Source organism: Chitinophaga sp. YR627, from assembly GCF_900114995.1.
GTDB lineage: Bacteria > Bacteroidota > Bacteroidia > Chitinophagales > Chitinophagaceae > Chitinophaga.
In genome coordinates this window covers 230,687-346,029 of record NZ_FOUX01000002.1, presented here as the reverse complement: position 1 = coordinate 346,029, position 115,343 = coordinate 230,687, and the positions used below count along the sequence as shown (strand labels likewise).

91 protein-coding genes, 4 tRNA genes and 2 pseudogenes (2 of these 97 running past the window's edge) are annotated in these 115,343 nt (G+C 43.2%); 56 read left to right on the top strand and 41 right to left on the bottom strand.

Going from position 1 to position 115,343, the window contains the following annotated elements; translation table 11 throughout:
• A protein-coding gene (locus tag BMZ72_RS10130; RefSeq protein ID WP_089807850.1) for a catalase crosses the window boundary here: on the top strand, nucleotides 1-439 show its 3' end. The gene continues 1,103 nt to the left of window position 1, outside the view; 439 of the gene's 1,542 nt are visible here — the last part of the coding sequence; the start codon falls outside the window, past its left edge; its stop codon occupies nucleotides 437-439.
• Nucleotides 440-528: 89 nt separating this feature from the next.
• Here BMZ72_RS10130 and BMZ72_RS10125 read toward each other — a convergent pair whose 3' ends face one another.
• A complete protein-coding gene (locus tag BMZ72_RS10125) occupies nucleotides 529-1,464 on the bottom strand; it encodes a hydrogen peroxide-inducible genes activator (RefSeq protein WP_089807848.1) in 936 nt (311 codons plus the stop codon).
• Between the two features lie 118 nt (nucleotides 1,465-1,582).
• A complete protein-coding gene (locus BMZ72_RS10120) occupies nucleotides 1,583-2,050 on the bottom strand; it encodes an ankyrin repeat domain-containing protein (RefSeq protein WP_089807846.1) in 468 nt (155 codons plus the stop codon).
• 192 nt (nucleotides 2,051-2,242) lie between these two features.
• Here BMZ72_RS10120 and BMZ72_RS36535 point away from each other — a divergent pair.
• The 6 genes and pseudogenes from BMZ72_RS36535 (at nucleotide 2,243) to BMZ72_RS10100 (ending at nucleotide 3,550) form a co-directional block, all read left to right on the top strand.
• Nucleotides 2,243-2,314: transfer RNA gene (locus BMZ72_RS36535), tRNA-Cys, on the top strand.
• Nucleotides 2,315-2,325: 11 nt separating this feature from the next.
• Nucleotides 2,326-2,395: transfer RNA gene (locus tag BMZ72_RS10115), tRNA-Ser, on the top strand.
• A 32-nt stretch (nucleotides 2,396-2,427) separates the two neighbouring features.
• Nucleotides 2,428-2,499: transfer RNA gene (locus BMZ72_RS10110), tRNA-Val, on the top strand.
• A 19-nt stretch (nucleotides 2,500-2,518) separates the two neighbouring features.
• Nucleotides 2,519-2,591, top strand: a tRNA-Ala gene (locus tag BMZ72_RS36530).
• Between the two features lie 20 nt (nucleotides 2,592-2,611).
• Nucleotides 2,612-2,684 (top strand): annotated as a pseudogene (locus BMZ72_RS10105).
• A gap of 176 nt (nucleotides 2,685-2,860) precedes the next feature.
• Nucleotides 2,861-3,550 (top strand): hypothetical protein, encoded by a 690-nt coding sequence (locus BMZ72_RS10100; protein WP_089807843.1) that lies wholly within the window; start codon nucleotides 2,861-2,863, stop codon nucleotides 3,548-3,550.
• An 8-nt stretch (nucleotides 3,551-3,558) separates the two neighbouring features.
• Here the strand turns inward: BMZ72_RS10100 and BMZ72_RS10095 are convergent, their stop codons facing one another.
• Nucleotides 3,559-5,157 (bottom strand): TlpA family protein disulfide reductase, encoded by a 1,599-nt coding sequence (locus tag BMZ72_RS10095; RefSeq protein ID WP_089807842.1) that lies wholly within the window; start codon nucleotides 5,155-5,157, stop codon nucleotides 3,559-3,561.
• Between the two features lie 544 nt (nucleotides 5,158-5,701).
• On the opposite strand from BMZ72_RS10095, the gene BMZ72_RS10090 reads away from it, so the two are divergent.
• From BMZ72_RS10090 to BMZ72_RS10040, 11 genes are all read left to right on the top strand, one after another.
• Entirely contained in the window at nucleotides 5,702-5,944 is a 243-nt protein-coding gene (locus BMZ72_RS10090; protein ID WP_089807839.1) for a hypothetical protein, read from the top strand.
• Nucleotides 5,945-6,058: 114 nt separating this feature from the next.
• The gene (locus BMZ72_RS10085; protein WP_089807837.1) at nucleotides 6,059-7,273 is read left to right on the top strand and encodes a DUF4221 domain-containing protein; all 1,215 of its coding nucleotides are present in this window, start codon (nucleotides 6,059-6,061) and stop codon (nucleotides 7,271-7,273) included.
• A gap of 11 nt (nucleotides 7,274-7,284) precedes the next feature.
• Nucleotides 7,285-7,743, top strand: coding sequence for a hypothetical protein (locus BMZ72_RS10080; RefSeq protein ID WP_089807835.1), 459 nt, complete (start codon nucleotides 7,285-7,287; stop codon nucleotides 7,741-7,743).
• A gap of 14 nt (nucleotides 7,744-7,757) precedes the next feature.
• Nucleotides 7,758-10,028, top strand: coding sequence for a hypothetical protein (locus BMZ72_RS36525; protein ID WP_089807833.1), 2,271 nt, complete (start codon nucleotides 7,758-7,760; stop codon nucleotides 10,026-10,028).
• A gap of 57 nt (nucleotides 10,029-10,085) precedes the next feature.
• Entirely contained in the window at nucleotides 10,086-12,767 is a 2,682-nt protein-coding gene (locus BMZ72_RS10070) for an outer membrane beta-barrel protein (RefSeq protein WP_255373165.1), read from the top strand.
• A 3-nt stretch (nucleotides 12,768-12,770) separates the two neighbouring features.
• The gene (locus BMZ72_RS10065; protein ID WP_089807829.1) at nucleotides 12,771-13,550 is read left to right on the top strand and encodes a GLPGLI family protein; all 780 of its coding nucleotides are present in this window, start codon (nucleotides 12,771-12,773) and stop codon (nucleotides 13,548-13,550) included.
• A 17-nt stretch (nucleotides 13,551-13,567) separates the two neighbouring features.
• Nucleotides 13,568-14,656 carry a signal peptidase I gene (gene lepB / locus BMZ72_RS10060; protein ID WP_089807827.1) on the top strand — a complete coding sequence of 363 codons (1,089 nt, stop codon included), beginning with the start codon at nucleotides 13,568-13,570 and terminating at the stop codon, nucleotides 14,654-14,656.
• Nucleotides 14,653-16,398 (top strand): O-antigen ligase family protein, encoded by a 1,746-nt coding sequence (locus tag BMZ72_RS10055; protein WP_089807825.1) that lies wholly within the window; start codon nucleotides 14,653-14,655, stop codon nucleotides 16,396-16,398. The genes lepB and BMZ72_RS10055 overlap by 4 nt, the downstream gene beginning before the upstream one ends.
• A gap of 21 nt (nucleotides 16,399-16,419) precedes the next feature.
• Nucleotides 16,420-19,128 (top strand): RICIN domain-containing protein, encoded by a 2,709-nt coding sequence (locus tag BMZ72_RS10050; RefSeq protein ID WP_177222746.1) that lies wholly within the window; start codon nucleotides 16,420-16,422, stop codon nucleotides 19,126-19,128.
• 41 nt (nucleotides 19,129-19,169) lie between these two features.
• Nucleotides 19,170-19,895 carry an SDR family NAD(P)-dependent oxidoreductase gene (locus BMZ72_RS10045; RefSeq protein ID WP_089809768.1) on the top strand — a complete coding sequence of 242 codons (726 nt, stop codon included), beginning with the start codon at nucleotides 19,170-19,172 and terminating at the stop codon, nucleotides 19,893-19,895.
• A 144-nt stretch (nucleotides 19,896-20,039) separates the two neighbouring features.
• A complete protein-coding gene (locus tag BMZ72_RS10040; RefSeq protein WP_089807821.1) occupies nucleotides 20,040-22,418 on the top strand; it encodes an ABC transporter permease in 2,379 nt (792 codons plus the stop codon).
• Between the two features lie 62 nt (nucleotides 22,419-22,480).
• Here BMZ72_RS10040 and BMZ72_RS10035 read toward each other — a convergent pair whose 3' ends face one another.
• From BMZ72_RS10035 to BMZ72_RS09995, 9 genes are all read right to left on the bottom strand, one after another.
• Complete coding sequence (locus BMZ72_RS10035) at nucleotides 22,481-23,902, bottom strand: S41 family peptidase (protein ID WP_177222745.1); 1,422 nt, start codon at nucleotides 23,900-23,902, stop codon at nucleotides 22,481-22,483.
• 21 nt (nucleotides 23,903-23,923) lie between these two features.
• Nucleotides 23,924-25,096, bottom strand: a complete 1,173-nt coding sequence (locus BMZ72_RS10030; protein ID WP_089807817.1) for a helix-turn-helix domain-containing protein — start codon at nucleotides 25,094-25,096, stop codon at nucleotides 23,924-23,926.
• Between the two features lie 154 nt (nucleotides 25,097-25,250).
• Nucleotides 25,251-28,664: a HEAT repeat domain-containing protein gene (locus BMZ72_RS10025; RefSeq protein WP_089807815.1), complete on the bottom strand. Its 3,414-nt coding sequence runs from the start codon at nucleotides 28,662-28,664 to the stop codon at nucleotides 25,251-25,253.
• 104 nt (nucleotides 28,665-28,768) lie between these two features.
• Nucleotides 28,769-29,746: a hypothetical protein gene (locus BMZ72_RS10020; RefSeq protein ID WP_089807813.1), complete on the bottom strand. Its 978-nt coding sequence runs from the start codon at nucleotides 29,744-29,746 to the stop codon at nucleotides 28,769-28,771.
• Between the two features lie 46 nt (nucleotides 29,747-29,792).
• On the bottom strand, nucleotides 29,793-30,437 hold the full coding sequence (locus tag BMZ72_RS10015) for an NAD(P)H-dependent oxidoreductase (RefSeq protein ID WP_089807811.1): 645 nt from the start codon (nucleotides 30,435-30,437) through the stop codon (nucleotides 29,793-29,795).
• A gap of 36 nt (nucleotides 30,438-30,473) precedes the next feature.
• Nucleotides 30,474-30,998, bottom strand: a complete 525-nt coding sequence (locus BMZ72_RS10010) for a DinB family protein (protein ID WP_089807810.1) — start codon at nucleotides 30,996-30,998, stop codon at nucleotides 30,474-30,476.
• 117 nt (nucleotides 30,999-31,115) lie between these two features.
• A complete protein-coding gene (locus tag BMZ72_RS10005; protein WP_089807808.1) occupies nucleotides 31,116-32,699 on the bottom strand; it encodes an RICIN domain-containing protein in 1,584 nt (527 codons plus the stop codon).
• A gap of 77 nt (nucleotides 32,700-32,776) precedes the next feature.
• A complete protein-coding gene (locus tag BMZ72_RS10000; protein ID WP_177222744.1) occupies nucleotides 32,777-34,378 on the bottom strand; it encodes a glycoside hydrolase family 76 protein in 1,602 nt (533 codons plus the stop codon).
• A gap of 204 nt (nucleotides 34,379-34,582) precedes the next feature.
• Complete coding sequence (locus BMZ72_RS09995; RefSeq protein WP_089807804.1) at nucleotides 34,583-35,164, bottom strand: RNA polymerase sigma-70 factor; 582 nt, start codon at nucleotides 35,162-35,164, stop codon at nucleotides 34,583-34,585.
• Between the two features lie 113 nt (nucleotides 35,165-35,277).
• Between BMZ72_RS09995 and BMZ72_RS09990 the strand changes: the two genes are divergently transcribed.
• The 7 genes from BMZ72_RS09990 to BMZ72_RS09960 all read left to right on the top strand — a co-directional run bounded on the left by BMZ72_RS09990 (nucleotide 35,278) and on the right by BMZ72_RS09960 (nucleotide 49,556).
• Complete coding sequence (locus tag BMZ72_RS09990) at nucleotides 35,278-36,423, top strand: FecR family protein (RefSeq protein WP_089807802.1); 1,146 nt, start codon at nucleotides 35,278-35,280, stop codon at nucleotides 36,421-36,423.
• 51 nt (nucleotides 36,424-36,474) lie between these two features.
• Nucleotides 36,475-39,837, top strand: a complete 3,363-nt coding sequence (locus BMZ72_RS09985) for a TonB-dependent receptor (protein WP_089807800.1) — start codon at nucleotides 36,475-36,477, stop codon at nucleotides 39,835-39,837.
• A 15-nt stretch (nucleotides 39,838-39,852) separates the two neighbouring features.
• On the top strand, nucleotides 39,853-41,640 hold the full coding sequence (locus BMZ72_RS09980; RefSeq protein WP_089807798.1) for a RagB/SusD family nutrient uptake outer membrane protein: 1,788 nt from the start codon (nucleotides 39,853-39,855) through the stop codon (nucleotides 41,638-41,640).
• A gap of 28 nt (nucleotides 41,641-41,668) precedes the next feature.
• The gene (locus BMZ72_RS09975) at nucleotides 41,669-42,634 is read left to right on the top strand and encodes a discoidin domain-containing protein (protein WP_177222743.1); all 966 of its coding nucleotides are present in this window, start codon (nucleotides 41,669-41,671) and stop codon (nucleotides 42,632-42,634) included.
• Nucleotides 42,635-42,663: 29 nt separating this feature from the next.
• Complete coding sequence (locus tag BMZ72_RS09970; RefSeq protein ID WP_255373164.1) at nucleotides 42,664-45,801, top strand: glycoside hydrolase family 2 TIM barrel-domain containing protein; 3,138 nt, start codon at nucleotides 42,664-42,666, stop codon at nucleotides 45,799-45,801.
• A gap of 177 nt (nucleotides 45,802-45,978) precedes the next feature.
• A complete protein-coding gene (locus BMZ72_RS09965; RefSeq protein ID WP_089807793.1) occupies nucleotides 45,979-48,363 on the top strand; it encodes a TonB-dependent receptor in 2,385 nt (794 codons plus the stop codon).
• Nucleotides 48,364-48,473: 110 nt separating this feature from the next.
• Nucleotides 48,474-49,556 carry an alpha/beta hydrolase gene (locus BMZ72_RS09960; protein WP_143087660.1) on the top strand — a complete coding sequence of 361 codons (1,083 nt, stop codon included), beginning with the start codon at nucleotides 48,474-48,476 and terminating at the stop codon, nucleotides 49,554-49,556.
• 87 nt (nucleotides 49,557-49,643) lie between these two features.
• Here the strand turns inward: BMZ72_RS09960 and BMZ72_RS09955 are convergent, their stop codons facing one another.
• Complete coding sequence (locus tag BMZ72_RS09955) at nucleotides 49,644-50,582, bottom strand: aldo/keto reductase (protein WP_089809764.1); 939 nt, start codon at nucleotides 50,580-50,582, stop codon at nucleotides 49,644-49,646.
• A 117-nt stretch (nucleotides 50,583-50,699) separates the two neighbouring features.
• On the opposite strand from BMZ72_RS09955, the gene BMZ72_RS09950 reads away from it, so the two are divergent.
• Nucleotides 50,700-51,353, top strand: a complete 654-nt coding sequence (locus BMZ72_RS09950) for an alpha/beta hydrolase family protein (protein WP_089807789.1) — start codon at nucleotides 50,700-50,702, stop codon at nucleotides 51,351-51,353.
• Nucleotides 51,354-51,405: 52 nt separating this feature from the next.
• Entirely contained in the window at nucleotides 51,406-51,948 is a 543-nt protein-coding gene (locus BMZ72_RS09945; protein WP_089807787.1) for a DinB family protein, read from the top strand.
• Nucleotides 51,949-52,002: 54 nt separating this feature from the next.
• Here the strand turns inward: BMZ72_RS09945 and BMZ72_RS09940 are convergent, their stop codons facing one another.
• From BMZ72_RS09940 to BMZ72_RS09930, 3 genes are all read right to left on the bottom strand, one after another.
• A complete protein-coding gene (locus BMZ72_RS09940) occupies nucleotides 52,003-52,503 on the bottom strand; it encodes a DinB family protein (RefSeq protein WP_255373163.1) in 501 nt (166 codons plus the stop codon).
• Nucleotides 52,504-52,507: 4 nt separating this feature from the next.
• Complete coding sequence (locus BMZ72_RS09935) at nucleotides 52,508-53,002, bottom strand: YbhB/YbcL family Raf kinase inhibitor-like protein (RefSeq protein ID WP_089809762.1); 495 nt, start codon at nucleotides 53,000-53,002, stop codon at nucleotides 52,508-52,510.
• Between the two features lie 94 nt (nucleotides 53,003-53,096).
• Nucleotides 53,097-53,957: a helix-turn-helix domain-containing protein gene (locus BMZ72_RS09930; RefSeq protein WP_089807784.1), complete on the bottom strand. Its 861-nt coding sequence runs from the start codon at nucleotides 53,955-53,957 to the stop codon at nucleotides 53,097-53,099.
• 310 nt (nucleotides 53,958-54,267) lie between these two features.
• Here BMZ72_RS09930 and BMZ72_RS09925 point away from each other — a divergent pair, with 310 nt between their 5' ends.
• Nucleotides 54,268-55,020, top strand: a complete 753-nt coding sequence (locus BMZ72_RS09925; RefSeq protein WP_089807782.1) for a hypothetical protein — start codon at nucleotides 54,268-54,270, stop codon at nucleotides 55,018-55,020.
• A 294-nt stretch (nucleotides 55,021-55,314) separates the two neighbouring features.
• On the top strand, nucleotides 55,315-55,791 hold the full coding sequence (locus BMZ72_RS09920; RefSeq protein ID WP_089807780.1) for a GNAT family N-acetyltransferase: 477 nt from the start codon (nucleotides 55,315-55,317) through the stop codon (nucleotides 55,789-55,791).
• Nucleotides 55,792-55,846: 55 nt separating this feature from the next.
• On the opposite strand, the gene BMZ72_RS09915 is transcribed toward BMZ72_RS09920, so the two are convergent.
• Nucleotides 55,847-56,788, bottom strand: a complete 942-nt coding sequence (locus BMZ72_RS09915; RefSeq protein ID WP_089807778.1) for a hypothetical protein — start codon at nucleotides 56,786-56,788, stop codon at nucleotides 55,847-55,849.
• Nucleotides 56,789-57,417: 629 nt separating this feature from the next.
• Entirely contained in the window at nucleotides 57,418-57,642 is a 225-nt protein-coding gene (locus tag BMZ72_RS09910; RefSeq protein ID WP_089807776.1) for a hypothetical protein, read from the bottom strand.
• A 180-nt stretch (nucleotides 57,643-57,822) separates the two neighbouring features.
• On the opposite strand from BMZ72_RS09910, the gene BMZ72_RS09905 reads away from it, so the two are divergent.
• From BMZ72_RS09905 to BMZ72_RS09895, 3 genes are all read left to right on the top strand, one after another.
• Entirely contained in the window at nucleotides 57,823-58,356 is a 534-nt protein-coding gene (locus tag BMZ72_RS09905; protein ID WP_143087659.1) for a hypothetical protein, read from the top strand.
• 31 nt (nucleotides 58,357-58,387) lie between these two features.
• Nucleotides 58,388-59,542 carry a glycoside hydrolase family 43 protein gene (locus BMZ72_RS09900; RefSeq protein WP_089807773.1) on the top strand — a complete coding sequence of 385 codons (1,155 nt, stop codon included), beginning with the start codon at nucleotides 58,388-58,390 and terminating at the stop codon, nucleotides 59,540-59,542.
• Nucleotides 59,543-59,672: 130 nt separating this feature from the next.
• Nucleotides 59,673-61,184 (top strand): MFS transporter, encoded by a 1,512-nt coding sequence (locus BMZ72_RS09895; RefSeq protein WP_089807771.1) that lies wholly within the window; start codon nucleotides 59,673-59,675, stop codon nucleotides 61,182-61,184.
• Nucleotides 61,185-61,207: 23 nt separating this feature from the next.
• Here BMZ72_RS09895 and BMZ72_RS09890 read toward each other — a convergent pair whose 3' ends face one another.
• A complete protein-coding gene (locus tag BMZ72_RS09890) occupies nucleotides 61,208-62,806 on the bottom strand; it encodes a T9SS type B sorting domain-containing protein (protein WP_177222742.1) in 1,599 nt (532 codons plus the stop codon).
• Nucleotides 62,807-62,953: 147 nt separating this feature from the next.
• On the opposite strand from BMZ72_RS09890, the gene BMZ72_RS09885 reads away from it, so the two are divergent.
• Together BMZ72_RS09885 and BMZ72_RS09880 are read left to right on the top strand one after the other, a co-directional pair.
• Nucleotides 62,954-63,940, top strand: coding sequence for a tetratricopeptide repeat protein (locus BMZ72_RS09885; RefSeq protein WP_089807767.1), 987 nt, complete (start codon nucleotides 62,954-62,956; stop codon nucleotides 63,938-63,940).
• A 50-nt stretch (nucleotides 63,941-63,990) separates the two neighbouring features.
• Nucleotides 63,991-64,560, top strand: coding sequence for a Crp/Fnr family transcriptional regulator (locus tag BMZ72_RS09880; RefSeq protein WP_089807765.1), 570 nt, complete (start codon nucleotides 63,991-63,993; stop codon nucleotides 64,558-64,560).
• On the opposite strand, the gene BMZ72_RS09875 is transcribed toward BMZ72_RS09880, so the two are convergent.
• Together BMZ72_RS09875 and BMZ72_RS09870 are read right to left on the bottom strand one after the other, a co-directional pair.
• Nucleotides 64,534-65,991, bottom strand: a complete 1,458-nt coding sequence (locus BMZ72_RS09875) for an apolipoprotein N-acyltransferase (protein ID WP_089807763.1) — start codon at nucleotides 65,989-65,991, stop codon at nucleotides 64,534-64,536. The genes BMZ72_RS09880 and BMZ72_RS09875 overlap by 27 nt on opposite strands.
• Before the next feature lie 171 nt (nucleotides 65,992-66,162).
• Nucleotides 66,163-67,551, bottom strand: coding sequence for a right-handed parallel beta-helix repeat-containing protein (locus BMZ72_RS09870; protein WP_089807761.1), 1,389 nt, complete (start codon nucleotides 67,549-67,551; stop codon nucleotides 66,163-66,165).
• Nucleotides 67,552-67,840: 289 nt separating this feature from the next.
• Between BMZ72_RS09870 and BMZ72_RS09865 the strand changes: the two genes are divergently transcribed.
• The 5 genes from BMZ72_RS09865 (at nucleotide 67,841) to BMZ72_RS09850 (ending at nucleotide 71,629) form a co-directional block, all read left to right on the top strand.
• Nucleotides 67,841-68,344, top strand: a complete 504-nt coding sequence (locus tag BMZ72_RS09865) for a DUF3347 domain-containing protein (protein WP_089807758.1) — start codon at nucleotides 67,841-67,843, stop codon at nucleotides 68,342-68,344.
• Between the two features lie 163 nt (nucleotides 68,345-68,507).
• A complete protein-coding gene (locus tag BMZ72_RS09860; RefSeq protein WP_089807756.1) occupies nucleotides 68,508-69,041 on the top strand; it encodes a hypothetical protein in 534 nt (177 codons plus the stop codon).
• Between the two features lie 168 nt (nucleotides 69,042-69,209).
• Nucleotides 69,210-70,175 (top strand): DUF5996 family protein, encoded by a 966-nt coding sequence (locus BMZ72_RS09855; RefSeq protein ID WP_089807754.1) that lies wholly within the window; start codon nucleotides 69,210-69,212, stop codon nucleotides 70,173-70,175.
• Between the two features lie 137 nt (nucleotides 70,176-70,312).
• Nucleotides 70,313-70,468, top strand: coding sequence for a chryseobasin-related MNIO class RiPP peptide (locus tag BMZ72_RS36520; protein ID WP_177222741.1), 156 nt, complete (start codon nucleotides 70,313-70,315; stop codon nucleotides 70,466-70,468).
• A 36-nt stretch (nucleotides 70,469-70,504) separates the two neighbouring features.
• Nucleotides 70,505-71,629 (top strand): multinuclear nonheme iron-dependent oxidase, encoded by a 1,125-nt coding sequence (locus BMZ72_RS09850; protein ID WP_255373162.1) that lies wholly within the window; start codon nucleotides 70,505-70,507, stop codon nucleotides 71,627-71,629.
• 202 nt (nucleotides 71,630-71,831) lie between these two features.
• Here the strand turns inward: BMZ72_RS09850 and BMZ72_RS09845 are convergent, their stop codons facing one another.
• Nucleotides 71,832-72,359, bottom strand: coding sequence for a hypothetical protein (locus BMZ72_RS09845; protein WP_089807750.1), 528 nt, complete (start codon nucleotides 72,357-72,359; stop codon nucleotides 71,832-71,834).
• Between the two features lie 37 nt (nucleotides 72,360-72,396).
• Entirely contained in the window at nucleotides 72,397-72,777 is a 381-nt protein-coding gene (locus BMZ72_RS09840; RefSeq protein WP_089807748.1) for a hypothetical protein, read from the bottom strand.
• A gap of 86 nt (nucleotides 72,778-72,863) precedes the next feature.
• Between BMZ72_RS09840 and BMZ72_RS09835 the strand changes: the two genes are divergently transcribed.
• Both BMZ72_RS09835 and BMZ72_RS09830 read left to right on the top strand, forming a co-directional pair.
• Nucleotides 72,864-74,750, top strand: coding sequence for a site-specific DNA-methyltransferase (locus BMZ72_RS09835; protein WP_255373161.1), 1,887 nt, complete (start codon nucleotides 72,864-72,866; stop codon nucleotides 74,748-74,750).
• A gap of 90 nt (nucleotides 74,751-74,840) precedes the next feature.
• A complete protein-coding gene (locus tag BMZ72_RS09830; RefSeq protein ID WP_177222740.1) occupies nucleotides 74,841-77,198 on the top strand; it encodes a TonB-dependent receptor in 2,358 nt (785 codons plus the stop codon).
• A gap of 105 nt (nucleotides 77,199-77,303) precedes the next feature.
• Here the strand turns inward: BMZ72_RS09830 and BMZ72_RS09825 are convergent, their stop codons facing one another.
• Together BMZ72_RS09825 and BMZ72_RS09820 are read right to left on the bottom strand one after the other, a co-directional pair.
• On the bottom strand, nucleotides 77,304-77,606 hold the full coding sequence (locus BMZ72_RS09825; RefSeq protein ID WP_089807742.1) for a pyrimidine/purine nucleoside phosphorylase: 303 nt from the start codon (nucleotides 77,604-77,606) through the stop codon (nucleotides 77,304-77,306).
• Nucleotides 77,607-77,749: 143 nt separating this feature from the next.
• Entirely contained in the window at nucleotides 77,750-79,819 is a 2,070-nt protein-coding gene (locus tag BMZ72_RS09820) for a cellulase family glycosylhydrolase (protein ID WP_089807740.1), read from the bottom strand.
• 458 nt (nucleotides 79,820-80,277) lie between these two features.
• Between BMZ72_RS09820 and BMZ72_RS09815 the strand changes: the two genes are divergently transcribed.
• Both BMZ72_RS09815 and BMZ72_RS09810 read left to right on the top strand, forming a co-directional pair.
• A complete protein-coding gene (locus BMZ72_RS09815; RefSeq protein ID WP_089807738.1) occupies nucleotides 80,278-82,248 on the top strand; it encodes a thiamine pyrophosphate-binding protein in 1,971 nt (656 codons plus the stop codon).
• A gap of 13 nt (nucleotides 82,249-82,261) precedes the next feature.
• The gene (locus BMZ72_RS09810; RefSeq protein ID WP_089807737.1) at nucleotides 82,262-83,935 is read left to right on the top strand and encodes a flavin monoamine oxidase family protein; all 1,674 of its coding nucleotides are present in this window, start codon (nucleotides 82,262-82,264) and stop codon (nucleotides 83,933-83,935) included.
• 115 nt (nucleotides 83,936-84,050) lie between these two features.
• Here the strand turns inward: BMZ72_RS09810 and BMZ72_RS09805 are convergent, their stop codons facing one another.
• From BMZ72_RS09805 to yiaA, 3 genes are all read right to left on the bottom strand, one after another.
• Nucleotides 84,051-84,422: a hypothetical protein gene (locus BMZ72_RS09805; protein ID WP_089807735.1), complete on the bottom strand. Its 372-nt coding sequence runs from the start codon at nucleotides 84,420-84,422 to the stop codon at nucleotides 84,051-84,053.
• A gap of 311 nt (nucleotides 84,423-84,733) precedes the next feature.
• Nucleotides 84,734-85,504 carry an alpha/beta hydrolase gene (locus tag BMZ72_RS09795; protein WP_089807732.1) on the bottom strand — a complete coding sequence of 257 codons (771 nt, stop codon included), beginning with the start codon at nucleotides 85,502-85,504 and terminating at the stop codon, nucleotides 84,734-84,736.
• A gap of 270 nt (nucleotides 85,505-85,774) precedes the next feature.
• Nucleotides 85,775-86,242 (bottom strand): inner membrane protein YiaA, encoded by a 468-nt coding sequence (gene yiaA, locus BMZ72_RS09790; RefSeq protein ID WP_089807730.1) that lies wholly within the window; start codon nucleotides 86,240-86,242, stop codon nucleotides 85,775-85,777.
• Nucleotides 86,243-86,501: 259 nt separating this feature from the next.
• On the opposite strand from yiaA, the gene BMZ72_RS09785 reads away from it, so the two are divergent.
• The gene (locus BMZ72_RS09785; protein ID WP_255373160.1) at nucleotides 86,502-87,902 is read left to right on the top strand and encodes a hypothetical protein; all 1,401 of its coding nucleotides are present in this window, start codon (nucleotides 86,502-86,504) and stop codon (nucleotides 87,900-87,902) included.
• Between the two features lie 82 nt (nucleotides 87,903-87,984).
• On the opposite strand, the gene BMZ72_RS09780 is transcribed toward BMZ72_RS09785, so the two are convergent.
• The 5 genes from BMZ72_RS09780 to BMZ72_RS09760 all read right to left on the bottom strand — a co-directional run bounded on the left by BMZ72_RS09780 (nucleotide 87,985) and on the right by BMZ72_RS09760 (nucleotide 92,603).
• The gene (locus tag BMZ72_RS09780; protein WP_089807726.1) at nucleotides 87,985-88,683 is read right to left on the bottom strand and encodes a hypothetical protein; all 699 of its coding nucleotides are present in this window, start codon (nucleotides 88,681-88,683) and stop codon (nucleotides 87,985-87,987) included.
• A 229-nt stretch (nucleotides 88,684-88,912) separates the two neighbouring features.
• The gene (locus BMZ72_RS09775) at nucleotides 88,913-89,524 is read right to left on the bottom strand and encodes a class I SAM-dependent methyltransferase (RefSeq protein ID WP_089807724.1); all 612 of its coding nucleotides are present in this window, start codon (nucleotides 89,522-89,524) and stop codon (nucleotides 88,913-88,915) included.
• Between the two features lie 127 nt (nucleotides 89,525-89,651).
• Nucleotides 89,652-90,116 carry a hypothetical protein gene (locus BMZ72_RS09770; RefSeq protein WP_089807722.1) on the bottom strand — a complete coding sequence of 155 codons (465 nt, stop codon included), beginning with the start codon at nucleotides 90,114-90,116 and terminating at the stop codon, nucleotides 89,652-89,654.
• A gap of 105 nt (nucleotides 90,117-90,221) precedes the next feature.
• Nucleotides 90,222-91,211: a hypothetical protein gene (locus tag BMZ72_RS09765; protein WP_089807720.1), complete on the bottom strand. Its 990-nt coding sequence runs from the start codon at nucleotides 91,209-91,211 to the stop codon at nucleotides 90,222-90,224.
• Nucleotides 91,212-91,745: 534 nt separating this feature from the next.
• Complete coding sequence (locus tag BMZ72_RS09760; RefSeq protein WP_089807718.1) at nucleotides 91,746-92,603, bottom strand: helix-turn-helix domain-containing protein; 858 nt, start codon at nucleotides 92,601-92,603, stop codon at nucleotides 91,746-91,748.
• 146 nt (nucleotides 92,604-92,749) lie between these two features.
• On the opposite strand from BMZ72_RS09760, the gene BMZ72_RS09755 reads away from it, so the two are divergent.
• Nucleotides 92,750-93,817, top strand: a complete 1,068-nt coding sequence (locus BMZ72_RS09755; protein WP_089809760.1) for a WD40/YVTN/BNR-like repeat-containing protein — start codon at nucleotides 92,750-92,752, stop codon at nucleotides 93,815-93,817.
• 209 nt (nucleotides 93,818-94,026) lie between these two features.
• On the opposite strand, the gene BMZ72_RS09750 is transcribed toward BMZ72_RS09755, so the two are convergent.
• From BMZ72_RS09750 to BMZ72_RS09740, 3 genes are all read right to left on the bottom strand, one after another.
• Nucleotides 94,027-94,737: a hypothetical protein gene (locus tag BMZ72_RS09750; RefSeq protein ID WP_143087657.1), complete on the bottom strand. Its 711-nt coding sequence runs from the start codon at nucleotides 94,735-94,737 to the stop codon at nucleotides 94,027-94,029.
• A gap of 545 nt (nucleotides 94,738-95,282) precedes the next feature.
• Nucleotides 95,283-95,606 carry a nuclear transport factor 2 family protein gene (locus BMZ72_RS09745; RefSeq protein WP_089807714.1) on the bottom strand — a complete coding sequence of 108 codons (324 nt, stop codon included), beginning with the start codon at nucleotides 95,604-95,606 and terminating at the stop codon, nucleotides 95,283-95,285.
• Nucleotides 95,607-95,625: 19 nt separating this feature from the next.
• Nucleotides 95,626-96,420, bottom strand: coding sequence for an SDR family oxidoreductase (locus BMZ72_RS09740; RefSeq protein ID WP_089807712.1), 795 nt, complete (start codon nucleotides 96,418-96,420; stop codon nucleotides 95,626-95,628).
• Nucleotides 96,421-96,453: 33 nt separating this feature from the next.
• Between BMZ72_RS09740 and BMZ72_RS09735 the strand changes: the two genes are divergently transcribed.
• The 4 genes and pseudogenes from BMZ72_RS09735 (at nucleotide 96,454) to BMZ72_RS09715 (ending at nucleotide 99,529) form a co-directional block, all read left to right on the top strand.
• Nucleotides 96,454-96,933 (top strand): winged helix-turn-helix transcriptional regulator, encoded by a 480-nt coding sequence (locus BMZ72_RS09735; RefSeq protein ID WP_255373159.1) that lies wholly within the window; start codon nucleotides 96,454-96,456, stop codon nucleotides 96,931-96,933.
• A gap of 126 nt (nucleotides 96,934-97,059) precedes the next feature.
• A pseudogene (locus BMZ72_RS37175) lies at nucleotides 97,060-97,296 on the top strand (integrase); the annotation flags it as partial.
• A 463-nt stretch (nucleotides 97,297-97,759) separates the two neighbouring features.
• The gene (locus tag BMZ72_RS09720; protein ID WP_089807706.1) at nucleotides 97,760-98,053 is read left to right on the top strand and encodes a hypothetical protein; all 294 of its coding nucleotides are present in this window, start codon (nucleotides 97,760-97,762) and stop codon (nucleotides 98,051-98,053) included.
• 483 nt (nucleotides 98,054-98,536) lie between these two features.
• Complete coding sequence (locus tag BMZ72_RS09715; RefSeq protein ID WP_089807704.1) at nucleotides 98,537-99,529, top strand: hypothetical protein; 993 nt, start codon at nucleotides 98,537-98,539, stop codon at nucleotides 99,527-99,529.
• 598 nt (nucleotides 99,530-100,127) lie between these two features.
• Here the strand turns inward: BMZ72_RS09715 and BMZ72_RS09710 are convergent.
• A complete protein-coding gene (locus BMZ72_RS09710; RefSeq protein WP_143087655.1) occupies nucleotides 100,128-100,430 on the bottom strand; it encodes a hypothetical protein in 303 nt (100 codons plus the stop codon).
• Between the two features lie 84 nt (nucleotides 100,431-100,514).
• On the bottom strand, nucleotides 100,515-101,177 hold the full coding sequence (locus BMZ72_RS09705) for a hypothetical protein (protein WP_089807700.1): 663 nt from the start codon (nucleotides 101,175-101,177) through the stop codon (nucleotides 100,515-100,517).
• A gap of 841 nt (nucleotides 101,178-102,018) precedes the next feature.
• Between BMZ72_RS09705 and BMZ72_RS09695 the strand changes: the two genes are divergently transcribed.
• Both BMZ72_RS09695 and BMZ72_RS09690 read left to right on the top strand, forming a co-directional pair.
• Complete coding sequence (locus BMZ72_RS09695) at nucleotides 102,019-103,251, top strand: hypothetical protein (RefSeq protein ID WP_089807696.1); 1,233 nt, start codon at nucleotides 102,019-102,021, stop codon at nucleotides 103,249-103,251.
• A gap of 169 nt (nucleotides 103,252-103,420) precedes the next feature.
• Nucleotides 103,421-103,894, top strand: a complete 474-nt coding sequence (locus BMZ72_RS09690; protein WP_089807694.1) for a hypothetical protein — start codon at nucleotides 103,421-103,423, stop codon at nucleotides 103,892-103,894.
• Between the two features lie 233 nt (nucleotides 103,895-104,127).
• Here the strand turns inward: BMZ72_RS09690 and BMZ72_RS09685 are convergent, their stop codons facing one another.
• Together BMZ72_RS09685 and BMZ72_RS09680 are read right to left on the bottom strand one after the other, a co-directional pair.
• Nucleotides 104,128-104,460 (bottom strand): SH3 domain-containing protein, encoded by a 333-nt coding sequence (locus BMZ72_RS09685; RefSeq protein WP_089807692.1) that lies wholly within the window; start codon nucleotides 104,458-104,460, stop codon nucleotides 104,128-104,130.
• A gap of 86 nt (nucleotides 104,461-104,546) precedes the next feature.
• Nucleotides 104,547-105,071: a hypothetical protein gene (locus BMZ72_RS09680; RefSeq protein ID WP_089807690.1), complete on the bottom strand. Its 525-nt coding sequence runs from the start codon at nucleotides 105,069-105,071 to the stop codon at nucleotides 104,547-104,549.
• A gap of 291 nt (nucleotides 105,072-105,362) precedes the next feature.
• Here BMZ72_RS09680 and BMZ72_RS36510 point away from each other — a divergent pair, with 291 nt between their 5' ends.
• The 3 genes from BMZ72_RS36510 (at nucleotide 105,363) to BMZ72_RS09665 (ending at nucleotide 112,451) form a co-directional block, all read left to right on the top strand.
• Entirely contained in the window at nucleotides 105,363-109,118 is a 3,756-nt protein-coding gene (locus BMZ72_RS36510; RefSeq protein ID WP_089807688.1) for an SEC-C metal-binding domain-containing protein, read from the top strand.
• Between the two features lie 265 nt (nucleotides 109,119-109,383).
• Nucleotides 109,384-111,831 (top strand): hypothetical protein, encoded by a 2,448-nt coding sequence (locus BMZ72_RS09670; RefSeq protein ID WP_089807687.1) that lies wholly within the window; start codon nucleotides 109,384-109,386, stop codon nucleotides 111,829-111,831.
• Between the two features lie 56 nt (nucleotides 111,832-111,887).
• Complete coding sequence (locus BMZ72_RS09665) at nucleotides 111,888-112,451, top strand: hypothetical protein (RefSeq protein WP_089807685.1); 564 nt, start codon at nucleotides 111,888-111,890, stop codon at nucleotides 112,449-112,451.
• Between the two features lie 670 nt (nucleotides 112,452-113,121).
• On the opposite strand, the gene BMZ72_RS09655 is transcribed toward BMZ72_RS09665, so the two are convergent.
• The gene (locus BMZ72_RS09655) at nucleotides 113,122-113,328 is read right to left on the bottom strand and encodes a helix-turn-helix transcriptional regulator (RefSeq protein WP_072363329.1); all 207 of its coding nucleotides are present in this window, start codon (nucleotides 113,326-113,328) and stop codon (nucleotides 113,122-113,124) included.
• Between the two features lie 514 nt (nucleotides 113,329-113,842).
• Here BMZ72_RS09655 and BMZ72_RS09650 point away from each other — a divergent pair.
• Complete coding sequence (locus tag BMZ72_RS09650) at nucleotides 113,843-114,589, top strand: sensor histidine kinase (protein ID WP_089807682.1); 747 nt, start codon at nucleotides 113,843-113,845, stop codon at nucleotides 114,587-114,589.
• Nucleotides 114,590-114,598: 9 nt separating this feature from the next.
• On the top strand, nucleotides 114,599-115,343 hold the 5' portion of the coding sequence (locus tag BMZ72_RS09645; protein ID WP_089807680.1) for a HEPN domain-containing protein. 161 nt of this gene lie beyond the right edge of the window; the window shows 745 of its 906 coding nt (coding positions 1-745); it begins with the start codon at nucleotides 114,599-114,601; its stop codon lies beyond the right edge, outside the window.

The window sequence follows — 115,343 nt, the reverse complement described above, 5'->3', positions numbered from 1 at the left end:
GAACTATCTGCAGCTGCCAATAAACGCAGCAAAAACACATGTAGGTACGAATCAACGGGATGGAAATATGACTTATACAGTGGATCTGCCGGCGGGCGTAAATCCGCATGTGAACTATGAGCCTTCCAGTCTGAATGGTTTACAGGAAGCACCACAGACAGAATTGGTATATGAGCCGAGTTATGCAGCAGCGAGGATCGTGCGTCAGAGTATTGACCGTAAGAACAACTACCAGCAGGCAGGAGAACGGTACCGTTCTTTTGAAGAGTGGGAGAGAGCAGATCTGATCAGTAATCTGGCAGATACGCTGAAGGATGCGACACCTGCGATTCAACAAACCATGCTGGAACATTTCTACAAATGTGATGAAGATTATGGCCGTAGAATGGAAGAGGGCCTAAAAGCGGCATTAAGTGCAAAAGCAAAAGCAACGGTATAACAGGGATGGTTATAGTAAAAAGCCCGGCATCTATCAATGCCGGGCTTTCATGTATATCAGATAAAAATAATTTTATTATTTGCACTGCTTTAAGCCTCAATCAGCTCTTTCTTCGTCTTGCTTTTCAGTCTGGGAGGTACTAATGAAATGACTTCTGTTTTCAATGCCTCGATCATTCTTCTCTTCGCAAAATTCTTCATGGTGATCAGACCAATTTCTCTTGCTGGTTCAGGTGACTGAAAATATCTTAACTTCTGTTGCTGTTCCTCACTCAGGTCATCCAGGGCCAGTTCAGGCAGGATCGTTGCGCCGTTGTTTTCATCTACCATACGTTTCAGCGTCTCAATGCTACCGGTGTTGTATTCATAGTGCTGGGAGCCACGGGTAGTCTTTCTATGCTGACAGATGTTCAATACCTGGTCGCGCATACAGTGACCGTCATTTAGTATCCAGAGTTCTTCCACATTGATATCTTCTGGTCTGAGCTTTTTCTTTTTGGCCAGCTGACTTTCCTCAGACACATAAGCAACAAAATTCTCATAGAATAATGTCGTCTCTTTTAGTTGCGGATCATGCAGAGGCGTAGATACGATACCACAGTCGATCAGACCCAGTTTTAGCTGCTGTGTGATCTGTTCTGTATTTTGTTCCCATACCAGTAGTTTGACAGCCGGATATTTTTCTATGAACCGGGTAATGATCTTAGGTACGATATAAGGTGCGACAGTGGGAATAATACCGATCCTGAGTTCACCGGAGAGTTCTTTATTCCTGTCGGAAACAAGGTCCTGTATCTTCTGATATTCTGCCAGCAGTACACGCGCCTGCGCGATGACCTCTATACCCACTTCGGTAGGGGTAACCGGTGATTTACTACGGTTGAATATTTTTACGCCGAGCGAGTCTTCCAGTTTCTGGATCTGCATACTCAGCGTAGGTTGTGTAACATAGCAGTTCTTCGCTGCCAGGTTAAAGCTGCGGTAGGTATCTACAGCAACGATATATTCGAATTGAACGATGGTCATATATGATCTGTCATTTATCCGGGAAACAATACGGTCCCCTGGCTGCAAAGTTCCTGATAGCGCCTGTGAAAGGAAATATCAAAAAGTGTAAAATGGTTGCCAATAAATGCAGCTTTGTTTATTGTTTGGTTGCGGCAACCAATGTTTCATACCCGGCAGGATTCTCCTGGAGCAGGGCATAGTCTATCGGATTTCTACCGAATTTGTCCTTCTTCAGCGGAGATGCGCCGTATTTCAATAACAGCGGAATAAGCTCATTCCTGCCGAAAGTGGCTGCAAAAGTCAGTGCTGTAGCACCATTACCATTTTCTGCGTCCACAGCTGCGCCGTGTTCCAACAGGATCTTAGCGATCCCGGTATATCCCTTAAAACTGACACCCATGAGCGCGGTATTCCCCATTGTATCCTGTATCTCTGTATTGGCGCCTGCATCCAGCAGGGCGCTTACAGCGGCTGCATGGTTGTAGTAGGTAGCAATGATCAGGGCCGTAGAGCCACGTGAGTCTTTAGCGTTGATCTGTTCAGGTGTAAGAAAGCCTTCCAGGGCTGCTATATTATTGGTCCTTGCTGCTTCGAATATGTCCATGGTCTGATGATTTGAAGCAATATTAGACCATACCAGCTGATTATGGAGAGGAATAGGATAATATCATAGGCTATAGATGAAATCTATTGACTTTTAATTTGCTGATAACTGGTAACTATTAGTAGCCCCAGCTAAGTTGGATGTGGATAGATTGATATATTATTTTATTGTTCTATATTCGCGCCTGCGGGTAGAGATGTGGTCGATTTGGAACGGCGCCCCCCTGCAACGGGGGAAAAATAAGTTCGAATCTTATCTTCTCTCCCGCACGTACAGGGGGATAGTTCAATTGGAAGAATGCTGGTCTGCTAGCCCAGGGACGCAGGTTCGAACCCTGCTCCTCCACAGATAACGACTTCATCTTTACTTAATACATCGGAGGGATAGCTCAATTGGAAGAGTACCGGCCAGACACGCCGGCGATGCAGGTTCGATGCCAGCTCCCTTCGCTCTTTTACTCAATATATCGAAGGGATAGCTTAATTGGAAGAGCGCCGTCTCGGCTCGTCGGAGAATGCAGGTTCGAAGCCTGCTCCCTTTCGCTCTTTTACTCAATATATCGAAGGGATAGCTCAATTGGAAGAGTACCGACCGACTCGTCGGGGGTATGCAGGTTCGAGGCCTGCTCCCTTCATTCTTCTATTCACTGGTATCCGGTTCATATAATCTCCTCTTTTGAACATTCTCCCGCTATTTGCTGTTAAACAGATAATCCCGATTAACCAGCTACCATCATCCTGGAAATAGACCGACCTACAGTTTACACCTACATTTTATACCGGAATCGTATATCCGGTGACCGCATATGTTATGAAAAAAAAGCTTTTATTTCTGATACTGTCTTTTCTGGCAGCTCCTTCGTTTGCGCAGGACAATAGCACCTTTAATCAATATGATATACACATACAGCAAAAGATCCGAAGGGTCGATGACCTCATTCAGAAAAGGATATTACGTTCGCTGAACAGACTGATCGTTGATGAACAGCGTATGCGAAAACGCCTGATGAAAGCTGATGCAACGGCTGCTCAACGCATCTTCGACAGGGGTATCGATAGTATGACAGCATTCAGAACATGTGCTGAAAGACAGGTTGCAGCTGTCGGAGAGATAACACATAGCTACAATAGTTATCTTGATACCTTACAGGTAGCTGTCAGATTTCTCCGGTCTTCCGGTGAATTGCGTCAACTGGTGGACCAGCTACGTTTCTCTGTCGGGATATCTGAGCAGATAGGTGATTATCTCTATAAGCGTCAGTATACACTGAAAGAACAGTTATCGCCTTATCCGGCATTTACAAAAGATCTGCAACGGTTGCATAAACAGGCATACTACTACAGGGCACAGATCAGGGAACTGGGCTGTACCATCCGGGAGATGGGACGTCCGGAAGTGCGTATGATAGCATTGCTGCGGGAATCATCTTCATTCCGGGATTTCTTTAAGAAGTACTCCCTTCTGGCTGGTTTGCCTGGTATATCCTTCAACAATAACTAAACGAAAGACTATTCATTTTCCAGCTTGAGTAATTGTTGCTTCACCTGATCATTTTGTGTCCAGCTAAAATTCTTGTCGACGATTGTTCCGTTTTTATCTACAATAACATAGTGGGGGATACCTACAATCTTAAACATGGCGGACAACTGATTAAACTGATCCGTGCTGAGGCGATAATGTTCTCCTTTGATACCAGGCATAACCACTTCATAAGTTTTCTCCGGAGAAGAAGTATTCGTAATGTATAGGAAAACGATGTTTTTATCATCAGCCAGTTCTTCTTTTAATGGTGCAATTTTTTTTATAGCATCCATACAAGGTGCACACCATGTTGCCCAGAAATCTATAAAAATAACTTTGCCCTTATATTTCTCCAATATTGATATAAGTGTACTGTCAGTTGTTGTTGTAGCAGCTAACTGATGATAGGTATAACCTTTTTGTGTTTTGGCAATTCTGATGTTTTCTTTTATACTGTTCTCAAGCTCATATATATCTGATAAGAGAAAAGTATTTTTGATGGTTGCTTTTATTGTTGCCATTTTTTCTGCTGACAAGGTATCTTTATTGACATCCAGTTCGTGCGCTATTGATTGCAGGTACATGATGTCAGTTTCCATGGAAGCACCAGATAATAAACGTTTTAATACTACAGGTCTTGCTTTTTCCAGTGCACCGGGTACTGTTGCATTGTGGTCAAGCATATCCTGATAATGGCTGATGGTGTTTTTAATTGCCGGATCTGAGGTGTCCTTTGTTTTGAGCAGTGCCAGTTCTTTTTCATAGTCTACCCCTTCTTTGCGCGCCTGATCATATACGGGATCCATATACATTAACCGGTTGATGAGTATCGCGTAATTATAAGATCTTAATGCCAGCGGATCACTGTATTTTATGTCCTTAAGAAAACTATAATAAGTGCTATCGGGTTTGACAGGTTTTGATAAGGGTTGTCTGTTATCAAAGGACAGCTTATTTACATGGCGGTAAGCAGACTCCTTCATATATTTATAGAATATCAACAGATCTGTTGTACTATATTTTACATTTCGTTGTGCCAGGTCATATGCTGTTTTGTTGAATGTGCCTTTCTTAGCTATGCTGTCAATCCGGGACAGTTTACGGGATTGGATCTGCTGAAAATATGCTTTGTACTGTTCAGGCGTCATATCATATATCGCCTGATCAATCGCATCCCAGTCAAACTCCATCAATATGGCTCTGACTTTGTTGATGTCATTATTGACTGCGGCCGGGGTACCTTTAAAAACAGACTTTACATCGGACATATTGGTGATATCAAAATCCTGTATCAGTTCTTTGCCTGGTTCAATATATATGGGACTGTGAAAGAATGGAAAGCTAACCCATACTTCCTGTTCCCTTGCCAGCGGAATATCGATAGTGAATTTTCCATCGGGAGCTATATTGATAAAATAGCTGTTATATAGTCCGGTAACAGCATTATTGACAGCTAACGATACACTTTTGAATCCCATATCAGGCGTATATCCTTTGATGGTTCCCGAATACCGGGTTATTTTTGATTGAGCTGATATCGTCAGCGTATAGCATAATAGGCAAACAAGCGCGAGTGTCTTTTTCATTTCAGGTATTGTAAAGGGTGAAATGAAAGCGTGATGTTTTTTTTATCAGTGAGGCAATAAAAAAGAAACATCTATCTTTCATATGTTCTACGTGGTTATAGACAAGATTGCTCAAAAAATATAAATTATCTACTTGTTTAATTAAAATTTGTTACCTACTTTTAATCTGATTTTAAAACCCTGAGGAAAGAAGAACCCCTTTCCAACGTAAACGATACCATTGATTTTTTACGACCATATGTGCTAAAGAGAGGTCCATACAGTTCCACGGAATCCCAGGCGGACACGATATTCTGACGGTCAATTCCATTAAATCACTTACCAAAGGGAGTATCTCCTTAACATTTAAAAAAACAGCGGAAAGAAGATGTCCTGATTTTTAAAATCCATTAATGTATCAAGGATAAAATAATTGAGGTCATTACATAAAATGTAATGAATAGGTACTTTGTTAGCCAGGTATCTGAGGTATGCTGCGATCATATCCCTCAGTACAGACCATCGCATGCAATAAACCAAATTTTCACATTTTAAATCGTTAACCATGAAGAAAAAAATCTATGGCGCGCTCGGCGTAGCGGCACTTGCATTGGCTGCATTTCTGACTACTAACACTTCAAGTTCAGCATCTGATACCACGTTGTTCAGCTTATTTAAAATCAACGCTGCCAACGCAGAATGTTGCAGTACCCCTATCAACAACGGTCGTTGTAGCTCATTAACCGGCAACTGTTACCCTGATCCGGGTGGTGCCAACAACTGTGATTCTACAAAAGGTAATTGCTGATTTTAAGTAAACAGGGCTATCTGACCGGATCTGCATTGGCTATGGCGGTATCCGGGGCAGGTAGCCCTTACCTGATACAACTATCTATTTGAAAATGTATGAAAATAGCGCCTTATGTCTCTCAGAATGCCTTTAATGCTACACAGTATTGCATATGCCATTATTATCTGTTGCTTGATATCATGTAATAATAGTGCCGCCTTTGAAGTTAAAAATGATAAACACGGAAGCCTGAAGGCGGCAAAGAAACTGGAACAGAACGGGGATAAGAAGTTTTCACTGGACAGCCTGTCCGCGCCCCGTCCCCCTTATATACAGCTCTACAATGATGCCAGCGGTAACGAATATCTTGCGATGCTAAGCGGATACTCCAGGAACATCTTCATATATAACTACGATTCAGCCAACAATCCTGTCAACCAGATACCTATCAGTACCGTACAGATGCCTCTGGCATTCCATATAAGAAACATGGACTCCATTTATGTATATAATGATAAAATGATGGAGATGGTGCTGCTGAACAACAGATCGGAGATCGTGTCGAAAATCTCACTGATCAACAATGAGAATATGAAAGATCTGTCCTGGACCACCCGATATCCACAGTATGTGCCACACGGTGTGAACGCGATCATCGAACATGAAGGTAAACTGGTCTTTCCGGGACAGTTTATCTGGACGCTCCCCGATACGATCGCACAACGGTTTAAGTTCACTTCGCTCATCGACATTAATAGTAATAAGGTCAACTACGTGCACAAGTATCCTTACGGGATATATGGGCACGGGCATCTATGGGATGAACCAATGTTCACCGGCGTATACTATGATATAACACCTGATCACAGGAAGATGGTATACAGCTTTCCTGTATCTCATGACCTCGTGATATCCGATCTCGATACAGATAAAGAGAAGACGGTATACGGCGGTAGCAATGAAGCAGCAAGCATTACATCTCTTGATGTAGATAAGTTTAAGAAGAAGTCGGCCGCCCCGAATGAATACATTTATCAGAAAGCCTGTACCAGTGATTTGTATGGCGGTATCCTCTATGACAAATACAGGGACGTCTATTACCGTTTCCTGAGAAAAGCACTTCCTGAAAAGGGCGTACGGCTTCGCTGGGAGAATAAGAAGGTGGCCGTCGTAGTAATGGATAAGGACTTCAATTATCTGGGTGAAACAGAGCTGGGTGATTTGAATGAATTCTATCCGGACAACTCGTTTGTTACCAAAGAAGGCCTGAACGTTGAATATGTCGCCCCTAATGATGTGGAAGAGAAATTCCTGACATTCAGGATTTTTAAATTAAAAGACATTTAAAACTTATTATAATGAAGTCAAGAATTATTTTGTGTTGTCTCATGCTGTCGCTGATTGCATTATCTTGCGAACAAACAGAAGGTAACAGAGAAGATACTGTTATTGAAGAAGGCATAAAAGAGATTAAATTGAAACCGGAATACAACTGGCTGGTCATTTTACCCGGACTCGGCTGTAGGGGTTGTATTCAGGAAGCGGAAGCCTTTATGCGTGATTACATTGATAAACCTCATATCCTGTTTGTATTGACCAAGGTGCAGTCCATGAAAATGCTGGAGCAGAAAATAGGCAAGGAACTGCATAGCCGTGGAAATGTCTACATTGATAAACAAGGTTTCTTTGATATCCCGACCAATAACACTATTTATCCCTGTATCGTGCAGCTCGAAAAAGGGAAAGCTGTCCAGCACCAGTTTCAGTCACCCGCAAACGGACAGGCTTTTCAGTTATTGAAGACACAAATTGAGTAAGTAAATATCCACGAATGAATTGTACCATACGCATCTTCTTTGTCGTTAGCCTGCTTTGTACTGCGATCCGCTCATACGCCCAGCCTGGACGTGCGATGATTGACAGTCTTGCCCACCGGATGGAATCCTATTCTAAAACAGGAGGAACAAGTGTTTATCTGACCGGTAATAAAGATATTTATATAGCAGGAGAAGATCTGTGGTACAATGCTTTCGTACTGGACCAGCAAACGTTCGCGCTCGCAGAACAGGAAAGCATCTTATACCTGCAACTGATAAAGGAAGGGAGTGATACGGCTGTCTGGAAAGAAATGTATCCCGTTACACACGGTATATCTGCCGGACGTGTATACCTCCCGCAAACCCTGGCAGCCGGTAAATACCTCTTAAAGGCTTATACTGCACATTCTTTTTTTTCTCTGCAACCCTACTTCTATGCCGTGTTTCCTGTTCAGGTGGTCGAGGACCCGCGTTCTATCAGGAATAACTGGCAATTAGGACAGTCCAGGTCCCTCCGTCAGGGAGAGCAGGTACGCGTGACGTTCTTTCCGGAAAGCAATGTACTGATAGCCGGCATAGACAATACAGTAGCGTTTAAAGCGGTGAATAAAGATAATGAGCCGGTTGACCTTAAGGCAGAGCTTTATAAGAACGGGAAGGTGGTATCAGCTGTGCAGACTGCGCATGGCGGTATGGGCCTGTTCCGTTTTACGCCTGAGGCAGACGCTTCCTATCTGCTTCGGTATGAAGGCAGGGACTTTAAGTTACCGGCTGTTGCAAAGGAGGGGATTGGTCTTCATCTTGAGCGGAATCAGCACGATAGTTTATTGTTCAGACTTTGGTCTAACCGGCAGGTAGAACAGCCTGTGTTATTAAGAATACAGGTAAGAGGTGCAGTCCAGGTCATCGCTGCAGGCTTGTTAAAAGATAGTCTGCTGATGAAGATCCCCATTGCAGCCCTGCCACCCGGCGTAGCAGAGGTGACACTGTTTGATGGACAACAGCAGGTATTAGCCACACGGTTGGTATATGTACATCATGAGAAGAAACTATATGTGCGTTTTAGTCAGTTAAAAGAGACTTATGCCCCCAAAGAGCAGGTAACCCTTAAAATCAATACTACAGATGAACAGGGCCACCCGGTTCCTGCGGCCCTTAGTCTGCGGGTTTATGATCGCCTGTTTGGTAACCGCCAGCATACCCGTGATATTGTAAACTATTACCAGTTGGCCAGCCAGTTGCGTGATACCCTGTACGATCCGTCCTTTTATTTTGACAGTACCAGTGATGATAGGAAGGAAGCACTGGATCTACTGTTACTCACTCATAAGGCAGACCAGTACAATCTCAGCGATGAGCGAATGAAGCAGGACTATGCCGCTAAGAAAATGCTGCTGATGGATAGTCTGAAAGCAACAGTTACGGCAATTAATAAGTCCGGTAAAAAGAAAGCGCCCATATCCCTGATGTTCTTTGATTACAGCAAAAGCATTAATCAGGTGGGAGTGACAGACAATGAAGGTACTTTTTATCTCAGTCCTGAAAATCTTTCTATCGGACAACGCTTTTTCATTAAATATTTTTCTGAAAAAGAACACGGTATTTATGTGACAGATCCTTTTAAGACTATTAGTATGGCGGAGGCAGACCAGCATCCTATGAATATGTTGAGTGAAAGAAATATCGTTATTGAAGAGAAAGGCATAGATAGCAACAGGTTGCAATACGGCAATATGCTCAGGGAGGTGATTGTACAGAGTAAAGGCCGTGGCTTCGGAGATCGTTACATGGGATATCTGGATAGCATCGCCCGGTTTGAAGGCAATATGGATTACGTAGGCCAGTGTGGCTGGCTGAACTGTCCGGCCTGCGGAAGTGGTACCCGGCCCATTGAAGGCGTGACCTATTCAGAACTGATAGAGCCTAAAAGAAGCCAGGTAGGTAGTCATCCTTTCTCCTTTGGTGCCAATGATATGAAAAAGGAACCTTATCACTATCCGAAATATACAGAAGAGGAGCTGTTGAAGAAGTTTAAAATGGTTATTACCAAAGGCTTTTATCAGCATGCCTCTTTCTACTCACCAGATTATGAAAAAGAAGATAAGTCGATGAGTGATACCCGTAATGCGCTCTACTGGAATCCATTAATCGTAACAGACGAGCGTGGGGAAGCCACCATTCGTTTTTTCTGTTCCGACATACGGAGCGGATTTTTAGGTGTGGCAGAAGGTGTGAGCGGAACAGGATATTTAGGTACAGGTACATTCAGTTTTGGCGTAAGATAAATTGGTATAAAGATGCGCAGGTGCGTAATAGTTTTGATCATTGCTTTACTCTGTCAGATGACTTCCTACGCGCAGTCCTTTACCCTGAAAGGATTGTTAAAGGATACAAATTTGCAGCTCCCGCTTTACAGGGGCTCCGTCGTGTTGTTGCAGGCCCGGGATTCTTTTATTGTTGCAGATACCCGTGCCGATAAGCAAGGTCGCTTTGTATTTAATCATCTTTCCGATACCGCCAGCTATATCCTGTTTTTTTCCTATCCGGGTTATGCTGCTTATTCCCACAGGATCACTACGGAGAAACCGGTAGATGGCGTATTGGATATGGGAACGGTAGGTCTGCTACTGAAAGAGAAACTGCTAAGAGAGGTGATCATAAAGTCTCAGACCGCCATTATCAAAATAAAAGGAGATACAACAGAATTTACGGCTGATAGTTTTAAGGTGCAGGCGAATGCCTCTGTTGAAGATTTGCTAAAGCAGTTGCCTGGTCTGCAGGTGGATCAGTATGGCAACATCACTGTGCAGGGACAGAAAGTCAGAAAGGTACTGGTGGATGGGGAAGAGTTCTTTGGCGATGATCCGACACTGGTTACCCGTAATCTGCGTGCCGATATGGTCGATAAGGTGCAGGTCTATGATAAAAAGTCGGATGCGGCTGTCTTCACAGGTATCGATGATGGTGTGAAAGATAAGACCATTAATCTGAAGATCAAGCAGGACAAGAACCATGGCGTCTTTGGTAAGGTTGAACTGGGTGGAGGTACAGATGAACATTATAATGCGCAGGGCATGCTGAATGCTTTTAAGGGAAAACGCAGAATGTCATTGTACGGTACGAATGGTAATATTGGTCGTACCGGGCTGGGTGCAGCAGACAGACAAAAGATAGGCACAGATAATGATGGTACGGAGAACTATAATGATAAAGGTATTCCTACCGTCACCAGTGCAGGCGCGCATTATGATAATAAGTGGAATAATGATCAGCAGTCCTTTAATGGTAACTACAAGTTCAATACAATGACTGTAAATGGTGAGGATATCGTTGTGTCTCAGAATAATCTTCCTACTGGTTTAATACTCGGTAATTCCAATAATAGATTTGATAACCGGAATACCCGTCAATCCGCTAACGGAAAGTACATTTTCAAAGTGGATACATCTGCTACCATTACAGCATATGCAGATGGAACCGTTACTGATGATAAGACTGCCAGCTATGGAAATACACAGAATTTCCGGGGAGACAGCAGCATGATATATAATAACGAATCAAACGATCGTAATGACTATCATCTCAGATCCTATAATGTAAACCTTGCCTGGGAGAAACGTCTTAAAAAGGCTGGTCGTACGATTTCCCTGTATCTGAATAATAATTTTTCAAACGATCATTCATCAGGAGAGAATCTGTCACGCAGTGACTACTATGATTCAACAGGCAGACAAGACAGTACGGCCCTTTTGTATCTTGGCAGACGTACGAATGATGACTGGCGTACCAATACCCTGAAAGCGATCTATACAGCGCCAATATCAGGAAAGCTATCACTGATCCTTAATTATCAGGTGGAGAATAAACTTAATCATGATGATAAACGATCTTATAACCTTGTGGAGAATCCGGCGGGAAAGAATGAAGATGCCGCATTTAGCAGTAAAATGAACAGTAATATCTGGACTAATCAGGGAGGTATTGCTATCAATTACGCGGGGCCTAAATTAGTGCTGAAAGCCGGTAATAATATTCGTACGATAACGATGGATCTGGAGAGTGAGCTTGATAACTACCGGCTGAAAAGGAATTTCCTGAACTGGAATCCAGGCGCCAGTATGCAATATACCGTGAAGCAATATTCAGTACTCCAGCTGAACTATACCGGTAACAGTATCAATCCGGAAAGAACACAGTTGCTGCCATTAAAGTTTAGTAATGGCCAGCTTGTTACTTATCTGGCTAACCCTGATCTTGATAATAGTTTTAGTCATAAGATCAGTGGGGATTATAACACAGCGAAAGTTGTTTCAAATGTTTATACCGGTGGTAACGGAAGCGTGACCTTTACCACTAATCCGATTGCACAGGCTATTAATGTGACTGCTGCCGGTAAGTATATTTACAGATTTGTGAACATGCCGGGATATACCAACATGAACTACGATCTGATGGCTTATTATGGTCGCCAGCTGCCGTTTAACATACAGATGATTGGTGCGCTTAATACCAGTGGTGGAAGGTCCTTCAATCTGACAGATGATAAGGTGAATAAGCTGACGTACAGTACATATGGCGCCGGACTGGAAATGTATAAATCCCAACAGAAAAAATACAATACCTATCTGCTGGTAAAAGCCGGGTATAACATTAATAAATCTTCTCTGCAACCAGGCAGTGAGAATAATTTTCCATTCATTGAAATCAGACCGAGTCTGGCGATTTACTTTCTTAAGAAGTTCGAAATACATACAGATGCCAACTATCTCTGGCAACGGAAGTCTCAGGCGTTTAGTGATAATTTCAGCCGTGTGATCTGGAATGCCTGGTTAGGCCGTACTTTTCTCAAACAGGATCAGTTGACGATCAGGATCTCCTGTAATGATATCCTGAACCAGAATAACGGGTATTCCCGTACTGCCAATAATAACTTCTTTTCGGAGAACAGATATACGACCATCAGACGATTTTTTATGTTAGGTGCGACGTGGAATTTTACCAGATTCAGAACTATAAAACAATAGCGCATGAAGAGATTATCCTTTTTACTGGCAATGATGGTCTTTTCTCATGTATTATCTGCACAGCAGGCTACTTTCGTTAATAGTGGCAAGGTCGTATTTGAGAGAAGGGTGAATACATATGCGGTGATGGAGCGATTTGTAAAGGAAGCTGATATCATACCTGCAGGCCAGGTATATGCTTATATGCTGAGTTACCGGAATGATAATCCACAGTTCTGGACAGATGATTTTGAGTTATATTTTGATACCACGTATACACTGTACAAGCCGCAGAAAGCTGATATAAGTCCCAGGACATCATATATCGGTGCGGTAGCATATAACAATAAAGTATTGAATAACCTGGCATCCCGTGAAGCGGTTGCATTAAAACAGGCATTTGATCAATCTTTTGTTATCAAAGATACTATTCGGACTATTCGCTGGAAGCTGACGGAAGAGACACGTGAAATAGCCGGTTTTCAATGCCGGAGAGCCAACGCGCTATTATCTGATTCTATTTATGTCGTTGCTTATTATGCAGAAGAGATCCCTGCGAGAGGTGGCCCGGAGTCTTTTAATGGCTTACCGGGAATGATATTGGGAGTGGCCCTTCCGCATGAGCATATCACAATATTTGCAACGCGTGTGGATAAACAACCTGTCGCCCCGGAAACCTGGAAATTGCCTGAACAGACGAGGAGTGTGCCTGTTGATAATAAGCAGTATAGAAAATCGATGACAGATATCCTGCCCCGTTTCAGACTTACCTCATCATGGGTGCGGATCTTTATGGACATATAACGATGTAATAATGTAAAATGAAAATCTTGTTTTTAACCCACCGTTACTATCTGCTCCTGCTGACCGGCATGTTGATCCCGGTTGCGTTTGGTATGGGCTGGCTATCTATGCTGTTGATCGTCCCTTTCCTGGTGTTGTTAACGGGCCTGTATCTCTCGCGCAGATTCCTGAAAGGACAGCTGCAATCAGCCGTCAATACTGGTCTGAAGCTGATCCTATTGATCGTATACACGATTATTTGTAAACTCTATGTTTTTGATATCTACCAGGTCAATAGCAGTTCTATGGAAGGCGCACTCATAAAAGGAGATGTATTGTTTATTAATAAACTGGCTTACGGACCTCAGGAGATTGACGATGCGAATAGCATCTCATGGGTGAAGTTGTTCCGTAGTAATATCCGGCAGCGTGAAGCATGTCCTGTTATCAGCAGAAAAAATGGGTATACTCATATCAGGCGAAACGATGTGTTTATTTATGAATTGTTTCCTGCTTACTTTGTTGTGAAACGATGTGCCGGATTACCCGGGGATCATTTAAAGATCAGTAATGACACCACATTTATCAATAACCAGTATGCCCCTTTTTCGCCATATCACCAGAGCCAGTATCTTTTACAATTTGGTGATCATGCCAGTCTGAAAGCTTATTTGTCCACTGTCTCCCGGTCTGCCATAGATTCTGTGAATATCGATTCAAACATATTAGTCGCCAATATTTCACCAGGCGATCTACCCGGGAAGGCATGGCGTATCACCCGTTTACCCAACAAACTATTAGCAGGTAAAACGCCTTATTTCCGTCCTGATAGCTGGACGATCAATAACCTGGGCCCATTGACGATTCCCTATAAAGGATGGGCCGTTTCCGATTCGGCTTTATACCACAATACCATTGAACATTGGGAATGTAATAATACACCCGGAGGATACGTGTTTAAGGATAACTACTATTTCATGATGGGAGATAATAAGCCTTATTCGGAAGATTCCAGATACCTGGGACTTATTCCTGAAAGAAAGATTGTGGGAAAAGTAGCTTTCATTCTTTACTCATATAATGAAAAAGGATTTTTATGGAACCGCTTGTTTAAAACTATTCTATGAATACGCAAAACAAACTGACAGTTTATCTGGCGTGGGGCGGGATATTGACATTGTTATTATTGTTTGTCCTGACCCCTTTACAAAATAATACAGCGCTACAAAACAGTGTTACCATTTCAAAAACCTTCTTTTTTGCAGAAGGTCTGCTGCTGTTATTGTTGATGGGAAGTATAACCTGGTTATGCCTGAACAGGCACATATGGATCAGCTATTCACGGATTGATCTGGTTTTTACCATACTTGTTCTTTATATAGTTCTTCGTAGTGGTGGCCGGGTTTCTCCCCGAGTGATCGAACTGATTGCCTTAATGGTATTTTATGTGGTACTCCGCAGATGCAGGTTGAGACACTTTCTGTTTATCCTTTATGCGATCGCTGTGGCGGGTATTATTCAGTCAGTATATGGCTTGTTACAGTTGTATAATATACTGCCTACTCATAGTCAGTTCCGGTTGACGGGTACTTTCTTTAATCTGGGTGCTTATGCTGCTTTTATAGCACTAAGTGCATGTATCTCCCTGGTGCTGATCTTTTATTTTAAAGATAAGCGTATGACGCTGATTCCGCAGCTCAATATTGTGCTGGCCATTATTATACTGCCTATTACCCAGAACCGGGCGGCATGGATCGCATTGATTGTAGTGGGTATTTTTTTATATGCGCGGTTTATAAAACGATATCTGTTGTATGGCGTTTTAGTTGTCGCAGGTGTATTGGTGCTGGCCGGAGGATACTATCTGAAAAAGGATTCTGCTGATGGAAGGGTCTTGATATGGAAGGTAACCAGTCAGATGATTGCTGAGCATCCGCTTACTGGCATCGGCTATGATCGTTTTGCAGCTACGTATATGAAGTACCAGGCTGCGTACATGACCACACAGGGTACGCCGGGGGAGAAGCAGTTAGCTGATAACGTATACTATGCCTTTAATGATCTGTTACAGCTAACGGCTGAATCAGGAATGATAGGTGCGCTCGGTATGTTACTACTGATAGTTTTCTGCTTTACAGTGAAAGGATATGACAGGTTCCGATACGCCGGACAGGCAATTATACTGGGATATATGATCATCGGGATGTTTTATTACCCGCATTTTATACTGCCGTTGAAAATGACAGGTGTATTGGGATTGGCCATGTTATCCAGGATGGATCGGTCAGTGATAAGACAGCTGCATATCGGGCGTGTGCCTAAGCTGCTAGTAATGGGTATCACCCTTATTGTATCTGTAATGGGGATGATGTTGATAACACAGTATAAAACGGCCTACAGACAATGGGGACAGGCAGAGGCAGCCTATCAGCATCAACGGTTCAATGAAAGCATCCGGTATTTTGAACAGGCATTGTCTCAGCTGCCGCAGGATGGAGAACTGCTGTCAGCGGCCGGTAAAGCATACTTTCTAGCTGATTCACTGGGTAAGGCCGCATTGTATCTTACACAAAGCAGGGATTTTTTAAATAATACAGTTATTGAAACCACACTGGGTGATATCAGTGTACAACAGCAACACTATGCGGCTGCAGAGAGATATTATCAGCAGGCTTTAAGCATGGTACCTAACCGCTTTTATACTGAGTATATGTTACTAAAGCTGTACGTGGCCAGTAACGAAAATGAAAAGGCCTGTACCCGGGCCAACCTCATCCTGCATAAAACAGTGAAGGTGTCATCTACCGCCGTGCAACAGATCCAGGACTCCGCCAGAGTCTATTACGACAATAATAAATGTCATCACTAAATAAGACCTATGTCCATTGTTATGAAAAATATTTCAATTATCATCCTGCTTGGCGTATTGGGTTTGTTGTATGCCTGTAATGCGAAGAGAGGTAATGTAGAACAGGAGGTGCTCAGCTATTTTCAAAAACAGCAACACCCGGAGAAACTAAAAGCAGCACAATACTTATTGACCAATATGAAAGGGCATTATAGCCTCGCTGGTCCTAACTATGATAAGTACGTACAGATATTTCATGAAATCAGTATCATCCCTGGAGATAAGAGAAATGCGGCTATTATGGATCGCATGAATTTTCATAAGATAGGCGATAGCTTTTTTATGGAAAAGGATGAGAACAGTCTGACTGCCGAATACCTCATTAAACACATTGAATATGTCTATGCTATATGGGAGAAAGTACCCTGGCGGAAAGACTATAGTTTTGATATCTTCTGTGAATATGTGCTGCCCTACAGAATTGAGAACGAACATCACAGTAACTGGATCAGACATTTCCATGAGGCATTTGCCGGCATATTTGATGAACTGCATTTCGCCGGAGGTACTGTTTATAAAGCAGTCGATTATTGCGCTGATAGCACGCGGTATATCCCCATGCCTGATGGAGATAGTACAACGCTTATAAAATTAAGGCCCGGAAAGGACCGCATTACTTTCGACAGTATTCATGTGGCAACAGACGGTGAGAAATGGATTCGTATTCAATATACAAGTGGTCTTGATTCAGCCAGGGTCAGACTGGTCATTAATGGTAAGGATACGATCTCACAAAACCTCAATACAGCTGGTAGTCTGTATTGTTATCCTGGCCATCAGGTCAGGATTAAACATCCTTTTCATAAAGGGATCAATACTATTGAAGTGAGTGTGTCAGATAATCCCATCGGTCTTGATTACCTGGATATTATTCCCGTAGAGAAATTCTATCGTAATACGTCCGCCTTTAAGATAACAGATGGTGCTACTTACGCCATTTATAATGCAGCGAATAACAAAGGACTGAACACTGTATTGAAGTCTTCTGCCCAGTTCAATATTCAAAACATAGATTACGGCTATTTTGTATTCCGGACCAAAGGGAAGAAGAATACAATGACCTTGGCCTGGGATACTTATTTTAGTCAGGATACCCTGAGACAGGCCGCATTCTCAGGAGATGATAACCAGCAATGGGCTATCATACCAGTGAGTGAAGCGCATTATAAAATAATGAGTAAGCGGAATGGTAAGTGTCTGGAACTGTTAAAGGATGGACAGCTGGCTGTGAGAAATGAATACACCGGTAATGCGCAGCAGCAATGGCGGTTCGAAAAGACAGATAGCGCTATTCGCTTTGATACAGCTTCCCACGTGCCACAAAATACTCCATTGGAATATACCTGCCGCGTAAAGGATGCCATCAATTTTGAATGGATGATCTTCAGCAATTATTTTCCTGCATTGCCGGCAAGCGATATTTTCGAAAACCATGTAGGTGATTGCCGGGCACAATCTCATTACCTGGTATATATCCTGAGATCGCTGGGGATCCCTGCTGTAAGTGAAGTAAACTTACAACGTCCCAACCGGACAATGGGCCACGACTGGAATGCGATCATCGGGAGTAAGGGAGAAACCATCTATTATCAGATAGATACAAAGCCTGCGACTGGTAAACCGGATTCACCTATCGCTAAAGTATACCGGCGGACATTCAAGGTTGATTCAAGCGCTTTACCATTTAAGAAATACCCTGCTGAAAATATTCCGCTGACCTTTGATAACCCTTATTTTAAGGATGTAACCAGTGATTATTTCAGCACCAAAACTGTTTCAGTAGATCTCTTTGCAACAGCAAAGGATATAAAGGGGCAACACGCTTATTTATGTGTATGGGATGACGCTAAATGGCTGCCGGTAGCATGGGGTGATATTCACAACGGAAAGGCTACTTTCAGAGATATGGGACTGAATGCACTTTATCTCCCGGTGATCTATAAAGATGAGAAAACCTATATCCCGATAGGCGCTCCTTTTATACTGAAGGATAGTCTGCTGCAATATATTGCTCCAAAGCCTGAACAGCCGGTAGAGGCTGTGTTAAAACGGAAATACTACTGGCCGGAAGAACATTTTATGGACTTTCGCCTGAACGGCGGCCGGTTCCAGGCTGCAAATAAAGCCGATTTTTCAGATGCGGTGACCTTATATACAGTGAAGGGTAAAATAGCCCCCATCCCATATAACATCCCTGTCAGTGATGCGAAGACTTATAAGTACTATCGCTATATAGGTCCACGTTTAGGTTATGGCAATCTTGCCGAATTAAAGTTTTATGATAAAGCAGGCCGGGAGCTGAAGGGCAGGATCATCGGCAGTGAAGATAGTTATAAGCTCCTGGGGAATACAAAGGACAAGGCCTTTGATAATGACGTCCTGACCTTTTATGATGGATTCAGCCGGAATACAAACTGGCTCGGAATGGAATTTGCACAACCCATGGCTATCGGTAAGATCAAATTCATCCCCCGGAATGATGGGAACTGTATTGAAATGGGGGATGACTATGAACTGATGTACTGGAATAATAAAGACTGGCAGTCCCTGGGACTGGTGATTGCTCGGGAGGATTCCCTGATATATAAGAATTGTCCCAAAGATGCGTTATTCTTACTGCACGATAAGACAAAGGGAAAACAGGAAAGGATCTTCACCATTGATAAAAAAGGGAAACAGGTCTGGTGGTAGCCGGGAAGGCAGATTCAGTAAGACTTCATATATTTATACCTATGCAACGAAAAACAGTGCTGCTGCTTGGCGCTAATTCAGATGTAGCCAAAGCTGCCATTCTCCGCTATGCGGCAAAAGGATTCCGCATCATCGCAGCTTCGCGTAGTACCGATGCGCTTCAGGCATTTGCGGATCAGCAAACCTTTCCTAAAGAACTGCTGACAATCCTGTATTTCGATGCAGCGGATTTTGACAGTCATGCAGGCTTTTATCAGCAGTTACCGGAGAAACCGCACATTGTCGTATATGCTGCCGGTTATCTTAAGAACAATGAAGAAGCCTTACTAGATTTTCCAGGTAGTTTCCGGATGATGCAGGTACACTATGCAGGGGCCGTTTCCATACTGAATATCATTGCGATGGATAAGGAAAATGTTCGCCTGGAGAGAATAATAGGATTATCCTCTCTTTCCGGTGTGCGGGGAAGAAAGAGCAATTTCATCTATGGCAGTACGAAATCAGCCTTTACCCAATATCTGGCAGGATTGAGACAGTATCTCTTCAGCAGGAGGATTACTGTCAATGTAATAGTAGCCGGATATATCCGGAGTAAAATGACCGCAGGACTGAATCTGCCTGAATCGCTGATGCTGGAGCCTGACTTCATAGCAAAGGCTGTAGTGGAAGCCGGTAATGGTCTGATTGTCGTTCCCGGGTTTAAATGGAAGCTCATTTACACGATACTGAAATGGATGCCGGAACGACTGGTAGCCAGATTGCCATAGCCATATGGGACCCTGTCCAGCCACGGACAGACATGTACCAAAACCGAACATATGTAATAATTGTTATCTGTTTATGCGTCTGATTAAACGTATTGTTTAATTTGGCTTTAAAATAGTTGTAGACTCTCCAGATACGCTATCACTATGTTGAAGAACTATTTTAAGATCGCATGGCGAAACCTGTTTAAAAATCCACAGGCTACCTTCCTGAATCTTGCTGGCTTATCCACAGGGCTGGCGGCTTTTCTACTGATTTATTTATGGGTTTATGATGAACTGAACGTTGACAGATTTCATGAGAAACGCGGACAGCTGTTCCAGATCATGGAGAATGTGAAGGACGGCAGAGGTGTCATCACGAACAACGGAACACCTGCCTTGCTGGCGGAAGCGCTTACAGGTACGATGCCTGAAGTTGAATATGCCACCGTTACCACACCACCTTCCTGGTTTCCGGAGATCACCTTCTCCACAGGGGATAAGCCTGTAAATGCGGCCGCTATATTCGCGGGAAAGGATTATTTCAATATATTCTCCTATCCGTTGTCACAGGGCAACAAATCGACCGTACTGGCCGATAAGGAAGGTATGGTCATCTCGGAAGCACTGGCGATGAAGTTGTTCCATACTACTGAAAATATCATTGGCAAAACTATCAGTTGGCAGATCCAGGAGTTTAAGAAACATAGTACTGTCTCTGGTGTGTTTAAAGGGACGCCTGCCAATTCCTCCATACAGTTTGATTTTATACTATCTTTCGACGCCTTTAAGGAATTAATGGGTATAAAGGGGGTGTTAGATAGTCAAAATAGTGATGGGCCTTTTTTTACCTATCTGGCACTAAAAAAAGGAACAGACGTTAACGCTTTTAATAAACAACTAAGTGAATTGCTGAAGGGCAAAAGCAAGGGTACTCCCCGTGACCTTTTCTTACAACCCTATTCAGACAATTACCTCTACGGCGAGTTTAAAAACGGTAAACCGACAGGTGGAAGGATCGCTTATGTGCAACTGTTTTCATTGATCGCTGTATTGATCATCCTGATCGCATGTATCAACTTCGTTAATCTTTGTACGGCAAAATCTTCCGGCAGGATGAAGGAGATCGGTATCCGCAAGTCAATGGGCGCTCGTCGCAAAACACTTGTTTTCCAGTTTATGGGAGAGTTCATGTTGCTGGTGTTTCTGGCATTGATCATCGCATTATTACTGGTTATCTGCTTCCTGCCAGCTTATAATGAGATTACGGGGAAACAGGTTGCTTTACGTCCTGATCCTACCCTTATAGTCTCCATACTGGGCATTACGTTTATCACCGGACTCATTGCAGGCAGTTATCCTGCATTTTATCTGTCTGGTTTTAATCCGCTGGAAGTCCTGAAAGGACGACTGTTGAAAGGGAGTGCGGGCGAACTATGGGCACGCAAAGGCCTGGTAATATTTCAGTTTACAATATCAGTTGTATTCCTGATAGCGGTTATCATCGTTTACCGGCAGCTGAATTACATACAGCATAAAAAGCCGGGTTATGACAAGGAGCATGTGGTCTATTGGCAGGCGACGGGCAAAGTACCTGCCGATATGAATGGCTTTCTGGCAGAAATAAAGCAAATTCCGGGTGTTGCGAATGCTTCGGCAATGGTGGCTAACGTGCTTTCTACAGGCCCTGGTGTGCCTGTTAAATACATGGTAAACGGACAGGAAGAATTGATCTCTTTCAACGCTTTACAGGTATCTTATGACATGATTGAAACCCTGGGTATTGAGATGGCAGCCGGACAAACATTCTCCCGCAACTTCGGGGCAGAGGCTGATAAGATCATCTTTAACGAGACCGCTATTAAAGCAATGGATATTAAAGACCCGATCGGAAAGATCATTGATTTCCGTGGGAAGAAATTCCAGATCAAAGGTGTGACCAAAGACTTCCATTTCCAGTCGTTGCATGAAAAGATCAAACCTTTATATATCATACCGGATCAACTGGTAGGAACGATCATTGTGAGAACAAAAGCAGGCATGGAACAGGAAGCACTGGCAAAGCTGAGCGCTTTTTATAAAGACTATAATCCTGATTTTCCATTTGAATATAAATTCCTGGATGATGATTACCAGGCACAGTATATAGCGGAAAAAAGAGTCGCCACCCTATCTAAATATTTCTCCGGACTGGCAATGCTGATATCCTGTCTGGGATTGCTTGGGCTGACAGCTTTTACCCTGGAAAAGAGAAGTAAAGAGATCAGTATCCGTAAAGTGCTGGGAGCCACTGGTAATAATATCGTACTGATGTTCTCCAGGTCATATCTGGTATTTGTATTGTTGGCCGCAGGACTGGCGGTACCGCTGGGCTGGTGGATCATGAACAGCTGGTTACAGGGCTTTGCATATCATATTAATATCGGCATAGATGTTTTTCTGATTGCTTTAGGAGCCATATTGCCGGTTACCTTACTGTCTGTGATTTTTATTGTCATCAGGGTAGCCTGGACAAATCCCGCAACGAGTTTAAAAGCAGAGTAGCCTCCATAGCGATAAATAGTAAAGGCCGGATTATATATAGTCCGGCCTTTGTTGTTATCACATCAGTCAGCAGTCGTTTGCTTGATATTTCCCGCCAGGCGGAGTGCGAGTTCCAGTACAGGATCCCGATGTTGCAATATATCTGTAACAGCAGGTGTAATGACATGATCTGCCGGTACACCTTTATTCGCTTGAAATGGATGCTGCAACCGCATGTAATAGCTTAATAAGGGTACATCCAGGCCAAGATGTGTATGAGGCAGGTCTACCATTGCAAAGCCGCCGCTTGTATTCCCCTGCATGGTGCCACCACTTTCTTCCCCGATGAACACAGCCCTGCGACTGTCTTTCGCAATTGCTGCAAATTCAGCTGTTACAGAAAAGCTACGTCCGTTTTGCAGGATATAAACATTGCCGGCAAATGCATTATTCGCAGGATTAATAACACCCAGTCCTTCACTATAAGTAAAAAGGTATTCATCTCCTTCTTTTTTTACAAACTGTTTGAGGTATTCCATTTCCGCTGGAAATGTGGCATATGTCGCAAAAGAGTAAGGACCGATACCGGCTACCGTGAGTTTTTCATAATACCGGAAGGGAGCGCGTGCGATGTATGAAAGTAATTGTTGTCCCAGGCGATCTGTACCCCCTTCATTATTACGAAGGTCAATGATCAGCGATTGTACCTGTTTTTCTTTGATCAGACGAAAGGTACTGTCCAGAAATGCCGGGAAAGCAGGCATTCCTTCCTGTTCCATAAACACGGCAATTCGTAGTAAGGCAACATCCGTTGAAGGGAAGGAAAGGGTATACGGTGGCTCTGTGGGGGTAGCAGACCGGATCTCACTGACGCTTACTGCGGGAACCACAACTTTCCCTCTTTTTCCGGCGGCTTCTTTATAGCCTATTGTAAAATGTCCGGCAGGCCCGGTAAAAGCGCCATAATATCCTGCAAAATCACTATTGAGCGCTGCATATTTTGCGCTTTGTACAGCACCATCCGCATAGATATTCCGGAATAGCCGCGCAGTGATATGTGAGATATCTTCCCCATTGATACTCAGTATCCGGGTGCCGGCGGGTAATAGTTCCTTACTCCCATAAGTCCGCAGTACAAATGCATCGCCATCCTTAAAATAGAGTTGAAGCGGCAGATATCCATTACCAAAAAATGCATAAGGATCGTCTGGTTTCCCGGCAGGGTGGAACTTCACATGCCCGTCACCTATATCAGCGATCAGGGGATTCACGAGTTTATAGAACGCATATGCGCTCATCCCTTTTTTTAATTGCTTTCCGATGGCAGTAAATTGTTTGTCTGCCTGTTCCTTTGTCTGGAAACGATAAAGTCCTGGGTGTGCCTCTTCCAGTGCCTGCCGGATCACAGTGAAATCTGCCTGTAATTCCTGTGGGGTGAATATCTTTTGTGACCAGCCGGATATACCTGTTAACAACAACCAGCATGCAATGAATAGCTTTTTCATAAAAATCATTTTTCTGCAAAGCTAGATGGGACTGAGGTTTTCGTCGACCGAGCCGACAGGATTGAACCTGTCGTTACAGGATTTTTGGTATGCCGACGGCGTCATACCTGTCAGCTTTTTAAAGGTAGTATTGAAGGTCGCCTTTGAATTGAATCCACAATCGATGGCTATCCCTAATATGCTATATGCTGTGGAGGACGGATCTTCCAAACGGCATTTCACGGCTTCTACCCGGAAACTATTAATGAAATCATGAAAACTTTTTCCAGCCTGTTCATTAATAGCTTGTGACAGATGGTGCCGCGATACTTTCAATTGCCCCGCCAGGGTAAAAATGGTCAGATCGGGATCCAGGTAAGGGTGCTCCGCTGTCATATGGTCAAGTAGCTTTTCATATAAGGTCTTTTCAGCTGGTGCCTGCAGACCTGATTTACGGTACTTTTTCTCCATAGATGGCTGTAACTGATCCGGCCCGAATATATCGGGTTGCAGAAGACATTTAATCGCCGCCCAGTACACCAATATCACCACCAGGAAATAGTTATAATGATAAAAATGCGTAACAACAGGTAGTTGCCACTTTCTGCCATAAAATCCCAGCGCTGATATGATCAGTATACCCAATATCCCATATATGAATTGTTGCAGCCATATCAACCGGCGATGGTGTACATCAGAAAAAGTATTGTCCACCTTCTGCCTGAATGCCCGCAGTAATGACAAGGATAGCAAGAGATAACAGGTGATCATACAAAGACTGATCTGGTTCAGCCAGCCGAAATCCAGGCGGCTTAAGCTGGTAAAATCCATCAGTAGTTGTCTTTTGCTGTCGGCGGACTGCAATAACCAGGGTGAAAGCACAATCAGGTAACCAATAAAGGGGAGAAGGTGTAGCGCATCTTTAGGTGTCAGGGGTTGTCCGCCGTCTGTGACTTTTTTGGTAAACAGATAAATTAGCGGACCGAAAACACTGAGCTGCAACCAGGATATACGACTCAGATGTGGAAAGGTCAGGAAGAAGGAGCGGGTATCGAAGGCATTGAGTAACGCCTGAAAAGACACCAGCAGCATGAAACAGATCAGCAGGATCGTCGTCGTATTGTTCTTTTTGCGGGTATACAACAAAAAAGCAAATAGCGCCGCATTAATCAGGCCGGCAGTGACGAAATAACGGAAGAGCGCAACAGTTGTCATGTCTTTGAATATCAATGAACAATGAATGTCCTGCTAAAGACGTCTGTATCGCCGGGAAGTTGCTTGTCCGGAACAGCTGTTTTATATAAACGGTTTTAAACAAAACGGCCTTCCCACAAGAGAAGGCCGTTTTCAATATTAACTTATACAATCATTAATTGTCCGTTTTCTGTTCCGCCAGGAAACTTACCACGTCCCTTATTTCTTTCTTGGACAACAGTAGCTTCATATCCGGCATACTCGATTCTGCGTACTTTTTATTAACGATCTGGTCGGCAGCGATGGTACGCTCTTCCTGTCCTTCCTTGATCTTCAATGCTGTTTTGGTTTCTCCCTGGAGGATGCCCGTCAGTTTTTTACCATCCTTCAGCTCAAGTGTCACCATACCAAAACCAGGGGCCAGTCGTGCGCTTGGTGTAATAAGCGCCTGGAGGATCTGTTCTCTGGTGATCCGTCCGGCAACGCCGTTCAGTCTCGGACCCGCATTACCTCCGCGGTCATCATAAGAGTGACAGCGCATACACTGGGAGTTCTGGTTATGGAAGAATATCTGTCTGCCTCGTTTAGGATCACCTCCCAGCAGACAACTGCTATAGGCAGCCATCAGATCATCCGGGGATACTTTACTGTTGATCGTTTTGTAACGGGTCGCCAGTGAGCTGGAACGGCTGCTGTCGATAGCTTCACCTAACTCGAGAGAGATGCCCTTATCCAGTTGGCCGGCAGCCATTTTATCCAGCAGTTCGCTCAATGGTTTTTCTACATATTGTTGTGGCAATTTACCCAGTGTCAGCAGGGCTGCCTGTTTTTCTTCTACTGTTTTATTAGCAATCACACCCATGAGCAGTTTTACCATCACATTCTCCGAGATATGCATTTTGCCCAGGAGATCAAGCCCAGCTACACGTACTGATTTTTCCCTGTCAGTCAGGGCTGCTGTAATACCCTGTTCCATACCTGCGTCCTGCAAGCTTACCAGTGATTCCAATGCAGCAACACGCATATCTGCATCACGGTCAGCCTGTACGGCAGCCAGTAACGCTGATCCTGCCTGTTTGATCTGTAATTTGGCAATCGCTTTTGCGGCACTGATACGTACCGGTAGATCTTTGTCTTTTAACAGGGCGGTAAGTGGAGATGTAGAGAGATTCACTACAGGTGCTGCGTTCCTTTTTATTTCTCCTCTGAGACGACCATCTACACGGTCCAGTACAGATGGTTTCGCCCATACGCTCAGTGCATCGATGGCTTCCGCACGCATAGGAGCCGGGCTACCGGCTTTTTGTGCATAGGTGAGCAGATGATGCAAAGCACTGTCTGTACCTACCCGCAGATTCGCATTGATCGCACGGCGGATCAGGGCTTCATTTTTGAAGGAAGTGCTGACCAGCAGGTTGGCCAGTGCCGGTAATGCATCTTTGATAGACAGGTCATCGTTGATAGCACGGGCAGTTTCCGTTACAACAAATTCATCTTTATCATTCAGAAATGCCGCAATACCAGGATGACTCATTCTTCTGAGTGTCACCACTGCCGCTATACGCAGTGCACGGGAAGGACTGTTGGCCAATGCAATCAAAGGCGCTGCTTCTCCTATACGGGATAATGCCAGTGTTCCTGCATGACGCTGATAAGCATCTACGTCGTTGTTGGCTTCAAGATATGTGATCAGTGGTTGTACCGCAGGTGCATATGCGATCCTGCCCAGTGCTTCTGCCGCAAAGAAACGTACACGGCTGGCAGTATCTTTTAATAATGGCACCAGTGCAGTGCCTGCCTCGTTGTAGCGGATATCTCCCAGCCATTTTGCTGCCTGGGCCCTGATCTCCGGATCATTATCCTTTAACAATGGCAATAATGCTTTCGCATACTGTTTATCCTGACGTGCCAGCTGACTCAGACCCCATATACCGTGTACTCTTGCCAGCTGATTATCTGTTTGTTTCAATGCCTGTTCAAATAAAGGCGCGCCTTTTTCTTTCCGTTTTACCAGTTCAAACTGCGCCTTCATGCGTACACGCATATCCGGGTTCTTCAGCAATCCGGCGAGATCAGCTTCTTTACGTTTGCTGAAATCTTCTGCCAGGAGTGTTTTTGTCAATTGACGTTCAGCGGTAGCAGCATCTTTCTTATCATCCAGTTTCCAGATACGGCCATAGTTATGGGTATCCCAGCCATCTATCCAGTCAGCCACATACAGTGCGCCATCCGGGCCAAAATCAATACCGGTAGCCAGTATACCACCCAGTACTTTTTTATGTTCACCCAGTTCGAAAGTAGCGCCCTTTGGATTCAGTTTGAAAGCGTGTACACCAGAGTTGGAGGGATTACCTACAAACTCTGCCACAAAGAAGGTATTCTTATAAGCAGGGCCTAATGCAGTACCGGGATTGTACACAAAACCAGCCGGACCACTTACAAAATTGCTGATACAGGGGGTGATATATGCAGCCTGTCCTTCGAAACGGGGCAGGTACATCTTTTCATCCATCCAAACTTTATAGGTGTTGTTATCTGGATCATTGTATTTACCATACTGCCAGTTGCTGCGCCATCCCTGGTCACCACCGTTTACCAGGTATACCAGGCGTTCTTTTTCGCCAGGATGGTCGCCATCATTATCTTCACTGATAATATTGCCATATTCGTCAAAGGCAAACTCGTGTGTATTACGGATGCCGTATGAATAGATCTCAAAATCACTACCATCGGGATTAGAACGGGCTAATACGCCACAGTTAGGGAAAGACCATGCTTTACCATCAGGGCCTTTACCGTTAAAACCGATATCACCTATCTGCCAGTAGATACGTCCGTCAGGCCCCATTTCCACGCCTGACATACCATGGCCGCTAAAGCCTACGTGAACGGCGTATCCATGAGAGATAGAAGTCTTTTCATCTGCAATACCATCATGGTTTTTATCTCTTATACGCCAGAGGTCAGGCGCTACTGCCAGGTACAGGTCATCACCATCACTCAGCACGCCGCCGGCAACGTCGGTCACTTCATCATGAAAATCATCTACGACCAGTTGTGCCTGATCTGCCACGCCATCACCGGTGATATCATCCACACGGTATACATGTTCTTTCTCTATGGTCAGGTCACGCCAGTCATGAGAGCTGTCTCCATTGAGATCTTCCAGCCACTGGTTCCGTTTGCTGTTCTCCGGAGATAATTCTTTGTGCAGGAAGGCGCGGCGGTCTTCTACGGTTTGCAGACTGATAGATGGGATCTCCCAGTCCCGGTGACCGCGGATATCAAATTCAGAATGCTTTTGCCGGTCAGTGGTCGTATAATATACGCGTCCCTGATCATCGATATCAATACCAATAGGAGAGATCACAAGCGAATCAATCCCCCACAGACTAAGGGAAAGTCCCTCTGCCAGTTCGGGTTTTACAATACTGGTGATCGAGTCAGCCAGATGAGCGGTAAGTGTCGTATCCATCCGTTTGATCCGCTTGTCTGCGGGACCGGCGTCTTGTTTACAGGCGGGAAGACAGGCCGCAGAAAAAAGCAGTGAGACCAGAATAGGATCTTTTAAAGCAAGCAGTTTTTTCATATGAGGAAGCAATAATTGTCGGTTGTACACACTTTTTGCATGACCGATTAAGATAGGGTAAAAAAAATCGACAATGGAATATTTTTTTTGAATGGAGTCGCCTGTTATTTTACTTTTTGGATATCCAGCAATCGCTGCCAGTTTTTTCCTATGAGCTCGATCCTGATTACATCGCCGGTCCTGAATCCATCAAAATGATGTCTGGTCTGACCAGATCCCAGGCGATACCAGGAATGCCGGGTAGCACTTTTGCCATTTTGGGCCCATGCTACAAGCGTTTCAGAGATCTCTGTAATGATCACTTTTTTAGCATCTGCCTTTTTGAGTGCCAGCATGGTGGGCATTACATAAAAACCTGCGATGAGGAGGACCAGCAGGAGGATGATACCACCAAGGATCAGTAATACACCAGCATGTCCGCCGGAGAATATTAAAAACAATACACAGACAACGCCCAGTATGATACCTACAATACTTAAGTCAGACCAGAACCTGCTGATAAATTGCTGTCTTTCTTCTTCGGTGATGAGCGCAACTGTTTCTCTATAGGTTGTATTTTCATAATCAGCGCGCAACAGTACATCAATGCCTGGCTGAATTGTCACGATATGCAGCGCAACCTGCTGTTGCACGAAGGTGTCTATACTTTCCAGTCTGCGTTCGTAGGAATAAGCCATAAACCCTTCTGCTAAGGCCAGGGGAATATACACTTCTCTGGAACCTGCTGATGTATGGTAACGTAGTAAGCGGCTATTCACCACTTCTACACTACGTAATACGCCCCGCAACACCACTTTCTCATCACGCTGAATGATCTCTTCAAACAGGCGGATCACTTTTCTACGTTTCAACATTCCCCATATACAACAGCCTCCCCCAATGGATATAAAAGCGCAGAAGAACAACCAGGTAGAGCTGTCTTCATGAAGTATATCATCAAAGCCGATAAAGAAGATAATGCCAAAGGTCAGGATAAATGCAGCGCCTATCAGTATAGCTGGCAGGGCATTGATATATTTGAACTGACTTAACTTTCTAATGAGTTGGCGGTCTTCAGCAGATAGGGTTTCGTATTTTGACATTTAACGGTAATGTTATTGATTGAATCTCCCGGTGATGTCGGGATAACTAAAGGAATTTCGGCGAACCCATATCAAGAGCGCCACTTTCCGGCCAGGGACCATCCGGAACGGTTAACTCGCTATGTGGCCAGGCCACCCATTTGTCGCGGGACATACCAGCAGCTGCAGTCAGGTTTTGCAATACAATAGAAAGATCTGACATCCGCCAGACGTCTTCATTAGGATCGTCCTCCTGACCAGCAGATGCCGCCATGGCTTCCTGTCCGGTACGTGATAATACCAGGGTGGAACAGGGCGGACTCCAGCAACCTAATCCGCCAAAGACAGCCTGTAATCTTGCAGCTACTTCAATACCGCCTACAGAATCCATTGTGACGGCACAGGCGACAGGTTTACCGAAAAAAGCAGGCGTGTTTTCAAAAGCAGTGGTGACTTCTATAAAACGCTGTAACGGCGAACTCCAGTTATTCCAGTATACACCGCTGATTACCAGTAAAGCATCACAATCTACTAACAACTCATATACCTCCCGGATCGGCGGCATCGGACCAGCAAGTGTGAGCTGTTTGACTGTCTGCTGCAGGTCATCCTCCAGTATTTTTACCGCTGTGTTCATTATGGCGGCTGAATTACCTGTTGTGCCACGAAGGGAACCATTGATGATCAGTATCTTTTTTGCCGTAGCTATCATGTCGTTCGTTACAGATTGTTTTATCAGGATCAGTTGTTAATGATGTTGTACGTGGTTGTCTATCACGACTCTCACCCTTGACAGGTGATGATCATCATGCTCCGCGACAAAGTATGCCAGGTCAATGATCCGCATAGGTGTTTTTAGCCTTGGATGCAGGGCTGTTTTTTCTAACTGTTCATCCGTCAGCGCAGAGAGTTTCTTTACAAATGCCTCTCTTTGTTCTCTGAATCTTTGCAGGAGAACAATGGTCTTTGTAGAATTATGATCCGCATTATGTGTCGTCTGATTGCTGAGATCAGCTACTCTCAGTTCGGTTTCCCCATGTACCAGGTCATCCGTTCTGCCAGACCATAAGGGCTCCATATCACCCAGATGCCCGATCTCTTCTTTGATACTCCACTTGCCCTCATCTTTCAATGTCAGCAGGTCGGTATCCAGTGTGCCAATGATCTCCTCCACACGGGCCGGCGTACCGCAAAGTCTTTCTATAATAGAAGGCAACAAACCATTGTCTTCAATAACAGGGAATGTCCTTTTAAACCATTCAGTTCTTTTCATGGTGTAATGAATATGTCCGTGTCAAATGTATGGAAAATCCTGCTGTAATTACCATGCCGTACAACCATCACATGGATGGTCGCATAGCATGGTGAAATTCGCTCGTATAAAGAATACTTATTGTTTGATCAATTTTAATCCTGTCTTGTGACCGGTCTTTATGATGTAACTGCCGGGCTTTAGTTTGCTGACATTAATGCTGACAGTTCCTTTGGTTGTTGGGGCTCGCATGTTCATGACACATTTACCGGACAGATCGAATATCATGATCAGCTCTCTGGGAGGTATATTGGTAAGTGTGATCTGGTCTGTTGACGGATTCGGATAAATGATCGTTTCCTGGTTCTCTGCTGATTGTGTTTTCGATAAGATCGCATTCAGCCGCCATTGTCCGTGAAGCTGGTTGTTGTCATCAAACTGATCAACGTCATCACCTGCATTGATCCCACCGCCATATACTTCTATAATTCTTCCGCTATGGGCTGCTTTCAGCTTATAGTAATTGTTATCGCTGGCAATGAGAATAAAATGCTGGTTGAGGTTGTTGTTGTACGTCCATTGCAGCACATTTCCAACGTTGTTGGTACTGCCGTATTCCACATCCACTGCTTTACCTGTCTGTACATTGATCAGTTTATAAGCACCGTCTCCGACATCTGTAAAGGTGAATTGCTGGTTCGTGGCATTGGTCGCATTCCATTGCAGTATATTGGTGCCATCTGCAGCATTTCCACCTGCAACATCCATATACTTCCCGCTATTCCTGTTTTGCAACGTATACGTGCCGTTTTTACCTGTAACACCATTGGCGCGTACCCTGAGAGAAGAAATATTATCATTCCATCCGTTATCAACCAGACAATCATCATTGCCGGTGATTGTATAGGCATTGCCGGCAAAATTATCTTCACTATATACCGTGGCCTTGTAGCCGGATGGGATTTTTATGGCAGATATATCATTGTTGGTAATTCCTTTCGCCTGCAGTGCTGCAAGATTATAATCTCCTATGCCCAGTTTAACCGCATATCCGCTATAATTGCAATCATGATAAAAGGTAGGTATAGCAGGTGTAATAACATTAAAAGCTGTATTGGCCAGCACAGCTGCACCCGCTACATTAGGGTGAAGATTGTCATTGTAGAGCGTGTTCCGCTGATTCTGTGTGGGCGTATTAAAGTCAATGACCGTCACATTTTTAGCAATACTGATTTGTGAAATGATGGGGATCAGCGATGTTTGCAGATTGTTGATCTGATTAGCATCCCCATAACAAGCTAATGGAAAGCATACATAGATCGCAGGGTTACGCCCGTTTTGCCGGAAAGCATCGATCATAGCCGCATAATCATTGTAAAAGTCATCCTTGTACACCCAGTTACCGGGATGCGCGTCATTCGTACCCAATGATATAATAAGTATCTGTGGGTCGAAATTCTTCGCAGTAGTGAATGCACCGGTATTCCAGTAAGGTGAACCGCCACGCTTCAGCATCGTAGTGCCGCTTACACCACAATTCAATACTGAATAATTAGTGCCCAGCATAGTAGCCAGTTGCCCCGGCCATGATTCCACCTGCGGATTAGCTAAGCCGTATCCCGCCGTCACACTGTTACCTACACAGGCCACACGGATCTGGGCAGCGCTATGCAGGGAAATAACAGCAGACAGACAATATAGTATTGTAAAGAGTTTTTTCATATGCGTTGTGTAATAGCATGATAATAGCCCCTGCCTGAACAGATGATAATGATGCCGTTCAGGCAGGTGCGTTGTATTTATTGTAATAACCAGCGTTGTGCATCGCCGCCATTCCAACCCCACTGAACAAGCTTATAGCCATTCTGTGAAGAGCTTGAATTGTCTAATGTGCCGCTTGTTTGCTGATTCCATATCCTGTAACTGCCATCGGCCTGTTTGTCTACCCACCAGCGTTGATTATTGGCTCTTGTAGGTGTCCATTGTACCAGTTGCACATCATTTGCGGTATTGCCTCCAGGGACGTCCAAGGCTTTCCAGCTGGATTGGCTCACAATATTCCAGGAATTGTCTTCATTCTGTGTAAAGTTCCATCGCTGGTTAAGGCCGTTGTTAAAGCCCCACAGTACAATACCAGCGCCATTACTGGCCAGGCCAGCATTGTCAATAGCAATACCGTTTTGTTTGCTGACCATCACATGCATTCCTGCTATATCGTCTGGTTGTGCACCGGGTGTGAATTGCAGCCAGGATACCGCGCTAACGAACTGACTGGTGACCAGATTATCATTAATAGGGGTCTGTTGCGCCCAGCCATTCCAGCAGATATTTCTGTCCGTTCTGCGATTATTCCATAAAGCAGTAGCATTCTGTAACATCCACGGATAATAAGTACTCCACAGCCTGTTGTCACGAACAAAATGCCCCAGCCCTCTTGCAAATTCATCTGCCCAGGTATTGAGATAACCTGCATTGTTACTGATAATACCGTTGGTCGTCATATTGTTCCTTACATAGTCAACTGCCTTCTTTGCATCATTGAAATATTGCACATCACCGGTGATCTGATAAAGCAGATTGGCGAAGTCAACAAAGGAACCCTGGTTATACACAGCACTTCCCTTATCAACATAGTTATCACGATCTATACTGGTGTATACCTGGCCGTTGTCAGCATTAAAAAGATGGCTGCGGGACCAGGTATAGATCTGTTTCGCGCGGTCCAGGTACCATACGTCATGATTCGCCTGATAGATCAGACAGGCCAGCTTTCCCATGGGATTATTTGAAAGCGAGTTTTTGTTAATAGCTTCCCCCGCAGGTGTCATGTCGGGTTGTTGTTCCCAGATGCCTCCGCCATTGTACTGCGTGTCCCATCCACGTGCGTAAGCCATATCGAATCCATACCTTGCCGCCGTCAGAAAATTAGCAGTGCCTGTCATATGATAACCCCGGATCAGGCAAAGCGACATCCAGGCAATATCATCATTCCAGCCATCCCAGGCCCAGGGAGTAGGCGTCATTTGCAGAAAACTGGTACAGAGATTATTCACCAGCGTTTTGTGTGCAGCTCTTCCGGTTCGCTCATAGGCATCTTCCATCCCCATAATATTCAGGGCAAGTGTCCATGTACCATCAGATGCATTGTCATTGATGGATTTCTTATAGTAGGTAAGTCCGCCGGAGTTGACCAGAAAGGCGTTGTTAAACGCATCAATAGCTGCATCCGCATTACCGGAGTTGACCAGATTCATAGGTGCTGCAGCCAGAGAAGGATTTCTTTCCAGCGCAGGATCTACCAGGTTCTTTTCGCGGCACCCGGTAAATATGGTTACTGTGAGGACAGTCAGGGACATAAGCATACTACGCCCTGGGTTCATGGTTAAACGGTCTGTTTTCATGTTTCGATTTTGGATTGAGTGATTCATATTTAATTTGTGGAATACTGTGGAAAAAGGCAGGCCATTCAAAACCGTTGGCCGGTTTTGTTATCTACGTGGATCTGTTTGATAAGTATGCAAATCCATCCCGGACACACATACTATTTTAAAAAGGAGGGAAATTTTTATCTGAGGTAGGATAGCGGAGGGGAAATAACGCTTGTATTATTTCCTGGTGATAAGCATGATATTAATGACCAGGGCGACAATATCTTTCAGGTGTACACGCAAATGTTGCAATGCATAAGTGAGCTGATTTTCAACAGTACGTTTCGAAATATGCAGCTTTTCGGCTATCTCATCATTGGAAAGATACTCGAACCTGCTCATTTTGAATATCTGCTGACAGCGTGGTGGTAACAGCGACAATAATTGTTGTAATTGAACATTTAACTCCGACTGCCGTATACGGGTATCTGCTTCGTTGGAAGTCAGGTCGCTGTCGCTGAGCTCTTCCACACCGGGTAGCACCAGTTGTTTTACTTTCCTGCGGGAATAGATCTGATACCGTGTAGCCGTGAGCAGAAAGGCAGGGAATGATTCGATGACCAGGGTCTGGCGACGGGTCCAGAGACTCAGGAAGATGTCATGGACGATCTCCTGACATACATCCTTATCCTTCAGCTGTCTTGAACAGGTATTGTATACAGCCGCCCAGTATTTGTCAAACAGCCGCGTAAATGCCTGCTGATCGTCATTACGAACGGCATTCCATAACCGGATATCAGATTCATCTATGGGAGGCATGGTGGTTGAATTGAAAGTCGTGGAAAAGATAGTCTTTAGAAAATTAAAAAAAATATTTTCATTTTATGTGTGTCCCGCTCTTTTTTTCATACTTATAAACAAAGAATGCCACCATGACGGAAGAAGAGTTTTTGATACAATACGAACTTTACCTGAAGGGAAAGCTGGATGAAGACGAAATTCGGGCCTTACATGCCTACCAGGATGAAATGTCACTGGATATTGCGGATAGAGAAGAGCCCGGAGCAGAAGAGATAAAGCAGGCGATTCTGGCCAGACTGCAAAACAGTATGCAACCTGCTGTCCGTCATCAGATCAGGAGGCGTCCTGGACGGCTATGGTGGGCGGTCGCGGCTATGCTGGCAGGATTAAGCGCCGGTGTCATTTATACAATACAACTGCGGAACGCTAAAACCAGTCAGGGTAAAGAATATAGTGGCGTCAGCCAGCCGGATTCCCGACACGAACGCAGGACTTATCTCACCCTGGCCAACGGAAAACAGGTGTCCCTTTCAGACGCTGCAGATGGACCCTTAGCTTCATCTGCCGGTGTACTGGCCAGCAAACGATCGGGTAGTATACTGTCTTACAGTCAGCAGGATACAAAAACTGCCATCCCGGATACAAACAGTATCGTTACGCCCGCAGGTGAGCAGTTCGCCGTTACACTGGCGGATGGCTCGCGGGTATACCTGAATGCCGGGACTTCTCTTCGTTTTCCCGTGTTCTTTGGTGGCAGGAGAGAAGTATATCTGACAGGGGAAGCCTGTTTTGAAGTAAGTGCGGATGCATCCAATCCTTTTATTGTACATGTCAATGGAGAATCCGTAAAAGCTTTAGGGACCATGTTTAATATAAAAGCGCATACCGAAGAAAACACGGCCAGCGTGACCCTCGTCCGTGGTGCTGTAAATGTAGCGCTCAGGGGGAAAGAACAAACATTGCGTATAGGACAACAATTAAATTATAAAGCAGGACAGACAACCTATTCAGTAAAAGACGTCAATACCGACATCGTTATCGCCTGGAAGGAAGGCTACTTTGCCTTTGACAGGGAAAGTATCACCAGTATAATGGCCGAGATCGGAAGATGGTATAACATGAAAGTGATTTTTGCAGGAGGGAATGTAAACAGGAAATTCAGCGGTAAGATTATGCGCTTTACCAACATCACAGATGTACTCAGGAGACTTGAAATGACAGGCGCCATGAAGTTCAGCATACAGAAAAATACGATTGTAGTCACTATCGGAGAATAACAACCAAACCACCTTTTATACCAAAAAAATCGTTTCTTAACTACTAGCCAAATGAATAGAATTCCACGTTTATGGCTGCACAGGGGAGCTCCCTGTATGCAGAGGAAGCCCCTGTGCCGGCGGCAGATGATGATTGCTTTTTTTATATCCATGCTCTTGCTGTCGGTTCGCTTAAATGCACAGCGACAAGACCAGACCATCACACTGAGTGTGAAAAATGAATCGCTGGAAAATGTCTTTAAAAAAATACAGCAGCAATCCGGACTGCTCTTCGTCTACGAAGATGAACTGCTGCAGCAAACGCTTCCCCTGACCTTCAACGTCGTTAAACAGCCGCTGAAACAACTCCTGGATGAGTGTTTTAAGAATCAACCTGTTGAATACAGTATGCTGGACAATTCTGTGATTGTCCGTAAAAAGAATAATCCCGCACCTTCTCAACCAAAGGTGATCAGCGGAAAGGTAACAGACGCAAAGGGAGAACCCATTCCGGGCGTAACTGTCCGCTGTAAAAGTAATAACGCAAACACCCAGACAGGTCCCGACGGTGTGTATTATCTGAAAGTAGCGACTGGTGATGTGCTGATATTTTCCTATGTCGGCTTTCTCTCGCAGGAAATACCGCTGAAAGGACAGGATAAATTGGATATCACCCTGAATGAAAAGGCATCGAACCTGCAGGATGTTGTAGTCGTAGGATACGGACAACAGAAAAAGATCACGGCTGTTGGCGCACAAAGCACTATCCGGGCAGAAGACCTGAAATTGCCTGCTGCTAATCTGACGAACGCTATCGCCGGACGTGTCGCTGGTATTATAGGCGTACAGCGTAGCGGACAACCAGGATATGATAACGCTGAGATCTACATCCGCGGCATTTCTACTTTTACAAGTAGTAGTCCACTGGTGTTGGTGGATGGTGTAGAGCGCGATTTCGCGAATGTCGACCCCGAAGATATCGCCAGCTTCAGTATCCTTAAAGATGCTTCTGCTACTGCTGTATATGGTGTGAGAGGCGCCAATGGCGTCATTCTTATTCAGACAAAACAAGGTAAGGTGGGTAAGCCATTGATCAACGCACAGTACGATCAGGGGTTTACACAGTTTACAAAGACGCCGGCATTTGCAGATGGCGTGACTTATATGCGGATGGCCAATGAGGCATATAAAAATAGTAATCCCGCTGATCCTTTACCAAAATATACAGAAGAACGCATTGCGAAAACTGCTGATGGTACTGATCCCGACCTTTATCCGAATGTAGACTGGTTTAAGGTACTGTTTAATGATTTCGGACACAACCGGCGCGCCAGGGTAAATGCAAACGGCGGCTCCGACAAGGCGAAGTATTACCTCTCTGTGGGCTACTACGATGAGGCCGGAATGTATAAAACAGACGAACTGTCTGCATATAATTCACAAATAAAATTCACCCGGTACAATTTTACTTCCAGCCTGGTTTTACAACTGACTAAAACCACCAGTGTAGACTTTGGCGCGTCCGGATGGCTCAGTAACGGGAACTATCCGGGTAGTTCTGTGGATGATATCTGGGCAGCGGCATACACATTGCCACCTATCCTGATCCCGCCGGTTTATTCGAATGGCCTGCATTCAAAACTGCGTACAGCCGATATTAATAATCCATATACAATGTTGACCCAGTCAGGATATGTGTCTGAATTCAGAAGTCAGTTATGGAGTAATATCCGCCTGACACAAGACCTCGGTTTCTGGTTAAAAGGACTGTCTGTGTCGGGTATGTTTTCATTTGATAATTATAACAATCATACGATCAAGCGTACCAAGTCCGTGGACGGTTACCTGGCGAAAGGAAGAGATAACGATGGCAACCTGTTGCTGGAGCAAACTTCTATTGGAAGCAACTATCTGGGGTATGAACGTTCAAATGGGGGCTCCCGGCAATTTTATACGGAAGCAAGAATGAACTATAAACAAGATTTTGGTGCAAATGAAGTAACAGGTATGCTCGTGTTCACACAGTCTGACAGACAGGATGCATTTGCGGGTGACTTTATCTCCTCTATTCCATATCGCTTTATGGGATTGGCTGGTCGTGTCACCTATGCCTGGAATGACCGGTATCTCGCTGAAGCCAACTTTGGTTATAATGGTTCAGAAACATTTGAACCAGGCAGAAGATTTGGCTTTCTTCCGTCGGCAGCTGTCGGCTGGGTAGCTTCTGAAGAAAAGTTCTTTAAACCCTTACAGGATAAAATACAGTTACTGAAACTCCGCTTCTCTTATGGTCTGGCAGGAAACGGTAATATCGGCGGGCGCCGCTTTGCCTACATCTCCACAGTCGATGGCGGAAATGATAAATATTCTTACGGTGGTAACGGTATTAATAATGAGATCAATGGAATGGATATCGGCGATTACGCCGTATCCGTTACCTGGGAGAAAGCAAAGAAAGCTAATCTGGGACTTGAATTAAGAGCTTTGCGTGATCAGCTCTCAGTAGTAGTGGACGTATTCAATGAGAACCGCACCAATATCTTTCGCCAGCGGGGAGACGTGCCCAACTATGTCGGTATACGCAATCTGCCCTGGGCCAATCTGGGGGAGATCCACAACAAAGGGGTAGAAACAACCATAGAGCTCAATAAAAAGATCGGTGCTGTGGATGTTGGTTTCAGAGGCAATTTTACCTGGAACCGCGCTATCATTATCAATGATGCAAATGCCCCATGGGCCTATCCCTGGCAACAACGGATCGGTCGTAAATACGGACAACGCTTTGGTTATACCGCCCTTGGTTTATATACCTCGAAGGCCGATGTTGCCGCCAGTCCTTATCAGACCGGTAGAAATGAACCTGGTGATATAAAGTATAAGGATTTGAACAGTGACGGTAAAATAGATAACTATGATGCCGGTCCTATCGGTTATGGTAACATCCCGGAAATCGTTTACGGATTTGGTCCCAGCATCAGCTGGAATGGCTGGTATGTCGCCGGATGGTTCAAAGGGATCAGTAATGTGGATATCCGGTTGAATGGAGATGGTTTGCAGCCCTTTAGTCAGGGTGGTGAACGCGGTAACCTGCTGGCAGGGATCACTGACCGCTGGACGCCTGATAATCCTAATCCTCATCCATTCTATCCCAGATTGACCTATGGCAATGATAATATGAACTACGCAGGCAGCTCCTGGTGGGTGAAAAATGGCGCATTCCTTCGCCTGCAGACCTTACAGTTTGGCTATACCTTCTCCGCAAGTCAATGGTTGAAATTAGCAGGACTGTCATCAATGAACCTGTATTTTATCGGTAATAACCTCGCCACCATCAGTGGATTTAAATTATGGGACGTCGAACTGGGTGATGGCCGTGGCGCCGGATACCCATTGGTCAAAACATTCAACGTCGGAGCGAAACTCACTTTCAGATAAGATTAAACCGAGAACATGAAAAGAAATATTATATCAAAAGTGATCCTGTCTCTTTGTATCCTCCTGGCCAGCGGATGCAGTAAATACCTTGATCAGGTGCCGGATGACCGTATCACGATAGAAGAGGTCTTTCGTAAAAAAGCGACATCCGAACAGTTTCTCGCGAACGTCTATAGCTATGTAAATGATGATGCGAACGTATGGGAAGGATCACCCTGGTTCAGCAACTGTGACGAGGGAGATATTACCTGGTCCAAATATGTTGTATATGATCTTAATATCGGTAATATCAGCGCGGGTAATGCCATCTTTGACCGTTGGGGCAGATATTATAATGGCATCCGCTCTGCCTCTTATTTCATGGCACATATCAATGAAAATGTAGAGATCCGCAGCGTAAACGGGCAGCAGCTGATTGATCAGTATCTGGCAGAAGCCCGTTGCCTGAGAGCGTACTTCTACTTTTTACTGATGATGCAATATGGCCCTGTCGTACTGGTTGGAGATAATCCTGTTTCTCCGGATGCGCCGGCTGCATCGATGCAACTTCCCAGAAGTCCGTTTGACGAATGTGTAACCTATGTCAGTGATCAGCTGGATTCAGCCCTTGTTGATCTGCCTTTGGTACCCAGCTCTAACGGACAATCCAGTGAGATCGAGTTGGGAAGAATGACCAAAGGTATCGCCCTCGCTATTAAATCACGGCTGTTTTTATATGCGGCAAGTCCCCTATACAATGGTAACACCGAAATGGCGGGCTTTAAAAACTATGATGGTACGCCCATGATATCCACTTCTTTTGATAAAGAGAAATGGAGAAAAGCAGCAGATGCATCAAAGGCTGTAATGGATATTGGATTGTACAGTCTTTATAAAGATCCTTCCGGGGATGTGATGAAATCATTACAGGGCATTTTCCTGAAGCCATGGAATGGAGAACAGATCTTCGTCAGAAAGAAAAACGGACTTGTAGACAGGGATGTAAATTCGATGCCAAGACAGGCAGGTGGATGGAACGGAGTAGGCGTCACACAGGAACAGGTGGATGCTTATTTCATGAAAGATGGCAGATCTATTAAAGCATCTCCTTTATATACTGAAACCGGATTCACGGAAGTGGAAGGCGTGAAAGTAAGTAATATGTACCTCAACAGAGAGCCTCGCTTTTATGCGGATGTGATCTATAACAATTGCGTATGGCAGGGAGGAAGTATGAAAGCGGCTGCTCCGGTTACTTTCTACAGATCAGGACCTAACGGTAAAAATGGACATCCAACTGATTGGACAAGAACAGGCTACCTCGTAAGGAAAAATATAGCTTCTCAGACGAATGCAGGCGCAGGTGGCAGTGGACAAAAACAGGAGCGCCCCGAAGTTATTTTTCGCCTGGGAGAGATCTACCTCAATTATGTGGAAGCATTGAATGAATATAGTCCCGGTCATCCGGATATATTGCTTTATCTGAACAAGATCCGTGAGCGTGCAGGTATTCCTCTTTATGGCGCGGGAACAGGAGAGTTACCCGCCCCTGTTTCTCAGGAGGAAATGCGGAAGGCAATACGGCAGGAACGCAGGATCGAACTGGCATATGAAAATCATCGCTGGTTTGATATCCGTCGCTGGAAAATTGTAGCAGAAGTTATGGGGGAAGTACACGGAATGGATATCAACAAAGATGGAGATGACTTCTATAAAAGGGTCGTTGCTGCGCTGCATATGTATATTCCGGCGCTGAACTGGTTCCCCATCAGCCAGTATGAACTGGATCGCACCCGTATCCTGGTACAGAATCCAGGATGGTAATCAGGTAAGTTCTTAATAAAAAATGACTATGCATCTTAATAAAATATTCCCCTGCATTTTATTACTCTTTATCATCTTTGCATCCTCCTGTAAGGATCATTTTGACCTGCCGGTCCAGCCAGTTGAAGATTATACGAAGGTCTATATGCCACAGGCCGTAAATAATCCGAAGAGCTATGTACTGAAGATCTCAGACTCGCTGCAGGAAATGGTGTATTCTGCTACCTGTGGCGGACAGGATTATCCACCGGCAGATATCAACATCACCTTTGCTGTTAATAACCAGCTGGTAGATAGTTTTAACAGGGTCAACGGCACCAGTTATCTGACAATGCCGGATGGGAGTTATGAACTGACCGCATTAAAAGCAACGATCGCCCACGGTACTTTGAGCACAGGGCCGCTGAAGGTGCTTGTAAAAACAGCTGGACCGGAGGCTATCAGTTTCATGAAAGATTACCTGCTGCCGGTATCTATTCTGAGTGCTACCGAAAAGATCAATGCAAAGCTTGCAACAACGTTCTTTAAAGTAAGGGCAGAGCCAGACCTCAATGACTATCCCATTTACGATCGCTCTGCATGGAAGATCATTGATTTCTCCTCACAGGAGGTAAACGGAGAAGGACCGGTTAATGGTAGGGTAGGATGCATACTTGATAACAAGCCTGACACCTATTGGCACACACAGTGGCAGGGTGCATCTCCCGGACCTCCGCACTTTATTACAATAGATATGGGGGAAACAAGAACCCTACATGGTCTCGCTTTTCTGGCCCGCCAGGCAGATGGGGGAGGGAAGCCTAAAGAAGTAAAGTTACAGGTGAGCATGGATAATGTTAGCTGGGAAGACGCCGCTGCTTTCTCACTGGGAAATGTAAAAGAGAACCAGCCACAATTTCTTACTATCTTTCGGGACGCACGCTACTTAAAGATCGTGGTCCTTGAAAGCTACAACGGTAGCTACACGCATCTGGCGGAACTGAATGCTTTTTAGGGTTTAACAGTTATATCAAAACACAACCGATGTTTTTTAAAATCAGACTTTTAGGAATGCTCCTGCTGTCACAGTGGCTTACAGCAGCCGCACAGACGAAAGAGACAGGAGATGTTCCGGTGGAAATAGAAAATCCACGTATTACAGGTATCAACAAGGAGGCAGCTCATGCAACGCTCATGCCTTACAGTAATCTCACAGAAGCACTTAAAGGAAACAGGAAGGCGTCTTCCCGTTGTCTGTTATTAAACGGCACTTGGAAGTTTAACTGGGCTTCCTGGCCGCAGAAAAGACCGGTGGACTTTTATAAACCGGCTTACAATGTATCGGGATGGGATACGATCACAGTTCCTTCCAACTGGCAGGTCAAGGGGTACGGTACGCCTTTTTACAGTAACTACAATTATACTTTCCAGAAGGACTTCCCAAGGGTGATGAGTACGCCGCCGAAGAACTTCACCGCATTTACAGAGAGAAACCCCGTAGGTAGCTATCGCCGGGATTTTACCCTGCCTGCTACCTGGAAGGGTAAAAAGGTCTTCATCGGTTTTGAAGGCGTTGACGCAGGCTTTTTCCTGTGGATCAATGGCCGTAAAGTTGGTTACAGTGTAAACAGCCGTAACCTGGCAGAATTTGATGTGACGGACTATGTAAATCCCGGAAAGAATACTGTAGCAGTGGAGGTATACCAATATACCGTTGGCAGCTACCTGGAAGATCAGGATATGTGGCGCCTCAGCGGTATCTTCAGAAGTGTGTATCTGTGGAATGCACCGCAGGAACATATCCGTGACTTCAATGTGAAAACCGTATTTGATGCCGGATATAAGAACGCCACCTTACTGGTCAATGCAAAGGTGAAAAACTACAGCCAGTCACCTGCTGCTGCCCGTAAGCTGGACGTAAAGCTATTTGAAGCCGGAAAAACAGTAGTAGTCGCCACTGCGAATGCCAATGTGCCTGTTTTACAGCCTGGTGAGGAAAAAATAGTGCAGCTCAGTATCCCGGTAAATAATCCGCAGAAATGGACGGCAGAAACGCCAGATCTGTATACAACTGTGCTGACATTAGGAGAAGAGCTGTTAAGCACACCTACCGGTTTCAGAGAAGTAAAGATCGATGGTCGGTCCTTGCTGGTAAACGGCGTACCTGTAAAACTGAAAGGCGTGAACCGTCACGAACACTTTCCGGAAACAGGGCACAGTCTGAATGAAGAACAGATGATCCGTGACCTGGTATTGATCAAACAGGCCAATTGTAACCACGTAAGGACCTGTCACTATTCAGATGATCCACGGTGGTATGAACTCTGTGATAAATATGGTCTGTATGTCCTGGCGGAAGCCAATCTGGAGTGCCATGGCGCGATGGATGAATTCAACGAAGAACCATCTATTAAAGATGCAATCATAGACCGTAACGTTGCAAACGCAGAGAACTTTAAAAACCATCCTTCCGTGATTATCTGGTCGCTTGGTAACGAGTGTGGTAATGGTGGTACTAACTTCCGTGCTGCATTACAGGCTGTTAAACAGATCGATCCCGACAGACCGGTACACTACGAAGGATTCGGTATCGGTAAAGACAACCCGGCTGATATTGATAGCCGTATGTACACCGGAACTGGTGAAGTAAAACAGATCGCAGAAAACAAGGACTTTACAAAGCCTTTCTATCTCTGTGAGTATGCGCATGCAATGTTTAACTCAATGGGTTCTGTAGATCTCTATAATGAATTGTTTGACCAGTATCCTTCCCTGTTGGGTGGTTGTATCTGGGAATGGCAGGACCAGGGATTATGGAACAGACGTAACAGAACACACCCGATCACTGCTTATGGTGGCGGTTTTGGCGAATATCCCAACGATAGATACTTTATTCATAAAGGCGTAATAGCCTCTGACAGATCGCCTAAACCTCATTATCCTGAACTGAAACATGCTTATCAATGGATCTCCATTAAAGGTGCAGATCTGTCAAATGGTATGATCAGCATTCGTAACCGTTATCAGTTCATCAGCCTGGATGCTTTCCATGGTAAATGGACCTTGCTGAAAGACGGTGTGGCTGTGGATAGTGGTCTTATTACAGACCTGCATGTTCCGGCAGGGAATGAGAAACAGATTAAACTGCCACTGAAACCTTTACAGACTGGTGCAGAATATCTGTTGAATGTATCCTTCTTTACCAACCAGGCATCTCTATGGTCGGATAAGAATTTCGAAATAGCTACGCAGCAATTGCAGCTGAGCGCAGGTACTTCCGCTACCTTGTCTGCTATGACAGCCGCATCACTGCCGGTATGGAAAGCAAATGATACTACCATCCTGGTGAACGGAAACGGCTTTGCGCTTACTTTCGATAAACATAAGGGTACTTTCTCTAAGATGACCAGCAATGGTAAGGAGGTGCTGAATGAAAACGGCGGACCAAGACTTCATCTCTGGCGTGCACCGCACAGGATAGATGATATGTGGGCAGATGAAGGCTGGCAGAAAGCAGGCCTGAGAGACCTGAAATGGGAAGTGGAAGGTGCTCCTGTTGTAAAGGATTCCGCCAACGTATTATGTATCACTGTCAATCTCACCGGTAAAGGAAAGAACGATTTTGTCGTACGTCATCGTGCCCTGTATATGATCAGTAACAACGGACAGATACGCGCCCTGAACAATGTCTCCTCCAGTGATTCAACACTCGTCGTGGCGCGTCTGGGCGTAAGAATGCTCCTGAACCGTCAGCTGGACCAGTTCTCCTTCTATGGCCGTGGTCCGCTGGAAAACTACAGCGACAGAAAGAGCGGTTTCCCGATTGGTATTTATAACAGCACAGTGGCACAACAGCTGACGCCTTATGAGAAACCAATGGAAGCCGGTAATCATGAGGATGTACGCTGGGCAGCGCTGGCAGCAGGTACCGGTAAAGTATTAAGGGTAAGTAATGTGGCAGAACCCATGCAGATATCTGCTTTGCCATATACAGATGAGGAGATGGAACCTATCGGCTATAAGATAGACCTTCCTCCGGTGAACAGTACCGTACTGACCATCAGCAGGTATACCCTGGGTGTGGGTTCAAATGGTTGCGGACCACGTCCGCTGCCACCATATATGGTATATGCAAAACCTACTACTTTCAGTTATGATCTCTGGCTCGGCCAGTCAGAATAAAGTTGTTTAACCTGGAAGAGAGTCCGCCATCAGGCGGACTCTCTTTATTTTACCCCTTACGATATCCGGAAAAAGATTTACGCTATCCGGAAATTCACCGCCCGGTAACAAATCCCCCATTCATTTTATTATTTCTTTGTAGTCTCTTTTACATCAACGAGAATCTATTAAATAATCATGAGACGACTACAAGCTGTTTTTTTCCTCCTTTTTCTGACTTCAGTTGTATCTGCACAACAGCAGCATGGCAGTATCAGCGGTGTTGTAAGTACTAAAAATGGTGAACCGGTAGCCTACGTCACCGTAGGTGTCAAGGGGACATCATATGGCGCTACTACCACTGATAAAGGAAACTTCCGTATCAACCGTATCAATCCCGGCACTTATACTATTAGTGTAAGCGCTGTTAATATCATTTCACAGGAGAAACAGGTAACCGTGACCGCCGGCCAGAATGAGACGATAAATTTTGAACTGGACCTGAGTAATACCCAGCTGAAAGAGGTAATGGTAAATGCCCGTAGCAACAGTGTGAAGATGGACAATCCTTCTCAGTCCCTGCGTTTACAGGAACCACTGATCCAGGTAGCGCAGAATATCCAGGTTGTTTCAGCACAGTCTATCAAAGAACAGCAGATCATCAGCATGAGTGATGGTATCATCCGTAATGTGAGCGGTGCGGTAAGACTGGAACACTGGGGTGACTTATATACCAACATTACCATGCGTGGTTCACAGATAAAAGCATTCCGTAATGGCTTCAATGTCGTGAGTTCTTACTGGGGACCGCTGACAGAAGATATGAGCTTTGTTGATCATATTGAATTCGTAAAAGGTCCTGCTGGTTTTATGATCTCTGCCGGTGATCCAAGCGGATTGTATAACGTAGTGACCAAAAAGCCAACAGGGCAGACTAAAAACGAGTTTAGTTACACTGTAGGGAGCTTCAACCTTAACCGTGCATCGCTGGACCTGGATGGTAAACTCACCAAAGATGGCAAATTGTTATACCGCCTGAACCTCTCCGGCCAGAACAAGGGTTCCTTCCGTGCCAATGAATTTAACGACCGTTATGCCATCGCCCCGGTACTTTCCTATCAGGTAGATGACAAGACGAAATTAACGGTAGAGTATGTTTACCAGCGTGCGAATATGTCAGATGTAGGTTCTTACTATATATTTACGCCTGTAGGCTATGGCGCATTGCCAAGAGATTTGTCTGATCTGCCTGCTGGCCTACCGCCCACTAAGATCAATGACCACAGTTTTACAGTCAACCTCCAGCACCAGATCAGCGAAAACTGGAAACTGACTGCACAGGCAGCCTATTATAAATACAGCCAGGATGGTACCTCTATGTGGGCCGATTCTGTGGAGGCAGATGGCAAATATTACAGGAACGTGGGTATCTGGGAAGCAAAAAGTGCGATGTCCCTGGGGCAGGTCTTCTTAAATGGTAAAGTAACGACCGGTCCTGTTGTACATAAGATCCTGGCAGGGATCGACCTGGGTGATAAGCGTTATACAGCGGATTATGCACAAACGCACTCACTGGATACCGGATCAGTTCCCTTTGATCCTTATCATCCTGTTCTCGATAATCCTTCCAACGGTTATCCGGTATATGACCGTAGTTCCAGCCTCGAAGCAAGAGCGGCAGCCGGCTTTGGTCTGATCAATTCAAACTATTCCAGCCTGTATCTGCAGGATGAACTGGGCTTCCTGGACAACAGAATAAGATTGACACTGGCAGGCCGTTATACCTATATCAGCCAGTCTGATTTTGGTACAACATCAAAAGCCAAACGTTTCACGCCACGTGTAGGACTGAGCGTTTCTATTGATGACTTTACCTCTGTTTATGGATTATATGACCAGGCCTTTACGCCACAGGCAGGTGCTGTAAGCGTGGGTAAGTTAAAACCACTGACAGGCAACAATATTGAATTTGGTATCAAAAGAGACTGGTTACATGGAAAATGGAATACCACTGTAGCCGTGTATCGCATATTGAAAGAAAACGAACTGACAGCCGATCCGAATGCACCGGCTAATTCTGGTCTGAGCATTGTATTTGGTCAGCGCAGAGCACAGGGTATAGAGTTTGACCTTCGTGGAGAACTGCTGCCCGGCTTGGATCTGACAGCCAACTACGCCCTGACGGAAGCAAAAGTAAGTAAGGTAAATCCAGGCGTATCCGAAGCAACCGGTATAAAAGTAGGGGATGTCGTTCCTGGTTACTCCAAACATGTTGCAAATGCTTGGCTGACCTACAAGTTGCTGAACGGTCCGTTGAAAGGAGCAGGTGTTTCTGCCGGTTTTACTTACCTGGCTGGTCGTGAGACAGACACCTGGAGTGTTGGCTTGCAGCGATTACCAGACTACTTTAAGATGGAAGGTGGGCTGTTCTGGGAAGGTAACAAAATGCGTATCGGCGCCAATGTATTTAACATCTTTGACAAGTACTTATACAGCGGCTCTTACTATTCTTACCTGAATGCGTATTACTATCAGGCAGAAGCACCACGTAACTACCGTCTCTCTGTTTCCTATAAATTCTGATCTTTATCGTAAATAAAAAATCGCCCGGTCAGCATTGGCCGGGCGATTTTATTTTGGCGTATATACTGTCCAATTCATAATATTTTTCTTTTTTTGTGAAAAAATAACTTTTGAAAAAGACATTTTTAACCCTCTCCCTGGCCTTCTTTTTTATGAGCGCTGTGCTGGACCTGAATGCCCAGCCAAAGAGTGTAGCAAAGCAAGCTGTTAGTGATACCGTATTGAGCAACCGGATATCAGAAGAGCAATTTGTACGTATCAATGGCATTGACCAATGGATCACCATCAAAGGAGATCGTTCAAAGCCGGTTATATTATTCCTGCATGGCGGTCCGGGTAGCGTGATGAGCCCTTATTCAGATAACCTGTACAAGCAATGGGAAAAGGAGTTTGTTATCGTTCAATGGGACCAGCGTGGTGCAGGACGAACTTTCGGAAAGAACGCACCTGAAGAACTGACGCCGGCCTTTTTACAGGAAAATCCCTTATCGGTTGAACAAATCGCAGCCGACGGTATCCAGGTGTCTGAATATCTTATTAAACACCTTGGAAAACGAAAGGTCATTCTTTTCGGAACATCATGGGGATCTATAGTGGGCGTCACCATGGCCAGCAAACGTCCTGATCTTTACTATGCATACGTAGGGCATTCACAGGTAGTTGCCGTGGACGACCTTTCATTATACAATAGTGTACTGAAGCAGGCAAAAGAACAGAATGACCAGCAATCGCTGGAAGTACTTGAAAGCATCGGACTCCCCCCTTATGCAAGAGCGGCTACCGTAGGTAAATTGTTCCGCATTGTGAAGAAGTATGAAAGAGCTGCCTCTACGCCGCCACCTGCAGACTGGTTCATAGAAGCGCCTGCGTATGATAACAAAAAGGACAACCAGGACAGAGAACTGGGAGATGATTATTCCTTCGCCAACTTTGCGGGTGATCAGCAGCTGGGGGTTAAATCTATGCGGACTACGGTTAACTTCATGCAGCATAACCTGAAATTCGGTACACCCGTGTATTTAATGCAGGGAGCGCATGATCTCTTAACACCGAAGGAGCAATCCACGCGTTATTTTAATGCAATCCAGGCACCTGCTAAAAAGTATTTTTTAATGCCTACCGCCGCACACGGATTTAATGCGGAGGTACTTGAAACACAGTATAAGATATTTAAGAGCATAAAGGCCTTCTGATACTAATCCGGAACGCCGGTAAACTTTATACAGCCCTTCTGTTACCTGTTTAACCGAACGGGATCAGAAGGGCTGCTTTATTTTGTATTATAGTTGTGCGACGAATGCACGCATTTTCTTCAGTCCGTTTTCATCAGGGAGCTTACCATATCCAGCCCCCATATTATCCGCCAGATGCTTTGGATTAGAGGTGCCGGGTATCACACAATTCACAGCCGGATGCGCCAGTATATATTTCAGGAAGAACTGTGCCCAGCTGTTGATGTCATAGTCTGCTGCCCAGGCAGGTAAAGACTGTCCTTTTACCATGCGAAATAATGATCCGGAGTCAAAAGGTTCATTGATGATGACCGCCACACCACTGTCCTTTGCAGCGTTCAGCAGACTACGTTCTGCATTGCGTTCCCTGATGGAATAATTGAACTGTACAAAGTCAACCGCCCTGGATTTGACAATCTGCTCCAACTGATCATGTGCTGAAGAGGTGTAATGGGTGATCCCTGTATAACGTATTTTTCCGGCTTCTTTCCACTGACGCATTGTTTTCAGATGTGTTTGCCAGTCCTGCAGATTATGTACCTGCATCAGGTCCATTGTCCGCCGTTGCATCTTTTGCAGGGAGTCATTCATCTGCCGGATCCCGCTTTGTTCACCGCTGGTCCATACTTTGGTCGCATAGAAATACTTATCCGCATTCCCTGATGAAGCACTCAGATCACCAACCACGGTTTCTGCTTTTCCATACATAGGAGAGGAGTCGATCAGACGGCCACCCATTTCCAGCATGCTTTTCAGCACATTGATCAGTGGTTCACGGGCAGCGGCTTCCGGCCCTACATCAAATTGCTGCCAGGTACCAAGTCCGACCACGGGCAGTTTTTCTCCTGTAACAGGAATCTCTCGTTGTAACATAGTTGAATGGCTGATGGTCATTGTCCGGGATATACCGGCAAAAGGTGCTGCCATGACACTGAGACCGGCAGTCCCTATCATTTTGATGACCTTCCGCCTTGAAACCTGACGCATACCATTGTTGTTTATGATCAAAAATTAATGTTTTTCATTTAAATAGCCATGCGCAGGGACAGCTGTGCTAAATATCGGCGCCATGCTTATCTTTGAAGGCTATATAAATCTTAGGTTATGGTGCGCACTTCTCTGTCATTGACATTACCCGCTTCGATGGGACAGGTATCAGCAATATGTATGGTACCCGAAAATCCTGTTTGTATAATGACCCTGGCCCATGGCGCAGGCGCTGGTATGGAGCATGTTTTTATGGAAACACTGGCCGGATCGCTTGCAGCAGCAGGTGTCGGCACCTTACGTTTTAATTTCCCGTTTACCGAACAAAAGAAATTCAGACCCGATTCTCCGGCCGTGGCGCATCAGACAATCGCGACAGCCATTGACAAGGCACTGGAACTATATCCTTCATTACCGCTTTTCGCAGCAGGGAAATCATTCGGTGGTCGTATGTCTTCTCAATACCTGTCCATCAATCATCGTAAAGAGGTAAAAGGGCTCATATTTTACGGTTTCCCCTTGCACCCTGCTGGTAAGCCATCTATTGATAGAGCGGAGCATTTAAAGGACGTAAAACAGCCTATGCTGTTCTTACAGGGAACAAAAGATACCCTGGCTACCATCGACCTGATAACCGATGTATGTAAGTCGCTGAAGAAAGCAACACTGGTGAAACTGGAAGGCGCAGACCACTCTTTTAAAGCAGGTAAGAACAAAGACATGATACCACTGTTAACGGCAGAAACGAAAGGATGGGTGGAAAAGCACTGATCTGATATAAGCGTATCTTTGCTGAAACTTTAACCCCCTAAAATCCATGTTTATGTCCAGATACATACTTCTTCTGGTCGGCATCTTTTGTTTTCAGCAGACCATCGCACAGGTAAAGGAAGACAAAGCACCTCCTACCCTGAAATCCGTCTTATTACAGCAATATAAAACCACCTGGGATAAACAGGAATGGTTTGTACCTGTAGAAAAAGGGATAGAAGGCATTACCGCCCAACAAGCCTCCTGGAGACCCGCTGATTCCAGTCATTCAGTAGGAGAGCTGGCTTATCACCTGCTCTTCTGGAACAAGCGCCTGCTTGATCAGTTCAACGGGAAAAAGGAAGCAGATTTCAATGGTAATAACAACCAGACCTTTGACGCATTTACAGAAGCGTCCTGGAGTTCCATCGTACAGCAATTAAACCAGGTAATGAAAGACTGGGCAACAGCCATTGAAGCTGCTGATGAAGCAAAACTCCAGTCCTGGTATGGCAACATTGCGAATATGAATACGCACAATGCTTATCACACAGGACAGATCCTTTATATCCGTAAACAGGCGGGTAACTGGGATGCTGCAAAAGGAGTAAAATAATACAACAAAATAAAAATAACTATGCCCCGCCTGTACATGTCGGGGCATAATTATCTATGCCTGTCGCACGCGATAGTAAGTAGCCATATCTGTGGAGCAAAGGCCTGTAAAACCAACCTGCCGCAATGCGTTGACTAACTGCCCCCGGTGATAGGTGGAATGATTGAAGACATGTACGCACGTTTGTGAGAATTCCATTTGCACTGTACCACCTCCCGGCCATTTGAATACAACCGGTCTTTGATAGTCCTCTTCTGCAAAATTTTCAATGAACTGTTTCAGTCCCGCAGAGGCCTTTTCCCATATCGTGATCAGTTCTTCCTTTGTACCCGTAAACACCGTTGATAAATAGACCGGATCAGGCACATGATGCCAGAAGTCAATCCAGACACTTTCTGCACTGGCGATATGAACAGCGGTTTGTCTGACACTTGGAAAACTGCTGGTGATCACCTGTTGCCATTGTTCATCACTGATCTGTCGTAGCCATTCTATGGCAATGCTGTTCGCCCAGACATTGTAGCCGGCGATGGCCAGCAGGAATTGTTGATGCATCGCCTTAGTGTTTTTGACCATACACAATTAAAGATGCCTTCGCCAATGTAGCAAAGTGCAGATTGAAGCCTACAAAAGCAGGTGTTGTGTGATGGTCCAGCTCCAGTTGGTTGCTGAGTGCATACACCGTGATCAGATAACGATGTGCAGGACCTTCATTGGGCGCTGCACCGGCATATCCGGGTATACCCAGGTCTGTATTGCTCTGTATCGCGCCCTGTGGCAGTAATTGTTTGTCGGGGTCGCCCGCTCCGGATACTAATTCATGAACATTTGCAGGAATATTAAAAACAACCCAATGCCAGAAACCACTGCCGGTAGGTGCATCGAGGTCATAGATGGTTACAGCGAAACCCTGTGTGCCTGCCGGCGCATGTTCCCAGTATAACTGTGGTGACTGGTTCTCTCCCTGGTAACCCATGCCATTTGCATATTGCTGATTGTTTAACTGACCGCCAAGCTCTTTGCTTTTTAACGTAAATGTTGCTGTTGATGCCATGATCTTTTGCATTTTGTTTGAATGATGATGCAAAAGTAGCTGCAAAGGGAGGCGGCAAAAGATAGGCGCCCGTCCAGAAAGTGTGGCTGGAAGTTCAATCTGCTAACTGGTACTGTTTGGGCGTTTTTCCATAGATCTGTTTGAAAGACTGAATAAAACTGGAGAGGTTTTCATAACCCAGCTCATAAAAGATTTCACTGGCTTTCAGCTTGTCCTGTTTCAGCATTTTAGCTGCTTTCTCCATCCTTTTCTCCAGTAGCCATCTGTTCGGCGTATTATCATAAATACGCGCGAATCTGCGCTTAAAAGAAGAGAGGCTCATATTACATAAGAAGGCAAGTTCCTCCACCGTGACATTACTATCCATATGTGATGTCACCGCTTGCCGGATGATCAGGTCTTCATTCGCATCGGCACTCATATTCCTGATCTGTTGTATCTGCCCCGGATAATGTACAGCCAGATAGAGAAACAACTCTTCCAGTTTTATTTTCTGCAACGCGTAGTAGATAGACTGGCCGTCGCTGAGCATACAGTCAAGAGAATGTATGAAGTTGACCAGGAAAGCATCTTTTTCAAATAATAGGAAGGGTGGTTGGTCTGCTGTTTTTGTCTGCTGACTAAGCAATGCAGCATGCCGGTTGAAGAAATCCGCCAGCAGTTTATTATCAAACAGAATAAGGATACTATGATAATCTGCATTGACCGCTGCTATTTTTTCACTCATCAGGCAATTTCCCGCCGCCAGCATCACAAACTGATGTGGCTGTAAGGTCACCTGTGAGCCTGCAAAATGTACCGTTTTCTCACCTTCCAGCAGAAAGGTGATCAGATTCTGCTGTAACATGATCTTTGCTCTGGGAGCAGGCGTACTGGTACGGTAACGAAGAATGGAGATATCTCCTTCGTCTTTCTTCTCACCTGATATATGCAGGGCCTGCGCGTTCTCGTTCATAAATAGGTATACGCTGAATTATCCGCGATGAGACAAAGTTAACGAAAATGGAATATTTCAGGACCCGGTCTGACTATACTTATTGAACGTTGAACCTTCGTTCAAAGATGTAGGGGTGAACGAAGGATATATACGATCAATCCTCACAATGAATACTATTTATATAAAGGTAATATTTACAGCATCTGACCTGATGTTTCCCACGAATTGATTATCCACATTTCATCAGTAAGATCGTGGATAATCTCCTGGCTATTGCAACATTGCTCCCACTAAATATCGGTAAATTTATATAGCACAAAATATACGTATGGCCAGACAAAGATCGATCATCCCCTTTACCGGGAAATTGGGTAATAAAATCGGGTTTGAGCGCAATGGGAACTACTTTTTTCGCAGCGCTCCCCAAAATGTACAACAAACCGCTGCTACCCGTGGCGCAGCGAAACGTTTCGGCAGGTACAGCAGGAAAGGCCGGCTGATTCGGCACGCCTGTTATCCTGAGCTGGATGTCAGGTGTGATAGTACCCATGTCAATCGCCTCAATAAGCTGTTGATAACTGCCGCAGGTGATCATAAAGCCCTTAAAGGCTTTCGTTTTAATGAGCATACGGGAATAGATCGTTTTCTTACAAAAATGCCCGAAATAGCCGCAAATGGCGTCTTACGCATCCCCGCGCAGGATCTATCGCCATGTGACCGTTTTACGGCCCTGGAAGTGAAAATAACGGCAGTCTGTATCGACTTCAGTGCCAATCGGGTGATGGGCACCGATACCCATGTCGCAATTCTTGACACAGGGGATACCTTTAGCGGAATAAGTATTCCTATGCAGGTCTCCAAAGCAGGAACACTGCTGTTGATCGTACAGATCAGAGGGATGCACAGAGATAGTATCTCCTGTAACAAACAATACCAGGCGGCCAATATTATCGCAGTGATGACACCTTCCCGACCTAAACGCTTCAAAGTACGCACACATCCGCAAAGGATAATCAGGCATCTTCCTGAGATAGGCCGTGTAACCGTACAAATGCCTCAACCACTGATACAGCGGGAGTAAACAGTCGCTGCCTGAATGTATATTTTGTTGCCTGAAATTCCCTGAAACACATACCAACTCCTGAAAATATTTCCGACCTTTACTGTAGCCCGTTGCTATAGTGACCTTTCTATTGTCTGTAGCCGCCTCTGGCCGATCATCTCTTCCTTTTCGTTTTGTTTACACACGAATACACCAGTACCATATCAAGTCCACCTGTATTACCTGTCATCGACTGGTTTGCTTCGTCCCAACCGTTACCCTGACTTATATCTCTCCCTTTTGCTACCTTGCAGGTATTCAAGCCGCAAACAGATGTTAGCAGAACATATACAGCTCACTGATTATACAGCTATTTGGAAAGCTGCCTGCATGGAGGCATTTGTCTCCAATGTACCTGACTATTTCACTTCAGCAGAAATAGTCCAGTTTGAAGACTGGCTGGATAAAATGAGTGAGGAGAGAATGTATTGGCATTATTATGTGGTCTTATCGGAAGATAGTCTGATTGGCTGCGGTGGTTTTGTTTACGAGGAGAAACTGAGCAGGGTGACTTTCGCATGGGGGCTGGTCCACCGGAATTTTCATAAGCAGGGAATGGGGAAGCTATTACTGCAATACCGGCTTGACAGGATCCGTACATTATATCCCGGTGCCGATATCATCCTGGACACGACGCAGTTTAGCTATACTTTCTTTGAACAATATGGATTTGTAACAGTAAAGTATACGGAGGATGGCTACACGACAGGCATGCACAGATACGATATGATATTATATGCCGGTAAATAGGAAGACCGGCAGGAAGCAATGCCTCCCGCCAGGTCTTGTCTGATTGTTTGTTGTATTAAAAAGGTACGTCTGCATAGTTGTACCAGGTCGTATCCAGTGAAATGGCAAAACCGGTTCCGCCCCCTAATGGATTATAGATATTACCAGACATAACAGTTCTGTAACCACGTGAAAAAGGCACATAACGCATTTCCTTTACTTTACGTTCACCGGTTGTCTTATCCGGATACACGATCGTAACAGTTACTTCGCTATTAGGTGTCAGCAGCTGCGTACTGAAATTCGTACGGCTGTTTCTTTTCAGCACGATACCCGGATCAGGGATCTGCTCGTCAGGATATCCGTAGAAATAGGTAAAAGAACGGAAAGCAGGAGCCGTATATACCAGCAAACTACTATCACCAGGCCAGCTGATTTCAGGCGCATCCAGGATATTTACTTCCATTCTTCCCATGATACGGTTTGGCCAGAGAGATACGGTCTGTGTAGGTCCGTAACCAGTTACCGTAAAGTAGTTAGTGCCGACAAATACATCCGGTGCAGAGACATTCATAGGATAAGCTGCATCCGGTAGCCGTAGTCTCAGACTGTAATAGGAAGTGGTATCCACTATCTGTATAGGATCAGTGGCGGCAATCAGACTGATGGTATAACGGTTGGCAGGAAGTGTGTCTACAAGCGTACCAAAGTCTGCATCATCTTTGTACTGATGTATTGCTTTTACATACTGACCGTATTCATTGTAAAGCAGGTAGTAAAGGTCAGATACCTTTCCTGCCAGTGCGGAGTCTCTGAGGTTACCTTTGTTGCCTGCTTCTCTGCCGGAAGGATTGGGCAACTGTTCCTGTTTCTGGAGGAAACCGGTGACACTGAAACTTACCGGAAATCTTTCGCCATTGTTTGCAGGCGGATTGGGGTTTTCTGTTGGTGCATTGTCTTTTTTACACGCAAACAGCGTAACAGACAGTACTGCGACTGCCAGAATCAATTTTCTCATGGGAGTGTGTTTTAAGGTGAAAACAAGGGATTATGGACCGTAAAAGTGTTATACAGATTTTGTTTTGCCAGGTGGCCTTATTGCTGTCGGAAATCGTGCATGATATACACAGGCAAAAGGGGATAAGGACAGTGTATCCACTGCCGGAATTAACTTTCTCATAAACGCATGTTCGTATTAAATAACAATAGATATAGGAGCCATCGCAAACGTATTGCTGATGATCAGGGACCGCCTGGTATTGGCCTGACGGAATGATGCCGGATTGCACATTAAAATGGCAATATGGGACACACCGCTAAGCGCCGTTACTGCAGGTACATAACTTTCTCATGTGAAATGTGGTTAACTGAATAAATAAACTGGAATATCGGGCCAAACAATCACTATTTCAGGTATAGGTATTAGTTGTTAGTGAGTCTTGGTTAACGAATACGAACTTAGTAAAGTTTTAACATAAAAAGATCACTTTGAATGAAAAATCTATGCATAATTTTTTTTGCTAAGTGTTCAGGGCTGGAAAAGATAGCAGACGTGAAAATTAAAAGGACAAACCGACAATTATCCGGTTTGCCCTTTTATATGTTGTGGGTTAGTAAGCCGTTATGAATATATTGTACAGTGGGCGATCAGAGATATCGGAATACCTGTTTCCGGTATTCTTCAAAATCAATTTCGGAAGAGATCGTGTTAAATCTTTCCTGTTTACCTTTGCTGTTTTCTCTCACCAGTATTACACTCATACCGCCGACAATAGTACGCTTTGCCTTATCAAATATCAGTTCCAGTTCAACCAGGTCCTTTGTCGCCTGTAAGTCTTCTATACGATTCACTACGATTAAAAAATCTTCCATTTCGTCTGTTTAACACAAATGTAGGATTTTACATCACTATTTCCTGCAGGCGGCAGCAACAGACTGGCTTGATTTATGCATTTCCTACGCACATTCACTGAGCGCGGGACTGGCATTTAAAAGAACCTTTATGTATATTAGCGATCGCGCTCAATTAACCCATAAAATCAGATTGTAAAAATGAAGCGGACCACGATATGGATGTCTTTCTGTGCAGCCTGTTTACTCATAAGCCTGGTATCCTGTGAACCACGCAAGGCGATCACATTGAAAGAAGCAATTGCGCAAAAAGAACGGGTAGCCTATAAGATCCTGCTGGATAAGAACGGCCCTGAGTCTAAAAAACTGGACCTGCTGGTAAAAGAAGATTATCCGGGTGCCCTTGCCCTGCTGGACGAAGAAGAACAGGCTTTCAACGGACTGATCAGCAGTCTTGACAGTTTATCCGTTAATGATATCAAACAGGGTAGCGCCCTTAAAAAGGCCGCCATTGAATATTATGCGGCCCTGAAGGAACTATATACCTATGACCGGGTACAGATCGCGCATCAGGACTCTTTGTCCGGCTTAAAGGGAGAAGCATTATACGAAGGACAAAACAAAATACTTGAATTAAATAAACAGAAACAGCTGTTATTTGACAAGGTATTCGAAAAAGAGAGTGCCTTTCATAAAGAACAGGAAAGCTTTAATACGGCCAATAATATTAAATGATTGCCCTGGCTGGTTCTACAAATATGAAAAGATGAAACGAATGATCAACACGCTTACCGGCTTATCCCTGCTGACTTTAACCATGTATACCTCCGCATTATCTGCGCAGGATAACAAAACGGTGCCGCAAGGTAGTTACCAGAATCCCTTATCCGTTGAATTCGGAGATCCTTATGTGTTACATGTAAAAGGAGACAAGTATTACATGTATGGCACTGGTGGTACCGCTCAGAAAGGATATGGCGCTTATTCCTCCACAGACCTGGTGAACTGGAAAAATGAAGGACAGGTGTATTTTGCCAGTAATGCCAATGGCTGGAGCGATTCTACCGCCAGATGGGATGGCGCCTACTGGGCGCCGGAGGTATATGAAAAAGATGGGAAATTTTATATGTTCTATAGCGCGCAATGGAAGGAGAATCCTACTAATGAAGAGGAGAATTTCCGTATTGGCGTAGCGGTGGCAGACAAACCGACCGGTCCTTTTGTTGATCTGAATAAACGTCCTGTCTTTGATCCTGGTTATCCCGTGATCGATGCAAACGTACTGATGGACACCAATGGTAAGATGTATCTCTATTATTCCCGTTGTTGTTATAAACACCCGGTAGAGAGTGAATTTGCTGCCTGGGCAAAACAAAAAGGATGGTTTCAGGAAATTGAAGAAAGCTGGGTATATGGTGTTGAATTAAAGCCGGACTTTAGCGGAGTAATAGGCGAACCGGTACTCTTGCTGCGCCCACCGGTAAAGATGAGCGATAAACAGGCAGAATGGGAAAGCCGCTCTGTCACAACGAACGAAGTGAACCGCAGATGGACAGAAGGCTCTGTGGCATTTAAGAAGGATAATCTGTACTACATGATGTATTCAGCTAACTACTTTGGCGGGAAAAACTATGCAGTAGGTTATGCTACATCAGCAAGCCCTTTAGGTCCGTTTAAAAAGGCGGCTAACAATCCTGTTTTGCAGAAGAATGTGGAGAAAGGAGGGGTTGTAACAGGTACCGGACATAATAGCGTTACCTATTCCCCGGATGGTAAGGAAATGTTCTGTGTTTACCATGGAAGAACAGCCGCTACAGGTGATCAACGGGTGGTTTTTATTGACAGAATGAAGATCCCTAAAAAGGGAACACTGATAGTTGAAGGTCCAACGACAACACCACAGGCCCTGCCGGCAAAATAGATATACCCATAAATATATCAATAAAACGACTGCCCGGACGATCCATCCGGGCAGTCGTTTATTATGACTATTGTTATCTCCCCCGGCGTATATTACCTTCGCTGTATAATATATCCCATCCCGCATCCCTATGGAAAGATCAGCTTCTTTGGCCGAATACGGCGTTCGCCGTGTATTTATCACCCTTATTGCCTTTATCTGTACCCTGGTGGCGGTAATGAATATTACTGCTGCAAACGTGGCCTTTAACGAAATGCGTGGGAACATCGGTGCGTCGCTGGATGAGCTCAGCTGGATAACGACTGCCTATGTGCTTGCTTATATCGCTATTGCCCCTTTTTGCAGCTGGCTTTCCGGAAAACTGGGTAATAAGACATACCTCACCATTGCATTGGCCCTGTTTGTCGTTTCATCCTTTCTTTGTGGTAACGCTACCAGTATCACAACGCTGGTGGTATTCCGTTTTTTACAGGGATTAGGTGGTGGCGCTATGCTGGTACTGTCGCATATCATGATCCTGGAAAGCTGGCCACGGCAAAGACAAACCACTGCACAGGCTTTTTTTATACTGGGTGTGTTGGGTGGAATAAAACTGGCAGCACCTTTTTGTGGATATATAACAGACAACTACAGCTGGCCGTATCTCTTTTTTGCCAATATTCTTGTGGGGATACTGCTTTGCATACTGGTCGTGGTTTTTGTGAAAAATAGACCTTATAAGCAAAGAGAAGACTGGCTGGGAACGATCATGTTCAGTATCGGCGCTGCCTGTTTATATCTGGCGCTGGTCAGAGGGCAGGAGGACGCGTGGTTAAAAAGTCCTTTTATCATTGTGCTATTGCTATCCGGATTGGTGGGGTTGATTGTTTTTATCCGTAGTGAATTACAATGGATAAACCCACAGGGTGAGAATGGCTTACTGCGGAATGTCAGTCTGCGTAATGCGCTGATTGTAGCATTCGTTGCCGCTTTGTGCGTATCCGCTTCCTCCTTTACGATGGTACTCCCACCCAGATTGAACGCACATTTGATACATATTTCCCCCCTGCTGGTGATCCTGTGCATAACTGCTATCATGGCCCTGATTACCTTCCTGATTGAAGAAAAGAACGCTCTTAAATACGTGTTGTCAGCAGGTGCCTTGTTGTTGGTCATTTATAACTGTATGGTATACAGGCAGCCGCTGGAAAATAGTACCAGCAGCTATATCTACAGCTTCCTGGCTGCACATATACTGGCTATAATATGCCTGTCCGTATCAGTTATCACACTGGTATTCTCAAAGCTGGAAGAAAAGGAGATCAGACAGGGTATACGCATGTATCACCTTGTAATGCTGCTGGGGTTGGCACTTGGCTTCGCGTTATTTTCTGCATCATATAAACCGCCGGTAACGGATCAGACAGGATTCTCAGCACAGCTGGACCTGAAAGATCCTTTAGTACAACATGCGCTTAAAGATGGGACAAGATCTTTAAGCGAGATACGTTTTTTGGCAGCAGTTAACCGGGCGCATGATGCGCAGGTAGGAGCAGGGTATGTCAACCTTATTCTTTTTATGATTACCGCAGCTATTTTACTGATAGGTATTCCGATAGTGGTACACCGCATGAAAAACAAGGCCCAAAAACACAAAAAATAATGGCATTGTTGTCCGGGTCCTCATTACAGGACCAGCATGAGTGTACCCTGTTGCTGGATAAGCTGATTTTTATTATCCGTATAAGTCATGGTCCATACATAAGTACCCGCTGGTAACGCGGCTTCCTTATACCTGCCATTCCAGGAGGCGCCAGGGTCACGTGATTCATATACAAGCTGTCCCCAGCGGGCATAAACAGCCAGGCGATAGTCAGAGATATTATCCTGTAATCTCACACGGAATACGTCGTTCTTACCATCTCCGTTCGGACTGAAAGCTGTGGGGACGAATACAGCACATTCCCGCCATTCACGGGTAATGACCGCTTCTCCACTGATGGAGCAGTTACGGCTGTCTGTGATGATATACTGGTAGGTACCTGCATCCAGTTTCCTGATGATACTATCCTGCTGCGCTAAACCGGATTGTACACTATAGGTATAAGGTGCTGTTCCCCCGCGAGGTGTCAGGATGATCTGTCCATCTGTGGCACTGTTACACGTCACATTGCGGGTCTGTTCATTTTCGACTGTAAGGGGTGTTGGTTCGGCGATGACTATATTGACAGCAGCAGTACATTGCTGATCTTTAACGGTAAGCATATAATTGCCTGCCGCGAGATTGTCAAACATGCCGGTGGCATTCACCGCACCATCATCCAGCTGATAGGAATAAGGTGTTTGTCCGCTGTTGGAACGGATTTCAATCGCCGCATCTGTTCTGCCATAACAACTCACAGGCGTGACCTGTTGCGTAAGCGCCATATCATACGCTGCTACGACTACATCTTTATTGACCACCGATCCGGAAGCGCCTCTGAGCGTCAGATGATAGGTGCCGGCTGATAACCCGTTCACTTCACTGGTGGTATAATTACCCGGCATCCAGAGATAGGTGTAAGTATCCACCGGATCAGGGATCGTTACACGTACAAAACCGGTAGCTGCGCCGGGACAGGACGCTCCTGTTTCGAGCACATAGTCCATGGTCTCATTGATGGTAGACAGATTGTCGATATCAGTGGTCACATTAGCGGTGTCGCCATCGGCAGAAACAGCCGTGATGCGTATATAGTTAATATCTGATGAAGGCGTGAAGACTGCTCTGTAACGTTTCCAGTCCGCATGATAAAACTTTTCGGAGATATATAGCCTTTGCTCAGGCCCTCCCTTCGTAGCACTCCCCATAATGGCCATACAGCCATAATAACGACTGTTAATGCCCGGGTAAGGGTTATAGTCGATCGTCTTGAGATCGAACGATAATTCGTACGTTCTGTTGGTATAAAGCGGTTCATCCAGTTGCTGTCCGATGGAATGTGACCAGAACTCCACTTTTCCCGGTGGATTGGAATAGGTATTACGGCTGTACAGTCCCCATAACTCTATAAAATATTTTCCATCAGAAGCTGGTGTGGATGAGTTCCAGGCATAGTCCGGTCCTACGATAGGATAAGGCATATCGCTGTCCCATTTGTCTGCAATAACAGTGGTACCAGGCGTCTTTGGGTCTAATGATGGATTTTTAAGTGGAATGACCTGTTGCGCATGGCTCGTGGAAACTACCAGGAGAAGGATCAATTGCAGTGCATATATGTACCTTGTATATTTATTGCCGCGCATACGCATTACCGGTTGTTATAGGGCGATACTTTAATCAGACGTCGAATATAAATTATTTATGTTATTATGCGGCTTTTATTGCCGGACAATATTTAAATATATTGATGATTACAAATTGGAATTGTTAATGCCAAACCTTTTTTACTTATGAATAGAACATCGCTGTACAAATTATCCTTCTTGCTTGTTTTGCTGCTGGTAGCTAGAGGCAAAACATACAGTCAGGATACACTGAAAGTAAAAGTATCATTAGGTGACATGTTGAAGGATTTAAGAGTGGTTGTAGAGCTGTCGTTTGATTATATGGATCGTTATCCGGATAAAGAAGATCAACAGAATATCAGCACTTATGGATACCTGTTGGATCAACAGCCGGATTCAGCCAACTATCAGCAATATTATTCACTGGCGATTTCACTTTGGCAGTTAAGGAAGGATGAGCAGGCAGAAAAGATGTTGCTGCGTATTATTGCATCTGATGGAGCATACTATACTATGCCGCACTACTACGCATCGGACCTGGGTGACAGCAGTGTTAAAACTAAAAGAGGAAAAGACAGGAGAACAAAAATGACTTATGGTTACGGTGGCTATGATTATAGCTATAAAAACAATGCTGCTATCTGTCTGACAAAGATATATCTGGAGAATGGGAATTATAGGAAAGCACTTCTATACCTGGAGGATGCTGTTAATAAATATAAAACCACGTATAGCTGTGGAACAGGGTATAATCGTCAGAAAGAAGAATATACTTTTCTATACGCATCCATTTATGAAGGGTTGGGACAGTATGATAAAGTGATGGAACTACTGTTGCCGGAAAGTGTCGGGAGAGATGACCAGATCATTGTAAGAACAATAAAAAAACTTTACACAAAAGAGCAGATAAACGAAAAATTGCAGGAGGCAGAGAATTCTATTATCTACAAAGTTGATGTAGAGGAGTCTTACACATATATTGGGCCTGACACTTTGCGTTACTATTCAGGAAGCGGTACTTTCCTCTTATTTGACAAGCAGGTACCTTTGCCGAGACCATACATGAATGATGGAGAGCGGGTGACAAAAGAACATTTTTTAAGGAGATTTAAAGGGTCCAGTTTTTATCGCAACCTCGCCCCGGAAGAATAGGGCGCGGTTCATGCAATGTTGATAGCCGCCTAAAAAAGCTACATTTGACCATGCACCCAGCCTTAAAACAATACCTGGCCGCAAGAATAGAACTATCCCCTGCGCATGAAGCGCTGGTGGAGCAATGTTTTGTGGCAAGATCCACGGGAAGGAATGAAACGATCGTACCTGCGGGAACCATTGCGAAATATCTGTTCTTCGTCATCAAAGGTTGTCTGCGCGTTTTCCTGACCAATGAGGAAGGGGGAGAATCCACGCGTTTCCTGATCTTCGAAGGACAAATGGGTACTGCTTTTCCCAGTTTTGTGCAAAAAGAACCCTCCGTAGCGGCTATTCAAAGTCCGGAACCATCTGAGCTGCTCATGCTCAGATATGAAGATCGTGAAATGCTCTTTAATACGATCCCCGGTTGGGAAAGAATGGAACGTCTCGAAGTGGAAAAAGCATACGTCAACGCCATACGAAGGATCGAAGGACTGATAACCACTGATTCCAGGGAACGATACCAGGTACTGCTACGGGATCATCCGGAAATGATCAAACGGCTGCCTTCCCGGATGATCGCAGATTACCTGGGAATAAGCCCGGAGACACTAAGCCGCCTGAAAGCGAAAAAATGACCTCGTATACGTGAGTAGGATCAGTAAACAGGATCCGATCAAACAGCCGATTCCTGGCCAATCGCCGTACCTGGTGTAGAAAGTATCTACGGTATGCAGCGAAACAACACCAACTAAAGCGGCTGATTGCTGGTGCGCACTGCTGGATTCACTGCTCACGCTGCCATAACAGTCATTAATCGTTAAACGCCCGGTCCTGGCAGCCCTGACCTGTGGAAAACCATTTTCAACACTCCTCAGAATGGCCATTCGACAATGTAGCCAGTCATCCACAATAAAATCCCAGGCGGGTACAAATAAAACCCTGGGCGCCCGTTTCCCATATTCACGGATATACGCCTGGAAATCCAGGTCTTTGCAGATGGCAACACCCGCAGGAACGCCGTCCAGCTGAAATATGCCAGGCGTCTTTCCTGGTGTGAATTGTTGCTCAAAACCTGTTACCAGGTGTCTTTTGTTATAGTCGCTAAGTATATGACCTTTATTGTCTACAACAAGCGCCGAATTATACGCAGTGTCACCTTTGAGATTGGTATAGCCGGTGATGAGGTAAATGTTATTCCTGACCGCCGCCTCCTGTATTTTTCGCATCATCCCGCTTTCCGACTGTTTATCGATACTGAGTACACGTTCGGATAACAATACCACATGTACTCCCTGTCTCGCTAAACTATCAATTTGTTGCAGATAGAAGGCTGTCGCCGTACTGTCTTTAGCCGCATCCGGCTGGCCGGAAGTGTTATGCATTCCCTCTGGTATGGCCGCCATCCCTATCTTAACTGTATGAGCCTTATCCGCATGTCCCGGTCGCAGATAACCGAATACCAGTACACCAATGATCAGCGGCAGACAAACAGCCGACAGGTACAAACGCGCGGTTGTGTCTTTCGCATAATACCAGGCAAATGCAATATAGGAGGGGATGAGCGTGATCATAAACGTAATCGCCAGTATCCCCCCAATGGCAGCTACCTGTATGATGGGCAGGAAGTCCATCTGAGAATAGGCAATACTGGCAGCAGTGCCATCAGCAGAGAACCTGAAAAGCAGGTATTCAAATGTCGTAAAGTACAGGGGAAATGCAAAGACTGCATACCAGGCCTTTAATCGCATCGCCGTTGATCTGCTCAGTATGATGATCCCGGCAAAGATCAGTGCTGTGATCAGCAACATGATAACCGCCGGAACCAGTGTGGCCACTCTGATGAGGTATGCCAGCCAGCTTAATCTCCCGATCGCATAGGCTAAAAATGCAGCCAGAAAGGTCTCCTTCCGGTTATGTACAAATGAAAGACTGAGAATGGGTATCGGAGCAATCCATACGAGATACCAGTAATCCCCGGTTAATCCGTTCCCGAGATAAAAACATACTCCTGATAACAGGATGGAGCATAAAACTGCAAATCTGGATGTAAAGAGGGTGGCTGACATATTGATTGCTATCTCTCGTAAAGATAGACTATTAGCAGGGGAGGGAGGCTTGACAAATATCAAGAAATGCCGGATAGTGATTTTGTTATGTTAACGACAAGGAATAGCTGAATGTATGATTCCGGCAGTCCCTCTTGTTATAAAGGAGACTGCCGGAATCATACTGTTCATCTAGAATCCGGGTGCGCCTGTCATAGTCTGCCCTATAGGTGTCTGGAACTTTCCGTTGCCGGCGCCTGCTGCAGCCATTGTAGGATACCTTTTATTTTTATAAAAGCCATTTCCTTCCTGCAGTGTCGCACCTTGTTCGATGTAGATATAATTCTTATCGTAAATGGTAGAGGCGCCTTTCAATGGAGCAATAAGTACATTGCCATATATAAACTGCGCGGCTTTCATACCAGTATAGCCATTGAGGCGGACGTTATTCCCTTTTGTATTGGCAATGGTGTTATAACCGATCCATACGATCGCATTGGCACTTCCTCTCACACTGATGCCATCAGATTCATTGTTCATAAAGAGGTTATTGTATATAAAGTGAGAGGCGCCTTTTTCGCCTGATCCGTAGAACTGACAGAGTTCTCCCCATCCGTCATGCACGTAATTGTTATGGGTTTTGGTATTGGTGCTACGTCCACCGATCAGTATACCACCGTTATGAGAGGAATTATGCTGAGTGGCCCAATGGTAGACTTCATTATCATAGATATCCAACTGGTTGATAGCAGCTGTCTGAATACCATCCAGACCCGTCTCGTACACTTTACAGTCATAGATCTTTACATTATTCCACATGGCAGGTTGTACATATTGGTGTCCGGCGGCTCCTCCGCCAGGAGCACCGTAATAGGGTACATTGGCCGTCAGGTCCCAGTAAGTGGCAGTATGCCCTACATACATGCCTTCGTTCTTTGTATTTTTGATATCAATATCATGGATCAGCAGGTTCTGCATGATCAGATTAGGATGTACCGTACCAGGATCGCCTTTTACAGGATCTGTTTTTGCCACGATACCATTACCGCCGTCCATAATGGAAAGATTACAGAGTTCGATATTATCCGACTTATTGCCAACCTGAAGATCATAATAAGCCTCCCGGGCACCTTGCGTAGAGCCATTGATAATAAAAGATTGTCGGCCGGATTGCCCGCCTAATTTGATATAATGGCAATTCCACAGTACACAGGCAACGGGTAGGCCCCCACCATTCCAGGAGGGATCACCGATACGGACGATAGAATCTTTCAGATTTTGTATGATTATGGGGGCTTTGGCATTCCCATTCAGATTGGATATCAGGACGGCTTTGAATCGTCCTTTCAGGTTCAGAACATCGCCCGGCTGATAACTATTGTTGGCGTTATCTATCACCAGGCGGCCGCTCGCATCCGGGAGCAGTGTAAATTGTCGTCCTGTAGTTGATACTTTGGCGGTAGTGAGGTTGGCCAGTGTTTCGGGAGACTCCATCAGGGTCTCTTCTTTCCGGCAACTGGATGCACAGAATAGGAGGGTCACTACAATCATTGATTGTACAGCAAAGGTGATCGGTTTCATCAGTTTCGTTTTAGGGTATGGTTAAAATATAGCGCATGTACGCTCACACGTACGATGGCACATCTCTTAATAAGAAATAAGGTTTGAGTCGAATAAAATGTTTAAAATTCACAAACAATCTAACAATAAGGATCGGTCTGTTTACAATGCTGGTCATTTTGTCCTGAAGATGCGATACAAAATAGATGCCATTCCTGTCTGCCATACACATAATTCAGGCCGGCTATTCCCAAAGAAATATATCTTTGCGGCCATTGAGCATTATAACAAATTCTAAACAGAGCCAATCATGAGGAAATTATTACTGCTGCTGCTTGCACTGGCGCCTTTTACTATCCTGTCGGCACAAAGCAAACGTGCGATTAAACACAATCAGTCTTTATCCGTGTCTTATCTGGCCATTAAAGATGGACTGGTCTCCAATGATTCTATCGCGGTAAAAAAAGCAGCTGTCGCAATGACGGCCGCATTGGAAAATTTTAAACCTGCAGGCATGCCGACTGACTCTCAGCAGGTATTTAACGAAACGAAGGCAAGATTAATGGCTGATGTGACCAGCATGGCAGGTACACAGAACGTGAACAAACAAAGAAAATATTTTGCTACATTCTCTGAGACTTTCTGGCAACTGACCGGTATCATTCCGATGTATAAGTCAACATTGTACTATCAGCAATGTCCGATGACAGGCGTTACCTGGGTAAGCAATAAAGAGGAGATCAAAAATCCTTATTACCCGAAGAATATGCTGAGCTGCGGAAAGGTGATCGCTGAGCATAATACTTCGCTGTAAATAACAGCAGGTGAATGTAAGCAGCTGAAAGCATGTCCGCAGGAAGGAAACCTGCGGACATGCTTTTTTTATGTCCGGACAGCGCCGGTTTATTTGTTAACCGGACAAGACATTATGATTATGTTAGCATTATTAATAAAAAAGGATACTTATCTTTATAGGGATGATACGGACAATCCTTTTTACTGCAATTTTGCTGTCAGCTGTAGGCGTAAAGGCACAGGTGTCTTCGTCCGCCAGCGCGCAGGATAGTACACAATCTTTCTTCAGACGCCCTTTACATCAGGCGGACACCAGTCTTCAGAAGAAATGGTATGTGACAAAATATGCAGGTCTTTCCACAGGATTTATCGGTTTTAAGGGAGGTGGAGGATCATTTCTGTCCGCACCGCTGGCATTACAGCTGAACCGCCCTTTAACCAATAACATAACCGCTTTCGCGAACGTATCAGCAGCACCTTATCTATTCAGTTTCAACGGTGTTACTCAGCAAACCGGTCTTTCCAAGAATAATAACTTTATGCAGGTCAGGAAGTTAGGTGCCAGCGCGGCTGCCTCAATAGGTGTCATGTACACCAATGACCAGAAGACATTCTCCATTTCCGGAAGTATTGGCGTCAGCAGAGGCAGCTATAATGGTTATTCGCCTTTCTACGCACCCGCTACTTTCCCGGTAATGACAAATGGCCTGCAATAGCCACACTCATCACCACTTCTCCCGGGTCATATGACCCTGTAAGTTAATTTTTATAGCACTAAGTCTGCAGGAACCAATGTTACCTATAGCCCTTCCATGCCGAATATGGTTTGATTTTCAGTAAATTACTACAGTAAAACGAATCTATTCATCTTCAAAGGCTCAGTTATGAAAGGTAGACTCTTAAAGCAGGACAAATGGCCTGTATTGAAATTTGATGACCTGAAAGGTACATTGGGGGCTGTGCATCTGTGGACACAGATCGTAGGGAAGATCCGTCTCCGGAAGATGCCCTGGCTAAATCATTCCTGGCATGTCACCCTGTATGTTACAGCCAATGGATTGAGCTCAGGAAGCATGCCTTACGAACATGGGATCTTCCAGATGGATTTCGATTTTCATCAGCACCAGCTTGTTATTACGGCAAGCACAGGAGGAAGGGAAACGGTTAGTCTGGCGCCGGGAACGGTAGCGGACTTTTATAAAGCCGTCATTACAAAATTAAGGGCCCTGGGTATCCACGCCGCTATATATACAACCCCAAGTGAACTGGAAGGTGCTATTCCTTTTGAGGAAGATCATGCACAGCGCCCCTATGATAAACAACAAATGGAGAATTACTGGCAGGCGCTGGTAAGGGTGCATAATGTACTGACCCGTTTCAGATCAGGATTTACAGGCAAAAACAGCCCTGTTCATTTCTTCTGGGGTGCTTTTGATCTGGCCGTTACAAGATTCTCCGGCAAAGATGCTCCTTTGCACCAGGGAGCAGCGCCTAATATGCCGGCAGCGGTCATGCAGGAATCTTATTCAAAAGAAGTAAGCTCCTGCGGATTCTGGCCAGGCAGTGAACAATATCCACACGTAGCATTCTATTCTTATTGTTATCCGGGTAATGAGGCTTTTGGTCAGCAGCCAGTTCAGCCAGAAGCTGCTTTCTATAGTAAAGAAATGGGAGAGTACCTGCTACACTACGAGGCAGTACAGCAGGCAGATAACCCGGAAGAAACATTACTCGCTTTTCTGCAATCCACTTACGAAGCATGCGCTAACACAGCTCACTGGGATCGCAAATCACTGGAATGTGATCTGTCCCATCTGGAAAATGAATATGGATGTTATAAACAGATCTGATTATTTATAACCCGGATTGTAACTTTTGTTTTCATGCCACGTTTAACAGGTAATAATTCCCAGTGCCTGTAATGACTGGTCGCTGTAGCCCGGGGACAATAAATACCTATTTGTTTATTCATCTTAAAGACACTGCCATGAAGCTGTCAAAATCTCTTATCAGTGCGATTCTGATCGGTATCGCTATTCAGACAACGCTCGTTTCCTGTGGGAAAGACGAACAGCCAAAACCACAGGAAAAACCCAAACAAACCCAGGCGCTGGACGGCTGTCCTGCTTGTGGTATGGGTTGATAACTAATCAGACATTTACGCTGTAATTTCAAAAAGGTGCCAAAAGTTTTATCGGCTGTTGCCTGTAATCTGGATGCAAACATTCTCGCTGCATGTTTGCCGTTAATGGAAGAATCAAGAATAGAAGCCATAGAGTGGTCTTTCGATGCATTATATAAGGTAAAAGAAGTACCTGCCTGGTTTCAGGAGCTACTGACCGCCTTTAGTGATGAAAACCGTTTGATCGGTCATGGTGTTTTCTTTTCTCTCTTTTCGGGGAAGTGGTTGCCTGAACAGGAGAATTGGTTGAAACACTTATCACAGACCGCTAATGCCTTTCAGTTTGATCATATCACGGAACATTTCGGATTCATGACCGGTAAGGATTTCCATCATGGTGCTCCGCTGAATATTCCATACACTGCCACTACACTCAATATTGGCAGAGACAGACTGAAACGTATATACGAGGCTTGTAAAAGACCTGTTGGCCTGGAAAATCTGGCATTCTCCTATTCACTGGATGAAGTAAAACGACATGGCGCCTTTTTGGAACAGCTACTGGAACCAGTCAATGGTTTTATTATTCTCGATCTGCACAACCTGTACTGTCAGCTGCGGAATTTTGATGTCACATTCGAAGAAATGATCGCCCTGTATCCATTGGATAGGGTGAGAGAAATACACATCTCCGGTGGTAGCTGGGAAGATTCTGTAGCCACCCCTTCCCGCACCATAAGAAGAGATACACATGATGACGCTGTTCCTGCTGAGGTTTTTCAGCTACTCGAAATGACCATCCCAAGATGCCCGCAGCTGAAATATGTGGTGATGGAACAATTGGGTAACGGACTGGAAACCGCGGAAAGCAAACAATACTTTTATAATGACTTCCTCCGCATGCAGGAGATCATACAGCAACATAGTGATCAGACAGCGTCCCCTGTAACAGATCATTTTCTGCCCTTATTGTCCTTCTCTACAGATACCATTGTTGAAGATATGACGCTGTATCAGCAACAGCTGGAGCTGTCGGCTATCTTCGAATCTGCTGCTTCTTATGACGAGGCCATACAGGCCCTTTCAGCTTCTTCCCTCGCAAATTCAGACTGGCGGATAGAACAATGGGAACCACATATGATTGAAACCGCTATTAAGATATCGCAGAAGTGGATGAAGTAAGAATGGGAAAGTGACAATAGTTGGGGGGGATGAGAAATTTAATGAGTAACTCCATTACTTCGCTTAAATTGAGTACTCATTAAACTCAAAAAACCGTCAAACCAATGAAGACGACAACCACAACAGGCCCCTCAAACACTAACGTAAACGGACAGCCTCCTTTCATTTTAGCCAGCTGCTTCACAGCTATGTAAAGCACGGCTTAAAGCGTTACCTGAAATAATAAACGGCCACTTGTCTGTGTGAGCGTATATTGACGGTCCTCAATTACCGGATCAGTTACAACGATATAATATGGCTTACACGGATTGTCTGCTTTTACTTCCTTGTTGGTGTGAGCTATCGTAATAGTGCCTATAGTAGGAATGTTTACCTTATACCTGAATACGCCCTTTTTTGTTTCAGTAACGAGAAATACCAATGATCCATACCGGGGCGACCCCGCATCTTTTATAACCCCAAATTGAACAGCCTCGTTACTTTCACCCTCCTGCGTAACTGTGATGGCTGATTCATTGATATCTCCGGACAAAAGCACATTCTCCCCGGTTTGTCCATCTATCAGTACCAGGTTGACCTGTGTAGGCGCTCTTTCACCTATCAGGTCTTTGCAGGGATCATGCTGTTGTGTTTTTTTGCATCCACCGCTGATACTCACAATAGCCAGTAATATCAGTGGCAGATAATAAAATCGCTTAGTAAGGCTATAGGTTAGTCGTGTCTTTTTCATAAGGGATTTATTTTTAAAAGGGTAAGTTAACAATCATCTATCGGTGCCATGCTTTATTGAACTTTTCAGTTTCTTCTGTTGAAGCGTTTGCAATGGCAACTACTTCTCCTGTGCCATTATTAGATACGAAAAACTTTAAAGGGCTGAACTGTCTGGCGCTTTCCTGTATAGCCTCAAAATACAGGTCACCGTTTTTTATACGCCGGTCAAACCTGAAGAAAGAGGCATATTGTCCGAGTGCAAGCCGGTATACTGTTCCGGTGTCCAGTGCTATGCTATTGGCTGCTGTCACAAGCGGATAAGCGTAATTGGTAACAGCCGTATCCGCTTCGGGTAACCTGGATGCAGTCGCAGTACTTTGTTTTTTGCAGGCAACAACAAGTGGTAATAACAGGTAGTAAAGGAAATGCGTCTTCATACATGAATATACTCAAATTATTTTTAAAGAAGAAGTGAAATCCAGGCATTTCGTTTGGTGCAAATAAAGATGATATAATGCATACTATGTCTATATTTGACGATAAGTACAAGGCAGCAACAGGGAATAGTGAACTACCAGCAACGTACGCAAATAGTAGAAAGATGGTGAATCAGGAGAGACAATCAGCAGCAACATACAAATTTGAACCAGTGAAGGGCCATCCGATGTTACATTGGAAGGGCAGGCGCCCTTTTGATAGTACGCAGTATTATCCAGCCCGATTGAAGGATAGTTACGGAAAACAGGTGCGGGGATGGATGAATAAGATCTTCTGGGGAGATAATTTACAGGTCATGGGGCATCTCCTGAAAGACTATAAAGGACAAATTGACTTTATTTATATCGATCCGCCTTATGACAGCAAAGCCGATTACAGAAAGAAGATAAAATTGAGAGGTAGGGAAGTAGTCAATAATGCAATATCATTTGAGGAAAAACAGTATTCTGATATATGGTCTAACGATGAGTATCTGCAATTTATGTATGAGCGGCTGATACTGATCAGAGAACTGCTGTCTGAAAAAGGGTCTATTATTTTACAATGTGACTGGCATAAAGTACATCATCTGCGATGTATTATGGATGAGATTTTCGGACCCGGCAATTGCATCAATGAAATAATCTGGCATTATAAAACCTTTCAGGGACAAACAAGGAAGTATTTCGCCAGAAAACATGATAACCTGTTGTTTTATAAAAAAGGAGAGGACTTCATTTATAATAAATTGTATGATACGTCACTGGAAAATACCATTGATGCTGTCAGATGGTCGGACTATATTGATGAAAATGGTAAGATCTATGGCAATAAAATGCCCCTTCAGGATAGCCGTTTCATCAGATACCTGAATAAATGGAAGCGCGAACACAAAAGAGAACCGGCTGCAGATGATGTTATTTATGAAGTAAAAGGTCAGCCACTTGATTCTGTCTGGCATATGAAAGGTTTAGATCCCAAATCAGAGGAAAAACTGGGCTATCCTACACAGAAACCGGTAGATTTAATAGAAAGGATCATACTGACAACAACAAATCCCGGATCGATTGTTTTTGATTGTTTCATGGGCTCCGGGACTGTACAGGCAGTTGCCATGAAAACAGGAAGGAAGTTTATCGGCGCAGACATCAACTTAGGCGCAGTACAAACAACCACTAAGCGTTTGCTGCATATCGCTGCAGAGCTGAAAGAAAAAGGAGTAAGAGAAACAAGATACACCGGGTTTCAGATATATAATGTCAATCATTATGACGTCTTTCGGAATCCGCTGGAGGCGAGAGAAATCATCTTAAAGGCCCTGGAGATAAAACCCTTTCCCAATAATAATGTCTATGATGGTGAGAAGGATGGCAGAATGGTCAGGATCATGCCCATTAACAGCATAGCGACCAACGCCGACCTGAATGAATTAATAGCAAATTTTGACTACAAAACATTTGAGAAACTAAAAAGCAAACACCCCGCAAAACCTGTCTTGCGTCTCCTGTTGATCTGTATGGGACATGAGCCCGGTCTGGCGGCATATTTACAAAGCGCGGTTCCCTATAAACTCGACATTGAAGTGATAGATATTTTAAAAGATAAAACGACGCTTGAATTGAAACGGGATGCTGAAGCCGCGATATCCATAGAAAGTGGGAAGCTCTTTATACATGCATTTTACCCGATAAATCTTTTACAGAAACTATCCCTTCAGAAAGAAAATGTGGATAACTGGAAAGAGCTGGTGGATAGTGTTATGATAGATTATAACTACGATGGAACCGTATTCAAGCCTAAAGTAATTGACATCCCCGAACGCAACCATCTGGTAGAGGGTGTATATCGTATGCCTGCAAAAGCGGGTACCATACACATCAAGATCACCGATCTCTTATCTGAGGTATTTGAACAGACTGTCAGAAATGGCTGATCGGTTTTTTCCGCATTAGATAAATTCTTTTCCCATTTTGATTATTTATTGGCGTTCATCGTGATAACCTTTGCAGTCAAATAATCCATGATGACAATACCTCTAAACAAATACCTGCTATTTGTACTGGCAATGCTATGCTCATTTCTTCACGTAAACGCCGCTGATGCGCCGAAAGGAAGCATTAAAGGCAAGGTCCTCACCAGTGATGGCAATGCTGCTCCATCTGTAACAGTCGTACTGCAGGAAACAAAGAAAAATGCCATTACCAATGAGAGTGGTGAATTTATATTGCGCGATGTGCCAGCCGGTACTTATGAGTTAGTCGTGTCGCTGATCGGCTTTACGACGCTTAAACAGTCCGTTACAGTGGAAGCCGACAAACAGATCGATGTTACTTTCCAGCTGGCAGTTTCGGATAAACAATTGCAGGAAGTGGAGATCACCGCCAACTCTAATAAGTTTTCAAAGAAGGAAACTTATAATGTTTCCCGTTTACCTATCAGCAATCTCGAAAATCCGCAGGTATACAGTGTTATCTCCAAAGAATTAATGGGAGAACAGATTGTAACAGACTACCGTGATGCGGTTAAAAACGCAGCAGGTGTCAATACGCTGGAACAGGTGTCCAATGGACGTAGTTCTACTATCATCCGTGGATTCCGTACCGCTAACTTCCTGCGCAACGGATTGGTGGCTAACCAGCTGACGACCATCGACGTATCCAATGTAGAACGTATTGAGGTGATTAAAGGGCCTTCTGGTACCTTATTTGGCTCAGGTGCGGTGTCCTACGGCGGTGTGGTGAACAGGGTCACAAAACGGCCTTTTGATGTCTTTAAGACAGAAGTGACCTATACCGGTGGCAGCTATAGCCTCAGCAGATTGAGCGTTGACATGAACGCACCGCTGGATAAAGACAAGAAGACCTTACTGCGTGTAAATGCAGCCCGCCATTCACAGGAAGGTTTCCAGGAAAATGGGTTCTCACGTAATTACTTTTTCGCACCGACCCTGTCTTATCAGGTGAACGATAAAATGTCTTTTCTTATAGATGCAGAAGTATACCGCAACTTTGGCACCAGCATAGGTATGGGTGTTACGCCTAATCCGGCTGCGCTGCCAAAGCAAAAAAGCATGAAAGACCTGCTACCATACTATTTCCGCACCTTTAGCAGTGATGATCTTACATCTACTTTCCCTGGTTATAATTTCTACGGCGCAATGAATTATAAATTCAACAGCAAATGGAGTTCTTCCACCTCGTTCAACTATGGTGGTATAGATGCGAAGAATCAGCTGCAATTCACACCCACGATGCTGAATGATACGCTGATGAGCAGGCAGGTGCAGAAGTATAACCATCATTATTATGCTGTACAGGTAATGCAGAACATCAATGGTGAATTTAACATAGGACGTTTCAGGAATCGTATGGTAATTGGGGTCGATTACCTCGCAGACGTTACCAAACCTACCTATATTCAACGCTTCCTATATGATTCAGTGAACTATACCAGGCCTTCAACCCCATTCATTACGATAGAAAAAGTAAACCAGCGCCTGTCCCAGCTGCCGCTGACATCTGCTACTACCAGCAAAACACTGCGTTATGGCGCTTATGCTTCCGATGTGGTAAATGTCACAGAGCAGTTGCTGGTAATGTTAAGCTTACGTCTGGACAGGATTGAATCAAAAGGGAGTACTAACCTGCTGACAGGTGTTACCACCGGGGCATACGACAAAACAGCCCTTTCTCCCAAACTGGGTATCGTATACCAGGTGATCAAAGACCAGCTGTCTGTGTTTGGTAATTACCTGAATGGGTTTAACTATTCGTCCACGCTTGATATTAACGGTAATGTATTCAAACCGGAGATGGCCAACCAGCTGGAAGGTGGTGTGAAACTCGAAATGCTGAACAAAAGGATCACGGCTACTGCCACTTATTATGATATTGAAGTGTCTGACAAACTGCGCACTGATCCCAATGATAACCGCTACATGGTACAGGATGGTACACAGCGTAGCAAAGGTTTTGAAGCGGAACTCATTGCGAATCCGCTGGATGGGTTGAACATCGTGGCAGGTTACGGTTATAATGACAGCAAATACACAAAGGCGGATAAAACGATTGAAGGTAAAACACCTGCACGTGCACCTAAAAGTATGATCAATGCCTGGATCAGTTATCGGGTGACTAACGGTGCTGTAAGAGGGCTCGGATTAGGTTTTGGCGGTAACTATAACAGCGAGAGCTATTATAACGACCAGAATACCTTTACCAATCCAGCGTTTACAGTATTAAATACAAGTGTCTTCTATGATCAACCCCGTTACAGACTGGGTATCAAGGTAGATAACCTGGGCGATGCGCGTTATTGGGGGCCTTATGGTAATCCTCAGCCACCGCGGTCTTTTGCAGGTAGCGTGACTTTAAAATTCTGATTTTATACAAAAGAAAACGCCGGAGATCATCTCCGGCGTTTTCTTTTATATCCTTGTTATGCGGCTGTATTACCTATGTGGTAATAAGGCTTACATGTTGATCGGTTATTGATAATAACAGATATAGGCTACATCGGTATCACATAATACATCAAATGAACTATTAGCTGGCACGTCAAAACTATCTCCCTGCTTATGCTTGATCCATTCACCACCGCTGATCTTTGTACTCATGTCGCCTGAAATAACGACCATAGTCTCAGGTGAGCTGGTATTGAATACATAAGTTCCCTTTTTCATCACGCCAACGGTTGCAGGGCCTTTGTCTGTTTCGATACCAAGACTCTGAACCTTTCCATCAAAGTATACGTTATGCGGAACTTTATCGGTGGTGTTTGAACTACTCATAATGTTAATTTATTGAATGTTTTGTTTTCTGATGCCCCTAAATTAATTTATTCCCTGACAAAATTATAGCCTCTTTTTGCACTGATGCATCTCTCTTATAGGCCAACAAGCATCCTGTGCAGGATGCTTGTTGTGTAGCTTATTTATTCTTTAACGATCTTCCTGATGGTCTTTTTACCGTCAGTGAGAATCTGCATGATATAGATACCTGCCGGCAATTTACTTATATCCATGTTGTAAGTAGTGGCAGCAGTTGTTTCGGTGAGATATACTTTGCCGCTCATGTCATAGAGACTGATCTGGCTCTTTTGCTGATGACTTGCTGGGATAGCTACCAAGATGTTGTCATGCGCAGGCACAGGGAATACAGATATCAGTGGTTTGCTAACCGGCTTGTCTGTAGCCATTGCTGTGGTTCTTGCTGTAGCCAGACTTCCATAAACCTGGAACTCGTAAACAGAGTATCCATATTCGGAACCACGCGCAGTGCCATACATACGTACATATCTTGCGGTAGCAGATAATCCGGTATGATCATTTGTCAGAGAGTTGTTTCCCTGGATGTTCTTTACCGTTGTCCAGTTAACATTATCAGAAGATACCTGCAACAGATAATCTTTTGCATACGCTGCTTCCCATATGATCTTCACCTGAGAAAGACGATAGCTGTTGCCCAGGTCAACGGTAATCCACTGAGGATCCGTGTACATCGTAGCTGACCAGCGTGTAGCCGCATTGCCATCTACTGCATAGTTGCCCTCAAGACCTGGTTCTTCTACAGAAGATACAAACACAGACTTGTTCAACGCAATGTTGGCACCCGTTACAGGTGCACCGTATACTTCCAGTTCATAGATAGAATAGCCATAGGTGGTACCGCGTACAGTGCCATAAATACGCACATAACGGCCGGTACCAGTCAGATTCGCGTAATCATTGGTGAGCGATGTATTGTTCTGCACATTCTGCAGGGTCGTCCAGTTACTGTTGTCTGAAGATACCTGTACCAGGAAATTCTTACCATAAGCCGCTTCCCAGTTGATTTTGATGCGGTTAATGCTGTAAGTATTGCCGAGATCAACGGTGATCCATTGTGGGTCTGTACCCATGGCGCTCGCCCAACGGGTGGACAGATTACCATCTACCGCAAAATTACCGGTAAGTGTAGATTCTTCTGTGGAGGAAACGGTGACTGTTTTACCGGTAGCAAGATTCGTGTTACCACTACCGCCAAAATCATCCGCAGTCCTCATATTATTTCTGATAAACTGACCTGATTCTTTCAGTCTGTTTGGTGACCAGCTATTACTGCCACATGTGCCGCTGGTCCATACAGCACCGCTTAACGGGTTATCGCTGTAGTTCCAGTTAGTCCAGCTGATCTTCTTATTGCGCATGAGGTCTATATATCTTTGTCCCATTGCAAAATCATTAGGGCCATCGCCGGAAGCTTCCTGTGTACCAAATTCTGTCACGAACACAGGCAGACGGTCAGCTGCCCATTCGAGATGGTTGAGATAATAATCCTGGTGACTCTTCGCATAGAAGTGGAAGCTGTACATGATATTGGAGGCGTTCACAGGATTGTTCAGGATCTCCTGTGCAGTGCTGCCCTCAGAAAGACCGAAGGAAGACCAGGCTCTTGTACCCACGCAGATTACTGCGTCATTATCAATGGCCCTGATCACAGGTATCACCTGCTCTGCATAACTTTTAATGCCAGCCCAGCTTACACCATTAGGCTCATTGCAGATTTCATACAGGACATTGTTATTGTTCTTGTATGTGTTCGCAATATCAGTAAAGAAAGTAATTGCCCTGCTGGTGTTATAATTTGGATCACCAGGTGTAAGCATGTGGAAATCGATCAAAGCATATAAGCCACGGGCAGTAGCTTTATCTACAAATCGCTTGACCACTGCAGTGTAGTAGGCAGGGTTGGTTTCATAACCACCCTCCTGAATGTACATGGACACACGCAGGATATCAGCTCCCCAGTCGCGGGTAAGTGTATCAATCGACGCATCCGTAATACAGCCTTCATACCATTGAATGCCATGAGTGCTCATCCCTCTCAGCTGAATGGGATAACCGTTCTGGTTAGTGAGTTTGTTGCCGACAACTTTAAGCTGGCCGTTGATGGATACAGGCGATTGTGAGTAGCCATACAGTGCTAATAGCAGGTTTAATAATAGGATAAGTGGTTTTTTCATGTTTCTATATTTGGTTATTCTAAGAGACTATAGGTTGACGATATGGGGCTATGGTTATATTTTGTAAATATATAATGTAAAATGCGGTATGACTTTACTTATTTTAACCGTTTGCAGTAAAAGAGTATATATTAATGAGTATAGTCTTTTTGCCGGATACAGAGAAGCTTCTATACCTGGATACCTTTATTGTTGACAGGCATGCATATAGGTTTTTCGAGAAATGATTAAAAGCGGCAATGTGTCAACAAACTTTATAGAGAACGAGCATAAAATTACTATTGTATCATTTTCTGTTTTTTTCAGACAGCAGTAAACAATCAGGAATAAATGGTTGTTTACAATCTGGATTCCAATGAATTGACAAACCCTTAAAATACCGGCACCTTATTCATGATACCCGATACAGTTTCCACGACAAACAACCTCTGAATAACCAAATTCCAAAACTCCATTATATGACAACACCACAAACGGATCAGGCTGTACGCCAGACCAGTGATGATGTGATCGAACATGCGTTCGACCAGGCCACACGCTGGACACGTGATTATGTATTTGATATCCTGAAAGACCTGGGTATCCATTACATTTTCGGGGTACCAGGAACGAATGAAATTCCTATTATTGATGGTACTTCTTATCCCGAAAATGAGGTACGCTATATTGAGTGCCTTCATGAAAACATTGCTATTGGCGCAGCGATGGGATCTGCCCGGATGACTGGTAAACCAGGTGTACTTGTTGTACACGTTACCCCTGGTATTGCGCATAGCATCGGCAACCTGTTCAATGCTTACCGATCCCAGGTGCCACTGGTGATTCTTTGTTGCCAGCAACAGAACGAATTGATCACCCAGGAACCACTGCTGGCATCTAATCTGGTGGACCTTGCCAAACAATACACTAAATGGGCGCATGAAGTACGTACTCCTGAAGAAATTCCATTAGTACTGCAACGTGCCTTTAAAGAAGCGATGGCTCCGCCTAACGGCCCTGTATTCGTATCCATCCCATGGGACTTTACCATGGTGGCCATCGAAGATGAAGATAAGGTTAAGGGAGTGACCCGTATATCTCCACATTTCACCGGAGATGACGCTACTATCAGACAAGCGGCAGATATTCTTTCAGCAGCTAAAAATCCGGTTATAGTTGCCGGTGATGCAGTGGGTTATGCAGATGCCTGGGCAGAATTGCAGGAATTAGCTGAACTGTTAGGGGCACCTGTCGTATTACAAAGTTTTAGTAGTCTGGCTAATTTCCCTAATAATGACTACCATTGGCAGGGCGAATTACCGGGAAGTCAGGCCGGCGTCCAGGGGGTGTTCAAAGACCATGATGTAGCATTCCTGATTGGCTTTGGCGCACAGGCACAGTTGGCCGTATATAAGTATTCCGACGGACCGCTATTCCCTCCTGAACTAAAACAGGTATACCTGACAAACAATACCTGGGATATTGCGAAGAACTATTACGGAGAAGCAGCCATCTTCGGTGATATCAAAGCGACACTACCGATTTTGAATGGTTATATCACGCCACCGGAAGAAGCTGCAGCCAGGAATGAAAAGATGCGGTTATTATCTGTAAAAAGAGCAGCAGACTGGGACGCATATTTGCTGGAAGCGATGGAACAGGACGATATATGGTCTGTTGTTATCGCTAAAGCTTTAAAAGAAGAGATTGAAAAAAGGGAACTGGTAGACAATTTCGTATATGTGCATGAAGCTGTATCCGATGGCGCTCCTTTCCAGTATTATCTGCCATTTAGTACAGATGGCGCTAAACCGGTAAGCTATTACTGTGTAGCCGGAGGTTCATTGGGTTGGTCAATGCCGGCATCGTTAGGCATTAAACTGGAGGATAGATCGTCACAGGGAACAGGTACAAAACTGGTGATAAATGCGGTGGGGGATGGGTCTTCACTATTCTATCCACAGACCTACTGGACGGCAGCACATGAACAACTACCAATCCTGTATATTGTTACAAACAACCAGGAATACCATACCCTGCAACTGGGTTTAAAACAGGTAGTCGATTCATATGGCAGTGCACCTGGCTATGGCTGGAAACCCAAAACAATGGATCCGCCATATCTGCGCCTTGAAAGACCCAAACTCGATTTCGTATCACTGGCGAAAGCATTCGGTGGTGAGAACGGAGAAGTGGTGGAAACACCGGGAGCAGTAAAGGCAGCAATCCAACGAGGCATTGATCATGTACTCAATAATACTACTTCTTATATACTGGATATGAGAATAGCAGGGAATACCCCAACCGCTCCAACCACATCAGATACCATCACGGCTTATTACAGCAAGCAACCGGTATTAGATTATTTCCACCAGGATACGGTAAAAGCAAAACTGTTGTCCGTATCTAAGAATGGACATATACCATCCAACATTCCTTCAATCTTCTAAAACCATTATCACTATGGCAAACGAACAAATCGATATCGCCATCATAGGTGGCGGTGTTTCCGGAGTATATAGCGCCTGGAAACTGAAAAAGCAATTTCCTGATCAGAAGATCGTAGTATTCGAGGGTAGCGATCATATAGGCGGACGTTTACTTTCGGTAAAACCACCGGAAATTCCTTACATGACCGCAGAATTGGGTGGTATGCGTATCCTGGAAAATACCCAGAAACTGATCGTAGACCTGATCGAAACCCTGAACACTGAATTACCAGCTGCAGAAAAGATTACGCTCTATGATTTTCCGGTGGATGAACCTCAGAATCTGGCATATCTGCGTGGTGAATACCTGCGTCTGGTTGACTTTGCAACCAGACCAGACAAGGTACCTTACAATATGTCCTTCCTGGAGGAAGGAAGCGGTCCGGGTACTATCATTGTTAATGCCATTGAACAGATCGTACCAGGTATTACTAACCCTGATCTGACAGAGGATGAGCGTCGTGAAATGGCAAAAGAAGCTACTTTTGATGGATTGCCTTTATACCAATGGGGTTTCTGGAACCTTTTGTACAGGGTGATCAGTAGTGAAGCATATCAGTTCAGTATGGATGCGGGTGGTTATGATTCGACCCTGATCAACTGGAATGCATGCGATGCTATCCCCTGGTATTTATCGGACTTTGGCATCTCTCCCAAATACAAAGGCTTTACCAATGGCTTCCAACAGGTGCCTATTGCGCTGGCAGAATTGTTTGAAAAAGATGGGGGAGACGTACGTCTCGAGCATCGGTTGCTTAATTTTGATTATGCAGCCGATCAGTTCACACTCAATTTCGCTAACGAGCAAACTATCATTGCAGGAAAACTGATCCTTGCTATGCCTCGTCGCGCACTCGATCTGATCATGCCTGATAGTCCTCAGTTAAAGCGTATCCAGCCATTGATCAATAGTGTTACACCAAGACCGCTGTTCAAACTTTTCACCACTTATGCGAATCCATGGTGGAGAATAGCTGGTTATACCAATGCGGAAGGAAAGTTCGTTGCTGTACAGTCAGGCCGTTCCGTAACAGACCTTCCGGTAAGACAAACATACTACTGGCCAAACAGTGATGGTTCACCAGCTGTGAATGGCAGAGCGATGTTGCTGGCGAGCTACGATGATGGTAATAACATCGGCTTCTGGGACGGCTTAAGGCCACAGCGTTCTGCTGCCTGGAGGGCAGGTCTCTCACATTCAAATATCGCTGATCCGTTTGTAGGAGATGATGATAATAAAGCTGGTGCAAAGAACGTCGCACCTGTATTGAAACAATTCAATCAGACCTGGGACGAATACAAGGCGCCTCGTCGTATGGTAGATGAAATATCCCGTCAATTGCAGCAGATGCATGGATTGGATTATACACCGCTGGTGAAGAGTGCTGCTTTCCGCGACTGGGGTGAAGATCCATATGGTGGTGGCTGGAATAGCTGGAATATTGGTATCAAGAGTTGGGAAGTAAGAGACAAGATCACCAATCCGATAGCAGACGTACCATTATATATCTGTGGAGAAGCGTATTCCGATGCACAGGGATGGGTAGAAGGTGCTTTACAGACAGCAGAGATCATGCTGGGCCAATTCCTGGCGCCATCAGCGAACGCTAAACAAACCAATAATGTTAGTCAGCTGCAACCCAGCTGACAACTGATAAGGGTGTATGAAATGAAAACGGCAAGGCAGTTTTTCAACTGCTTTGCCGTTTTCATTGCGTGCTGCTTCTACGATATTATATACCAGTCTCAATGGTACTAACAAACTATTCACTAAACTCTTTTGGTAGTTTGATGTAGAATAATATATGTAATATCAAAAAAGTGAAATTAGGAATCAATAGCAGCAACAGTTCGTCAAACCAGTCTGCCTTAATGATTATTAATATTGACAGGATTGTAAAAGCAACAGGGCCTCCGAAATAACGCACAAGTTTACCTGCTTTGTCTGTGAAATTAATTTGTTTACCTACAGACAGTGCCGGTAACGCAGACAGGAATAAGAATAAGTGCTGGAAAATTTCTGCAACTCCAAAAATAATAAATAGTCCCTGTCCTTGTTCAAAGCCGGGATTTGAAGCGGAATAATAGATAAGAAAGAAAAAGCCTGATAATACAAATGAAAGAAACAAGGTCATTAACAGGTGGCGGAGCAATAATCTGGTCATAGGTATTGATGTGTATATAAACGATGAAGTTTTCTGATAAAATGTTAAGCTGGCCGCAGATCCCCGGGAAGATAACGTTTCCTGCGTACCTCGCCATCTACTATCAGAAAATACATGTTAGTTTCGTCTTTATAATGGTAAAAACGAGATATAATATATCCAGTGCGGAGTATTTTGACATTAGGTTCGATAACAGTCGACACCCGCTGACCGATCTGAAATTCCGGGGAGGATAGGCGAATATACTACGGTAACCCGAAAACTATGACTATGATGACATATTAGTCTCCCAGGTAGTGCGTGACTATTTTACTGATGGTATCCGCTTTATTAAAAACCATAAGGTGTCCTCCACCCTTGATGCGATAGTCAGCATGCACACGCCTGCCGGTTATTACTCTATCAGCTGTGCCGTGTATCTGAATCGTTCTTTCCGGTGCTACGTTATTGTTCCAGTACGCAATACTTCCCAATGCCCAACGAAAAAAAGATGCATCTGTTTGTGCCAGCAGATTCGTTAATGTCTTTTTATCTTTTGGAGACCGGGCGCCAAAGTATTGATAGGTGAGAAAATTAGCCCGTCGTATTAACGGACCGGGAATGATTCGATACATCCCCAGTTTCATGAAGAAAAACTGGAACCTGTTTAATTCATTTCTTGTTTTGACGGACGAGATCAGGACCATCTTATCTACTTTTATCTGCCTGGATATTTCCACGGCAACTATTCCCCCAAAAGAAAGTCCGATGATGTCCGGATTTTCAACAGTGATCTGGCTCTTTATCCTGGTTGCATATTGCGTTATTGATTCCTTAGGCAGGGCGGGAATCCAGTTGATATAAACTTTATGATATCCGGGAAGGTCCAGGTTCATAAATATACTTGAATCTGCTCCCAGGCCACTAAAAAGATAAACCGTTTTTGGTTTTTTGTTTACCGTATCCGGCAGCATTTGAGCACGCGTAACGACGCTGATGAACATACATATCACCCCCAAAATCACTTTCACACTTTGCATCATAGATTTCTTCACTTCCCGACTAATAGACATTTTTAATATAGCAGTTTACGATATTCCCCCAGCCAGAACAAGGTATTTTGCAATACTGTGTTCGTTGTGGTATAAGGTCCTTTCTGCTGCTTAGCTTTACTTCTTGATGAAATTTAAAAGCACCGCCGAAAGGAGATTATCTGTTGTATGCAAGTTTAGTACCAGTTGTCAAAAGGAAGCAAATCTAAGAAAATCTAATCCTGTAAATTAAGGAAACCCCGCAGGCTTGCCAGGCAAGGAGCTGCGGGGTGGTGGGGTGTAACCGCTACGTTACAGCTCTTTCTCCTCAGACATCTTTGTGTCACGGGTATTCTTCTGTACAGCAATGGATGAAAACATGCTCAGGCAAAATGCCATGGCGTAAAAACCTTTCTCACTAAGTGCCATCTGTGCGTTCCAGAGGCCAATCGTCAACAGGATCACTGCCGCAATCGTGGCAAACCAACTGAGGCCGTAATAAAGGTCCGTAACAGGAAGTCCTTCAGTCCTGTCCCTCACGCTTTTCTGTACGGAGACTACGGCAAACAGACCAAATAATAATATAGTTAGATAATAGCCTTTTTCGTTCAATTGCATTGTTGCATTCCATAATCCAATGCAATATCCTACGGTTCCTGTCAATAAGGCGAACCAGGAAGCTCCTATAAATGCGCCGGTCGGCTTAAAAGGGTTTCTCGCCTTTTCGCCCTGCTTTGCGGCGGATGAATTTTCGTCAGTTCTGTGTTGTAGCGGTTCCATATTGATTTGTTTAAGTGGTTAATATGAACCAAATGTCGGTCGTAAATCAGACCTGAAAAAACCAGAATGTGTAAATTACTGACGATATAATTTTATGATTTTGTACCTTTAGCTATATTAATATACCATCTAATATATCCATATGGACTCATTGTCTGAGTTGGTAAATCTGTTAAATAATACTGAAAAAGAGTTATTTAGACAGTTTTTGAAGCGAAAAAACAAAAGATCTGATGTCAAAAACCTACAGTTGTTTGATTTGATAGAAACTGACGATATAAATGGTGTAAATAAGCTTTACGAATCGGAGAAAAATAATGATGCTTACCATGCATTGCGTAAGCGGCTACAGGATAATTTGCTGCTATTCCTATCTCAGAAAACCTTTGAAAATGACCATTCTGAGACCTATGACGCGCTGCGCCTCCTGGTAGTAGGGCGTTTTCTGTTAGAAAATGATGTAATCAGGGTTGCCTTCAAATGTCTGGATAAGGCAGAAAGACTGGCTGAACAGCTGGAGCAGTTCAATTTGTTGAATGAGCTCCTGTTATTGAAGTTACAATATGCCCATCTACCAGGAGCTGAAGACCTCGAAGTGTTAACTACACGCTTCCTGAGAAATCAGGGGTATATGCAACGTGAGGCTAAACTCAATATGGCGTATGCCTTTTTGAGGCAGGAGCTGAAGGAGATACACCTGGAAGGGAAGATCGTTAATCTGACAACCCTTATGATAACAACCATACGGAAATACAAAATTTCCGCCCGGGAACTGATGACCTATAAGTCCATTTATCAGATTCTTTACATCGCTAATGAATATGCTGCGATACAACAGAATTATGGATTGATCGAGCGTTATATTAATCAGACAAATCAATTCATACAAGATCAGGCGCATAAGAAACAGTCCTATCTCTTTTACCATATATCCATTTTATATTTATTGGCGAACTTTCACCTGAGACAAAAGGACTTTGCAAGGAGTGCATCCTATCTTAGGGAAATGATGGATTTAATGATGACGGACAGCCGTTATCGGGGATTGTTTTATTTGCGTCATCAGTTACTTTCTGCACTCAACCTGTTTTTTACGGACTTTGCGGAGGATGCGATTTCGGTATTGCAGGAATCGCTCTCTAACATAAAACATACTTATAAACCGGAGGATATTGAGGACTTGAGAATTTGTCTGACAATGTTTTTAGCCCTTTGCAATGATAAAAGAAGTTTGAAACAGATGGCGTTGCTGACGCGCACTGATGCCTGGTATGAAAAGAAAATGGGGATGTTATGGACGATCCGGAAGAATCTGATGGAAATTTTGGTCCATGCACAGTTTTCTAACACAGAACTTGCTATTTCCCGGCTAAATAGCTTTCGGCGGAGATATAAGAAGTATCTGCAGAAGACTTCGGAAGAGCGGGTGCTATTGTTTCTGAAGCTGGTTGAAAAATACCTGCTAAAGCCTGATGTAGCTTTTGAAGAGGCGTATAAAAAGACGGTTTTTAATCTGCTGAGTAACCCGGAAAATAACGACATATTCACCCTGAGCTTTATTGCCTGGTTGATAGCACGCTGGGAGAAAAAGACGGCTTATAGCGTGGTCCTGACATTGATTCAGCATGAAAATTACACGCAATATGACACATCAGAATAAGCAACGGTAGCTTGTCATATCTGTACCGATTATATTCATGCAGGATCTTTAAATATATCGTTTTGCTATTAATGATTTGCACTCAACAGATCATTAACAATCTATACAGTCCTGATTTTTCTTCTGGCGCACGATGAAGACAGGGAGGTACTTTACTTTCCGGATGATCAACCGCCAATCTCCATAGATTGCCAGTGCCCAGGTTTGTCGTATGTGCATCTGGCCTGGCCTGATAGTGCAGATCGAAGAAATGTTCAGTTAAGAATGACTCAAAGCCTTCATCTGCGCCATTATATAGTTTCCTGAGTTCCTCACGTATTTCAGGAATAAGTACTTTCTGCAGGCCCTGGGAATTTGAGAGTATTTCACTCGGATCGCCATAATAAGTACATAAAAATGTATCGGTTGGGATAGGGGAACGATCTACGTGAAAGGAATAAACATCAGTTGGGAAAAAGGGATAGTCATTATCCCGATCATAATATCTGATCACATTCAGGACGGGCGAAGCGCCATGTGCCTTTAATAACCTGAAGTCATTTAAAAGAATTTCACGTGCGAGTTGCCCTTGTTCACTCAATTGAAGTTCGAGCAATTCTTCCTCTTCGATGGTCGTTATATTTTCGCTTAGTGTTACTTTTTTAACGATCTCAGAAAAATCACCTGTTAGTTCACGTGCCCAGCAAATCGCATTTATTTCTCCGCTAAATGGCGTGGAAACAAGATCCTGGAAGTTTGTAACACAGCGTACCTGATTCTCAGCATGAGATAGATCTATCATGATCGTGAATATAATTTATACAATTCTTTGACTCCGGCACAAATATCATTAAATTATTCCGTCAGCCATTGTACATTTTCCAGAAGCCATATTATTACTATATATTTCGGTGGCATCAATTACGAATGCTAATCGATTCTCTGTTGTATAATCAGCTCCTAAGTTCATCTCCTTCTTATGAGTTTTATCGCGTCAGCTATTTTAACAGGATGGAGATCAGCCATGTTTTTCAGACTTTCTGCAAACACCAGGTCGTCATGCATCGTAAGTTTTGCACATTGGTGGTTTTTATAGGTTCGTGTAGCCGGCCATTGAGGCGTTCGGTATATTGAAGCAGTAATTGCTGATTAACCAAAAAACGTTCACTACCATCAGGCAACAGATAGCGCCCATTACCCAGATCTTGTACCAGTGTTTCAATCCCAATATCTGAAGCCAGCCTGGCAAATAAATAGCCCCCAGGTCTCAGTACCCGCCACATTGAGTGGAGCATATCATGGAAATGATCAGGACTTTGGGCGAAGTGCAATACCGCACTGCTGATCACCAGGTCGAAAGAATGATCGTCAAAAGGCAGGTTTTCGGCAGTAGCAACCACAAAATTCTCCGCAGCATTAGCCTGAGACAGTGTTGCTGACAATTCTCTGACTGCTGATACTGCACTGGGATTAGGGTCAATACCATATACTTCGTAGCTGTTTTTTAGGAAGTAAACCAGGTTGCGCCCGCCTCCGCAGCCTGCATCGAGTATTTTTTTACACTTATCATAGGTCCCTTTAAGCAGTTGATCAAAGAGGTAAATATCTATATTTCCGTAAAGTTCCTGAAGTGCTGATTGCATGAACCAAAGTTGATGGATAAAGCGTTTGATGTTAATTATAGAAGGCTTTTAGGGTCTTAATGGCTGAATTTTCCATTCCACAGGCTGGAAGTCTCTTATCGCAGTGCCAACAGCATTTACACTCATTTCACCAACTTTCAGAGTGATGATATGATTTGAATGATTTACCCAGAATAAGGTTTGAATTATAAGATTTGTTCAGAACTATTATACTGATAAACGCAGCGCTATAATCCTTCCAATAGTAGGTACGATCATTAAAAGTGATGCCAGTAGCATTAACGATCATAGCTTTATTATAGTAAAAATGTTTTATGGCGATTAGTATAGCAACTGCAAAGGCTGGAATAAACAACAGCTTATAATTGCGTTCTGCTATAAACCCAATCGAAAGAATTAAGATCGGGAAAGCGAATACTAATAGTGAAAAAATGCTCTTTTTAATAACAATCGCACCTTCGTTATTTTTCTTCGCCGGATTATAAAAAGCATGCTTCCATGCAGGCTTAATATTAACCGTATGCCGATCGCTTATACCATACTCTCTCAGAATAACCTGTTCAATCAATTTGATAATTACTGCCTGATCCATACTCAAATGTAATAGAATTTCTTAATCAGTATAGATGTGTCCTTAAAGTAATTTCATAGTATCTTTGGTTGAATTTTGCACTACTGTGAAATTTATTTCAAAGACCTAATCCTCTTCACTTACATACATCGCCTCTTTGGATTTTATGTCGGACAGCAGCTCAAATGTGTATGTGAGTGTATACCTTTTTTCAAAAGGCGCCATTGCTATTGTATCTGTTACAGTTTTCTTGCCGCTCGCCAATAAAGGTATCACCATCTTGACTTCCTGGTAGAGATATTTCTCCCTTAATGCAAGATGAACGACAATATTTAGTTTCCTTTGTATTTTCTTCAACTCGGGTGAGAGACGATCCTGGCCATAGGTTTTATTGAATTTTTCCAACAATGCATTTACACTGGTATCTGCTGACACGGCGTCATTATAGTACTTTCTAGTATAAGTTGCTATTTCTTTCAGGCGTTGTTTATCTTTATCAATTGTGCTGTCAATTAATGTCCCCACCGCACTTCTGATTTTAGATTGCTCGTAGATTGAATCTATACGCTTATTCCAGTTGGCGATTTCTTCATTTTTTACTTCTTTGTCATAGAGGATTGTCCTTTCTGATCGTGCGAGCACATAGCTGTTATCGCCATGATAGACTTCCCTGACAACCCAGTTATTGAATTGATCATAAGTATACTCCACCCTGTATATTTCTTTATTACTGGAGATTATCTGAATGGGGTCCTGATACTTATTCCTTACTATCGAATCGGAGTTATAGGCATAAAGCGGTTGTAATAGTCTATCCGCCATTGGAAACGCTTCCGGTTTTATGTGAGTACCGCGATAGTTTATATTGTTCAGCTTTTGTTCATCATATTCAAAGGTGAACTCAGATAACGGGTCCTCTGTTTTAATAGCAATGACACGGTTCTCGTTAAAATCAATCTCTAGTCGTTGATAGGTATTTGCTTTTTTTTCAGTTACATGCCTAATGTTCCCCTTTAAATTCAAAGTAGCGGCATCATATTTTATTTCGGGTGGTGTAGTGCAGGAGCAATAGATCACTAAAAGAACAATTGCTGAGATGAATTTTGGCTTCCTCATTATTCATTGTATTAATCTTGGTAAGGGAACGGTCAGGGATCAAAATAGTAAAAGGGGGTAATATATAAAAATAAATTTCCATATGCTAGACTTATTATGGCATATAAAACAATAACACCGGAGATCATATCTCCGGCGTTAGTCAGGTGCCAGTAGGCTCCCTGACTACATACGTCTGATTACTATGTTGATATTAATTCGACCTTAGTATTCTTTTGGAAGAGGGAAACAATTTTACCACTTCTGCCTGATCACCATTCGCGACTTAAAAGCTTATAATAGCTCAAAATACGAGTTCCAGAGCCTTCTCGTCCCCTTGCTGGATGGCATTAAATAAAAGTAATTCTGCGCGGATATCCTCCATCTGGTTTGAATATATCTGCACAAAATAGATGGATTCTGTCTTTATTGATAATAAATTATTGTAACTGGATCTTTTGATACTATTGTTATTAAAGCTCCGGTGATTGCTTTTTTAGCCACTGACGATTTCCAGGATCTTGAGAGCTGTTGGGATGCGATGATATGGAGGTGTTACTCAATAATAAATTTGTAACCCCTGCCGGGTACATTAATAAATTTAATGGAGTGATCGTCGGTTAATTTCTTACGTAGTTTTGACACCAATACATCAACATTTCTACTGATGACCACCAGACCGTTGTCTTCCCAGATCTCTTTTATCAGTTTTTCCCTTTCTACGACCTGATTGATATTTTCTGCGAATATTTTTAGTGCTTTTGTTTCTTTTTCCGAAAGCGTAATACTTTTATCTTCAGTTTTCAGTATATTATTATCTGCGTAGAATCTAAAGTTTCCTAGTTGCAGGTAATCATTGTTATCGGGGATTGATACTTTCTCCTTTTCTTTCCGGAACTTAGTTTTCACATAAAATCCGATAACACTAAAGGGAATAACTAACGGTAACAGCAAAAAGTAATTAAACGTAGTTTTCCTGAAAAATTCAATTTCAATAGCATAACAACCAACCTCAAGTTTACGCCCCCGGCAGGGTTTTAAGTCGCCTGCCTGGCTATTTATTTCGAATGCAAAGACAGTTTCCTTTGGTTTACAATTCTTTAAACTCACTATATAATTGCTTGCCAGGGCGTTTTTTTGAAATGTTCGTTGCACGACATTGATGAGTGTATCCGAAATAAACCCAAAGTCTTTTTGAAAGAAGATCTGGTATGTATTTTCATTTAATTGCTTAACCGGCAGCACGCGGGACGAGGAATCTTTAGCCGAGAGCAAAAGTTGATGTCCTATATCACGTAACACAACTTCTAAATGCTTCTGAGGAATTTCATCTTTTTTATTGATAGAGGCAACAACAGAGATTAAAATAAAAACTATGACGATGGAAGATCCGAATAGAATAAATGGCTTCATACGTGCAAAATACACCTTTAACGCCCTGTTTTAGCTGGTTTTACAAATGTTTTACCCATCTTTTACAACTTTTTACTACTAAAAAGCTTTCAGGTAGTTGCGGCCAGATAGCTTTGCACTATTGTTTCACCAAATCATTTCCAGTCATGAAGATCATCTATAATTTTGCTATCCTGCTCTTTTTTCAATTCCTTTTTTCCTGTAATCTGGCGCCTAAAATTCCACAGCTATCCCTTATCGCGGATAATCCCCTAAATAAAAAGACAGATCCGACCAGAACTGTAAAGATCGTTTTTAAGTCTACAGATGGCGGAGAAACCTGGCAGGATATCAGCAATGGATTGCCCGGAAATTTGCGGGAAGATGGTATCCGGGGGAATAGCGTCTTTGCAAATGATAAGGGGCTGTTTTTAAAGGTTGGAAGCGGGCTCTATCACAGTTCACCAAATGCTACAGCTCCTTTTTGGACCAAAGAGATTCTATCTGACCAACATAGCAGCATTGTCCCTGGTAGGTCCGGGATATTTGGCTACAATTACTGGGGTATAAACTTGAAAACAACAAACGGAACGAGTGTATGGTCACCGATATTCCAAAATTTTCAGGAGCCACGAATACGCAGCGTTTTTGAGACAGCCGGCGGTGCAATCTTCGTCGGCATCGACAGGGGCTTTTTTAAAACTACTGACAATGGAGTAACCTGGAAACATGTCCATGCCGGAAGCCTGGTAGGCAATCTGGCAGAGTCGAATGGCGTACTGTTGGCGATCAGTATGGGAAGAATAATAAGATCGACCGATAATGGCGAAAGCTGGGAGGTGGTGAACAGTGGGAGTGGTGTGGCTTGGGACGTAAAACAGATCAAAGGAGGATTCGCTGCTATCACTGCTAATTCAGCGTCAAGTACCAGAGGGCTAAGTACATCGTACGACGGCGGTAAAACCTGGCAGCCTATTGATGGAGCCCTTCAGGACAAAGCTCTTGCTGATTCAATATGGCGGACCTGGAATGATCGCCCTCGTCTGCAAGCCTCCATGAGTTCAATTATCCAGGTTGGTGAAAACCTCTTTTGTACTTATCCTGACGGCATTTTCAGATCATCAGACAAGGGGAAGACATGGAAATTAGTACTTCCTTCTGTAGGAGATAAGGCCTTCAATTTGTTTGTTTCAGGCAACGTGGTCTATGCAATACCCAGCAAAGGGGGATGTTGAAAACTCAGATTAATATTCATGGATTTCATGTCTGCCCGGGGGCTTCAAAAAGGAAAATGAATTTAAATTAAAATGGCCTCAGGTTATTGAACCAGAGGCCATTTTACTTAAAAGGAGTTTTTCCGGAAATTTTTCTATTTGTAAGAGAACACTTTTGGCGTCCTTTCATAGAGGTAATCTGAATTTGACGAAGTCCATACTTCTCTGAATCAGGTCAGTTGATTTTGCGTATTGTATACATACTCACAAGTGGAGATATGCGTTCCTGACTGAAAAGTAGCGATCATATTTTTGTTGAACAGCGTCTCAAAAGAATGCAGAAAGTATAGGCTTGGCCCTTTGAACATGACGATTATACCCAATGGGTTGAAGCGGTTAGGAGCATCCGTGTAAGTATAAGTTGTAGTCCCGTCTAAATCACCGTTAGCATAGTGGGTGACCATCTTTACGATATTTCCATTTTCCATTTCATAAGTATAATACCGCCATAAGGAGTAATCGTTGCCTGCTGTATACCAGTTACATCTTACCAATACCCCGTTCTGATATTCAAATGTGTATTGATTACCAATCCATTGCTTTGCATCGATCTCTGTAAGCAGACTATCCGCATTGTATTTGAAGGTAACGGTAATGGAGGCGCCACTTGGGTAGTCGTAAGTCAGCGTACTTAGCTTACTGTTACTACCATATGCGGCTTTCATAACAACCTGGGGGATACTGTCAACCATACTTTTTATTCGCCCCAGAGAGTCGTAGCTGAATAAATAAATAGCATCAGTCCCAGCCTCGCTGCCCGCGTCTATTCTTGTAAACAGGTGTGTAACTTCCTCTGCAGGTGGATTGGTTGTTGTATCATCCTTGGAACAGGAAAAGATCGCCATACAGGCTAATAAACATGCAAACAGTCGAATATTCATTTTTGTTATTTAAGAGTATCGTATTTAGGTATACTTTTTAAGGGATAGGGATTTTCATCAGCTCATTACCATATATACCCGGAAGCTTCGTTCCTATGGCATGCTGAATGTGTTTACGAACCATCACCTGCTGCGTTATAAAAGGCATTTCAGGAATCGAACCAGTTTATAGGCTGAATAAGAGGTAGTTACAATAAGAAGGAGATATGATTCAAAAAGAGACCCGCTCTTAGAGCGGGTCTCTTTTTTTTAAGTGCCCGGTAGCGAATCATTCTCGAACCAATTGATGTTGATTTTAAGCAAGTTGAATTGATTTTTTACATGCGTCATGAGGTCAATTGTCGGAATAGATGTTCGCTTTTAACATTCTGTTAACCTGAAAGTTGGGAATGTAGGCCGTATATGTTCATCAGGCTAATATATTAAGAGGACTTTTTCTCAACTTGGATAAAACCTTCTTAGTTTTCGTGATTCTATATTAGAAAACCGCGGTATTTACCGGCGGTTTCAGTAATGCATATAAGCGCAACTTGATGATATGTCAATTACCCGGTGACCTTTAAAGATTCTATGAGTTCGTTCCTAAATTCCAAATGGAACCTTAATACTATTGGACTTCCTGGGAAAGTGCCAGACACTTTTGATGTCAGCACTCCTTTTGATCCGGACTGCTCATAATTTAGAGGCTCCATTGAAGATTGATAAATCTCATTTGCATGTTCGATCCATTGGCGAATTTCTTCCTTACCATTATGAATTCTGCCTTCGTCATGCACAACGGCCGTTACAGTGAAGCAGTCGGTATAAGCCTTGCTATCATAATTGTTTTGTGTCTCTATAAAACGCCCTACTACTTTTGGTAATTCCATGATGATGTGATTTATGTTTTTAGATCGTTGGTATTGTTCCTCCGTCAATGACAAAATTTGTTCCTGTTAGGTATTTAGCTCTTGGTGAAACTAAAAAGCCAACCAATTCTGCGATTTCTTCCGGTTCGGCGGGCCTGCCGTAGGGTATTCCACCCAATGCATCCATGACACCTTGCTGAGCTTCTTCGACAGTACTATTGGCATTTCTTGCAATCTCGCCCAACCACGCTATGGTTGCTGTTGTATTTATCCATCCCGGTGAAACAGTTAGCACGCGGACACCTTTAGGCGTAACTTCATTTGATAAACTTTTACTGTAATTGATTAATCCTGCTTTTGAAGCTGCGTACGGCAAGGTAGAGTCATATAGCGGCAATTTGCCCTGGATGGAAGCGATGTGTATAATTACACCACTTCCCCGATCGATCATTTGCGGTAAAAACCCCCTGTCAAGCCTGACAGGAGCAAGTAAATTTGCTTGTAAGGTTGATATCCAATCCTCATCATTCAATGCTGAAAAACCACCGGCGGGTGTTGATGAACCACCAAGGTTGTTTACCAGGATATCCAGCCTGCCATAGGTTGACAGCACTTCGCTGATTACTTTTTGCGTCTCTTCTGCCTTGCTTAGGTCAGCGGGAACGAAATAAAGGTCTGCATCTGACTGTTCAGGTTTGTTCCTCGCGGTAATGACTACTGTTGCACCAGCAGCCTTTAAGCGTTCTGCGATTGCTCTACCAGCCCCCTTGGTTCCACCTGTTACTAAGGCTATCTTACCGGATAATTCATTGCTGTAGTTGAATTGCTGTTCCATGTGTTTTTTGTTTGTAGCGCAAATCTCGATAGTATGAGAGAAGCAAACAATTACGGACTTACGAATCAGATACGGACAAATTTATCCGTATTGACCGTTCATGGGGTGTTTGGTATATTTGTAGTTATGTACATTAAAAAGACTACTCCGACGCTCAATTGTGGACTTGACCTGGTTGGTGAAGTATTGTATGGAAAATGGAAGATCCGTATTCTTTGGTTCATACATATAGGCAACTTACGGCCAAGTGAACTTCAGCGGAAAATTCCGGATGTCACCAGACGGGTGTTGAATGTGCAACTGAAGGAACTTGAAGATCACGAATTGGTCACTAAAAAGATCTTTCCGGTTTTGCCTCCAAAAGTAGAATACAGTCTTACGGAATTTGGGAAAACACTCATTCCTTTGATTCAATCCATTGGTCTTTGGGGCGACGAACATGAGGAGCGGCTACGCAGGGTCATTTTGCAGCACAATGCAGGGGCATCGGAAGAGGTGGGAAATGTTATTTAAGAAAATGCTTTAATCCGAGCGGCGTAAATGAAGTTTTAAAGTATTATTTGTAATTGTCCATAGACTTTAGATATTTGTTAAGATAACGTTACAGCGGATGACCATAGTTATTCGCCAGGCAAAGGGAAAAAAGAGGGGGTTGTATCATTAAGTCCGGTGTTACTTGTAATGCTGAGGGAATATGCCCTGGAATATAAACCCTATAAAACAGAGTACCTTTTTGAAGGTAATATAAAAGGAATGCCTTACAGTACCCGTAATTTTCAGGAAGTACTTCAAGCAGCCCAAAGCAAAGCCGCGACCATTAAGCCTGGAAGTATTCACAGCCTACGCCATAGTTTTGCTACCCCATTTAATAAATAAAGGTACCGATGTGACGATGATACAAAGGTTACTGGGGCATAATGATCTGAAAACTACGCTTCGCTATTTACATATGAGTAATAAAGACTTACTAAAAATAAAAAGTCCACTGGACGATTTAAAACTAACCCAAGTTGTACCTGCGCTACCCGGTGATAATCGCGTTTTTTGGGTTAAACAGCTCAAAATTATAAATTGCAAGTATTGTTTCCCGCTAAAAGTAGCGTATAATAGCGGAAATATAACGTTAGCGGTAATTTATGACCGACCTTTCAAACACATTGGACGACATTAGAGATATTTTCTCAATTCTGCATGATGGGACTACTTCAACGTGGACAGGTGACAAGAATTTACTGACACTTGAAGTTGACTGCGAATATTTGGCTGAGCGAATAGATAAATCCTACGAACGTTTTACATTGAATGTGGACAGATCGACAAAATTGAATTTCATCCTTGGATGAACCCAATTACACTTCCGCAAATTTTATTGACGGAGATTGAAGACATTTTCAAAGCAAGTTTAGAAATATTATCTGCTGACATTGAAAACGAATTTGTCAAAATTACTTGCAACCAACACAACACAGACTTTGACTATTGTGGTGGGACACTTTTATTAAATTGCAAGACTATAAAGATATTTGACCAAGGCAATTGCCAACTTACCCTTGCCGAGTTTGGTGACATTTGCAAAGGATATTGGGACGACTTTAGCAACAAAATAGAACAAAGCATAATAGACAAAAAATAGGCGAACTGTGAGAATAACAACTACCGCTAACATTGTTTTTTATGCAAGTTGAGCATGATCAGCAAACATCAGCCAATTCCAAATTTAGGCTGTGGTTAGTGGCTTTTATTATAAACGCTATAGTTTCAGCATTACGCTCCGATATCTCCGCGTAAGGAATCGAACCTATAAAGTGATAAGCAGGACCAGAAAGGATCTTGACCACCTCAAAAAGCAAAAGGTCGGAGACATCTCCGACCTTTCCGCTTTTGTGCCCAGTAGGGGTAGATTCTCGAACCAACTCGTCTTGATCATCAGTAAACTAAAAAAGGAATTATCTGTTAGAGTAACTACAGTCTATTAGTTATGTTCTATTGGGGTAGGCTTTTGGGACTATATGTTTTGAACTTCTTAGCCGCGAAAGAAGTAAATCATATATTTCGATCGCATTTCATTGGCGTGTACTATCTAAATAAGCTATCTTTTTTATATATCTAAATACATATGAGACAAGCTTACATAGACAATATCGAGCGGATACAAAAAGCTAGAATACTTGATCAGGGAGAAAAGCCATATGACTATAGCTATGACCATCGTGTAGATGCTTATGATGATTTTTTTGAGAGTGCTGATTTTTGGCTGCAAAAACAGGCGCTTGCTCAAGGATTTCCTCCTTGCTTCATTTATTTTCGCTCCGATGATGATGTTAATGCCTTTGCCGTGTCAAAGCCTGGTTTTAAAAGAATTGCATTTACTCATGGCATGATAGAATTGATCTATGATTATTATAGACAACAAGAAGACCTATTGAATAGTGCTGAGTTTAGTGATGTACATCAGGCTTTAGCCCAATTCGGAAACCCGTATTGGTATACTTTTTTTCAATTATGGCAAATGTTTGTTATCTACCACGAATACGGCCATCTTGTGCAAAAAGGGAAAAACGCCGAAATAAATTACCGCGAATATAATAGCGGCAATGTCGACAATATTTTAGAAAGCCATGCGCTCGAATTGGACGCAGATTTCCTAGCTGCCTCCGAACTTGCTAGGAATATTATGTCAGCTGCATGTGATCAAAATGGTCTTCTAGCAATTGATGAAACGGAATTAAGCACACTGTGCAGTGTGGCATTGGCGTCTACATTCATTTTCTTCATGAAAGTCGCTGGTCAACATCCAAGTGTCTACTTTATGGATAAGGAACATCCTCATCCATATGTTCGGTTAATGTGGGTAACTAATATTCTTATAGATACAATTATTAAATCAATTTCTGGAATTAAGTTAGATCCCAAAACATGTACTCTAAAAGCGTTGGAAATCGCAGATCGGATAATGGATGGTGATTATAAAAACCCTTCGCAAACATTTAGTCAAGAAATGACTATCCACTATCCCGATTTACTCAATCACTTAACAACAATCGTTCAGAAGATGGAGAGTATGAGTACTCTCTGCTATAATCTCCATCCGGACCAACTGCCTGTATAGTCAGCGTGTCACTTTTGTTTATTATGGAGAAGTAGCCTACCGTACGCTTGCCGTATACCTCGATGGCCTGCCTAAGTAAAAATACAGATACTGGCATCATTTCTCTTGAATAGGCTTCTTTGGTATCCACCGCTCCTATTTGCAACATTGCTTCGGCTATTTCAAATACTAAATAAAAGAGAAGGAGTGTTTGCTCCATCTCGTTAGTCAATCAATGACGAGAAATCAATCTACGACCGATAAGGCATGTGTAAAGAAAAAAGCCTTCGTTTTAGAGGTGACCATTTAATAAGTTGCAGTACATAAAGTATGATAACCCTCTCGCGGCCCATAATAATCCAATTGATTCGTAGGCACTCCTGATGAAGTATAAGGCTCTTACCAGTTCGTTTTTCCGCTCTTCCTTAAACAATTTTATAAGACTACGACCTAAATAGTGAATCGCTTTTATATTTCTTCCTTTCTCTAATTGGTTTAGACCAAAATTGTATAGTCTGTCAGCGGCTGCCAAATCGCCTTTCCTTTGCGTGTCAATTTCAACTATTATATTGATAAGATCTTCATATTCTGGATGCTCACCGAAAATATCTAAATTTTCTTATATCATAGTGACTACCTCCGCATTTGGAAATCCAATTAAGTGCGTTGATTCTTTAAAAACATTACTAATGGCGGTGATGTCATCGGTAAATTCCTTCCCATCAGCAGAATTGCTAAATAGGCTGTCTATTGATAGTAACATTTTAGCTTGAGCGGCAGCTGATGGATTTGTCTCATCTTGTGAAAAGTCGGTCAGCCATTCTTTCAACGAATCCATCTTTTGTTCAACATAATGTTCCGGAACACGGTATTGGCTCTTACCTACCATCAAAAGCATGTTCAGATTGTGGAATCGTTGCAACGTTGAAATATTTTCTGATACTGCTGCTATCTTTTTAAGCGAATCATAGAGTTCAATAAAAGTTTTATAATCTTCGAACCAAAACTAAGTTGTCCATGTTAAATGATACTTAACTGAAAAAAGGAGTTCTGGCGATGACAATTTCTCTGCAATTCGGACTGCCCGACCAAATAGCCCTTCTATTTCATACCTGGTCTTTTCCATACCCCTGGCAACTAACGCGGCAGATAATGCTTTAGACACAATTGTTATAGTAATGATAGCATGGCTTAATGCGTCCTCAATTTCTTTATTTAACAGAGACAGTTGCATAGAGCGCTCCGCGTCATTTGGTCCTAGGTTTAAAGTTTCTTCCAAGCCTTCACCAAGCTTCAATTCCTCTATCGCAATATTTTCTCTGTTATTCGTAAAGACCCTATCTAAAATCCAAGTTCTATCATGAATGACGATTGGTAGGCCAAATTCCTTGGTAAGTTTATCCTCTACCTCGGCACGAACTTTATCTCGTACAAATTGATTCGTGATAAAAATTATTTTGGAGTAACCCCGGTTTGTACCTACAATACCATCGACATCGCTCTTTACTTTGCTACGCCAGTCTTGCTTCGAACTGATCGCAATAGCCCATTTCGAGCCTGCTTCATCCCCCAGACCTTCCCAATAATTCAATGAGGTAAATTCGGATACAGGGTAGGTTTCCGAATCGGCTTTGCTATCCCCTCCACCGGTCGGGCCGGTTTGAGGCAAAATGTTTGAAATTCACTTTCAAGACTGTTACTGGTTATTGTATCCAGTTTGTATTCCAGTATAGACCTATTAAGTGAGCTCTTTCCTACAAGAGTGGAATCCGAAAAATTCTCGGGCCGGCGGGCCTTCATAAATTGCTTTGGAGATAACATTGTATTATGAATTTAGTTAATGCAGTACAGGGCAAAAGCCAGCTTTGGCCTCATACAATCCATTATAAATTCAATATACTGATTAATATGAATCAGGCAAAGCCACTGCATGGAAAGTCCTATAAGTATTTCGTTACTTTATGTTTGCGGCGTTAAGGCAGGCGGCTTAAACCGATTTATGACAAATTATGTTATATTGCAAATGCCATAGATATATATATGATGATTTGTGACAAGGTAACTTATCAATATTTATTGTACGTAATTCACCATTAAATGCCATTTCAGGTAAATACAGAAATTGATCTCACCCCGGACACTCAAAGCAAGTATCTAATTTCAGCTCAGCATCGAATGGTAGGACATCCTATAAAGTCGATCTGGACCATCAGTTATGACGAAGAAGTGAGATGCTTTTTGAATTCGCGGGTATCCAACTGGTTTGCGCCGACCCATTACTGGGGTTTGCACGTCATCGGTAGCCAAATAAATGTACTTGGGTATAATAATCTACGTGAGGAACTTAAAATTGCCAAATTCGTAGGATCGAGTAGTGACGTTTGGCATGGCTATCCTGCTGACTATCTTCATAAAAAGCACGATATACCACACACGAATGTTCTAACGATTTGGAGAGGCTTAGGATATATCGGTAAATCTACTTTAAACAAGTTAAGAAGAGGAATACCATGCAACCTGTAAAAATTACGATATCGGGGGATTACATTGATTGCCAGATTTATCGTGGAATATTATACCTCTGGACGTTAGATGGATCAATACTCGTTTATAAATGGAACGAATTGGTTGAATCGTTTGTCGATGACCCGGCAAATATGATTGCGATGTCTTACTTCTTTTTAGAAAGCAATTATATTTATGACTACCATTTAAATAAGCTGTTTAAAGATCTAAATTTCAGAGAGCTACTTAAGGAAAAGTTTTCGGTGATTGATGGGGCTTACAGTTTGAGCGAAGAACAGGCTTCCCGGTTTTTAATCAAAGAGCAGGATACGCCTGATAGAGTGATTCCTGTTGACACTGAAATTTACAACAACACGCTTTACTATATTAACGAGGCCGGACTGCATTCAGCAACAGTTAATCGCCCTAGCAAATCGAATAATCCAGTTAGCTCCCGTCCTAGGAAACTATGGGATTGCAGATTGTTATCTATTAAAGCCAATAAATATCCTCAAATAGCGCTATCTGCCGGAGAAGAGGGTCTATACGAGCTTAATAATGTCGAAGAAATCAGCTTTGATAGTCTTCGGCGTGCAGACAGTCTTACACCTATATACAAGATAAGTGGGCGCCATTCATCATTTGCAAACTATTCCTATTTAAGTATTTACAATACATCACTTATTGACAGTTCCTATTTAGCTGTATTTAAGTGGAATCTCCATGACGACAACTTCTCCTCCAAACGACGCGCCAAGCGTAGGTTTGACGGTACTATTCCAGAGGAAGAACTTTTTGGACAGAGAGTGAATGACCAATATTTAAGTTGGGGCGTACAGGATAAGATCTACCGAGCGACAGATTTTGGATTTGAGATTGTGAAATTTGATAACGGTACCGCCAACAATGGACCGTTTTGGCGCCAGTTAGACAGCGTGCACTTAAAACCCTGGAAGGGAAGGGTAATTGGTGGCGGGGCGGCTTATTTTGGGACAATCATAGAGTGCGAAAACGCTCTGGTGATTATGCTCAGCAACGGAGAGATACTAACGATTACAGGTCCGATTACTCGATGGCGTGTTTATCCACGTTCAAACAATTACGAAAATCAGCTTCATGTTATACTGGATGATCGCATAGAAATTTATTCATTTAACCACGACTATTTCGTTAATCAGGAACACAAAGATTTTGGCATCGAATATACGCCTGAAGCACACTCTAAAAAACGGTGGTAGTAGTTATATAAAATCAAGAGTGTAAACAGCCCTTTTTTTGGAAATACATGGTAAGTTTAGAATAATTCAATTAATGTACTTTTAGAAACTTAATTGAATTAATAATTTATTTACAGTGGACTTACATATATTTGAAATAACCTGCAATATTAACATATACTAAAACGTCATGATTGAATATAGCATCAATCACATCTTGTCGACAGAAAAAATAAAGAATCACTTCTATGCAGACGACGAGTTCGTAAAGTTCTTTATTCATTGGGCAACCGACATTTTGAAAGAAGGTGGGTTTGACACTCCACTATACCATCTTTATTATGCGACTATTGATGTCATCGGGTATCCCCCGCATCAAGGCAAATTTAAGCCTAAAATGCTTGTCTTGAAATATGTTGAACCCGAACCAGACTATGATGACGAAGACTTCGATATTTTAGAATACATAGAAGGCAGAGTACAGGAGAAGCGTGTTGCCGTACCAGACTACAAGGAATTTGTGATTAATAATCCTACATATCTTGAAGAAAACTACGTAAGTGGATACATGATGCCGAAAATTAGTTTCGAAATATTTCGCAAAGAAGACATACGAAGTTATAGTGGTCTTGCTGTTCGGAAAAAATGGGAAGGATTGCCCTGACACACTACAGGTAATATGTAATATTAAGTATCAGTTTGATTCCAACAACTGCTCCACAACTTTTGGTCTTGATCCGGATCCTGGGCGACGAGATAATGACAAGCATAAATGAAAAAAATTTGATAATCTATTGATTATCAAATTTTACAAATGCCCAGTAGCAAAGCGTTTTCTAACCAAATAGTATTGATAATGAAAAGATTACATTAATAGAAGACCCTATTGTGAAGTAATCATTCTATGATGGCTAAATAGTTTCTTTTAATCCATCCTTGTCTATTTTCAGGTGTGATCACCTCTGCCCATTCGTTGTTGATTTGCATTGTTTTTACAAATGAACATTTTACCAGCGTAGATCTAATTGGGGCACTTTCATTTGCCGCTGCTCTTAGTCTTATGCCATCGGCATTTATGACTCTGTATAAGGTTCTGGCGAGTTCAGCACATTGACCATTAAATACTATTCTTCTGAAATCCTCTTGCCCTCTGCTTGCATCCGTTGAGCGTACAAATATTTTTATTGTTATACCAGACAGACCTAACGGATTAATTATGTAACCCGTCATAGGATTTGGGGTGTTGCTATAGATTCTAACAGAACCGTGATGGAAGTAGTCTCCGTCTTCCCAATGCAAAGGATACAATTGATTGTTTAACTTTTGAATTTTATGGAAGCCAGATCTTCTGGTTGTCCGGTATATTTACTCCCATCGATAAAAGTGAATTCAAACTCATCGCCCCAGTAAAGTTCCATGAGATCAGTTTTTCTTCCGGGAATTGATGTCGATTCACGTCCGTCTAAGTTTAATACACAATCATCGCATTCCCTTGGTATATTGGCTGCTAACCTAAATGCTGCTTCCAGGCCCTCGCAATTACTGCCTATTATTTGGGATGTTGCATCATTTACTGTTGCTGCAATCGAATCCCGCAAAGTTGTTAGTTGAGTTAGCAACTTTTTGTTTTCTGATTTCGATTCTTTTTGCTCCTGGTAGTTGTCGATCTCCTTGGTGATACCAAGGACGAATGCAGCCAATAAACAAAACAGCAAAACCCATACTCTTTCCGTTATTCGTTTTATTAATGGTGCTTCTCCTTCTATCCAAGTATCCCCTCCAAATGCTGCCAGAGTTGCAGTTAAGCCAAAAATTGCCAATAATATGTTGATTGCCACCATAGAATTTCGATTTTGCGGTTTATAGGTGTAACCTGATGAGTAGCTTATATCAATACATAAAGGTCCTTATATCAATCGTGAGCAACAATACAAACTAGTTTGTATTTTAGTGAGTATACGCTAGCCGCTTCGCCTAGAAACCTGGGCATATAGGAGATCGGAATTGTTTAAATTGGAATGTTACAAGAAACCGACAAATGCAACTTTGTATATTTGCTATACGATTTTTTTGTGACCTAAATATGACTGTGCAGGCTCTTATAAGTTAGGCATTCTTAAAAACCGAAACAAATGAATAAGTTGGGAAGAAATGACCCTTGTCCTTGCGGGAGTGGAAAGAAATATAAAAAGTGCCATATGGATCAGGATACTAATGGTATTATGGCTAGTTATAAAAAAGAGCCTGAAAATTTTCAGGAGATGGTGGATCAGTTTAGTGCCGGGCCTATCGTAAGGCAAATCGGCGTTTTACAGTTGATCCCTGACAATCATGGCTATAATGAGGTGTTTGAAGAATTGGCCAGGGCAGCCTTGATAGCGAGAAAGAAGAAGGATGTTGCTCCTTTTGCATTATACCCTGTTTCTACAAAGCTGATAAAGGAAGCAGGTGATGCATCCATACTTGATGAACCTTCCAACTCCTTTACAGAGTGTGCCGTATTTTCGGAAGGTAATTATGTGGTTTATCCAGGTATTGCGCAGAGTGGTACGGATATACTCAATCAATTACTTGAATGCATTTTCATAGATGATAATAAATATCCTGAACAGTTCAAGAAAAAGGTTCATGGCGCAGTTAATTTGCTGTTGTTAATGAGCGATGCTGTTGCCAGCAAAATGGGTCATGAAAGGTATATTCAGGTGGAAATGGGAGAGGATATCGAAATACCAGATAGGGATAATTTAGCTAAATACTCCATGCATCTCAAGTTTTCTGAAGATTCGATTAAAGGCCTTTGCAATAGGTATGGTTTTGACCCTGTTGTATTACAAGATTTTATAGTGCAGGTTGGAGATCCAAGGTTGAAGGAAGAGAATCCTGAAAAGAATCTGGTTATTTTTAAACCGCTTGCCGTATTTGAGGATGACTATTTTCTTTACATGCCTACTACCGTAGTAAGCAGCCTGATAGATTATATTAAAAGAAAGGCGAAGGAGTTTGGGTGTAATGATGAACTGGTCGACCACCACTACCAGCACCAGTTTAAACAGGCCAGTATAGCCCTTTGGCATATGGGATGGGTGGCAACGAATATTGTACTACCTCCAGATGCAGACAAGCTGCCGATTACGGAAACGGTATTGCAGATAGATAATAATAAATTGGGTTACCTGTGCTTTATGCATACCGCAGAAGGTAATGCCATTGACCTGACAAAGAGGACTCAACAAGTGGTTGAATTCCTTGAGCAGTTAAATGAAGACCAGCCTTTTGAAGTGCTATCCTTATTTATTCAGGCAGAAACAGGAACAAATTATATGGGTAGTTACCCTGTACTTTCAGGTTGGCATCAAACTCTTTCACTTGCGTTTAATGAGCTGATAGCCATAAGTTATACTGAAAGTACGGATGTTCTAACGCTCTGGAAATTTGCCAAAACCTATCACCGTACCAATAAAGCAACCAATATAATAGCTGCGGGAGGTATTCTTGATGCTTACGCAATATACGAACGCAATAACGGGAGTTTGTTGGATTCTGCTAAAAAAATGCCCGCGGGTACATTGATGTTTATGCTGCCGGGCAGTTCAAATAATTATATAAGACATTCCCAGAAAAAAAGAGATGAGCATGCGGCGAGGTTTTTTATCAATGGCAAGCCTGGCTATATAAAAGTTTACAGGCACAATCAATATGCTCCAATTTATAAAATGAAACAAATTCACCAGGACCATCGCCTGGTGATTGAGACGTTTAAGATGCCTATTTGGGTAACAAACTACCAGGCAACAGATTCTAAAAAGCTGCCGTGGGCTCATGATCTTTGCGAAGCAGTGGCATTTTGGTTGTTCCAAATGAGAGATAAACTGGCAGTTCATTTCAATGTACTGAACTACATTGCATTTGAAATTGAGCTGGTAGTAGATCCGGAACTTATAGAGGCTGAAACCTTTACCTTAAAAGAAACAGACACGGATCAGATTAGTCTAACACTAGAAATAGCCCCTCCCCGGATCAAGGTAAAGATACCATTTGATTTTATGTATCTGGTAAGGTTGGCCGACAACCGCGCTGACAAACTGTTGATGAATACCGTCCTGGAAGGTATTATCCAGTATGTTCATGAATCTGGTAAAACTATATCACTGACTAAGGAAATGGCATATGATATAGTAGATAGGACATTGCAACCTTCTTATGCTAAGATGGTACTGTTTAGCGATGTAAGTTCTAATGTAAAAATGGACACTCGTGGCCTTCCTCCCTTGAGATATTTACAGGAAACTGACATTTCTTACGTTCTTGATAACCTGGTTAACTGGTTGCCCTCAGGATATACCGTTCCCGAAAAGATCATTGATGTTAAAGAAAAAATAAAGCTTTGTGATAGTATTGTTACTGCTTTACTAGCAAAGCTTACAGAAAACCTTAAAAAGTTTAATGGGAAACAGTTGCTGGAATGGCTAATACGCGACAATGAAAAAGCTATTCAGATACGTGAGATGCAACATATTGTGATTCCGGCAAAAATTGCCTGTTTCAGCAACTTAAAGCAGGAGGTGGAAACACTAAAAAGCAAAGAGGAGAACCTGGTTACTAAATCGCATGCTTTACGGACTTTAATAGAGTTTGTTGCAAGTGCTGTACCATCGGGCACTAAATGGCCTAATATGGATGATATAGATGAATTACTGGCCCTTACTAATCAGTTAACAACATGGGGAGCATTAAGCGAAGCAATGCGTTTTGGTATTACCGATCCGGAAATGGGCCTGTTGCCATCAGGCAGGATTGGATCAGACAAAACATGGGAAAGGCAAAACCTTACTTCCTACAGCGCTGCAAAAGTAGAAGCTGATGTTTTCAAATATGTTGAAAATTTTGCCAGCCGTTTTCAGTCCCTGGAAAAAAGCCCAACAGCCAAAGATGGAGTAGATGCCGCGCTTGACGAGGCATTTTGGGAACAGTTTGGTATTTCTTTTACCAATTTATCAGAGATAACAGGTGTTTTATTAAAAAAGGGATTTAATGACATTACACCCTGTACCCGCCTTAGAGAAGATGAACTTATAGCACTTATACAAAAAGAATATCAGTCATTATCAAAGGATACAATTCTAAGTGGAATAAACCTGATGACTATGCTTTCAAGAACATCATTAGGCACGCCTCCTGCTGGCTATACTTCACAAGATATATTTCCATGGCGCTATTCCAGACAATTGTCCTATCTCAGAAGACCACTAGCTAAAGTGACAGAAGACGGGGAAACCATCTATTACTACGGTTACCGTCATCTGGATATGTTCTTTGACAACCTTCTGTATTTATTATATACTGGTAAACTGCCAGAAACAACATCTGAAAAAATGGATACGTGGATCGGCAGTATCCTCTCCGGTAAGGGTAGGCCTTTCCGGAATGAGGTAAAAGACTGGTTTAAAGCTAATACCATTTTTGAAGTGATAGAGTATGAGGTTAAAATGGAACCAGATGGGCATATCAACACAGAGAAAGATTATGGCGATATTGATGTTATGGTTATAGACCATGAACATTTTATTATTTATTCTATTGAGTGTAAAAACGGTGCGGGAGCCAGGAATATTCATGAAATGAAAGTAGAGCTGGATCTTTACCTGGGCAGGAATGGAAACGATAAAAAAGCTAAAATAAAGAAACATGCGGAGCGGGACGTCTGGCTCAAGGCTCAACCTGAGGCCATGGCAAGATTTGTAAAAGAGCCGTCTAAATACAAAATTGTGTCTGTTATTGTTACTTCTGATGAAATGTCGATTACACATCTTGCAGGAGAAAGGGTACAACTTCCTATAATTTCCTTTACAACATTACGTAAGGACGGAGTTGCTTCGTTGCCAAAGTAATATTTCAAGCACAACTATTCATTAAAGCTTTATTACTACTTCGATGTAGTGCGAGGACGCCTTCAATCATGCTGGCCGGCAATGGCAGTTACCACCTCTACTTGGCCAAGTAAAATGAAAAGGCCCCCGGTTTAAACCTTTAGGATGTTACCAAGCCATTAACGGTGAGAAGCCGGGCAAAATATAGTCCCAGGACGTCCATCGGGAGCAAAAGTGCTAAATAGAAGGAAAAATTCGATACATTTATCTGTATAACCCTTTTTTAATGAAAGTTGGCATTAACCAAAACGTATCCCCGATAAGAATGGGGATTTATATTGTACCCGAATCCGAAGAAAGTTTTAAAGAGGCCATTGAAATTGGATTTAGCTATTGGGGAGGGCTATTTTCCCCGATCCTGCCATTTTATGAGGAACTATCTGCGGAATACAGAAAAGAGTTTGAAATTAACATACCTACGCTTGAATTTTACGAAAATTGCATTGATAACTACGATGTAGATATAGTTGTGTATGATGGCACGTTGGATAAATCTATGGTGGAAAAATATGCAAAGGACAGGCCTATAGTATCCTTTACTGAATATGTGAACCAGTCAAAAATATCACTCGACCATTTTGGAATAAACATTACGCATATTGGGGATCACCTTGCTGATAAAGAGTTTAAGTTTGTGCGAAATGATAAAACCAAGTTCGCAATTCCTGAAATAGAAAAGGACAATTTGTTCTTTAAAACCTGGCTGTGTAGCCTGCCTTCAAACATTGAAGACCATCTTTGTGCAACATTTACCCAGTGCAGTTCCCTCATTAAACCTGCCGTAACCTGGGACAACATTGTAGCCTACAGAGAGCAGAGAGCTCCTGACCCGCTTCTTCTAAATATGTACATGTTAAAAGGTATAAAAAAACAATGGCTCCCTGGCAGGCGGATCGTTTATTTTTTTCAGTCGAAACGGCTACAAGATTTAATGAATTTCTGGAATCTGCGAGCTGCTGGCTGGATCGTTAAACCAATGCCGGTTGATAGCCCCAATAATGAATTGCATTATACGTTTTTGACAGAGCTTTATGAGGAGGAAATCAATGACAAGCGTAAATCGGATATTATAAGTGTTCAAAGCTTAAACGGCTATACATGCACATCTGAAGAAATTAGTAAAATCAAAGAAGGCTTTTTTAAAAGTAAACCTGAATTACAGAAGGCTGCCCTTTTCGGCTTTCAAGATTGGTTTCCCCGGTTCTGGGAGAAATATGAATTGTCAGCCGCTGATGGTATCAAAAGCGCCTCGCTTGTTTCCGTTTCTCATTACGACCAATATGATACTGTTGATGGCAGTGTCTTTCTAGCGCCGCAAGAATTACCATTTGAAATACACGGAAACGGCAATGACAGATCATCTTTCAAACTATCTGCTGATGTCCACTTATTTGATAACTATTCTGAATATGCAGGATTAATCACAGACCTACCAGTTAAAAAATTCAGGTCGCTTACTACAGAAATCATGTCTTTACCTCATTGGAGGGTATCCGCTGGTATTTATCACAAACACGTATATGCCAGGAAAATAGATAAAGATGTTGAGTTTGTTCCGGTAAAGGCAATTGACTTTTTTACTTATTATTTTGACTCGAAAGGTTATCACTTAAAGGAAACGGTTAATAGCAAATTAGCAAAAGAAGTGTATAAAAACATTGGAGGTCGCTATGGCAGTTATTTCTTCTCACAAAAAGAGCGGTTAAAAATTGTTGAATTTTTTGAAGGAGGGGTACAAGTTAAACACAGCACCCTTGCCGGTGAAATACATAAACAATTAGGCGATGGTAAATATATAGACGGCTTTATTAAAAGGTTACTGGAATACAAAATAATAGAGTTCGGAACCGTTATTAATTGTAAGATCTGCGAACAAGAGGGATTTTATCTTCCTGAGCATTTTCACAATAAGCTTACTTGTCCTATGTGCAGGAATGAATTCATGCTTCCAACCGGCACACCAAAGGATATCCATTTTGCATATAGAGGCATTGGGCCATTTGCGCGTAAAAATAAAGCGCAAGGGGTAATGGCTGTTTTTGCGGCATTGCGCCTCTTTATAAACGAAATTGTCGATGAAGATAAAGTGACAGCATTATATGGCTTTGAACTAATTAAAAAGGGAAAGCACCAGGAAAATCCGGCAGAAGTTGATCTTTGTCTTTTAGTACAAAACAAGTATAACCATTACAAAAAGCCGGACCTTGTTTTCTTCGAGTGTAAAACCTATGTGCCATTTAAAGAGATTGATATTGCGCGGATGAAAAGTCTAGGGGATGAATTTCCAGGTGCGATACTTGTGTTTGTTACCTTAAACAATGAGTTGTCTCCCGAAGAAATTGCTTTGATCAGTGGATTGGTGAAACACTTTCAAACAGGCCGGGATCAAAGACCCAGAAATCCGGTACTGATCCTTACTGCTAATGAATTACTGGCAAAAGATGCGATGGCGGCGCTTGATGAGTATGAGAAGCAAATGCACAGCAGCCAATCCTATAATGACTATTTGGGCGCTTTGTGTGAGTTATCGGTCCGGAGATATTTAAAGATCATGAATTGGTGGGATCTCGATAGATATCATAGAACATTGGAATGTGCGCGGCGCCAGAATATAGGAGCCATTGTGGAATCTGTTTCTGCACATATCAAAGCTAAGGATTCTTCCCTCAAGTAATGATTTCATGAAAATGCAGTATCTATTAATTAAATTGTTTAACCGAATTTTGCTACATGAGTATTAAAGAAGTACAGCTTGCAGGTGAGCTCGCAAATTTGCTTTACGAGTTTCTGCCCGGAAAGCCTCATCCTTATGCAGATCAGTCAGTGTCTTTCCCCGGATGCGCCCATAAACTTGGTTTGGGAAAATATTGGAACAATGGTAGTAAAAGACCAGCAGTAGCCAATCTTCTTCAAAACACGCTGGAGCACTCCCGGGGACAATTTTGCAATTTAATGATCGAAATTGTCAAAAAAGCGATCCCATACCGGCTCAATAAGGGAAACCCGATCAACAGAGAGGAAATCAAAGAAGTTAACAGCAAAATTGCCGAAATAGGTTTTAAAATACCCGAACTTTGGGATAAAGCTTTTTTAGAAAGTCTTCCAAGCACCAGTGTAAAACCGTCGAACCCATCGCCTCAGGCGGTAGTAGACAATTCTCAGCTTTTGGCTGATTATATGGCTCTCGCAAAATTAGAACCGCAGGCGAGAGGATATGCGTTTGAAAAATTCCTTAACACGTTATTTCAGGCTCACAATTTGGCTCCCAGGTCTGCTTTTAGGATTACTGGTTAACAGATCGATGGCAGCTTCGAGCTGGATTCCCAAACATATCTTTTAGAGGCGAAATGGCAAGCCAAAGCCAGCAGCCAGGATGAACTTTTGGTTTTTAATGGTAAAATTGAAGGTAAATCAACATGGGCGAGGGGGGTGTTCATTAGTTACATCGGCTTCACCAACGAGGGGCTGGAAGCATTTGCGCGGGGTAAACGAACGAGTATCATTGGATTTAATGGGACCGATCTTTATTATATTTTAGAAGGAAGGATTTCACTGATTGATGCAATTAAACGTAAGGCCAGAAGATCTGTGGAAACAAATGATTTTTTTGTTTCTGTACATGAGCTTATATAATATAAGATATGAACCTTTCCTATCATAGCCAGGGCCAGAAAAGAAATCAAAAATATGTATTTCGGAGACGTCCTTTTGAACAATAAACGTCGGGAGCCAAGCTTCTGCATATTGTTGAAAGATTTCAAGTTTGGTTATGGTTGAGGAATCAAAAGGTTCCTCGTGCAAATCCTATTGATATTTGAGGTATTCGTGGATATTTAATCGTAGGTGCTTTACAGCCCCAAAATAAGATTTTTTGCCAATTCTAAACAACTTATCGGGTTGTTCTTATTTTCTATTTATGCGAATTTAATTTACTATTAAACTCCTCTCAATCACAGCAACCCAACTAATCTTGATCTACCAATAAGGTTGACGCTTTAACGCCCAAGAATTTCGCAATCTTAAACAACGTGGCAATATTGGGTTGACTATCATTCGTACACCACCGTGAAACCGTCTCAGGTTTATTTTTCAAAAAAGCTGCCAACTCCTTATTAGTCTTTTTCTTTTCGACTAGCACTATTTTTATCCTATTGTATTCTGTTTTTTTCATTCCTATATGGCTATAAGCAAATTTAACTAATTGAAAATTAGTCATTAAAGTTACTTTATAGTTATTAAATAGTCGTATTTTATCAAATAAATAACATTTAATAAAATAAAAATGATTATTATTGTTATGTAAATAGCAATAAAACCATTTTATGTTTATTTAAATCTCAATTGTATTCGCATGAAAATAATGATATTGAACAATACTTGTTAAAGAAAATTGTAATTTCGCGAACACAAAAATACTATAAGCGTGTTTGCTTTATGTCTGGTGCTGAAAACTACGACCTTTCAAGGACTCCAGGTGATAAGGTAAATCGCTCACACTATGGGTGTGGGCGTTCTTATTTGGAGTCACGGGTGTCGTAGCCCTTCAGCGCCGGTAAGAATTGCCTGCACCTTTTATTTTGCCCGTTCCTCCCAAAAACTTCCCAAAAATTTCCAGTTATCTTTTTAATATGATATCCCGCTATGGGATTAGATTTTCTATGCCTTTTACCCTCTAAATATTTTTTATGTTAGGAATTAGCACAGTATCTAAAGCCGTTCCTTCAAATGATATCCCCTCAACACATCTTTTTATAGGAATGCTTGCTCATGAAATGAGATCTCAGATTTCCGGTATTTGTACAGTTAGCAAAATGCTTTTGAGCGAGAATGATAGTAAGGAAGACAAACGTTTTTATCTTTCTCATGTTAACGCTATGAGTATGAATGTTCTGCATGTTTTAAATAACATGATGGCTACAAGCAGGTTTTATAACGATAATGTGGCAATTAAAATGGCTCCAGCTCGAATCAATATTCGCCAATGGTTAAAATTACAGATTCGCCAGTATGACCTTGTATCAACCTTGAGTTCTGTAAAAATTAAAGCTTATTTCCGTACAACAGTTCCGGATTATATCACAACAGATGAGATAAAATTAGGCCAGATAATAAAAAATCTAATCGATAACGCATTTAAGTTTGCTCCTTCCGGTACATGTATTTCTATTAGCGTCAGTTCCCTGAGCGATGGCCGACTTTTATTTCAAATTACTGATCATGGAAAGGGTATTCCTGCAGAAAAAATTCACCTTTTATTTCAACCATTTCAATCTCTTGAAGTCGGCTTTTCAGGTACAAGTCTTGGTCTTTATGTCAGCAAGTTATATGCAGCTCTACTAGGGGGCGATCTTTTACTTGGTAAGAATGATAAGAGAGGAACTTCATTTTTTTTCATGATCGATTCACAATCCAGCATAACAACTAAACATTAATTAACCAACATGGACACAATTACTTTCAAAAATCTGCCAAAGCTCCACATGAATTTACTAGGGCAGTTAGTTCAAAATATCGTGAATGCTATTAGTCCGGCAAAGATTATTTGCTACGGGTATCGTATAAATACCATAAATCATTGGAGTTGCTTTGGGGAGCCAAATATGTTTGGTGATAAACCTATTCCCACTTTCTATCTTTTGATCTTGACTAATAGCAATGAGAAGCGATCAAACCATGAAATATCTGATCTGACAGAGCAATATGCGACATCATTGGGGGCTAATGTTGCAATAATTTCCCAGGATTTGGAAACTGCTAATAATGCTTTCGAGAATAACAGCAGGTTTATATCAGCGGTATATAATCAGGGTACAATATTATTTAATATCGATGGATCTGTAATGCCGGTGGCAGCAAATGAACGTGATATTTCTGATCTGAAAGATTTGATTAATGATAGCTGGAATAGATATTTTGGGATGTCTCAGCGATTTTTAACTACAGCGGACTTTTGTTTTACTAATGGGTGGTATGAACAGGCTGTTTTTGACCTGCATCAGTCAGTAGAGCATGCTTGTGCTGCTGTACTGAGGGTTATAATGGGATTTCGACCTACTACGCATAATATATCCAGGTTGTTGGGGCTGATTGGCAATTTCTCACAAGCTCTTACAATGGTATTTCCTCGTCAGACAAAGGAGGAAACGGATCTCTTTAATATTTTGAATAGAGCATATTCAGAGTCCA

Bases quoted from the DNA above. Each gene is read 5' to 3' on its own strand.
- BMZ72_RS10010 (WP_089807810.1), bottom strand. From the start codon at position 30,998: ATGAAAAGAACTGAATGGTTTAAAAGGACATTCCCTGTTATTGAAGAC.
- BMZ72_RS09805 (WP_089807735.1), bottom strand. From the start codon at position 84,422: ATGACCTTGTTTCTTTCATTTGTATTATCAGGCTTTTTCTTTCTTATC.
- BMZ72_RS09755 (WP_089809760.1), top strand. From the start codon at position 92,750: ATGAAGATCATCTATAATTTTGCTATCCTGCTCTTTTTTCAATTCCTT.
- BMZ72_RS09955 (WP_089809764.1), bottom strand. From the start codon at position 50,582: ATGCGTCAGGTTTCAAGGCGGAAGGTCATCAAAATGATAGGGACTGCC.
- BMZ72_RS09650 (WP_089807682.1), top strand. From the start codon at position 113,843: ATGTTAGGAATTAGCACAGTATCTAAAGCCGTTCCTTCAAATGATATC.
- BMZ72_RS09910 (WP_089807776.1), bottom strand. From the start codon at position 57,642: ATGGAAGATTTTTTAATCGTAGTGAATCGTATAGAAGACTTACAGGCG.
- BMZ72_RS36520 (WP_177222741.1), top strand. From the start codon at position 70,313: ATGAAGCTGTCAAAATCTCTTATCAGTGCGATTCTGATCGGTATCGCT.
- BMZ72_RS09970 (WP_255373164.1), top strand. From the start codon at position 42,664: ATGTTTTTTAAAATCAGACTTTTAGGAATGCTCCTGCTGTCACAGTGG.
- BMZ72_RS09665 (WP_089807685.1), top strand. From the start codon at position 111,888: ATGAGTATTAAAGAAGTACAGCTTGCAGGTGAGCTCGCAAATTTGCTT.
- lepB (WP_089807827.1), top strand. From the start codon at position 13,568: ATGAAAATCTTGTTTTTAACCCACCGTTACTATCTGCTCCTGCTGACC.
- BMZ72_RS09870 (WP_089807761.1), bottom strand. From the start codon at position 67,551: ATGAAACCGATCACCTTTGCTGTACAATCAATGATTGTAGTGACCCTC.
- BMZ72_RS09810 (WP_089807737.1), top strand. From the start codon at position 82,262: ATGGCAAACGAACAAATCGATATCGCCATCATAGGTGGCGGTGTTTCC.
- BMZ72_RS09965 (WP_089807793.1), top strand. From the start codon at position 45,979: ATGAGACGACTACAAGCTGTTTTTTTCCTCCTTTTTCTGACTTCAGTT.
- BMZ72_RS09890 (WP_177222742.1), bottom strand. From the start codon at position 62,806: ATGCGCGGCAATAAATATACAAGGTACATATATGCACTGCAATTGATC.
- BMZ72_RS09770 (WP_089807722.1), bottom strand. From the start codon at position 90,116: ATGGATCAGGCAGTAATTATCAAATTGATTGAACAGGTTATTCTGAGA.
- BMZ72_RS09855 (WP_089807754.1), top strand. From the start codon at position 69,210: ATGAAAGGTAGACTCTTAAAGCAGGACAAATGGCCTGTATTGAAATTT.
- BMZ72_RS09975 (WP_177222743.1), top strand. From the start codon at position 41,669: ATGCATCTTAATAAAATATTCCCCTGCATTTTATTACTCTTTATCATC.
- BMZ72_RS09760 (WP_089807718.1), bottom strand. From the start codon at position 92,603: ATGAAGCCATTTATTCTATTCGGATCTTCCATCGTCATAGTTTTTATT.
- BMZ72_RS09990 (WP_089807802.1), top strand. From the start codon at position 35,278: ATGACGGAAGAAGAGTTTTTGATACAATACGAACTTTACCTGAAGGGA.
- BMZ72_RS09745 (WP_089807714.1), bottom strand. From the start codon at position 95,606: ATGGAATTACCAAAAGTAGTAGGGCGTTTTATAGAGACACAAAACAAT.
- BMZ72_RS09865 (WP_089807758.1), top strand. From the start codon at position 67,841: ATGAGGAAATTATTACTGCTGCTGCTTGCACTGGCGCCTTTTACTATC.
- BMZ72_RS09735 (WP_255373159.1), top strand. From the start codon at position 96,454: ATGAGAGAAGCAAACAATTACGGACTTACGAATCAGATACGGACAAAT.
- BMZ72_RS09765 (WP_089807720.1), bottom strand. From the start codon at position 91,211: ATGAGGAAGCCAAAATTCATCTCAGCAATTGTTCTTTTAGTGATCTAT.
- BMZ72_RS09815 (WP_089807738.1), top strand. From the start codon at position 80,278: ATGACAACACCACAAACGGATCAGGCTGTACGCCAGACCAGTGATGAT.
- BMZ72_RS10030 (WP_089807817.1), bottom strand. From the start codon at position 25,096: ATGACAACTGTTGCGCTCTTCCGTTATTTCGTCACTGCCGGCCTGATT.
- BMZ72_RS10050 (WP_177222746.1), top strand. From the start codon at position 16,420: ATGAAAAATATTTCAATTATCATCCTGCTTGGCGTATTGGGTTTGTTG.
- BMZ72_RS09820 (WP_089807740.1), bottom strand. From the start codon at position 79,819: ATGAAAAAACCACTTATCCTATTATTAAACCTGCTATTAGCACTGTAT.
- BMZ72_RS10085 (WP_089807837.1), top strand. From the start codon at position 6,059: ATGTCTCTCAGAATGCCTTTAATGCTACACAGTATTGCATATGCCATT.
- BMZ72_RS10095 (WP_089807842.1), bottom strand. From the start codon at position 5,157: ATGAAAAAGACACTCGCGCTTGTTTGCCTATTATGCTATACGCTGACG.
- BMZ72_RS09985 (WP_089807800.1), top strand. From the start codon at position 36,475: ATGAATAGAATTCCACGTTTATGGCTGCACAGGGGAGCTCCCTGTATG.
- BMZ72_RS09715 (WP_089807704.1), top strand. From the start codon at position 98,537: ATGAGACAAGCTTACATAGACAATATCGAGCGGATACAAAAAGCTAGA.
- BMZ72_RS09915 (WP_089807778.1), bottom strand. From the start codon at position 56,788: ATGAGAAAATTGATTCTGGCAGTCGCAGTACTGTCTGTTACGCTGTTT.
- BMZ72_RS09720 (WP_089807706.1), top strand. From the start codon at position 97,760: ATGAACCCAATTACACTTCCGCAAATTTTATTGACGGAGATTGAAGAC.
- BMZ72_RS09940 (WP_255373163.1), bottom strand. From the start codon at position 52,503: ATGCATCAACAATTCCTGCTGGCCATCGCCGGCTACAATGTCTGGGCG.
- BMZ72_RS10090 (WP_089807839.1), top strand. From the start codon at position 5,702: ATGAAGAAAAAAATCTATGGCGCGCTCGGCGTAGCGGCACTTGCATTG.
- BMZ72_RS09845 (WP_089807750.1), bottom strand. From the start codon at position 72,359: ATGAAAAAGACACGACTAACCTATAGCCTTACTAAGCGATTTTATTAT.
- BMZ72_RS09920 (WP_089807780.1), top strand. From the start codon at position 55,315: ATGTTAGCAGAACATATACAGCTCACTGATTATACAGCTATTTGGAAA.
- BMZ72_RS09880 (WP_089807765.1), top strand. From the start codon at position 63,991: ATGCACCCAGCCTTAAAACAATACCTGGCCGCAAGAATAGAACTATCC.
- BMZ72_RS09860 (WP_089807756.1), top strand. From the start codon at position 68,508: ATGATACGGACAATCCTTTTTACTGCAATTTTGCTGTCAGCTGTAGGC.
- BMZ72_RS10005 (WP_089807808.1), bottom strand. From the start codon at position 32,699: ATGAAAAAACTCTTTACAATACTATATTGTCTGTCTGCTGTTATTTCC.
- BMZ72_RS09925 (WP_089807782.1), top strand. From the start codon at position 54,268: ATGGCCAGACAAAGATCGATCATCCCCTTTACCGGGAAATTGGGTAAT.
- BMZ72_RS09885 (WP_089807767.1), top strand. From the start codon at position 62,954: ATGAATAGAACATCGCTGTACAAATTATCCTTCTTGCTTGTTTTGCTG.
- yiaA (WP_089807730.1), bottom strand. From the start codon at position 86,242: ATGGAACCGCTACAACACAGAACTGACGAAAATTCATCCGCCGCAAAG.
- BMZ72_RS09825 (WP_089807742.1), bottom strand. From the start codon at position 77,606: ATGAGTAGTTCAAACACCACCGATAAAGTTCCGCATAACGTATACTTT.
- BMZ72_RS09840 (WP_089807748.1), bottom strand. From the start codon at position 72,777: ATGAAGACGCATTTCCTTTACTACCTGTTATTACCACTTGTTGTTGCC.
- BMZ72_RS09795 (WP_089807732.1), bottom strand. From the start codon at position 85,504: ATGTCTATTAGTCGGGAAGTGAAGAAATCTATGATGCAAAGTGTGAAA.
- BMZ72_RS09945 (WP_089807787.1), top strand. From the start codon at position 51,406: ATGTCCAGATACATACTTCTTCTGGTCGGCATCTTTTGTTTTCAGCAG.
- BMZ72_RS09895 (WP_089807771.1), top strand. From the start codon at position 59,673: ATGGAAAGATCAGCTTCTTTGGCCGAATACGGCGTTCGCCGTGTATTT.
- BMZ72_RS09655 (WP_072363329.1), bottom strand. From the start codon at position 113,328: ATGAAAAAAACAGAATACAATAGGATAAAAATAGTGCTAGTCGAAAAG.
- BMZ72_RS09670 (WP_089807687.1), top strand. From the start codon at position 109,384: ATGAAAGTTGGCATTAACCAAAACGTATCCCCGATAAGAATGGGGATT.
- BMZ72_RS09780 (WP_089807726.1), bottom strand. From the start codon at position 88,683: ATGATAGATCTATCTCATGCTGAGAATCAGGTACGCTGTGTTACAAAC.
- BMZ72_RS09750 (WP_143087657.1), bottom strand. From the start codon at position 94,737: ATGAATATTCGACTGTTTGCATGTTTATTAGCCTGTATGGCGATCTTT.
- BMZ72_RS09905 (WP_143087659.1), top strand. From the start codon at position 57,823: ATGAAGCGGACCACGATATGGATGTCTTTCTGTGCAGCCTGTTTACTC.
- BMZ72_RS10070 (WP_255373165.1), top strand. From the start codon at position 10,086: ATGACTTCCTACGCGCAGTCCTTTACCCTGAAAGGATTGTTAAAGGAT.
- BMZ72_RS10025 (WP_089807815.1), bottom strand. From the start codon at position 28,664: ATGAAAAAACTGCTTGCTTTAAAAGATCCTATTCTGGTCTCACTGCTT.
- BMZ72_RS10125 (WP_089807848.1), bottom strand. From the start codon at position 1,464: ATGACCATCGTTCAATTCGAATATATCGTTGCTGTAGATACCTACCGC.
- BMZ72_RS09950 (WP_089807789.1), top strand. From the start codon at position 50,700: ATGGTGCGCACTTCTCTGTCATTGACATTACCCGCTTCGATGGGACAG.
- BMZ72_RS09830 (WP_177222740.1), top strand. From the start codon at position 74,841: ATGACAATACCTCTAAACAAATACCTGCTATTTGTACTGGCAATGCTA.
- BMZ72_RS09685 (WP_089807692.1), bottom strand. From the start codon at position 104,460: ATGACGGGTTACATAATTAATCCGTTAGGTCTGTCTGGTATAACAATA.
- BMZ72_RS10035 (WP_177222745.1), bottom strand. From the start codon at position 23,902: ATGAAAAAGCTATTCATTGCATGCTGGTTGTTGTTAACAGGTATATCC.
- BMZ72_RS10015 (WP_089807811.1), bottom strand. From the start codon at position 30,437: ATGATAGCTACGGCAAAAAAGATACTGATCATCAATGGTTCCCTTCGT.
- BMZ72_RS36510 (WP_089807688.1), top strand. From the start codon at position 105,363: ATGAATAAGTTGGGAAGAAATGACCCTTGTCCTTGCGGGAGTGGAAAG.
- BMZ72_RS09775 (WP_089807724.1), bottom strand. From the start codon at position 89,524: ATGCAATCAGCACTTCAGGAACTTTACGGAAATATAGATATTTACCTC.
- BMZ72_RS09930 (WP_089807784.1), bottom strand. From the start codon at position 53,957: ATGAACGAGAACGCGCAGGCCCTGCATATATCAGGTGAGAAGAAAGAC.
- BMZ72_RS36525 (WP_089807833.1), top strand. From the start codon at position 7,758: ATGAATTGTACCATACGCATCTTCTTTGTCGTTAGCCTGCTTTGTACT.
- BMZ72_RS10000 (WP_177222744.1), bottom strand. From the start codon at position 34,378: ATGAAAACAGACCGTTTAACCATGAACCCAGGGCGTAGTATGCTTATG.
- BMZ72_RS09690 (WP_089807694.1), top strand. From the start codon at position 103,421: ATGATTGAATATAGCATCAATCACATCTTGTCGACAGAAAAAATAAAG.
- BMZ72_RS09695 (WP_089807696.1), top strand. From the start codon at position 102,019: ATGCAACCTGTAAAAATTACGATATCGGGGGATTACATTGATTGCCAG.
- BMZ72_RS10040 (WP_089807821.1), top strand. From the start codon at position 20,040: ATGTTGAAGAACTATTTTAAGATCGCATGGCGAAACCTGTTTAAAAAT.
- BMZ72_RS10100 (WP_089807843.1), top strand. From the start codon at position 2,861: ATGAAAAAAAAGCTTTTATTTCTGATACTGTCTTTTCTGGCAGCTCCT.
- BMZ72_RS09935 (WP_089809762.1), bottom strand. From the start codon at position 53,002: ATGGCATCAACAGCAACATTTACGTTAAAAAGCAAAGAGCTTGGCGGT.
- BMZ72_RS10020 (WP_089807813.1), bottom strand. From the start codon at position 29,746: ATGTCAAAATACGAAACCCTATCTGCTGAAGACCGCCAACTCATTAGA.
- BMZ72_RS10055 (WP_089807825.1), top strand. From the start codon at position 14,653: ATGAATACGCAAAACAAACTGACAGTTTATCTGGCGTGGGGCGGGATA.
- BMZ72_RS09875 (WP_089807763.1), bottom strand. From the start codon at position 65,991: ATGTCAGCCACCCTCTTTACATCCAGATTTGCAGTTTTATGCTCCATC.
- BMZ72_RS10080 (WP_089807835.1), top strand. From the start codon at position 7,285: ATGAAGTCAAGAATTATTTTGTGTTGTCTCATGCTGTCGCTGATTGCA.
- BMZ72_RS09995 (WP_089807804.1), bottom strand. From the start codon at position 35,164: ATGCCTCCCATAGATGAATCTGATATCCGGTTATGGAATGCCGTTCGT.
- BMZ72_RS10065 (WP_089807829.1), top strand. From the start codon at position 12,771: ATGAAGAGATTATCCTTTTTACTGGCAATGATGGTCTTTTCTCATGTA.
- BMZ72_RS09980 (WP_089807798.1), top strand. From the start codon at position 39,853: ATGAAAAGAAATATTATATCAAAAGTGATCCTGTCTCTTTGTATCCTC.
- BMZ72_RS09680 (WP_089807690.1), bottom strand. From the start codon at position 105,071: ATGGTGGCAATCAACATATTATTGGCAATTTTTGGCTTAACTGCAACT.
- BMZ72_RS09900 (WP_089807773.1), top strand. From the start codon at position 58,388: ATGAAACGAATGATCAACACGCTTACCGGCTTATCCCTGCTGACTTTA.
- BMZ72_RS10045 (WP_089809768.1), top strand. From the start codon at position 19,170: ATGCAACGAAAAACAGTGCTGCTGCTTGGCGCTAATTCAGATGTAGCC.
- BMZ72_RS10120 (WP_089807846.1), bottom strand. From the start codon at position 2,050: ATGGACATATTCGAAGCAGCAAGGACCAATAATATAGCAGCCCTGGAA.
- BMZ72_RS09835 (WP_255373161.1), top strand. From the start codon at position 72,864: ATGTCTATATTTGACGATAAGTACAAGGCAGCAACAGGGAATAGTGAA.
- BMZ72_RS09740 (WP_089807712.1), bottom strand. From the start codon at position 96,420: ATGGAACAGCAATTCAACTACAGCAATGAATTATCCGGTAAGATAGCC.